The sequence below is a fragment of the [Rhizobium] kunmingense genome (assembly GCF_977018605.1).
On record NZ_CDRNXG010000002.1, the window covers coordinates 230001 to 342512 of the forward strand.

The following is a 112512-nucleotide window of genomic DNA, read 5'->3' on the forward strand; positions in this document are numbered from 1 at the left end:
GATGTGGTGACGGATTTGACCTGCTGGATGGGTTTTGCGGAAACATGGTGTTGATGGACGGGCTTTTGCTAATTCCTATTGGCTAGTGCCTATTCCCTGACGAGATTGGGGCTGTAGCTCAGCTGGGAGAGCACCTGCTTTGCAAGCAGGGGGTCAGCGGTTCGATCCCGCTCAGCTCCACCATATTTGGTCCTGACGCTGTCGCATCCTTCGGATGCTGCGCTCCGGACGGGCCGCCGAACGATCGGCGCCGGCCCTTGGCCTTGCGAAGCTTTGCTTCGTTGGAGGCGAAGGCCGACATTGTCTTCTGAAGAAATAAAAGTTTGCACGACGCGATCTGCGTTTGTGCCTGTTCTGCAAAAATCGTGAAGAGAAGATTGATCTGGAGGCTTCCAGGTCTGGGATTTACCGCAAGGTAAGCCTGGGTTTGAAGCTGATCCTTATGATGTCGTTGATGGCCTAGCCGGCCGGACACGAAAGAGGGATCGGTGGAGATAGGAAGCTTGTCACTCTGGTCGGTCGTTGTTGGTGTTTTGACCCTTGGGTTATGGCATCTCTGACGACTTATTGATGTCCGTTTGCTAACCGCACGGACCCGGATTTAATCTCGAGAAGCTGGTCTTAAGACAAGACTGCAAGCGGGTCGCTCGGCGTGACCCCGATAAAGCAGGCTTGTCGAACAAGAACACGTCGATGTCGTCATGAGAAGGTCGGGTTGTAAAAGGTAGCCCTTCCGCCGTTCTGGAAACAGAGCGGCTATATTGATGAGCATTGGCAATGAGAACGATTAAGTGTCGTAAGGGCATTTGGTGGATGCCTTGGCATGCACAGGCGAAGAAGGACGTGATACGCTGCGATAAGCTGTGGGGAGCTGCGAATAAGCTTTGATCCATGGATCTCCGAATGGGGCAACCCACCTTAAATACCTAGAAAGTTTAAGCCGTGCTTCGGTACGGTTTAGGTTTCTAGGTATTGTTTATAAGGTATCTTACCTTCGAATACATAGGGGTAAGAAGCGAACTCAGGGAACTGAAACATCTAAGTACCTGAAGGAAAGGACATCAACCGAGACTCCGTAAGTAGTGGCGAGCGAACGCGGACCAGGCCAGTGGCAATGAGGAATAAAGCTGAACAGGTTGGAAAGCCTGGCTATAGTGGGTGATAGCCCCGTAAGCGTAGAACACTCATTGTCCTTGAGTAGGGCGGGACACGTGAAATCCTGTCTGAACATGGGGAGACCACTCTCCAAGCCTAAGTACTCGTGCATGACCGATAGCGAACAAGTACCGTGAGGGAAAGGTGAAAAGCACCCCGACAAGGGGAGTGAAATAGAACCTGAAACCGGATGCCTACAAGCAGTCGGAGGGCGCAAGCCTGACGGCGTACCTTTTGTATAATGGGTCAACGACTTAGTGTAACTAGCAAGCTTAAGCCGGTAGGTGTAGGCGCAGCGAAAGCGAGTCTGAACAGGGCGTTCAGTTAGTTGCATTAGACCCGAAACCGAGTGATCTAGCCATGAGCAGGTTGAAGGTTGGGTAACACCAACTGGAGGACCGAACCCGCATCTGTTGCAATAGATTGGGATGACTTGTGGCTAGGGGTGAAAGGCCAATCAAACTCGGAGATAGCTGGTTCTCCGCGAAATCTATTTAGGTAGAGCGTCGATCGAATACCCCAGGGGGTAGAGCACTGGATGGGCTATGGGGACTCACCGTCTTACTGATCCTAACCAAACTCCGAATACCTGGGAGTACTAATCGGCAGACACACGGCGGGTGCTAACGTCCGTCGTGAAGAGGGCAACAACCCTGACCTCCAGCTAAGGTCCCCAAGTCATGGCTAAGTGGGAAAGGATGTGAGGATCCCAAAACAACCAGGATGTTGGCTTAGAAGCAGCCATCATTTAAAGAAAGCGTAACAGCTCACTGGTCTAAATAAGGGTCTTTGCGCCGAAAATGTAACGGGGCTAAAGCCATGCACCGAAGCTGAGGATACATCGTAAGATGTGTGGTAGCGGAGCGTTCCGTAAGTCTGTGAAGGGGGACCCGTGAGGGCCCCTGGAGATATCGGAAGTGCGAATGTTGACATGAGTAACGACAAAGGGGGTGAGAGACCCCCTCGCCGAAAGACCAAGGGTTCCTGCTTAAAGTTAATCTGAGCAGGGTTAGCCGGCCCCTAAGCTGAGGCAGAAATGCGTAGGTGATGGGAACCACGTTAATATTCGTGGGCCTGGTGGTAGTGACGGATTGCGTAACTTGTAAGGTCTTATTGGATTGATCTTGCAGGGAAGCGGTTCCAGGAAATAGCTCCACCGTATAGACCGTACCCGAAACCGACACAGGTGGTCAGGTAGAGTATACCAAGGCGCTTGAGAGAACTATGCTGAAGGAACTCGGCAAATTGCACGCGTAACTTCGGAAGAAGCGTGACCCTCTTTTACGCAAGTGGAAGAGGGTGGCACAGACCAGGGGGTAGCGACTGTTTATCAAAAACACAGGGCTCTGCGAAGTCGAAAGACGACGTATAGGGTCTGACGCCTGCCCGGTGCTGGAAGGTTAAAAGGAGAGGTGCAAGCTTTGAATTGAAGCCCCAGTAAACGGCGGCCGTAACTATAACGGTCCTAAGGTAGCGAAATTCCTTGTCGGGTAAGTTCCGACCTGCACGAATGGCGTAACGACTTCCCCGCTGTCTCCAGCATAGACTCAGTGAAATTGAATTCCCCGTGAAGATGCGGGGTTCCTGCGGTTAGACGGAAAGACCCCGTGCACCTTTACTATAGCTTTACACTGGCATTCGTGTCGGCATGTGTAGGATAGGTGGTAGGCTTTGAAGCGGGGACGCCAGTCTTCGTGGAGCCATCCTTGAAATACCACCCTTATCGTCATGGATGTCTAACCGCGGTCCGTCATCCGGATCCGGGACAGTGTATGGTGGGTAGTTTGACTGGGGCGGTCGCCTCCGAAAGAGTAACGGAGGCGCGCGATGGTGGGCTCAGACCGGTCGGAAATCGGTCGTCGAGTGCAATGGCATAAGCCCGCCTGACTGCGAGACTGACAAGTCGAGCAGAGACGAAAGTCGGTCATAGTGATCCGGTGGTCCCGCGTGGAAGGGCCATCGCTCAACGGATAAAAGGTACGCCGGGGATAACAGGCTGATGACCCCCAAGAGTCCATATCGACGGGGTTGTTTGGCACCTCGATGTCGGCTCATCGCATCCTGGGGCTGGAGCAGGTCCCAAGGGTTTGGCTGTTCGCCAATTAAAGCGGTACGTGAGCTGGGTTCAGAACGTCGTGAGACAGTTCGGTCCCTATCTGCCGTGGGTGTAGGAATATTGACAGGATCTGTCCCTAGTACGAGAGGACCGGGATGGACATATCTCTGGTGGACCTGTTGTCGTGCCAACGGCATAGCAGGGTAGCTATATATGGAATGGATAACCGCTGAAGGCATCTAAGCGGGAAACCAACCTGAAAACGAGTATTCCCTATCAGGGCCGTGGTAGACGACCACGTTGATAGGAGGCGTGTGGACGTGCAGTAATGCATGAAGCTTAGCCTTACTAATAGCCCGATTGGCTTAATCGTTCCCATTGATCAATGCTCATCCGCCTGCAAACGCAGGCCGTGAGACAAAGACGTGTTCAAATCAATCACTCAAAGAGTGAACCAGCTTCTCTTCACATTGCCCTTAGATGACCTGGTGGTCATGGCGGGGCGGCCGCACCCGTTCCCATTCCGAACACGGCCGTGAAACGCCCCAGCGCCAATGGTACTCCGTCTTAAGACGCGGGAGAGTAGGTCGCTGCCAGGTCTTCTAAAGGCAATGTCCATCGCAAGATGGAAAACAATCTTCTCATAACGAAAACAAACGGCCCCTGGCCAATACCAAAGGGTCGCCCAAAGCGACCCTTCGTCGTTTGCAAAGCTCAAATGAATGAAGGACAGCGCACAGGATATAGCCGGTGCGCTCCTTACAGGAGACAACGAGCCAAGCTCGTTGCTCCGGCAGTGACCGTCACAGCGCAGCTGTGACGCACTCGCACAAACCAAAGGTTTGTGCTAAACGCGGGGTGGAGCAGCCCGTTCGACCGGCAATCGATACTTAATCGATTGCTTCCGGTCTCACCTCATCAGGCTACGCCTGACTTGCTTCCGGGCTGATAAGCCCGAATTCTTGGTGACGCGGGGTGGAGCAGCCCGGTAGCTCGTCAGGCTCATAACCTGAAGGCCGCAGGTTCAAATCCTGCCCCCGCAACCAATATTCCCCCACAGAAATAAAACACGCCAACACAGACATAGCGAGAAAGACACAAATACAGAATACCGCCGAACAGCGTGAAAGGCATATCGATCCTAAAGCCGGGACGATAGACTTAGCGCTGCAGAACAAAGCGGAGGGATGATCTGGCGAGAAAAGCGGTGATGCGCGTGCTGCGCCGCCTGACCGAGCGGGCGACCACCTATAATGACTGCCTGAACTGCCACGGAGGCCGCTCGCGCATCCGTCAGCCGTATTGGATCGCGTTTTGTGAGACATATCTCTGCGGAGAAGGGCGAGAGGCACAGCGCCTCTGTCTTCGAGACGGGGTCGGTTTTTTTGGGCTCCATGCCGAAACTCAGAACCGTCGCACCAGGACTTTCCTCTAGTTACCTGCCAGTCGCGCAGCGCCTGTCTTGAAGGAGTTCAAGAATCCGAGATAGCCTGCCTTTGAGGAAAACCTCGCGGATAGATAGATATGCGCGAAAATGCCAGAATCTGATCACGCCAATAACGCCATGTCGATCACTCCGCAGCCCCCGCTGAAGACATATGAGGGAAGCTTGGAACATGGGCTATTTTCAATGGAGGTATCCGGCAAAGCCGGAGCAGCTCTCATTGGCAATCAAAGCTTGTAGATCTCGACGCGGCAGATCGGTCCGTAAGGACTGCTCTGTCGCGGTGTCGCCATGCGCGGGCCCAGAGTAGACGTTGCTGGTGAAGGTCATGTCGCCATCGGTCGGCCGCGGTGCGGAGGCCTGCAACCCGCTCTCGCGCGCAATCGTCACTCTCCTGTTTTTATACGCGGCGAACAGGCCTGGAAACTGCTGCCCGGCAGCACGCCCATCACCACATCGATATCATAAAGCTGTTTGACCGTTGCGGGTGTCAGCACCTCGGTCGGCGATCCGAGGCCCGCAAACCTGCCCTCGTGCAGCAGCGCCACCCGGTCGGCGACCATGAAAACGTGGTCGGGATTGTGGGTGGAGAGCACGATTGCCATGCCTTCGCTTGCAAGCCGACGGACATGGGACAGAACCCGCATCTGGTTGCCGTAATCGAGACTGGCGGTCGGTTCGTCCATGACGAGAACCTTCGGCTCCTGCGCCAACGCCCGGGCAATCAGCACCATCTGCCGCTCGCCACCGGAAATCTCGGTATAGGGCCGATCCGCCAGATGGGCCATGCCGATCCGGTCGAGCGCATCGGCCGCGAGTTCGCGGTCCCGCCTGCCGGGCGCGGAAAACGGTGCCACCTGCGCCGCCCGGCCCATCAGCACCACGTCGCGCACAGTGAAGGGAAACAGCGCGTCGTGGGCCTGCGGCACATAGGCTATCCGCCTTGCCCGCTCGGCGCGGCCGAGCCTCGTCAGAGACGCTCCGTCAAACAATATGTCGCCGGCCTGTGGCGGCAAAAGCCCGAGCATGGTCTTGAACAGCGTCGTCTTGCCTGCGCCGTTCGGCCCGAGCAGCGCCAGGACTTTGCCGGGGCGAAGCGTCAGCGAGACGCTGCTCCCTATCCTTTGTGCACCATAGCCGAACGAGAGGTCGCGCAACTCCAGCATCAGGACCAGCCCCGCTTTCCCGATGCCAGCAGCCAGAGGAAGAAGGGGGCGCCGACCACGGCGGTCAGGATGCCGAGCGGGATTTCCGTGAGTGCAACGCTGCGGGCGAGCGTATCGACCACCAGCATGTAACCGCCGCCGAGCATGATGGAGGCCGGAAGCAGGCGGCGGAAGTCTGGCCCGACCAGCAGCCGCGCGATATGCGGAATGACGAGGCCGACCCAGCCGACAATGCCGGCGATCGACACCGAGGCGGCAGTGATCAGTGTTGCGCCGACCACCAGCGCCAGCCGCGTGACGCGCGTGTCGACGCCCAGCGTCTGCGCCTCCTCGTCGCCCAGCGTCATGACATTCATGCGCCAGCGCAGCAGAAAGAGCGGCAGGAGACCGAGGATCATGGCGGGCAGGATGGCGGCGACATCGGCACGGTTCACCGCCGTCAGGCTCCCGAGAAGCCAATAGGTTATGGCCGGGAGCTGGTCATAGGGATCGGCGAGGATTTTTATCAGAGAGATGCCGGCTCCGACCACGGCTCCGATCGCCACGCCGGCGAGAACCAGGGTCAATGTCGGATCGCGCCCGCGGATCACAGCACCCACCGCATAGACCGCGCCGACCGCAAGAAGCCCGCCGCAGAAGCTCATGATCTGGATAACGGGCACGGGCATGCGCCAGAAGATGGCCAAAACCGCACCAAGGCTGGCGCCAGCGGAGACGCCGAGAATATCTGGCGAAACAAGGGGATTGCGGAACAGGCCCTGATAGGTGGCGCCGGCCGCCGCCAGTGCGGCACCTATCAACAGGCCCGCCATGACGCGAGGCAGGCGCACGTTCCAGATCACCGTCTGCTGGATCGGATCGACATCCGATAGGCCGCCAGTCAACCCGGCCGCGAGAGCCCGCAGGATGGTACCGGGCGGGATCCAGTATTTGCCGATTGCCATCGCCCCCAGCGTCAGCAACAGCAGGCCGGCCACGCTTAGGACGACCAGCTTCCGGTTTGCGCGCTCGATATTCGCTTCAGGTCTCATCCGGGGTTAGCTGTGGCGCCTTTCAGCAGCGTGTCAAGCTGGGCGTCCGTCACGTCGACTTGATAGAAGAGCTTGAAGAAGGTTTTCACATCGGCCCTCAGATCGCCCTTGAAGGCCTGCGGATAAAGCAGCGCCTCCAGCCAGCGGATGCCGATCAGGCGGTTGATGCCGGGTGGCGCGTCGAACCAGCCGAAGGGCAAAGGCGGCGTGATAAAAACCTTGCCGTCCTTCACCGCCGTAACGCTGGCCCAGGACGGATCGCTCTTCACGCCGGCGGCGAATTTCGGGCTGGCGGCGAGGATGACGTCCGGGTTCCAGCCGAGTACCTGTTCCAGCGAGACATTGGTCAGGCCGCCCTTGCCGGCTGATGCCGCGGCATTGGCGGCGCCGGCGGCTTCCAGAATTTCCAGATTAATGGAACCGGCAAGCCCGGTCTCCAATCCCTCCGGGCCGCGGCCATAATAGACCTTCGGGCGCTCGCTGGAGGGCACTTTCGCCAGTCCGTCATCTAGGGTCTTCAAGGTCTGTTCGGCATAGGCCGCCAGTTCTTCGGCGCGCGGCTCGACGCCCAGAAGATCCCCCACCTGCCGGAGTGTCTCGGCGGAGTTTTTGAAGCTGCCGTCGAGCAGCACATAGGGAATGCCGGTCTGCTGCTGCACCTTGTCAGCGAGCGAGATATAGGTCGGGTTGACGCCGCCGACATCTATGATGAGGTCCGGTCTTGCGGCAATCACCGCCTCCATGTTGGCTGTGCCACCTTGCCCGGTTAGCCGTCCGAAGGTCGGCAGGTCGCGGACGTTGGGTGACAGGAATTCCTTCTCGGCCGCGCTCGGCTCACGCACCCAGCCGGTCAGCTTGTCTGGCGCCAGCACATAGACCAGCACTGAGGCCGGCGGTCCGGCGGTTAGCACGCGCGTGACATTGTCCGGGATCTCAACCGTTCGTCCGCCGGCATCGGTGAACGGCCGGGCAAGAACAGTGGTGGAGCAGAAGGACAGGAAGGCGATCGCGACGATCAGCTTCAGCATGAGGAGCCTCCAGATGAATTGAGGCGCAGTATGGCATGCCGAGATATCCCATGGAATATGTCGAGTAGGTTCGATTGCACTTGGCCACGGATTAAGGCCGATTGCAAACACCATTCGCCCTGCGGTTTAAACGGCGCAGACAGTCAAAGGCAGTATTTGATTGGGGCCGCAGCCCTTTAACCGGTGATCGGTTCGAAGCACATTGATTTAAGTGGACACTATGAACACGCGCAAGGCTAGGACCTCAAGCCAGTTGCGTTAGTCCACGCAGCTGGCGCCCAAGCGCCATTTTGGCGTGCTCATCGACGCTGCAGCGTCAGTCCAAGCGGCGTCGTGCGCTCATTTGCGCGTCACGAATGAGACCCGAATACATTCGGTCCTTGTCCGGATACCAAGGCATATTTCCGATCGAGGCGAAATTTGGGATCGTCTCCATATGCGCGACCATCCTGCGGCGCATCGCTTCGTCAGGAAGCGGGCCCGTCATGGCACGTAAATTGTCCGTCATATGGTCCGGATTGGATGTCCCGCACAAGACGCAGGTGACGGCGGGATGCGCCATGACCCATTTGAGGAAGAACTGCGCCCACGTAGTGGCTTCGAACTCGCTGGCGAAATCCGGCAGAGGGCGCCCCTCCACGACCTTGAGAAGACGTGCTTTCTCGAGGGGCAGATTTATCAGGACCCCGACACCTCTGTCGGCCGCCGCCGGAAGCAGGCGCTTCTCGGCATTCCGATCAAAGATCGAATAGTTCGTCTGGATGAAATCGACGCTGCCGTTCTCGATAAAACGGATCAGTTGCTCGTGTGCGCTCGTCTCATGATGGGTAACGCCGACATGGCCAACCTGCCCTTCCTTCTTCCAGGACTGCATCAGAGGGATGACCACTTGCGCATTCGTGATGCTGTGGCATTGCATCACCTCTATCCTGGAGCGCCACGTCCTGAGCCTGGACTGCCTGAAGCTTTCGACGGCATGGCTCTCGTCGCCGAGATATTCGCCCGTCGACCAGATCTTGTTGGTCAGAAAGATACCGGCTGCCCGCTCGCTCTCCCCCATGAACTGCCCGACGCTTGCTTCTGCCGAGCCGTAGAGCGGTGACGTATCGATCACTCGCCCGCCGCCGGCCAGATAGCGATGGAAAACCTCTCGCAGATCGTCACGAGGTTCCCCCGGTCTTTTGTCGAATGTCAGGAAGGTCCCCAGGCCGAGAAGGCTGACCTGCTCGCCGGTTGCGGGAACGGTGCGTGTCAGAACAGGAAAGGTCTGGGAAGACACGGAGTTGGAGGATGTTAGCGTGTCCGTTGCCTGCTGGGCGCTTGCGCTACCGGCTATTGCCGCACCGGCCACAGTCGCTCCGATCGCACCAATAAAACCGCGTCTGTCGATGGTTGTCGAGTTCATCGCTGATATCCTCTCGATGGAGTTCATTTTCTAGAACTGCCAGTTCGCGGGCACCCAGGCATAACCGCTATCCGTCTTGAGCATGTGCCCGAGACCGGGAAAGGGGTAATGGAAGCCGAGAACCGGTATTCGATCGGCTGCCGCCATATCGAATATACGGCTGCGGGAGGCATGTGCCGTTTGCTTGTCCCGGTCCGGCCCGGGGCGCCATGGATTGTCGATATTGACGACCGGATGGTAGGCGAGGTCTGCAGTCAGGAGCAGCTGGGCATTGCCCGAGTGAACCAGAAAAGCCGCCATTCCCGGCGTATGTCCTGCAGCCGGAATGGAGGTCAGGCCGGGGATGATTTCCACGCCCGCTTCGTAAAGCTCGACGTCTTTTCCGAGAGGTTCGACACTGCGCTTGATCGCCGCGCCGAACCGTTGCCTGAAATCCTCCGGCACCGGCATGTAGGAAAGATCGGGGTTGCCGCTGACGAAGAAGTCCCAGTCTGCGCGTGGTGCGTAGACGACGGCATTCGGAAATGCCCTGCCACCGTCTGTCGCACGCAGGTTGCCAACATGGTCGGGATGGGTGTGCGACACGACGATCGCATCAATGTCTGCCGCAGCGAGGCCGATCGACTGCAGGTTTTCGAAAATGCGTCCGCCGTTCGGCCCCATTGTCGTGCCTGCGCCAGCTTCCAGAAGCACACGTCTATCGCGGACCTCGATGAGCAGTATATTGAGATTGAGAGCCAGATGATCCTCTGGGAGGAACGCGCGGCGCAAAACTTCCTGAAGTTCGGCCTCGGATGCATCGCTTGCATAGATCCGCGGCGGTCCTCCGATTATGCCGTCGCTGAGAACCGTCGCGTCGATCTCGCCGATCCGAAAACGGTAATGGCCGGCATTGCCGATGAGCGGTGGCGGTGTTTGCGCGAGGGCCGATCCGGTCGAACTGCCGAGCAGCAAGGTTGATGCACCGGCCGCCACGGCGGAAACCATGATCGTGCGCCTGTTCAGGGTCAAAGGGCCCATGTCAAAATCCTTCTCGTCACCACCCCGCTTCAAATTGCGGACTGTACCTACATGACGCCGAAGTACTGCGCTGATAAGTGATTAAAACCCGATCAGGTTGATAAGGCAGGCTTTGCAATGGATGATGTGAGACTCGACAGCCTTGAGGTTTTTGCTTCTATCGTGAGATGTGGCGGATTTCGGGCTGCGGCCGCCGAACGAAGAATTTCGTCATCGGCGCTTAGCCAGACGATCAACGGTCTGGAAGAAGCTCTCGGGATCCGCCTGCTCAACAGAACGACCAGAAGCGTGTCACCAACCGATGCCGGCGCACGCCTGCTCGAGCGATTGAAGCCGGCGCTCGCGGATATCAGGATCGCGGTCGACGATCTCAACCAGTTGAAGGAAAAGCCATCCGGCACCCTGCGCATCAATGCGCCGGCGCCCGCGGTCGACCATTTTCTCTGCCCCCTCGTCTTGAAGTTCATGCAGCTTCACGAGGAGGTCAAGGTGGAGATCGTTTGCGACGCGGCGGTGATCGATATCGTCGAGCAGGGCTTCGACATGGGCGTTCGGTTTGGCAAGCAGCTGGAGCAGGATATGATCGCTATCCCTCTCGGACAGTCACTCCGATATTCGATCGTCGCCTCGCATGATTACGTCGCCAAAGCCGGATTGCCCATGGCGCCGGCAGACCTCGTCCACCACGAGTGCATCCGCCGCCGGTTTCCCGGCGGCGCGCTGGCCTCGTGGAAATTCGAAAAGGACGGAGAGGCGGTGGAGCTTGTTCCTCAAGGCCGCCTCACGCTCAGCTCAGCGCATAACGAACTTCAGGCCGCCCTGGCCGGCCACGGTGTAGCGCACGTTATCGATGACTACGCAGCGCCATATCTGGAGAGTGGCGATCTCGTCGAGGTCCTTCAGGACTGGAGTCCCGATCTCGCCAGCTGGTTTCTCTATTATCCGAGCAAACGCCATTCCAGCGCCGCAATGAGAGCCTTTCTGGACTTCGTTCGCGCAGACAACCATCGTCGCGCGAGCTGAAGGCATGGTTACGCCTCATCGCAGTCTTTCCCAGACGATCTTGATTTCGGTTCCATCGGGACGCCGGAACTCCTCTGTCATCGTGTCGCCTACCACCGTCATGCTGAGTTGTTCCCGCGTGCGCCGGTGACCGACCCAGTTGGGAAAGGTCGAGCCTTCGAGGACGTTGCCGTTGAATTCTCCGGCGTCATCGACTGTGTAGCGGCCGAAGAAACCGATGCTGCCCGCCATTGCGGCCCTGTTTTCGGCATCGGTCCCCCGGCCGCGAATGTCGGACTGGAATTTCGGAATGGTGGAATCTGTCAGCACCTCCACGAAGGTAAGTTCCTCTGTGAAGACAAGCCAGCCGTTCGGCCTCGGCCCATAGGCCGGGGTGTTGGCGCCAAGTGGGTCGATCTGGGCCGAGACCATTTGCCAGGTGCCGGCGACCTTGTTCATCGGCTCCGCCGCGCGCGCGTCGTTGTCAGCGCCCAGAAATGTAGCCGTGATTGTTGCGAAAACGGCGATGAATTTTCTCATGTCGTGATCCTTTCAGTGTTTCGATGGGTCAGGGCCGGTCGGCGGATAAGGCCACGGTGCGGAGTGCATGGACGGCCCGAAGACGTTCCTCAAGGACGCTGCTGATCTGCTCGAAGGCGCTGCTGCCGAGCGGCAAGCGGAACGGAGGCTTTACCGAATCCGCAGCCGCGATGATTGCATCGACGGTGCGGCCGGCATCTCCCTTGATTTCGAAGCTTCCGGTCTCGATGGCACGGCGAACTGCACCGGCAGGCGTATTGTCATAGACGGGCAGCACATCCGCCACGTCCAGAGCTGCCCCAAAGTTGGTGCCCGTCGGTCCCGGTTCCGCGATGATGAAGTCGATGCCGTGAGGGGCCACCTCCTTCGAAACCGCCTCGACGAACCCTTCGATGCCCCACTTTGTCGCGTGGTAGAGGCTGAAGCTCGGATAGGCGATCTGTCCGCCCTCGGACGAGACCTGAACGATCCGGCCACCGCCTTGCTTGCGCAAATGGGGCAGCGCCGCGCGGATCAGCTGGATCGACCCGACGAGATTGGTGGCGATCTGGCGATCAATCTGGACGTCGCTTACTTCTTCGGCGGCACCGAACAGCCCGTAGCCGGCATTGCTGACCACGACATCGACGTGGCCCGCCCATTCGAATGTTTCGGTGACGGCCCTCCGGATTTGACTGACGTCGGTGAGATCCATCACCACAGCGCGGAACAGATCCGGGTAGTTGCCCTGAAGGTCGATGATGGACTGGAGTTGCCTGACCGACCCGACGACGCGATCGCCGCGGTTCAGGAGTGTTTCGGCCATGCCTCTGCCAAGTCCGGCGGAGACGCCGGTGATCATCCATGTTTTCGTCATCGTGCTACCTCTTGTTGCTGGTGATTGAGATCAGGATAGCGACCTGCTATAGGTGCGAAAATATCGTATAATTCGCATGACATGGTGGGGAAATGACACCAGTTGAACGGCCGACCCTTGCCGATCTTGCGGCATTCTCAATGGTCGCGATGCATCGGAGCTTTCGTGTCGCGGCGGATTCGATGGGTGTTTCTCGCTCGGGCCTCAGCCACACGATTGCGGCGCTGGAGAAGCAGCTCGGGGTGAGGTTGCTCCATCGCACCACACGCAGCGTGGCGCTGACCGAGGCCGGCGAACGATTGCTGCGGCGGATGACGCCGGCGATCCGAGATCTGAACGACGCGATCGACGCCGTTGCCGACGATGGTGGAGAGCCCGCCGGAACGCTTCGGATAAACGGAGGAGAGGTGGCGATCCGTGCGCTGATGAAAGATGCAGTGCCGCGCTTTCTCCTTAAATACCCGAAGGCGTCGATCGATCTCGTCGTCGAGGGCGATCTTGTCGACATCGTTGCAGGAGGATTTGATGCAGGCGTGCGTCTGGCGGAAGCCGTTCCGCAGGACATGATCGCGGTGCCGCTCGGAGACGACGTCCGTTTCGTGGCGATCGCCTCGCCCGGCTATCTGGAGGGCAGGGCGCATCCGCGGGTTCCAGACGACCTCGCGCAGCATCAGTGCATCCGCCAGCGGCTGCCGAGCGGCAAGCTTTACCGCTGGGAGTTCGAGAGGCATGGACAGGAAGCCGTCGTAAATGTTCCCGGCGCTCTGATCCTCAATCATACCCTGATCACCGTCGAGGCTGCGGCAGCCGGATTGGGGATTGCGTATGTTCCCGAAAGCTCCGCTCGCCAATGGATCGACGATGGGCGCCTCGAGGTGGTGCTAGCCGACTGGTCGCCACCTGTCGCAGGATTGCGGCTATACTATCCCGGACATCGCCATGTGCCCCCTACCTTACGCGCGTTCATCGATGTCATGCGCGCGAGCTAAGTGGTAACTCACAACAACCACCATCCGGTGAGATGTCCTTGAACCTGTCTCAGGCGCTTGAGACCTTGCGGCCGGCATAGACCTTGTGGAGCCGCCGCTGGTTCATGACATCCCGCTCGACGGCCAGGTCGCGGGCTATGTTCAGTCCGGTAGGCTCGTCTCGCTGTTCGCTATACACCGAGATTTCCCGGCTTTTACCTCCATTATCCTGGCAGCGAACAGCCATCGCCAGCCTTGAGGGCGTTGATTGATCTTATCCATGAGTGGGTGCGATATGCTGAAGCTGGCCTTGAGAGCTATGGAGCCGCATAATGCGCTATGACCTCATCCAGAAACAGTCTGCCGGTGACGGGAAGGCCGGGTTTCAGCCAGGCAGCGGCGATCGGCAAGGGCGGCGGTGATGGCGTGACCGGGCGGTAGCAGATACCGGGCCGTGGTTGGCGAGCAAGCCCAGCAGTGACGAAGCCAAGCCCGGCGCCGGCCGCGACGAGGCCCGAAAGTGTCGTCATCGGCGTGACCTCCTGGATAATCCGGGGTGTCACGCCCTGCGACTGGAAGAGTGCGATCATGCGATCGTAGATGCTGGGACCAATGCTGCGCGGTGCTATCAGCATGGGTTCGCCTTCGAGCTGTCCAATCGCGACTTCCGCCAGGGAGGAAAGCGGATGGCTCTCCGGCAGCGCAAGCACGAACGTTTCGTCGGGCAAGGCGTGGCTTTGAAGGTCCGGATGCGCGAGCGGCGGATGCAGGATGGCGAGATCGATCGTGCCAGTGGCAAGCGCCGTTTCGAGCGACGGCGAATTCATCTCGACAAGTTCCACCTCCACGTCGGGGTGAAGGCGGCGAAACGCCTGGAGCGCCTGCGGGAGCAATCCGTAAAAGGCAATCACCGTAAAACCGAGACGCAGTTGTCCCACATCTCCCCGCACAGCCCTCAACGCCTGTTCTTTTGCGACGCGCGCGTTGTCGATGACCCTGCGGGCGGGTTCGAGGAAGGCCTTTCCGGCAGGGGTAAGCGCAACGCTGCGGCGGTCGCGGGCAAATAGAGCCGTGCCGACCTCTGCTTCAAGCACACGTATGCGCTGGCTGAGCGACGGCTGGGTGAGATGCAGCCGCTCGGCGGCGCGACGGAAGTGAAGCTCCTCCGCGACGGCCACAAAGCATGTCATGGCTCGGATATCCATCGATCCTCCTGATGCATAACGCCTATCACAGATCAATATATTCCAATTGGATGCCGATCAAAGAGGCGCCTATCTTTCTGTCCGTACCGGATTTGAACATGGAACGGAGAATGGGCCATGATGATTTCGCGTCTTCTTTCTAAGACAGTTCTGGCTGCGGCAGCGCTGATGTTCGCTGCTCAGGCATCGGCGCAATCGGTTGACGTTCTGGCCGGCATATCGGCGGGCAAGGTCGCAGTCATCTCGGATGGCGACTACCTAGCAAAAACCTATGCGGACTCCGTCCTTGCACCCGTAGAAGCCGGGCATAAGGATACACTGACCATCCTGTCCATCACCGATGGCAAGGTGACGCAAAGTGCCTTGCCGGTTTCAAATTCGGTGACGGCGGCGCCGGAGATTCTGGAACTGACACCGGACGGCCGAACCGCTTTCGTGACCGAGCGGCTTGGCGAACGCCCCGTCGGTGCTACGACCGTCAGGGAGTTGCCGGCCGGCAACCGGGTATTCGCCGTCGACCTCAGCGATGCCACCAATCCGAAGCTGGCGGATACGGTGGAGATCGGGATCAATCCGGAAAGCCTCGCCGTCAGCCCGGATGGACGGCGGGTTGCCGTCGTTTCCAATACGGCGGAAGAGAGCCTTTTGCAGATAGTGGAATTTCGCAATGGCCTGTTCGGACAGGTGGCACGCTTTTCTCTTGCGGATCTAGGTTTGAGCGGATCGGCGGAAGGTCTGCGTGGCGGCGTCACGGCAACCAATGTGCAATGGCATCCGTCCGGCCGCCATCTGGCGGTCAATATCAATACGCAGGATCGCGTCGCCTTTGTCGAGGTGACGCAAGGCGAGGGAGCGCTTGCGGTCAAGCTCTGGGGCGATCCTGTCGAGACGGGCCGCGACCCTTTCGTCGGCCGCTTCACGCCGGATGGCCGGCACTATCTGACCTCCAACTGGGGACGGAATTTCAAGGCGACGACGCTCGACGAGCGCATTCCCAATGCGGCTTCGACGATCAGCGTCATCCGTCTCGCCGAACCTGAAGCCGCGAACGGGCAGCATCGGCAGCTGGCCAGTGTCGATACGGATGTTTCCGCCGAGGGGATCGCCGTCAGCCCGGACGGGCGACTTGTTGCGACCTTCAACATGCGCGGCACCAGTTTTGCGCCCGGCACGCCACGCTACACCCGTGAGGCGGGAATATCGTTGCTGTCCTTCGATCCGCAGACCGGTGATCTGAGGAAGCTTTCCGATACGCCATTCGAAGCGGTACTGCCCGAAGGCGGTACATTCGATCTGACCGGTGACCATTTGATTGCCACCTCGTTCGAGGCACAGCCTGGCGCGGCACCGGGCGTTGGCGCCGGCCTTGCCGTCTTTCGTGTCGTGAAAGGCGCGGTACTACGGCTTGAAGAGGTTGGCCGGGTGCCGTTGCCGCACGGCGTTCATCATGTCGCCGTATCCCGATGATGGTCGGGCGCGGCGGGCGTAAGCGGAGACTTCTGTTCACGTCCAAGACAAGGATATGGGACAATTTCAGCCGGTCGTCGCGACACCCTCGATCGTAGCCTGTTTGAGCATCTGGTTGAGCACATCCTGATCAAAGTTGGGGGTGGAGATTGCGGACCGGGCTGACAGCCTCAAGGAGCGACGCGACGTCCAGGATGGTCGATTCCGCCTGCCAGCTGCCAACCAGCTGGACGTTGATCGGCAGACCATCCTTGCTGGTGCCAAACCGCATCGAGACGCCTGGCAGGCCCGTGAGGTTCAACGGAACTGTGGCGCCCTGCAGGTAGGTGGCATCGACCGTCCGGCCGTTGATGACGAACTGCTCCTGGCCGTGCTTGTGGGCGGGTAGGGGAAGGACAGGGGTGATAAGCACGTCGAACGTACTGAAGAATTCCGCAAAACCATCCCGTATGCGTTCGGCGGCCTGCTCAGCCCCGATGTAGTCCCTCATAGACGTGTCCGGCAGGCTGAGCATGGTCCTCGCCATCTTGTAGAGTTCGTCGTCGCGGCGACCGGCCGTCGCTTCCACGAAGTCCGGTTTCATTTCCATCACATGCAATCGGTTGAACACATCGAGGGCGAAATCACGCTCCAGCGCCGGGATGCGGACCGGTTCGACATGCAGGCCAGCGTCCTTCAGGGCATCTGCGGCTGTCTCGACCGTTGCAGCCACCTGCGGATCAATCGGGCCGAAGCCCGGCTCGACAAGCCAGCCTACGCGAAGCTCTCGATCGGATTGGCGGCCGATGCCCGCGTCGAATGGGACAGTACTGGTCGCGAAAGCGTCGAGGCCATCGGGACCGTAAAGCTGCGAGAATGCCAGCGCCAGGTCGCGTATGCTGCGGGCCATCGGGCCGACATGCCAGAAGCGGCGTGGAGCGCGTGGCCAGATGCCGGTCATCGGTATTCGGCCATGGGTCGCCTTCAATGACGAGATGCCGGTCTGTGCGGCTGGACCGCGGACAGAAATGGCAAGGTCGGTACCAAGACCGATCGGGGACATTCCGGCTGCGATGGCCGCTGATTCGCCGCCGCTAGAGCCGCCAGGTGTGCGTTCAAGGTTCCAGGGATTGTTGGATCGCCCGGAAAGCAGGTTGTCGCTCTCGATCCAGTACGAGAATTCCGGAAGGTTGGTCTTGGCCAGGAGGATGCCTCCGGCGATCTTCATCCGTGCGACGCTGGTGGCATCGGTTTCAGGAATTCGACCCTTGAATATCGGCGAGCCGCGCTGCGTCAGCACGCCAGCCGTGTCGATCGAGTCCTTTGCTGTGAATGGCACTCCATGAAGGGGTGCGAGTTTTCCGCCCTTCATCACAGCCGCTTCGGCTTCCCTTGCAGCATCCAATGCACGCTCGGAGACCGTGACGATGGCGTTCACCTTCGGATCGATCGTTTCGATACGATCCAGGTGCGCTTCCATAATCTCAACTGGTGAGACCTGCTTGGTGCGGATGAGCTCTGCGAGGTGCGTTGCGTCGGAATAGATGAAATCGGTGTTCATGTTCACCTCCAAAATAACTAACGTTAGTTAGGTAAAATTAGAATGCAAATTCCGGTTGGTCAAGGTCCCTTTTGCGCTAAAGAGAAATGTCGGTACGAGGCATAGAGATGAGCGAGAATTCCCGAGAGAAGATTCTGGAGGCGGCAACGCAGCTGGCGCAGGCACATGGTTACGGTGGATTGAGCATCCGCGACCTGGCGGCCGCTGTCGGCATCAAAGCGGCAAGCATCTACTATCACTTCCCAGGCAAGGCTGAGCTCGCGGCAGCTGTCGCCCATCGCTATTGGGAGTGCTCCGTTGGCGCTCTCGATGAAATCTGGAACACCCATCCGGATCCGCATGAGCGTCTTCGGCGCTATCCGCAGACTTTCCGCTGGGCGTTGGAAAACGATAACCGGATGTGCATGGCAAGCTTCATGGGGGCGGAGTATGACGACCTTCCCGACATCGTGAAGAGTGAAGTGCAGGTGTTTTGGGACGTCAATGTCGCATGGCTGAAGAAGGCTTTGATCGCTGCAGATGCGGTAACGGACGACCATGCGGATGCTCGTGCCCGCGCAATCTTCGCAGCCGTTGCCGGCGCGCAGCTAATGGCCAGAGCTCGAGCGGATATCGCGCTGTATGACACGCTGATCGAAAGCTATTGCTCGGTTGGGCTAATTCCGGGGTGATGCCAGAAAGGCGTTACCGGTAATGAAATCTGGAAGCGACAGGTTGAATTGGCCTGGGTGCTGCATCGGCGATCTGCGGGTTCATTCCATCACGATCTTCGTCAAGCGCTCGGTCGACCGATTGCAATCCATTTCCGCTCCGCCGGCGCTGTTGAACTCGGCTGAACGCCATGACAGTGTATTCCAAAACAGGAATGGCTCGTGGATCGCTTTTCGTCGCTTCAGTTATTCGTACGCGTGGTCGAACGCGGAAGCTTCACCCATGTCGGACGAGAAATCGGTATCGGACAGCCGGCGGTGAGCAAGCAGATTGCCGCGCTTGAGGCGCGTCTTGAAACGCCGTTGCTCAGCCGCACTTCGCGTGGATTGCGCCCGACTGCGGCGGGGTTGGATCTTTATGAATCCGCTATCCGCATTCTCGGAGATCTCGAAGAGGCAGAAGGTCGGATCAGGCAGAAAAGCGTCAAGCCGACAGGCAATGTCCGTCTGGCTACCCCGCCCGCCTTGGGCCGGATGTTCATCATCCCGCGACTTCCCGCCTTCTTCGAACGCTACCCGGGCATCACCATCGAACTTTCGGTTGCCGAGCGTCGCGTGGACCTTGTCAGAGACGGGATCGACGTTGCCTTGCGGGTTGGAACTTTGCCGGATTCCACGCTGATTGCACGCAGGATCGGGGACTTGCAGATGGTGATCGCAGCGTCTCCCGACTATCTCGGGCGCAACGGCACTCCTCATTCGCCAGCGGATCTAAGATCACACAATCTTATTGTCGGGCAGACGCAAGGTTCCACACAGCCCTGGAAGTTCAACGGTCCGGACGGTTTTATGCTGCTTGAACCCGAGGGAAATCTCGCAACCAATGATGTGGAGGACCAACGGGCGGCAATACTGGCGGGGATTGGCATCGGATATGTCGGGCGAGCCATGCTGGCCGCAGACCTGAAGTCGGGGAATGCCATCCCGATCCTTCAGCAATTTACGCCCGAACCCTCTCCGATTCACGCCCTGTATGCGAGTGGCCGCAAGATGCCGCAGCGTTTCCGCGTGGTCGTTGAGTTTCTTGCCGAGGTCTGCGCGGAGGAGCCCAGTTTGCGTCTCATGCCGTAACGTCATTCCGTCAAGGAATGGATGCTAGTCTCTCGGCCGGTCTCGGTTGCTGAAAGTCAGCCTCCTATGTTCCGTTCATCGCTGCAGTCAGGCAGCTCGACATGAAAGGAACTTCGCATGGGAAAACTCAGTGAAAAGATCGCGGTCATTACCGGTGGCAGCACCGGCATGGGACTGGCGACCGCAAAATTGTTTGCGCAGGAGGGTGCGCGGGTCATCATCACGGGTCGAGACCAGATGGCCATCGATACCGCTGTCGGCGAGATAGGTCATGAGGCCGAAGGTTTCCGTGGCGACATTTCCAAGCTTTCGGACCTCGATGCTCTGCGCGAGCATGTCGAAGGGCGGTACGGTCGCCTTGATATCCTGTTCGCAAACGCCGGCGGTGCCCGGCCGGGGCTGTTCGAGCAGGTCACCGACGAAGACTTCGATTTCACGGCGAATACCAACTTCAAGGGCACGTTCTTCACGGTTCAGAAGCTCATCGGGCTGATGGGCGCCGGAAGCTCCATTATCCTCAACACTTCGATCCAGGGCGTAAGGGGCACGGCAGGGCTGTCCGTTTACTCCGCGACCAAGGCGGCACTACGCTCGCTGGCCCGGTCACTGACCGCCGAATACGGTTCGAAAGGCATCCGGATCAATGCTCTGGCTCCGGGCTTCATTGATACGGACATCATGCGCCGTACAGGCCTCAGCAAGGAGATGATCGACGAGATGAACAGGCAGGCCATTGATCTGACGCCACTCGGTCGAAAGGGGACGGGCCACGACATTGCAAAGACGGTCCTGTTCCTGGCATCGGATGAATCCGAGTTCATCACCGGCATCGAACTGACCGTCGATGGTGGCTGGGCGCAGGTCTGAATGGATGAGGGCCGTGATCAAGCGGCCCTTTCTCCCGCGATAGCATGAAGGCGACGTCCATAGTGACCGCAGGTACAGGCTGTTTCGTCCGAGGCTTGCGACAAGCAACCGCCGCTGGCAGGGGCGTCTAGCGCATTGCATAGCCATTGGTTATGAGTGCGATTACCCCATAAGTAATGGACATGCATGGCATGGCTGTGCTGTCTCTTGTCGTGGAACCGGTGCCGTTCGCGCCGGATTGATGATTGGTGAAATCGTTGCAATGCAGAAAAAGCACAGAGATTTGTTTCGCCGGACCTTCCTGCTCGGCTCGCTTTCACTGACGGCGGGTCTGGCGGGATGCAGAACGCAGGGCGAGGTCGTTCCGTCTCAGCCCGCCACGACCACAATGCCACCGCCGCCACTTCCCGCATCAGACCCGGAGCTGGAAGGACGCTACGCCAGCTTCGAAGATGGAGGGCATTTCGTGCCTGCCATTCCTTACCGGGAAATGGATCCCAGATATTATCGACAACGCGTTGCCGATCCGACGGGCGAGCGGGCCGGAACCGTGGTTGTCGATACTCCCAACCGCTTTCTCTATCTTGTCGAAGAGGGCGGAACCGCCATGCGCTACGGGGTCGGTATCGGTCGTGAGGGGTTCGCTTGGCAGGGAGAGGGTATCATCCACTGGAGGCAGCACTGGCCGCGATGGAAGCCGCCATCCGAAATGATCGCGCGTCAGCCGGAACTGGAGCGCTACTCCGTCGCAAACGGCGGCATGGAACCCGGCATCATGAATCCGCTCGGTGCGCGTGCGCTCTATATCTTCCAGAACCGGCAGGATACGCTCTATCGGCTCCACGGCAGTCCGGAATGGCAGTCGATTGGCAAAAGCGTGTCGTCAGGCTGTGTTCGCCTCGTCAATCACGATATCATCGATCTCTACGAGCGCGTTCCCTATCATGCGCGGATCGTTGTCCATCAGCAACCGGGGGTGATGGCGACATGAGAACGGCAAAAGGCATGCCGGTGCGATGGAGATGGTGTCGTCATCGTCGACTTCGCCCCGCGGCTGCCGGGACATCCCAAACGTCAGAGAGGCAGGTTTGAATTGGACATTGCTGCAGCCCTCAGAGCTTTCGTGCGGACCGTCGAACGGGGATCGGTGACGGCCGCCGCCCGCGATCTCGACATGTCGCAACCGGGTGTCACGAAGCATCTGCGCAACCTCGAACGCCATGTCGGCGCACGTCTCCTCGAACGTTCGTCACGGATCGTCAGGCCAACCGCACAGGGGCAGTCGCTCTACGATGCGAGCCGCGAAGCCCTGATCGCAATCGATGCCGCGCTTGAAGGCGTTCGCCTGGATATGGGAGCGGTGGAAGGCAGTCTGCGCATCCACGCGCCGTCGTGTATCGGCGCGAAACACCTGCATCGCATCGTCATGGCGTTCCAGCGACAGTACCCCGCTGTCACCGTGGATCTCATCCTCGACAATCGTGACGTCGATCTGATCTACGAGAATTTCGATGTGGCAATCAAGTACGGTCGCCCGGCCAGCCAGGAACTCATCATTCGCCGGCTTGGTTCGATCCGTAGAATACTCGTCGCGGCGCCGAGCCTGCTCGAACGATACGGGCCGATCGATACATTCGAGCGATTGTCTGAAATAGGGTTCATTGCCAGTGCAAGACTGGTCGCTCCGGCCGACATTCTCACATTGCAGGGCCGCGGAGGTGATATCGTTGATGTTCCGATCCGACCCATCCTGCGGACGAACAGCGCCGAGGTGATTGCCTCGACCTTGGTGGAAGGTCATGCGGCCGGGCCGGTTCAACAGCTTTTGGTCAGCGCCGAGCTGGCGAGCGGTCGCCTGGTCCGCATTCTGCCGGATTACGAGGTGAAGCCGACGGAGGCCTTCTGGGTCTATCCCTCCGTTCGCTTCATGCGGCCGGTCGTCAAGGTTTTCAGCGAGTTTGCGACCCGGGAACTGCGTACCGTCGAGGGCATCGTCGCAGGTGATCGCTCGACGCAGGAGCCTTCGCAGCAGGCGCTCGTGCAGATGCTGGCCGGCGCGGCGGAATAAACGGGAGATGCTAGACATCTCGGCGAGCTGATGCCTGACAGCCGCCGCGCTAAGCTTCCAGAATGTACGATCCTGTCGTTGGCACAGGATACAGACCGGCGGCTCGAGGGCATCTAGAGCCAATTGGCGTCTAGTTGATCCGCGACAACCATTCGCTCAGAAACCGTGTGCCTGCCACCTCGAGAGCTTCGCCATGGCAATGCGTATCTCTGCGTAGAGCCACAGGACTGACGGCTGAAGTCGCCAGTTCGCTCGCGTGGCCGAGAAGCCAGTGTTCGAAGCGTGCCGCGAAAGGCTCGGGATGAAACTGGAGGCCGAGGATGTTCGGTCCGCGGGCGAAGGCCTGATTGCGGCATAGTGGGGTGGAGGCGAGGCGCACGCAGCCGATCGGCAGATCGAATGTATCGCCATGCCAATGCAAAACCGCTACCTCCCGCAATGCGGCCAGTGGATGATCTGCGCCGGCCTCGGTCAGCTCGAGCGGCGACCAGCCGATCTCCTTGGCCGGTCCGGGATAGACCCGTGCCTCGAGGGCGGCGGCCATCAGTTGCGCGCCGAGGCAGATGCCGAGCGTTGGCCGATCCGCAGCAATGCGTGCCCGCAACAATTCGATTTCCCGAGTGATGGTCGGATAGGCCTCATGATCGTAAACGCCGATAGGACCGCCCAGAACCACGAGAAGATCGGCGCCCAGCGGGTCGAGACACCCGACATCGCGGTCTGCGACATCCACATAGTCGATGTCGTAACCGGCCTCCCGCAAGGGGATTTCGAAACTGCCGAGGTCTTCGAAACCGATATGGCGAATGGCTTGCAGGCTGCGTCTCGTCATCGCGATGTCTCCGATGCCGGCAATGATTTCGCGGCTCGTGCGGTCAGGATGTGCTCGAGATCCTTCAACGCGGCAGCAGCGGTGGCAAGTGGCTCTTTACCTGATCCGATCGCGATCGTTTCACCCATCGCGTCGGTTGTGATGCGGATTGCCTTGCCCTTGCCGCGGATGTTGGCGAATGGATCGGAAAGCGGATATGTTCGGACGGCGACCTTGGCTTGGATTGTTCCATTCACCCGCGTGAGGCTGCCGACGAGTTTCGGAACGAGCCCTTGCCCGCGCCACGTTTCGATACGCTCCGCAGTGACCGAGTGGATGCCCTCGACCGCCAGATCATCCATCGCCAGATCGGCGCCGAGGCCGAAATTGGCGATGAGCAGCAGCTTGCAGGCGGTGTCCCAGCCTTCCGTATCGTTGCGCGGATCGGCCTCGGCGAAACCGCCTTGTTGCGCCTCGCGCAAGGCTTCCGCGAAACCAATCCCACGCGTCGTCATCGCATCGAGCAGGTAGTTGGTGGTGGCGTTCAGAATGCCTTCGACCTCGAGCACTTCGCAACCCTTGAGACTATGCTCGACAAGGTCGATCGTCGGCAGGGCGGCTGCGGCGGCACCGCTGAGTTTCAGCATCGCGCCAGTGTCTCGCGCAAGCTCGCGCAGTTGCCTTCCGCTATGGACCAGCGCGCCTTTCGATATGACGATCGTATCGCGCCCGGCCGACAAGGCGGAATGAAGGTAGGCGAGCCCCGGACCACCGGTGCGAAAATCGCTTGGTCCCGCCTCGATGAGGATATCGGCGCCGCTTGCCTCGATGAAGGCGGGTCCCGAAAGGCCGTCCTCGAGCGTGCCCAGTTGATGTTCCTCCAGGCCGTCGGCGTTTCCCAGACCGGCTTTCGATCCACATATCGCGACCAACCTGACATCCGCTCCGTAGGTTGCACGATAGTGTTCACGCCGGGCCAAAAGCAGGCTTGCCGTTGCCCGCCCAACGCCTCCGAAACCTGCAATGGCAATCTTATGTGTCTTCATGCATCCATCTCTCGCTTCGGCTGGCCGTTCCAGGCTCGGATTGCTGGTCGCCCATCTCCTATACAATGAAATCTGCGCTGCCGCAGTGTTTGGCAACTACACGGGACATTCTCACGCAACTGCTCCACACGCATGTCTCCGTGGTGCAAAACTGAATGGCATCCGGCGCCGCCAGGGACGGGGCGCCGGATGCGTTCGGATCACGACGGCATTCGCTGCCGTTCGCCTGTCCGCGCCGCCTGTTCGACGGCCTGGACGAGGCGGCTGTTGTGAAGCGCGTGCGCGAAACCCGGTGTTTTATAGGTGCCGGCAACGAGATCGCGACCGAGAGATGCGTAGACTTCGCCGACATTTATGGCGGCACCCGCCCAGAATGGAGCGGCTGTCGGCCCCACGCCGGTGGCGACGGGCATTTCAGGCGCGGCGAAATCGACGCTGGCAGAGAGGGTCAGGTCGCCAACCTGGACTCCCGCAAGATGGTTGCCGCTCAGCTTCAGCCAGCCGCCAGATCCACGGATCTCTAAGACAAAGCTTGCATCCTCGGCAGGCACGCCCGCCAGTATCTGGACCGAGACAGGCGCTCCGGTTGCGGTCTTGGCGATCAGATCGACGTGATCGGGAATGTCGCGGACTGACGTTTCACCGGTATCGACGATCTCAATCGTCGGCCATAGGCGTTCCGTACGCGCGTCGACCTCCGAGATATTGCCAAGCACAGCTTCAATGACATCCAGCACATGGCCCGTCGTAATCGTCATGAAGGTCGCACCCGAGGCCGCCTTGTTGAAATAGTCGTAAGCCTTGGTGGATTGCGGCCCGTAGCCGAAAGTGGTGGCGCTCACCCGCGCCGACATGGGACGGCCGATCCTCCCCGAGCCGATCAGCTCTGCCGCCCGACGGATCGCGGGGTTGTGGCGACCCTGAAGACCGATGGCCGTATGCAACGAGCCCGCGGCGGCGGCCATCTCTTCCGTCTCGGCCAACGTCGCTCCAAGAGGGGATTCGCTGTAGACAGCCTTGCCTGCCTGAAGCGCGGCGAGCACCAGTTCCCTATGTGCCGGGACTTTCACCGCAACCGTAACGATGTCGATGCTGTCGTCGCGGATCATCGCATAGGGATCGGAGAACCATAGATCGGCGCCGAAAGCGGCCGCCGCTGCCCGAGCACTTTCCTCGCGCCGCGTGGCCACGGCAGCAAGGACAAGTGATTGCTGTGATTGCAGGGCCGGAACATGGGAGGCGCCTGCCCAGCTTGCCTGCGTATCCGCACCAATGATTCCGACCCGAAATTTCCTGTCCGACATGTCTCTGCTCCGATATTGGATAAGTCTTGGCACCACGGCGCCAGTCCTTCGAAGATAGTGACGATCCAAAATCAGGGTTATGCGTTTTCTATCATTGGATTGCCCGATCATCTAAATCGACGCCGGGTCGCGGGCGCAGTGTGACGGCTCGCGAGCTGGAACGCGCCTTCAGCAAAATTTCGGATCGGCCCATCAGCTATCAGTGCAGATCCGCTCAGACGCCGCGGCGAAGGTCGGCCTGCGCAGTTCCGCTCTGCACGATGCTGTCTCTCTTCGCATCGCACTTCGATACATGAGCAGCCCATCCGACGGTAACGACCAAGGCAAGCGTTGCGAATGAACAAGACTGAAAGACCGACATTTTCGATATCTCCGATGATCATGATGACGCCTGAAGGCACGTCTTGAGCATACGGAAGCTTTGATCGGAAGCTGCGCGCTTTCAATCATTGAATGAGCTTCCACTCTCATCCGCTCGGCCGGGCAGTTCATCGGCGAGCGAATTGATCTCCATTGCGCTCGATGCTCCGGGGCACTCGGAGTGGAGCGCGTTTGATCACATCGTGCTGGATGTTGAGAGTATTTGCATAGCTGCTGCCTGGATTATCGGATGCAATGAGGTCGGGTTCATTGTCCCGGCTTGTTCCTCACGAGGTATCTCGGGCCGGGATACGGGGGCCGGGAACATCCAAACGGCCAAAAGGGAGGACTGCAATGACGGATATGCAAGAGACGAACGCTCTACCAGCCACGGGCCGCAGGCGGTTCCTGATCGGGTCCGCTTTGACAAGCGCTGCCCCTTTGATCGCACGAGGCGGGTCGGCCGTCGCTTCCGAAAATCCTGACGTCAGTGACGCCCGCGCGCCGGTGAGTATCGAGCTGAAAGTCAACGAGCGTGCCCACCGCCTTGACGTTGATACCAGAGTGACGCTGCTCGATGCTTTGCGCGAGGAGATTGGCCTGACAGGCGCCAAGAAAGGATGTGACCACGGGCAGTGTGGAGCATGCACGGTCCTGATCGACGGCCGGCGGGAACTATCCTGTTTGACATTGGCGGTAACCGCTGAAGGGCGTGACGTCGTGACGATCGAGGGACTAAATGGCGCGGGCGGAGATTTGCATCCGATGAAGCAGGCGTTCATCGACCACGATGCTTTCCAATGCGGGTACTGTACGCCCGGCCAGATCCTGTCGGCGGTCAGCTGCGTCCGTGAGGGGCATGCCGGCAGCCCTGATGAAATCCGTGAGTATATGAGCGGCAATATCTGTCGATGCGCGGCCTATCCCAACATCGTCGCTGCGATTTCGCAGGCGAGCGGACAGATGGGAGAATGACGAGATGCAGCCATTTCATTATGCGCGACCCGCTTCGCTTGCCGAGGCAATCGTTGTCGGCGGAAGGGATCAGTCTCGCAATCCGGACGTGACAGCGGCTTTCCTTGCCGGCGGCACGACGCTCATCGACCTGATGAAGCTGAATGTCATGCAGCCAGGTCGCGTGGTGGACCTCAATCCATCCGCCCGTGAGTTCTCCGCGATTAGGTTTGACGGCTCGGTGCTGCGTCTCGGCGCCTTTACAAAGATGGCGGCCGCCGCGGATCATCCCGACGTCCGCAGCGACTTCCCCGTCATCGCGCAGAGCCTGGCGCTCGCCGCCAGTGCGCAACTGCGCAACATGGCGACACTCGGCGGAAACGTGCTGCAGCGGACACGCTGCGCCTATTTCCGGGATCCGTCATGGACAGCCTGCAACAAGCGCTCGCCAGGCAGCGGATGTGCGGCGATCGGCGGCGCCAATCGCCAGCATGCGGTACTGGGATCCAGCGAGGATTGCATCGCAACCTATCATGGGGATTTCGCCCAGGCACTCATGGCGCTGGACGCGGCAGTGCTGCTTGTCGGCCCGGATGGGGCGAGAAGCATGCCCTTTGCTTCACTTCATCTGCGGCCCGGCAACACGCCTCATATAGAGACCAATCTTCTCGCCGGCGAGATCATATCGGAAATCCTCGTCCCCGCAGGCGCCTTGGCCCGTCGCTCACGCTACGTGAAGGTTCGTGACCGTCAGTCCTACGAGTTCGCCGTCGCCTCCGTGGCTGTGGCGCTGGAACTGGAAGGTGAGGTCGCCAAAGATGTCCGGATCGCTCTGGGCGGGGTGGCAACCGCTCCCTGGCGCGCATTCGATGCGGAAGCGCTGCTGCGAGGCAAGGCGTTGAACGAAGCATCCGCAACCGATGCCGCCAGAGCGGCTTTTGCAGGCGCCGTCGCGCAATCCCATAATGCATTCAAGATAAATGTCGGGCAGGCCGCGATCGTGCGGGCATTGCTTGAAACCGCAGCAATGGAGGTGCGTCGTGGCTAATACTCTATTTCCGCAGGCGACAGGTACGATGGGGCAGCCCTATCGGCGCTATGAGGCGCTTGAGAAAGTCAATGGAACCGCGACCTATGCCAGCGACGTAAAGCTGGCAAAGACGGCGCATGCCTACCTACTGACAAGCCGGATCGGGCGCGGCGTGATCCGATCGCTCGATCTGAACAATGCAAAAGCGATCCCCGGCGTCATCGACATATTGACCCACCAGACTATCGGCGAAGACGTCAGGCAAACCCAGGCGCTATATGCGGGGGGATATGTGGCGGATTCCGTTCGTCCGCTCGGTTCCGCAGAGGTCGCCTATTGGGGCCAGCCGGTCGCGATGGTCGTGGCGGAAAGCTACGAGATTGCACGTGAGGCGGCGGGCAGGATCGACATTTCCTACGATGTCACCGAACCGGCATCCAGCTTCGATTCCGCCGGAGTGGAGATGGCGGCGCTGGAGCCGATGAATTTGGGCGTCGGCGATTTCGAGACCGCCTACGCCGATGCTCCCGTCAGGATCGATGCCCGTTACTCGACGCCGGTGCAGCACCACAACGCAATGGAGTTGTTTGCGACGCAATGCGCATGGGATGGCGATCACCTGACGGTCTATGAGCCGGGGCAATATCTCAACAACATCAAGCATGGTCTGGCAGAACAGCTTGGTATCGATCCGGAGCATATTCGCGTCATCAACCGCTATGTTGGTGGAGCTTTCGGCGCGAAAGGGTTTCTGACGCAGCGCACGGCGCTGGTCGCCGTCGCTGCTCGGCGGATCGGCAGGCCCGTCAAGCTGGTCGCAACGCGTGAGCAAGGGTTCTTTTTGTCCGCATACAGGGCGGAGACCCGCCATCATGTGCAACTGGCCGCTGGCCTGGACGGCAGGCTCATGGCCAGCAGGCATGAAGGCTGGGAGATTACCTCGCGCGCGGACGTGCTGGCGCTGGGCGGCAACGCCATTACCGTCAGGCTCTATGCGTGTCCGAACATCGAAGGCCGGGTCAATGTCGTGAAGGCAGATCGCTCGACGCCGGGTTTCATGCGAGGCCCAGGTGAAGTTCCCTACGCGTTCGCATTCGAAAGCGCTCTCGACGAACTCGCCTATGCGCTCAAGATGGATCCCGTCGAATTGAGACGGGTCAACGACACCAGGGTCGAACCGATCGCCGGACTGCCCTATACGAGCAGATCGTTGATGCCGTGTTTCGATGCTGCAGGCGCAGAGTTCGGATGGGAAAGAAGAGCAGCGGAACCTGGATCGATGCGCGATGGTGACTGGCTCCTCGGCTGGGGGTGCGCGGCCGCGTTTTATCCGACACAGGTCGGTAATTCGGCGGCGCGCGTGCGGCTCGGTTCCGACGGGCGGGTCCATGTTTCCAGTGCAGGGCACGAGCTCGGACAGGGCATGTACACGATGATGGCGCAGGTCGCGGCCGAGCAGCTCGGAGTGCCGATGGAACGTGTCACCGTGTCGCTTGGAGACACCGATCTGCCGCCTACCATCGTTGCAGGCGGTTCGGCCGGGACGGCCAGCCTCGCCCCTGCCATCATGGCGGCCTGCGATGCAATCCGCCAGCGTCTGCAACTTGACGGTTCACCCAACGCGGATGTGATCGCCGCGATGCAGGCTTCTGGACTAGGCTCCATCGAGGAGTTTGCCGAAACACGTGCTCACGGGCTGCCACCGGAAAGCGTCCAGGGCATGTATCGGGGAAGAGTTGCAATGAGCGGAGGGGTTCATTTGCCGGATCGCGTTCAACTGGCCTTTGGAGCGCAGTTCGTGGAAGTCAGGATCCACGCGCGAACCCGCGAGTTGCGTGTGTCGCGCGCAGTGGGCGCGTTTGCCGCCGGGCGCATCATCAACCCACGGACGGCTCATGGACAGCTTGTCGGAGGCATGATCTGGGGCATCAGTTCCGCCCTTCACGAGCAGACCGAGATCGATCCGCGTAATGCCAGCTACATCAATGCAAATCTCGCTGACTACCTCCTGCCTGTGAACGCGGATATTGCCGATGTTCAGGCCATCATGGTGCCGGAGGAGGATAATTTGGTCAACGCGGCCGGCGTCAAGGGTGTCGGCGAGGTTGGGACGGTGGGGATGGCTGCTGCCGTCGCCAACGCCGTATATCACGCAACAGGGAAGCGCTTGCGTGATCTTCCATTGCGTATCGAACACGTTCTGGAGGAGGTCTGATCCCAATGAATAAGCCCACATTCTCTGACTTGCTTGCGGTTATCGAACATCATGCGCGGTATGACTACGTCACGCCCGTCCCGGGGCTGAAAGTCGGCCGCACGGACTCGCCGTCGGAGGTCGGGCATTCGATCTACCAACCGTCGTTCGGATTTGTGGGGCGCGGGGTCAAGGAAATGATGGTGGGGGAAACGCCTTTTCACTACGCAGCGGGAGAATCCCTGTTGTGTGCGGCTGACGTGCCGGTGACATCACAGGTCACCGACGCCCATCCGTCCACTCCATATCTGGCCATCCATCTGGAAATCGATCCCGCGGTGGTTGCGGATCTCGTGCGCGAGCAGTCAGGGCACCGCCCGAAAGCGCCCGACAATCAGGTTGCCGGAAAATACAAGCTCGATCCGGACCTCTTCGACCCGCTCATCCGGCTCGTATCGCTGATCGAGCGGCCTCGCGACATTCCCGTCATGGCGCCACTGATCCGGCGGGAGATTGTCTGGCGTCTGCTTCACACCGAGCACGGACCGCTTTTAAGCCAGCTCGCCTTTGCCAACGGCCATGCGGCGCGCATCGGCAGAACCACTGCCTGGATCAGAGAAAACATCTCCGAGGCACTGAGCATCTCCGACCTCGCGGCCCAGGCAAACATGAGCGTTCCGAGCTTCCATCGGCACTTCAAGGCGGTGACCTCAATGTCGCCCGTGCAATTCCAGAAACGCGTGCGGCTTCAGGAAGCCCGACGCTACCTTTCGACCGCGAATACCATTTCCTCGGTCGCCTATGACGTGGGATATGAAAGCATCTCTCAGTTCAATCGCGACTACCGTCGATTGTTCAATCTGACGCCGAGCGACGATGCCGCAACGCTGCGAGCGACCCTCAAGCGGGAACTGGGCCAGTCCGCCCAGCAATAGCGCCGTCAGTCACCACAAGATCATTTCGACCTGTTCGCTCTGCTCTTGAGCGTACGGGAACGCGTGTACGCAAAATTCGCACAAAGGGAGAATGGCCGATGTTCACTCGATCGGGATTGCGTTTCCAAGGGATAGCTTTGGTTCTCTTTATATTCGCCACAACGCTATCTGCCGGGATGGCACAGGCGGAGGATGCGCGGCAGGATAATTTCGGCGCTGACAATGGAAATATAGGCGTCACGCAGGTGCAACAGATGAGCGTCGTGATCGAGGCGCCAAGCGGTGTGATCTACACCGATCCGACCGGCGGAAAATCCATGTATGATGGCCATCCGGCGCCCGACCTAATCCTGATCTCCCATGAGCACCATGAGCACTACGATGCGGATACGCTGGAGGAGATCTCAGGTGACAATACGCAGATCGTCGTGCCGCCATTCGTCATGGAACAGCTTCCCGCAGAGTTGCGGCGCAAGGCAGTCTCGCTTTCAAACGGCACGTCGGTGGAGCTTGGTTCCGTCGGCATCGATGCGGTACCTGCCTACGGCCTCACGGGCGCCTCTGCACAGTGGCATCCGAAGGGGCGCGGCAACGGCTATGTAGTGACTGTAGACGGTCAACGAATTTATATCGCCGGGTCGTCCGACGCCATTCCGGAAATGCGGCAATTGAAGGATATCGATATCGCTTTCCTGCCGCTCTATCCGCCTTATGCGCTTGATGTCGACGCCGCCATCGAGGCCGTCGCGTCATTCAGACCCGAGGTCGCCTACATTTACCAGTACAACAGCATCCGCACCCGTGACGAATTTGTCGAAAGGATCAAACACAACAATCCGAGCGGGACGATAGTCGTTGCCCGCGACATTGGTTCTTGCCGGACGCTATCGTTCCTCTGTTCGGATTAGATCGAGAAGCAATTTCGACATTGCAATCACTGCGGAGTGCTTCTTCGTGCTGATCAGATCATGCGGGCGACCGCTTCTGCGATGGGGGTTCCGCCACCCGTAACCTCCAGAATGGATCGGCGGATCTCGGGGCGTTCCATAAGCGCTATAAGTGTCTCGGCAACGTCGTCACGGCGGATTTCACGGTGCACCTTGGCAAGTCCGAGATCGACTGTTCCTACTCCTGGCTCATTGGTCAGGGCAGAGGGTCGAAGAATGACCCAGTCGATATCGGTAAGGGTAATTTCCGTTTCCGCCCTCTTCTTTTCAACCATGTACTGTTCGAAGTCCTCGTCCATCCGCCGCTCGCGCCAGGCTTCCGGAAAAACCGAGACGAGATAAAAGCGGTTCACGCCGGCAATTTTCATGGCCGCAGCCACCTTTGCCGGTCCATCGCCATCGACGGCGATCGTCGCCTCCGGGCCGTCTCGACCGCCAGCGCCTGCTGTGAACAGAACCACGTCGTGGCCCCTGACAAGATCGGCGAGCGTCGCAACCGTGTCAGTGGCTACGTCGCCGACGACAGCTGCAACTCCTTCACGCTCGAGCCGATCCATCTGTTCGGAACGGCGAACCACGCCGGTAACCCGATGACCCTGAGCAGCAAGACGTTTTGCGACACGGGCACCGACACCGCCGGTTGCGCCTACAATGATGACTTTCATGATATGCTCCTTTGAAAACCGGAAAACCAAAGCCATGAAAGGGATGAGCATCCCGTTCGTGGCTGATCATGGTCATTACAGGTGTGGCTGTGGCACCATCGTACGCATTGCAAGCAATGGTGCCGTAACCGTCGTCATTCGGCATCCATTTTGTACCGGCTTACCGCAACCACAAGTGCTTCAGCCGCCTCACTGGAAGACGCCGGGTTCTGTCCGGTGATAAGCTGACCATCGACGACCGAGTGGACACCCCAATCCTTTACCTTTGAAAACACGGCGCCAAGACGGATGAGCTCGTCTTCAACGAGGAATGGGACCACCTTGTCGAGGCCGACTGCAGCCTCCTCGGTGTTCGTAAACCCGGTCACATAGCGACCGTCGACGAACGGAGTGCCGTCGGGTTTGCCTACGTGACGTAGAACGCCCGGAGCATGGCAGACCAGTGCGATCGTCTTGCCGGCCGCGATGAAGGATTCGATGAGACGGATAGAGGTCCGGTCTTCCGCGAGATCCCACATTGGGCCATGGCCTCCAGGGTAAAAGACCGTGTCGAAATCCTTCTGGTCAATACTGTCGAGGCGCACGGTCGTAGCCAACTGAGCATTGGCTTCTGCATCCGCGGTGAAGCGTCGCGTCAGATCCGTCTGGAACATGGGCTCGTCACTCTTGGGGTCGAGCGGCGGCTGGCCACCCTTGGGCGACGCAAGCGTAATCTCGGCGCCGGCGTCCTTGAAGACGTAGTAGGGGGCCGCAAGCTCCTCCAGCCAGAAGCCAGTCTTCTTGCCCGTATCGCCGAGCGTGTCGTGGGATGTGAGAACCATAAGGACTTTCATTGTCGTATCCTTGTCATTGCAGCCGCGCCACCATTTCACGCAGCAGGGGTTGAAGCCTGTTCGACAAGCCGTGCCGGCTTCCCGATGACGTGAACATGCCACGCGCATAAACATTCAAGAAATTTACTTGGTGGATTTTAGATATTCACGTGGCATTATATCTGCATGAAATACGATCTGAATCTGCTGCCCGTGTTCATGGCTCTCATGGAAGAGCGGAGCGTGACCCGCGCGGCCAATCGGTTGGGTATCTCACAGCCGGCGCTGTCGAATGCGTTGAACCGGCTGCGCGAGACGCTTCGCGACCAGCTTTTCATCAGGGAGAGGTACGGCATCCGGCCGACGCAGCTTGCCGAGGAAATCGCTCCGGCGATCGCAGCGGCCTTGAGCCAGCTGGATAATGTTGTTGTTCACCAGCAAGAGTTCGATGCCGGCAAAGCGAAACGGCTGTTTCTCATCGCACCCAACAGCTATGCCGAACTCGTCCTCATCCCGGCTCTGATAACGCGGCTTCAGCAGCAGGCGCCTGGGATCAGCTTGCGGATGACGCCGTTCGGCAACGATCTCGGGGAGACCGGCGTGATCTCGGGGACGACCGCTTTGGTGTTGGGAAGGGTGGTCGATCCTCCCGACAATCTCGTGGTCCAGCACCTGATGGACGACGGACTTGCCTGCGTCGTGCGCGCCGACCATCCGGATGTCGGCGACACCTTGTCCAAGCGACAGTACGAAGCGCTGAGACACGTCAATGTCCTTCCTCCTGGGCGCATCCGGGCCGGTGTTTTTCAGGCGTTGGCCAAACAGAACCTCAGAAGGGAAGTCGCCGTTTCCGTTACGCATTTCCTCGCCGTCCCCGAAATGATCGCCGTGACGGACTACTGCGCGACGCTACCCAAACTGATTTGTCGACATCTCCAGCGCGATTCGAGATTGAAGATGGTGCCTGCCCCGGTGGATCTTGGGACGTTCCCTGTCGAAATAGCCTGGCATGTTCGATACCGTCATGATCCGGCTCATCGCTGGCTGCGCGAGATCATCAGCGACACCGCGCGCTCGTTTGGTGAAGCTAGCGGGCGTGGAGCTTGATCTGGCGATCTTTTTGTCCGGGTGGAGTTGCGACGAGCGCGCAGCTGCCTTCCGCTTCCATCGCTCGAACGACTTCAGATGCCAGGTCCGGCGGGTTCAGGTAGGTGGTGCCGAATTCAAGCTGCAGGCCAAATCCGGGTCAGGGGTTTGCTCATGGTGGCGGACGGAATCGGCGGCGCTGACCTAAGCCGGTTGCCACCCCCTGTAATATGTTCGCCCGTGACTTTCGCATCGAAGCATTTGGGTTGAACGTGCGCAATATTCGCTGAGCGCGGGCTTCAAACTGCGTCTCGTCGGTCCTGCTTCGTTCATTGCCGAGATGCAAAGCCGTGATTTCGATACGAGGTTTCGGAACGGTCGATTGGGACGCGGGCCGATCCGGCCCACGTCGCATAGCTCAATACCTATTATGACTTGTATTTTTCTTCCAGAAGATCGAGCAGATTGAAGGCGGTCAGGATATTGCCGAACAGGAAGTCGGCCGAGGGCAGTTCTATCTTTTCGCCTTTCAGATTGGCGAAGGTAGGCAGGGCTTTCAGCTTTTCGCTCATGGCGCCCGCACCCTTGGCGCCGTCGTCCTCCAGAAGCAGGATCATGTCGGCTTCCAGAAGGTCGAGGCGTTCCAGGCTGATATTGATGAAGGCGTCGTCACCGCTTGCCTGCTGCTGCGGCGGTGCCTTGAAGCCGACATCCTTCAACACCGCCCATGTGAAGGAATTGTCCTGGAGCATGTAGCGGACAAGGTTGGTCCGTACGCGCGCGACGGTTGCCGTTCCTGCTCTGTTACCGATGATGGCGCCCACCTGCGTGGTCCGGTTTCGGTAACGATCGAGTAATTCCCTGGCCTCTGCCTGACGTCCCGTGATCTCGGCTATCGTGGTCAGCGTTTGCTGCCATTCCTTCTGGTCGACGTCGATGAGCACGGTCGGTGCGATCTGGCTGTAGCGATCATACATTCCCTGCTGATCGGGCAGGTCGTCATTGCTCATCAGGATGAGATCGGGCTCCATGTTGAGCACCGCCTCGTAACTCGGCTCGCTGGACGTGCCGATATAGCCGATATCGGCCGGCAGGCGTTCGGCCACGCCCCTAGCGAAGCCGCCGGTGTATGTCGGACGGGACGCGCCGACCGGCTTGATGCCAAGCGCGACGGTCGGCTGCAGAACATCATCGCCGTCGGTGACGACGATGCGCTTGGCCGCCTTCGGGATTTCGACCGAGCCGATCACATCCATGACGGTGATGGTTTCCTGGGCAAGGACGGGGCTGGCGGCAAAGGCCAGCGAGGCGGCCAGCATGTCGCGGCGTGTCAGGTTCAGGGGCACGGTCGTTATCCTTTCGTGAGGTCCGGTGAATTGACGTGGAGACCGCGCGGTACGACCAGCGGCGTGCCGAAGATCGGGTCTGCGATGATCATGCTGTCGAGGCCGAAGACGTCGCGAACCAGGGCTTCCGTGACGATATCGGCGGGACGGCCTTGTGCCACCGCATGGCCGTCGCGCATGGCGATCATATGGGTTGCGTGCCGGCAGGCTTGGTTGAGGTCGTGCAATACGGCGGCGATCGTATAACCGCGTTCCCGGTTGAGCTTTTCCAGCAGAAGCATGAGTTCCATCTGGTGCGCGATGTCGAGAAACGTGGTCGGCTCATCGAGCAGCAGCAAAGGCGTTTCCTGCGCCAGGACCATGGCAATCCAGGCGCGCTGGCGCTGGCCGCCCGAAAGCTCGCTGACACGACGGTCCGCAAGCTCGTTCATGCCCGTAGCGTGGATGGCCGCGGCAACGGCGTCTGCGTCGGCCCGGCTCCATTGGCGCAGCAGGTTCTGGTGCGGATAGCGGCCACACGCGACGAGTTCGGTGACGGTGATGCCATCCGGCGCAATTGAGCTTTGCGGCATCAGCCCGACACGGCGGGCAAATTCCTTCGCCGGGATGGACGATATGATGCGGCCGTCCAGGAAGACGGAACCCCGAGTGGGGGCAAGAAGGCGCGACAGGGCCTGAAGAAGCGTGGACTTGCCGCATGCATTCGGGCCGACGATGGCGGTGAACGAACCGGGCGGGACCGTGACGGTGAGATCCTGTGCGATGACCCATTTGCCATAGGCAAGTTCGACGGATTGCGCTTCGAGGCGGGGAGCGGCTTGCGATGCGACATGTACTGTCATGTGCGGCGTGCCTCCTTGACGATCAACCAGAGGAAATAGGCCCCGCCGATGCAAAGCGTGACAACGCCGACCGGAAGCTGGATGGGGGCAAAACTGTGCTGTGCGACGTAATCGGCAGCGGAAAGCAGAACGGCGCCCGTCATCATCGAAGCGGCGAGCGACGTGCCGGCCGTGCGGGTTATGGCATGGGCGATTGGCGGCGCCGCCAAAGCCACGAAGGGGATGGGACCGGCAATTGCCGTGACGAGAGCGGTGGCGACGATGGCAAGCGCCATCAGCGACAAGCGCACGGTCTCGACCTTGATGCCAAGTGCACGGGCGCGGGCATCGCCCATTTCCATCAGCCGCAGAGGTCGCGACAGGAACAGCGCGGCAATGATGACGGGAAGCGCCATCCAGACCACGGGCGTCAGTTGCTGGCTGCTGACCTTGGCGAGTGTGCCCATGCCCCATGTATTGGCGGCCATTGCGGTCGACAGCGTCGACCTAAGCAGGATCCAGTGATTGGCGGAGGTGAGCATGGCGCTGACGCCGATGCCGACGACGATGAGCTGAAAGCCCTGGATCCCCTTGTGCCAGGTGAGAAGATAGACGGCGAGTGCCGTCAGCAATCCACCGGCGATGGCGCTCCCGGCGAGAACCAGCCAGCCGCCGCCTGCAAATGTGATGGCGAGGATGGCGCCGGTATAGGCGCCGGCATCGAAGCCGACAACATCCGGACTGCCGAGCGGGTTGCGGGTGATCGACTGGAAGACGGCACCGCCGAGCCCCAAGAGCGCACCGAAAAGAGCGGCTGCTGCGGCGCGTGGCATGCGCCATTCGAGCACGACCAAACGGGTGCGGCGCTGGCCATCGCCCATCAGCACATCGATCACCTCGGTGACCGGGATGCGTACCTGTCCGCTGACAAGCGCGGCGATCAGGATGGCGAAAGACAGTGCGGCGAGGACGGCACAGACCAGCAGAAGCCTTTTGTCGATGCTTATGCCGACACGATCGCCGAAGGCGCGAAGGGTGAGGCGCCGACGCATGAAGGAGGGATGCAGGCTCATAGCGCCGTCACCTTGCGGGCGCGCACCAGCCAGATCAGCACCGGCGCACCGATGAATGCGGTGACAATGCCGACCTGTATTTCCGCCGGGCGCATACTGAGCCGACCGACGATATCGGCACCGAGCAGCACGATCGGTGCCAGAACGATCGTGTAGGCAAAAATCCAACGCTGATCGGTGCCGCCAATGGCACGGGCGACATAAGGGACCATCAGCCCGAGAAAACCGAGCGGGCCGGCGGCCGCTGTCGCGGCGCCCGTAAGCAGCATGACGGCGACAACGACCATGAAGCGGGCGCCGACGAGACCTGCGCCGAGTGAACGCGCCTGATCGTCACCGAGCGCAACCACGTTGAGAACCGGTGCCGCCACAATGGCAAGCACTATGCCCGCAATGACGAAGGGAGCCGTATAGGTCAGGCTGTCGTAGCCGGTTATGGCGAGCGAACCAACCTCCCAGTTGAGCATGTGATCGAATGTGTTGGGATCGAGAAAGATCAGCGCCGAGGTGAAACCGCGCAGCACCGAGCCGATGGCGACGCCGGCCAGCGTGAGTTTCAGCGGCGTGGCACCGCTGCGCCCTCCCATTGCCGCCGCATAGACGGCGATCGCGGCAAGCCCGGTCCCGGCAAAGGCGAACCAGATCAGTGAGAGCGGATGAGACATGCCAAGAAGGCCGATGGCGACGACCATGGCGAAAGCAGCACCGGCATTGATGCCGAGAATACCCGGATCGGCCAGCGGATTGCGTGTCAGGGCCTGCATCAATGCGCCGGACAAGGCAAATGCGGTTCCGGCCATCAGGCCGAGTAGTGTTCGCGGCAGGCGCAGCGACCAGATTGTCTCGCTGTCGATGCCGGAATCGGGTGCAAGCAGAGCCGATGCGACATCGGTCAGCGCGATGGTGCGCGCTCCCACTGCCAGACTGACAAAGGTGACAAAGACGAGGACGATTGCCGCAAAGGCAAGGCCGAGGCCTTTTCCATGACGATGGGTGGCAGAGGTAAAATTACCCGTGCCGGCGGCGGTTCCGAGGGGGCTGGCACTCATGAAAGCGATCGCTCGTCCTTCTGAGATCGCCTCCCGTCGATCTTTTGATGACAAATTTAGTCATCTTTTGGCCGGCCAGCCGGGATAAGTCAATTGAAGTGCGGAATTTTCGCGGAAGAATCCTTGAACTCGCTTTTGGATTACGAGTTCGGAGGTGCGAACCAGTCCACCAATCAGGGCTTCCTGTTCGATCTCATCAGAAGCGAAATTCCCCATATTTCCAATGCTTGCGCGTCAGGTGCCGCCGGTTGCGTGCATCAACAAACCTTTGCCGCCGTGCTCGATATCATCCCGCATGGCAGCCTGGGCCGCTTCCGCGTCCTTGTCGCGCAAGGCTTTGACGATGCGGCGGTGAGGGTGTGGCTCCCAGTCCGGCAATCCCGCATCGTAGAGATGGGACAGGATTGGGCCGCAGCGAATCCAGAGCGTTTCAACAATATCGTAAACGATGGGCAATCGTCCCATGCGGCACAGTGTCAAATGGAATTCTGTATTAAGATCAATGGCTTCTTCGAATGTCTTGGATGCATGACACTCGGAAATGCGAGCGTGGATCCTTTCCAGGGCGTCGATCTCCTCCACACTGGCGGCCGCCGCTGCCGCGCCTGCGGCTCGACCTTCGAGATCCATGCGAATCGCGCGGATCTCCAGGAGCTGATCGAGCGTCAGGGTGGGCACCATGACCGTTCCACGGGCGTCGAGCGTCAGGGCCTTTTCGCTGACGAGCCGCAATAGCGCCTCGCGCATCGGCGTGGCGCTGATGCCGAAACGTGCCGACATCGGACGTAGGCGCAACATTTCGCCCGGCTTCAACTGGCCGCGCATCAGCGCCTGCCGCAGGCCGAGATAGGCGCGGTCGCTCAGGTTCTCCTTCACGATCGGTTGAGCCCAATCGGTGCTAGTGGCGGACATCAGGTTATTTTCAACTGCGGTTCTTGACACTCATCACCCATCATGCAGATAGTGTTATAACAAATAACATATAGTAAACTCCGACTTGTGCGAAGAGGAATCGTACACCAGTGACAGGCGAGGAGGCCAGTCGCAGCCGGGGATGAACTTGGAGGAAGTTCATGATTGCGCTCCGCAAGACCGCGGCCGCTTTCGGGCTCGAGCTGGTATCGCTCGATGCTCTGAAGTCGCCAGCCGCCGATGAGGTGCTGATCGAGGTTGCCGCAGCCGGCATCTGCGGCAGCGACCTGCATGCCTATGAATGGTCGCCCGGTTACGAGTTCATGGCCGCGAACCTGCCGCTCACAGTCGGGCACGAGTTTTCCGGTGTCATTCTGTCCATTGGCGCAGGCGTATCGAATTTCAAACCAGGCGATCGTGTCGTCTGCTGGCCAACCAAGACCTGCGGAACATGCCCGTCCTGCCTGGCCGGCGAGCCGCAGAATTGCAGCCGCCGCAGCATCATCGGCCTGCATTGCGATGGCGGTTTTGCCGAAATGGTGATGGTACCGGCCGAAAATTGCCGGCATGTCCCGGATGATCTCGATCTTTCCATCGCTGCCTTGAGCGAGCCGCTGGCCGTCGCCGTCAACGCCGTCGATATCGCCGATGTGCGGCCGGGAGCGCGCGTCGTCGTGCTCGGGCCGGGGCCGATCGGGCTCGGTATCGCATGGGTCGCAAAACACCGCGGCGCCCAGGTGTTGATCGCCGGGTTGCGCGATCCTTTGCGCCTGTCGCTGGCATTGCAGATGGGCACAGACCATGCCGCCGATCTCGACGGGAAGAGCCTGGAGCAGGCGGTGACGGAAGCCTTCGGCCAGCCGGCGGATCGCGTCATCGAAGCCACCGGCGTCGCACGCTCCGTCGTCGACGGCCTTGCGGTTTTGCGCCCCGGCGGTGTGTTTGTCGTCGCCGGCATCCATTCGAAACCGCTGGAGCTCGATCTGACGCGCTTCGTGCGCGAGAAGAAGCAGTTGCGCGGCGCCCATGACACGACGGATCGGGCCCTGGGTGAAGCGATCCGCCTTCTGGCTGAACATTCCGATGCTCTGTCGAAGCTCATTACTCACCGGCATCCGTTATCGAGCGGCGTCGAGGCGTTCGAACTGGCGCGCAGCCGGCAAGCGGTGAAGGTTCTTCTTCTTCCGCAGGGACATGATGTGACATTCGAAGGGAAAGACGCATGAGCGGAATGACGCGAGCCGTGATCGCCAAGGGCGCGGGTGGGCCGGATGTCCTTGCCATCGTCGAGCGCGAGCTGAGCGCCGCCGGTGCGGGGGAAATGGTTGTGCGGGTGCATGCAGCCGGCGTCAACCGTCCGGACGTGATGCAGCGGCAGGGCAATTATCCGCCGCCACCCGGTGCCTCGGATGTTCTGGGCCTCGAATTGGCCGGCGTGGTGGAAACGGTCGGGCCGGGTGTTTCGCGTTTCAAGACAGGCGATCGGGTGATGGCGCTTGTCCATAGCGGCGCCTATGCCGAACGCGCGATCATTCAGGAGGGGGCAGCTCTGCCCATACCGGACGGCATGTCATTCGTTGAGGCGGGAGCGTTTCCCGAGACCTATTTCACCGTCTGGAGCAATGTCTTTGAGCGTGCCGGCCTCAAGGGCGCGGAAACGCTGCTCATTCATGGCGGCACATCGGGTATCGGCACCACGGCGCTGAAACTCGCCAAGGCCTTCGGCGCAAAGGTGATCGTAACCGCCGGTTCAGCTGAAAAATGCCAGGCGTGTCTCGACCTCGGTGCCGATGCCGCGATCGATTATCGTCGGCAGGATTTCGTCGCCGTTTCCAAGGAATTGACGGACGGCAAGGGGCCTGACGTCATTCTCGACATGGTCGGCGGCGACTATATCCAGCGTAATCTCGAAGCCATCGCCGCCGATGGCCGTATCGCCCAGATCGCCTTTCAGCAGGGCTCAAAAGCCCAGCTTGATCTCCTGCCGCTGCTGATGAAGCGCGTCACCCTGACCGGATCGACGCTTCGAGCGCGGCCGATCGAGATGAAGGCGCGGCTTGCGGCTGCGCTGCAGGCAAATGTGCTGCCGCTGCTTTCAAGGGCAGAGGCGCGGCCGCTGATCGATTCCACATTCGCATTCGACAAGGTTGCCGACGCCCATGCGCGCATGGATGGCGGCAGCCACACAGGCAAGATCGTTCTCGTCATGGAGAAACAGGGCTGAATCACGGTCCTGTTTAGGGAGAGGAAATGGGTATGAACGTCATGAGCAAGCCAGAGGCGCAGACAGCCGCCAACAACATGACCGGAGCGCATGTTCTGGCGGCGGCCCTCAGCCGTCACGGAGTGAAGGAGGTTTTCGGGCAGAGCATTCCGTCAGCTCTGTTCCTTGCCGCGCCCGATTACGGCATCCGGCAGATCGGCTACCGCACCGAAAATGCCGGGGCGGCGATGGCGGATGCGTTTGCCCGCGTCTCCGGCAAGGTTTCCGTGGTCACGGCGCAAAACGGCCCGGCGGCGACCCTATTGGTTCCCGGCCTTGCGGAAGCGTTGAAGGCCTCGATCCCGATCGTCGCCATCGTGCAGGATGTTGCCCGCCGGTTCACCGACAAGAACGCCTTCCAGGAACTGGATCATTTTGCCCTTTTCGGCGGCGTGGCCAAATGGGTACGCCGGATCGCCGATCCCGCACGCATCGACGACTATGTCGACATGGCCTTCGCCGCTGCCGCGACCGGCAGACCCGGACCCGTCGTCCTGCTCGTGCCGCTCGATGTTCTGGATGAACGGCCGGACATCGACCCTGCCGCGCCGCGCCGTGATGCGACGCTTGGCACATTCCCGCTCGATCGCACGGTCGCCGATCCGGCGCGCGTCGCCGAGGCGGCCAAGCTGATCGCCGGGGCTGCACGGCCGATCGTGATTGCAGGCGGCGGCGTGCATGCCTCGCAGGCGGCTGCGGAAGTCACTGCGCTACAGGCACTTGGCCTGCCGGTTGCGACGACGGTTATGGGCAAGGGGGCGGTCGATGAGACCAACTCGCTCTCCGTCGGCGTGGTCGGCTATTTCATGGCGCCGCGGGGACGCACGTCGCATCTGCGCGACCTCGTCACAGAAGCGGACGTTGTTCTGCTTGTCGGCAACCGCACCAACCAGAACGGCACTGACAGCTGGTCGCTCTATCCGAAGAACGCAAAATTCATCCATCTCGATATCGATGGTGGTGAGATCGGCCGCAATTACGAAGCGCTGCGTCTCGCAGGCGATGCCAAATTGACTGTCGCGGCACTTACCGAGGCACTGAAGGGCCATGATCTTTCGGCCATTGCCGGCCGCCGCAAGGCGCTGGAGGAAAAGATCGCCTCCGGTCGCACCGCCCATCAGGAAGACATGAAGGCACTGGTGAACATGGATGCCGCCCCCATCCGTCCGGAAAGGCTGATGGCCGATCTCGATACGGTGCTGACGCCGGAGAGCATCGTCGTTGCCGATGCGAGCTATTCGTCGATCTGGGTTGCCAACTTCCTGACCGCCCGCCAGGCCGGCCAGCGTTTCATCACGCCGCGCGGCATTGCCGGTCTCGGCTGGGGCCTGCCTTACGCGCTCGGCGCCAAGACGGCGCGCCCCGACGCACCGGTGATCTGCCTCACCGGCGACGGCGGGTTCGGCCATGTCTGGTCGGAGATGGAGACTGCGCGGCGCATGAAGCTGCCGGTCGTGCTGATCGTGCTCAACAATCAGATCCTCGGTTACCAGAAACATGCCGAGCTGAGCCTGTTCGGCAACTTCACGGATGTCTGCGACTTCGAGGCCGTCGACCACGCGGCGATTGCCGGGGCGGTAGGCTGCCGCGGTGTACGCGTCGAGAAGCCGGAGGATTTTCTGCCGGCCCTGAAGGAGGCGCTGGCGGCCGAGACGTTGACCGTCATCGACGTCGTGACAGACGAGCGGGCGCATCCGCCGATTACCAGTTTCCAGGGCAAGGAGGCGCTGGACTACTGACGAAAGTCGCATTGCAGCAGACCACGGCTTTTCACGGGAGGAAAAGATGAAATTGCCGAACTTGTTGAAAATGACCGCCGCAGCGATCGTGCTGTCGGCATCCGCAGCCCATGCCGACGTCAAGTTCGGTGCACTTTATCCGTTCAGCGGTCAGCTCGCGCTTCTCGGGGAGGAGAGTGCGCGCGGTCTGGAGATCGCCGTTGATGAAATCAATGCCGCCGGCGGCATCCAGGGCGAGAAGGTCGTTCTGGTGAAGGGTGACGCCGTCGACAACAACCAGGCGATCGGCGAAGCCCGCCGGCTGATCTCGCTGGAAAAGGTTTCCGCAATTTTCGGTACCTATTCCTCGGCGCGCTCGATCGCTGCAAGCCAGGTCGCCGAGCTTTCCGGCATTCCCTATTTCGAGCTCGGCGCGGTGGCGGACGAAGTCACCAGCCGCGGCCTGCAATACATGTTCCGCACCAACCCCTATGCCAAGGACATGGGCGCGATGGTGATCGACATGGTGGTCGAGAAGGTGGCTCCGGGTCTCGATAAGCAGCCGACCGATCTCAAGATCGGCATCATCTACGAGGATTCGAGCTACGGCACGTCGGTCTCAAAGCACCAGGCCGACTATGCCAAGCAGAAGGGCCTCAACGTCGTGCTCTCTTCCGGTTATCCGGCAGCGACCGTCGACATGTCCTCGCTGGTCCTGCAGTTGAAGCAGGCCGGCGCCGACGTGGTGTTGCAGACCTCCTACCAGAACGATTCCGTGCTCTTCCTGCAGCAGGCCAACGAGGCGGGTTACAAGCCTTCCGCGGTCATCGGCGGGGGCGGTGGTTACTCGATGCAACCGACCGCCGATGCGGTGGGGCATGACGTGATCGAGAACGTCCTCGACGTCGACTTTACCCAGTTCCTCGTCAATACGGCGGCGACGCCGGGGCTCGAGGGCTTCGTCGAGGCCTATAAGAAGAAATACGGCATTCCGCCCCGCTCGGGCCATTCGCTCAACAACTATGTGGGCGGCAAGGCGCTTATGGAAGCCATTGGCAAGGCGGAAGGCTTCGAGCCCGACACGATCGTCGAGGCGGTGAAGGCGATCGACATCCCCGATGGTCAGACGGCTGCCGGTTACGGCATCAAGTTCGGCGAGAACGGCCAGAACGAACGGGCCGCGATGATGGGCATGCAATGGCAGGGCGGCAAGCTCGTGGCCGTTTATCCCGACGCCGCGGCGGTCAGCCCGCTGCGCATCGCGAAGTAAACGCGAGCGGGCGGCGGTCCATCCGTCGGGCCTCCGCCCGCCTTCACAACTCCTGCAGCCATCCCGAAGGCGGTCCGCCGTTTCGGCCCCGAATGTAATAGCGAGGCGTGATGGAAACGTTTCTACAAGTGCTCGTCAGTGGACTGATGCTCGGTGCGCTCTTCGCCATCGTCAGCGTCGGGCTCACCCTGATCTTCGGTATCGTCAAGGTGGTGAATTTCGCCCATGGCGAATTCCTGATGCTGGGCATGTACCTGGTCTACCTGATCACCACCAAGCTCGGCATCCATCCGCTGCTCACATCGGTGATCGTGGCACCGCTTCTCTTCGTGGCGGGCGTCGCGACCCAGCGCTTCATCATCCAGCCGCTGATGTCGGCGCGGGACGACCATATCCAGATCTTCGCCACCGTCGGCCTGTCCACGGCGCTGATCAATCTGGCACTGCTGCTGTTCGGTGCAGACATCGCCAATACGCCGTCTTCCGGTCTGCGCACCCCGATCACCTTCGGACCGGTTCGCGTCCTGCTCGGCCAGCTTCTCATCCTGGGCGTCTCCATCCTGCTGGTCATCGGCCTGCAGGCCTTCCTGAAGCGCACCCAGACCGGGCGTGCCATCCGCGCAGTGGCGCAGAACAGGGCGGCGGCGCAGCTGATGGGTATCAATGTCAACCGCATCTACATGCTGACATTCGGCATCGGCGCGGCCTGTGTCGGGCTCGCGGCCTCCATGGTTGCGCCGCTTTATCCGACCTCGCCCAATATCGGCACCTATTTCGTCCTGACTGCTTTCGTTGTCGTCGTTCTCGGCGGGCTCGGGTCGCTGACCGGCGCATTCGCAGGCGCGATGATCATCGGTCTGATCGACTCGTTTGCCGGCTTCTACATTGGATCGGACGTCAGGGAGGTCGTCGTCTTCGGCGTGTTCCTGCTGATCCTGATCCTGAAACCCTCGGGGCTGTTCAGCAACCGCCTCACCCTTTCACACGTTTCGCCCTGAGGGCGCCATGAGGAAGACCGTGACAGACACCACGCTCGACACCGACATGACACAAGCGCGCCCGAACTCGCTGCACTGGAAACGGATCGGCCTTTTCGCCGCAGGCATGCTTGCGCTTCTGGTCATCCCGATCCTGATCGGCGACCAGTTCATCTCGCATATATTCGTCACCATCTTCATCTTCGCCGGCCTTTCGACCGCCTGGAACATCGTTGGCGGTTATGCCGGCCAGCTGTCGCTTGGCCATGCCATCTTCTATGGCATCGGCGCCTATGCCGGGATCATCTTGATGAACCTCGGCATATCGCCCTGGCTCGGCATGTTCGTCGGCGCGGCCGTCTCGATGGTCGTCGCGGTCGCGATCAGCTATCCCTGTTTCCGGCTGCGCGGGCCGTTCTTCTCGCTCGCGACAATCGCCTTTCTCGAAGTGTTCCGCGTGCTTGCGCTGCATTTCCGTGAGCTGACAGGCGGCGCGACCGGGCTGATGATCCCGCTGAAATTCGGCTGGGAATGGATGGTCTTCCGCGATCGCACACCGGGACTTCTCATCGCCTTCGGCATGCTGCTGGTCGCACTCGGCGTCGCCTGGTGGATACGCTCGCACCGGCTCGGCTTCTATCTCGTCGCGACCCGCGAGCGCGAAAGTGCCGCCCAGGCAGCCGGCGTCAACACGGTCAAGGTGCGTCTGATCGCAGTTGCGGCATCGGCAGCCCTGACGGCGATGATCGGCACGTTTCACGCCATGTATCTGACGTTCATCGACCCGAGTTCGGTGTTTTCGCTGACGACATCGATCCAGATCGCAATGTTCGCGCTGATCGGCGGTATCGGCACGATCTTCGGGCCGCTGGTCGGCGCGGTCTTCCTCGTGCCGCTGTCGGAGCTTGCCCGCGGCTGGCTCGGCGCTCAGGCGCTCGGCCTGCACGGCTTCGTCTATGGCGTCGTGCTGGTACTGGTCGTGCTGTTCATGCCGAACGGCATCGTCGGTCTTACCGGGCGGTTCTTCGCCGGCAAGAATGAGGAGAAAAGTGTGCAGGCCGCGCCGATCGCAGCTGTGGCCCGCACCAGCCGGCCACCGATCGGGAACGATCTTCTGGTCGTCGATCATCTCGACAAGCATTTCGGTGGGCTGCATGTCACCCGAGACGTCAGTCTGACCTTGAAGGAGGGCGAGATCCTCGGCCTCATCGGCCCTAACGGTGCCGGCAAGACGACCGTCTTCAACATGATCTCAGGCTTCCTGAAGCCGTCCAGCGGCACGGTGAAGGTGCGTGCGCAAGACGGATCGATGATGATGCCGGTGACGCCAGGCGATTTCGCCGCCATCGGCGTCGGCCGCACCTTCCAGATCGTCCAGCCTTTCGCGGCGATGACGGTGGAGGAGAACATCATGGTCGGCGCCTTCCATCGCCATTCGGATGTGAGGGAGGCGCGCGATGTGGCGCGCGAGACGGCGCATCGCATGGGGCTTGGACCCTATCTCAATGCCGAGGCGAGGGGGCTGACGATCGGCGGCCTGAAGCGCCTCGAAGTCGCCCGCGTCATGGCCATGAAACCGCGCATCCTGCTGCTCGACGAAGTGATGGCCGGCATCAACCAGGCGGATGTACGCCGCGCCATCGACCTCATGCTGTCGATCCGCGACACCGGCGTGTCGATCATCGCGATCGAGCATGTGATGCAGGCCGTGATGTCGCTGTCCGACCGGGTCATCGTCCTGAGCTCCGGCCAGATCATTGCCGAGGGCAAGCCGCAGGATGTAGTGCGCGACAAACAGGTGATCGAAGCTTATCTCGGAAAGGATTTCGTCCATGCTGAGGCTTGAAGGCATTCACGCCGGTTACGGGCCGACGAGCATCCTCCATGACGTATCGCTGGAGGTGAAACGCGGCGAAGTGGTGACGATCGTCGGTGCTAACGGCGCCGGCAAGACCACGACGTTGCGTACCATCGCGGGGCTGATCCAGCCGACCGAAGGAAGGATCTTCTTCGAGGATCGCGACATTACCAGCATGCCGGCCCATGAGGTCGTCGATCTCGGCATCACGCTCATCCCCGAGGGGCGGCAGCTTTTTGCCGACATGACGGTCGAGGAAAACCTGCTGATGGGCGCTTACCGCCGAGAGGCGCGCAGCCGGCAGGCCGAAACGCTGGAACATGTTCTCTCCCTGTTTCCGCGGGTGCACGAAAGGCTTGCCCAGAGCGCCGGATCACTGTCCGGCGGTGAGCAGCAGATGGTCGCGATCGCCCGCGGGATGATGGCTCGCCCGAGCATCCTGATGTTCGACGAGCCGTCGCTGGGCCTTGCACCGATCATCGTCCAGCAGGTGTTCGAGGTCATCGAGTCGATCACCTCGACCGGTACGACCGTACTGATCGTCGAGCAGAACGTGTTCAACACGTTGAAAGCCTCCGACCGCGGTTACGTACTCGAAAACGGCGAGATCGTGCTCTCCGACACGTCGGAAGCGCTGTTGACCAACGACCATGTCCGCCAAGCTTATCTGGGAATCTGATCATGCCGCAGAGAGAAGAAAATCCGCAATCCATCGCCAATCGCCCCAGCCATGCCGGCCGGCGTGTGCTCGTCACCGGGGCCGGTCGCGGGATCGGGCGGGCGATCGCGCTGGGCTTCGCCGCCCGCGGCGCGACCGTCGGCGTGGCCGACATGAACGAGGCGGACATTGCCGAGACGGTACGGCTGATCGATGCGGAAGGTTACGGAAGCGGCGTGCCGCTGATGCTCGATGTGGCCGATTATGATGCCGTATCCTCGACGCTGGGCGAGGCCGCCGGCACAATGGGCGGCGCCTTCGATACGGTCGTCAACAACGCCGGTATCTCGCCCAAGCATGACGGCGTCGCCCACAAGGTCTGGGAAATGAATCCGGCCGAGTGGGACCGCGTCGTCGCGGTCAACCTGACGGGTGCCTTCAATACGATCCGGGCGCTGACACCCTCGATGCGGGATGCCGAGCGCGGCTGGATCGTCAATCTCTCTTCTGTTGCCGGCAAGACCTATTCACCGATCGTCGCATGCCATTACGCGGCGACGAAATCGGCGCTGATCGGCTTCACCAAGCATCTGGCGGCGGAACTGGGACCATCCGGCATCCGCGTCAATGCTCTGGCACCCGGTCGGATCGAGACGCCGATGGTGCGCGGCGTGGCGAAGGAGATCAATGACGAGCAGGTGAAGATGACACCGCTCGCGCGTCTCGGCCAGCCGGAAGAGGTGGCGGATCTCGCGATCTACCTGACCTCGCCGGAATCGAGCTTCGTCACCGGCCAGACGATCGACGTTGCCGGCGGGCTCTATATGACCTGAACCCCGCCGGGCGCGATAGACATGACAAGAATGCAGATCGAACGGGCCGACATGCGTGAACAAACCGACCATGAGATCACCGGTCGCACCCGGATATATGGCATCCTCGCGGACCCTATTTATCATGTGAAGACGCCGCAGGTGATGGCCGACGTATTTCGTCGTCACGGACTGGATGCGGTGCTGATCCCTTTCCACGTCAGGCCGGACGGGCTGGCCACGCTAGTCGCAGGCCTGTCGGCGATGGAGAATTTCGGCGGGTTTATCGCCACCGTACCGCACAAGCCGGCCATGCTCGAAATCTGTGACGAGATCACAGAAGAGGCGCGGCATATCGGAGCGGTCAATTGCGTTCGCCGCGAGGCGGATGGGCAAATGGTCGGCACGATGCTGGATGGTATCGGTTTTGTCGTAGCACTCAGGAATGTCACCGGCTTTGATCCCGCCGGTAAGGCTGCCTATGTCGCAGGTGCCGGCGGCGCGGCCTGCGCGATTGCTTTCGCACTCGCCGATGCGGGCGCAAGCCGCCTGACGATCGCCAATAGAAGCCTCGACAAGGCCGAGGCGCTGGTTGCCCGACTGAGAAAAGTTCATCCATTGCTGGAGCTTTCGACCGATGCCCGGTCGGTTGCCGAGCACGATCTGGTCGTCAACGGCACATCGCTCGGGATGAAGCCGGAGGATGCCCAGCCGCTGGATTTCTCGCTTCTCTCGCCGGATCAAGTTGTGGCCGACGCAATCATGGACCCGGTGATGACGCCGCTTCTCAGCGCCGCCGAGGCCAAGGGCTGCCGCATCCAGCGTGGCCTGCCGATGCTTCAGTGCCAGATCGAGTTGATGGCCCGGCATATGGGAGCGATCGCATGACGGACTTTCGTCCACTTCTCGATGAGTTGCGCCGTATATGCGGTGAGAACCATGTTCTGACCGCCGCTTCGGATGTCGAAGCCTACGCCACGGACTGGAAGCGCAGCGTCACAGGCACGCCGCTCTGCGTCGTGCGGCCGGCGAATACCGCAGAGGTCGCCGCTGTTATCAAGGCGGCCGGAAATCGCGGCGCGGCGATCGTGCCACAGGGCGGCAATACCGGTCTGGCAACCGGCGCTACGCCGGGAGACGGCGGCGACGAGATCGTTCTATCGCTTGGTCGCATGAAGGCGATCCGTGGTCTCGACCCGGTCGGCATGACTGTAGAGGTGGAGGCCGGCGCCATCCTGCAGATAGTCAGGCAGGAGGCGGAAAAACATGGCAGGCTGCTGCCCGTCAGTCTCGCCGCTGAAGGCTCGGCGATGATCGGCGGGATCGTTTCGACCAATGCCGGCGGCATCAACGTACTGCGCTACGGCATGACCCGTGCGCTGGTGCTGGGGCTCGAAGTCGTGCTGGCGGACGGGACCATCGTCGATGGCTTGCGTCACCTGCGCAAGGACAATGCCGGCTACGATTGGAAGCAGCTTTTCATCGGCGCCGAAGGGACGCTCGGGATCGTCACGGCGGCCGTGCTGCGGCTTGTGCCTCTGCCGCGCGAAAGCGTTACGGCGCTGTTGTCGGTCGCCGATGTCGAGACCGCGCTCGGCCTTTTTGCGCTGGCTCAGGACACGATTGGCGATGCCCTGTCGGCCTTCGAGCTGATTTCCGCGACCTCGATCGGTCTGGTCGAAAAGCATGCCGGACTGAAGAGCCCGATCGCTGCCGGTGAATGGTATCTGCTGGTGGAGGCATCCTCCAGTCTTTCCGGTCTTGAACCGGCGATGGAAACATTGCTGACGGAGGCGTTCGAAAGAGGCCTGGCGCTGGATGGTGTCGTTGCCGCCAGCCGCCAGCAGGCACAGGCGCTCTGGGCTTTGCGCGAACACGTTACCGAGGCCGAAGCGCGTGAAGGCGGCGGCTTGAAACACGATATCTCCGTTCCGCTCGCAGCGATGGCAGACTTTCTCGTCGAGGCCGGAGAGGCCGTCACCGCCTCCTGCCCCGGCGCAGGTTTCAACGTCTTCGGCCATCTGGGTGACGGCAACCTCCATTACAACGTGTTGTTGAACGGCGCGGCGGATCACGAGGCGGTCAATCGTGCGGTCCACGATATGGTCGTTCGTCATCGTGGCTCGATTTCGGCCGAACACGGCATCGGCCGCTACCGGTTGTCCGAATGGCTGCGCACCAAGGCAGAGCCCGAGCAGCGTCTCTCGCGGGCAATCAAGCAGGCGATCGATCCGGGCGGCCTGTTCAATCCCGGTAAGCTGTTGCCGAAAACGTCGATCGACGGAGGCGCGGAATGACCCCGGAATCGGACGCTTACGACTATATCATCGTCGGCGGCGGCAACGCCGGCTGCGTGCTCGCTAACCGGCTGACGGAAGACGGTCGCCACAAGGTCCTGCTACTGGAGGCCGGCGGTGCCGCACGCAGCATCTGGATCGGCATACCGGCGGGTTTTTCCAAACTGCTCGTCGATCCGGTCTATAACTGGCGTTTCAAGTCGGAGCCGGAGGAGGCGACCAACAACCGGGTGATCTCGGTACCGCGGGGCAGGGGGCTCGGCGGTTCGACGCTGATCAACGGAATGATCTATGTGCGCGGGCAACAGCAGGATTACGACGGCTGGGCGCAGGCCGGCTGCGGCGGCTGGAGTTTCGACGACGTGCTGCCCTTCTTCCGCAAGCTGGAGGATTTCGACGGGCCGCCAAGCCCTTTGCGCGCGCGTGGCGGGCCACTGCCGCTGACGACGGTGGCACTCAGGCCGACGATCGGCGAAGCGTTCATCGCGGCTGCCGGAGAGGCCGGTTACTCCCGCAACCCGGATTACAATGCGGAGAGCCAGGACGGGTTCGGCTATTATCAGGTCAACCAGAAGGACGGCCGGCGTGTGAGTGCGGCCGACGCCTATCTGAAACCTGCGATGAAGCGTTCCAATCTGAGGATATTGACCGATGCCCATGTGCTGCGTGTCGACCTTGACGGCACCCGCACCACGGGCGTGACCGCAAGGGTCGGGGGAGTGGAACGACGCTTCGTCGCCAAAGGCGAGGTGATCCTGGCGGCCGGTGCCGCCCAGACGCCGCAACTGCTGGAGCTTTCGGGCATCGGTAATCCCGATATTCTCCGAACCCTCGGCATTCCGGTGAGGCACGCGCTTGTTGGCGTCGGGGAAAACTATATCGACCATTTTTGCACACGGATGAACTGGCGGGTGAAGCAGCCGGTCACGCTCAACGAGCAGACGCGGGGACTGCAGCTGGCACGCGCCGTTGCACAATATGCCGCGACCCGGAAGGGCATCCTGACGCTCGGCACAGGGCTGGTGCATGGTTTCGTGCGCACGCGCGAGGGGCTGGCTGGCCCTGATGTGCAATATTTCTTCATGCATGCGAGCTACGCGAACGCAGCCGAGCGCATTCTGGATCGGCTACCCGGCATGACCATAGGCGTAACGCAACTGAGGCCCCAGTCGCGCGGTTCAATCCATGCCGCATCTCCCGATCCAATGACAGGACCGTTAATCCGGCCAAATTTTCTGGCAGCCGAAGAGGATCGCCGCGCCATGGTGGAGGGCATGAAAATCGCCCGCCATATCGTTGAGAGGCCCGCAATGGACGCATTTCGCAATGAAGAGATCAGTCCGGGGGCGGATTGCAGGCGTGATGAAGACTGGCTGGAATTTGCCCGCGCCAACGGCCAGACCATCTACCATATCTGTGGTACCTGCAGGATGGGAGGCGATCCGGGCGCTGTCGTCGATCCGAGCCTCAAGGTAAACGGGATACAAGGGCTACGCGTGGTCGATGCCTCGATCATGCCAACCATGGTGTCCGGCAACACTCAGGCTGCCGTTTTCATGATCGCGGAGAAGGGCGCGGATCTGATCCTTGCAGGGGCAAGGTAATCGGTCTGGAAGACGATATCCGCGCACCTAATTGACGGCGTCAGATACGGTTGATGCGGGCGTATGCCCATTCGTCATCTTGAAATTTCAGCGCATGATGTTTGGGCGCAAAAATCTCGAATTCCTGATTTATTACTCTGATCATCTGCGCGGTCGTGCTTGGCTGGATTGCTCGTCAGCAGTTCTTGTCCGCTGTCTCGTTCAGCGCCTGCCGGCTGACGCCACAGCTTTTGCGGCGCCACCGTCTCGTTCAAGTTCCTCTACCAGCATCGCAAGAAGACCGGGAAATCGAGCTTCGATGTCTTCCTTCCGTAGAGAAGACGCACGCCTGTTTCCGTAATCGACCTGGCTGATCAGCCCAGCTTCGCGGAGAACCTTGAAATGATGGGTGAGTGATGCTTTCGCCACGGGAAAACCAAAGGAAACGCAGTTGCGCTCCGCGCAATCCGGAAGCGCTGCCAAAATCGCAATGGCGGTGCGGCGAAGTGGATCGGACAACGTGGAGAAAACGACACCGAGGTCGATCTCGTCGCGAGCGGGTTGGGGCAGCAGGTCTGGCATCGCCAGATTTTACCTGGACCAGTCGCGGTCCGCAAGGCTTAAAGGTACGCCTTGACGCATACCTTGAGAGGCAATAGGTATGGGGTAGGCCATACCAATGTCGTTCGCTGATGTTGGCGACACCGGTCGATATCCCGCGTCACACTTGGCGCTCCGTTAAAGGAGGGCTTGGTTAAGACGTCAAACCTGCCACGTTAAGAGTAAGCCAAATGCCCCAGCCGCAGCTATTCACGCCGTTCAAGATCCGCAATCTCGAACTCGAGAACCGTATCACCATTGCTCCAATGTGCACCTATTCCGCCGTCGACGGATGCATGACGGATTGGCACCTGATCCATCTGGGGCAACTCGCCCTGTCCGGCGCCGGTTTGCTGACGATCGAGGCAACGGCAGTCGTGCCGGAGGGGCGCATCAGCTACGCGGATGTTGGCCTGTACGACGATGCCACAGAGGCAGCTATGCGCCGGACACTGGACGGCGTCCGCAAGTGGTCCAACATCCCTATTGCCGTACAATTGGCGCATGCCGGCCGGAAGGCGTCTTCGGACCTGCCGTGGCGCGGCGGCGCGCAGCTTGCTGCCGATCACCAGGATGGATGGCAGACGGAGGCTCCGTCTGCGGTGCCCTTCAAGTCGACCGACAGCATTCCGACTGAGCTTACCCGCGAGCGTATGAAGGTTATCCGCGATGCCTTCGCAGAAGCTGCAGCCCGCGCAGCGCGTATCGGTGTCGACGCCGTTCAGATCCATGCTGCACACGGCTACCTCCTGCACTCGTTCCTCTCGCCGCTCTCAAACCAGCGGACTGACGAGTATGGCGGAAGCCTTGAAAATCGAATGCGCTTCCCGCTTGAGGTCTTCGATGCGGTGCGGGCCGCTTTCCCCGCTGACAAGATTGTAACGGTTCGTGTCTCGGCCACCGACTGGCATGACGGCGGCTGGGATATCGAGCAGACCATCGAGTTCGCAACGGCTCTGGAGCTTCGTGGCTGCGACGCGATCAACGTATCCACCGGCGGCCTTCACGTCGATCAGAACATCGCCATCTCGCCCGGCTATCAGGTGCCGTTTGCGCGGGCCGTTAAGGCCGCGGTGAAGATGCCGGTCGTTGCCGTTGGATTGATTACGGAACCGGCCCAGGCGGAGGCGATAGTGGCGACAGGCGATGCCGATCTGGTCGGTCTTGCCCGCACGATCCTGTATGATCCACGCTGGCCGTGGCACGCCGCGGCCGCGCTTGGCGGAGAGGTATCGGCTGCCCCGCAATACCATCGCAGTCAGCCTTCCACCTTGAAATCGCTGTTCAAGGTTTAACGTTTGAAACTCGAAAGGCTCCGCGTTCGATCACGCGGAGCTTTTCATGTGGCTCAAGCTTTGGAGCGTACTGTGATTTGAGAGCGCAAATTTCCCACTGGATCGACGGGCCTGGCGATTCTGCTTTACGCTACTGGCGTTCGTTCCCGACTATCCGCGAAACCTCGCCCGAGTTTTTTGTTTCTTCGGATATCGGCCAGCCGCAAATGACTATGAGTGGCCGAAGTCGGGTGGCTGTGGCGACACGGGACGCTTTTTGACAAGACTGTTGGCTGTCCTCTCATCCTGCCAAACATCAAACATCAGCAGAACGGATATCTCCACGACCAGGATGGGCTAATGCCAGGTTTTGCCACCGGCAGTGCCCTCGCGGGATGCTAATGGTGACTGGTATCATACGAGGCCACCGAACCTGACGTGAGAGCCCCACACTTATAAAACTACGGGGATGGGACATCCGCCGCATTCCCTAGACGATAAGCATTCCCGCAGATCTCTTTGGCATTAGAAACTGGGAGGCGTGCAGGCGCTGATCACTTCACACGGCACAGGCCCGACGCAGCGAAAACGGTGTGGTCTGCGGCTTTCAAAATAATAGGCATCGCCCGGCCCGAGAATCCTCCGCTCGTCCTCGACGGTCACCTCCAGCCGGCCGGACAGAATGATGCCGCCTTCCTCGCCCTCATGCACGAGCGGTACCTTTCCCGTATCGGCGCCCGGCTGGTAACACTCCTTGAGGATCTGCAGGCTGCGTCCAAAGAGATTTTCGCCGATCTGGCGATAGGATATCGGTCCCTTGCCGATCTCGACCAAATCCTCGGCGGCATAAAAAGCCTGTTTCGGCTTTTCCGGCTCGAAGGCGAAAAATTCGGCAAGCCCGATCGACAGGCCGTCAAGGATCCGCTTCAGGGCGCCGACGGATGGGTTGGCCGAATTGGACTCGATGAGCGAGATCGTCGAATTGGTCACACCGGCCCGCTTTGCCAGTTCGCGTTGCGAAAGATTGCGCGCCATGCGCAGCTGGCGAAGACGGCTACCGACATCAACAGACATGGCATTCCTCCTGTTTTCGATGTTCGAAATATCACAAACACGGATATCGTTTGCAACAAAATCAATGAATTAAAAGACAGAAGAAAAGGACTTGTTCGCCTCAGCGAAATAGCCAATCTGATAGGAACCAATGGAGCTTCTTATGGATTACGCTGGCACTTCAAACACCGTCAATCTCGACAATTTCTGGATGCCGTTCACGGCCAACCGGCAGTTCAAGGCAGCGCCTCGTCTGCTCGCCGCCGCCGAGGGCATGTATTATACCGATGTCGACGGCAACAAGGTGCTGGATGGCACGGCGGGCCTGTGGTGCTGTAATGCCGGCCACGGGCGCAAGAAAATCACCCAGGCGGTCGAGCGACAGCTGGCGACCCTGGACTTCGCGCCGACCTTCCAGATGGGCCACCCGATCGCATTCGATTTCGCCGCGAAACTTGCAGCCAATGCGCCGGGTGGTGCCGCCGGCAAACTCGACCGCGTGTTCTTCACAGGCTCAGGCTCGGAATCCGTCGATACGGCCCTGAAGATTGCCATCGCCTACCAGCGTGCCATCGGCCAGGGGACACGCACCCGCATCATCGGTCGCGAAAAGGGCTATCACGGTGTCGGTTTCGGTGGCATTTCGGTGGGCGGCCTCGTCAACAACCGCCGCGTCTTCCCGCAAATCCCCGCCGACCACATGCGCCACACGCTGGACATCGATCGCAATGCCTTCAGCAAGGGGCTGCCGGTACACGGCCTGGAACTTGCCGAGGACCTGGAGCGGCTGGTCGCGCTGCATGGAGCGGAGACCATTGCGGCCGTCATCGTCGAACCGATGTCCGGTTCGGCCGGTGTGATTCTGCCGCCGAAGGGGTATCTTGAGCGCCTGCGGGCCATTGCCGACAAGCATGGCATCCTGTTGATCTTCGATGAAGTCATCACCGGTTTCGGTCGCCTCGGCACGCCTTTCGCAACGGATTACTTCGGCGTCGTGCCTGACCTGATCACCACCGCCAAGGGCATCACCAATGGCACCATCCCGATGGGCGCCGTTTTTGCAAGCAGCAAGGTCTATGACGGCCTGATGACCGGCCCGGAAAACGCCATCGAACTGTTTCACGGCTATACCTATTCCGGCCATCCGGTCGCCTGCGCCGCTGGCATCGCCACCATGGAGATCTACGAGGAAGAAGGTCTTTTGACCCGTGCGGCGGAGCTGGCGACCGAGTGGGAAAATGCACTTCATTCACTCAAAGGCCTGCCGCATGTGATCGACATCCGCAATCTCGGTCTGGTCGGCGCCATCGAACTCGCCCCGCGCGACGGTGCGCCTGGAACGCGTGCCTATGACGTGTTCGTCGATTGCTTCAACAAGGGTCTGCTAATCCGCGTCACCGGCGACATAATCGCACTGTCGCCGCCTTTGATCATCGAGCGCGAGCAGATCGGCTCCATCGTATCGATGCTTGGCGATGCCCTGAAGCGCGCCGCCTGACGTTCCTTCGGGCCGGTGTTGCGCAACCGGTCCGATCGTTTTTGCACATCAAATCAACCGCAGCTTTGGGAGGAGGACTGCCCAACGCCGGAGACTATGATGCCGTTAATGAAATACCATGTGCTCAAGGGCCGCTCGAAGGAAGAGATCAAGCTTTTTCTCGATACCACGCACGATACGATGGTGCGTTCCTTCAAAGTGCCCGAAGGCGACCGCTACCAGATTCTCACCGAACACGAGCCGTCGCACCTGCAGGCCCTCGACACCGGTCTCGGCATTCCGCGCACGGAAAAGTTCGTGCTGCTGGAAGTGGTATCGCGTCCCCGCAGCCGCGAGGCAAAGCTTGCCTTCTACAAGAATCTCTGCGCCGACCTGAAAGAAAAGTGCGGCATAGAATCGACCGACATCATGATTTCATTCGTGCAGAATACGGATGATGACTGGTCGTTCGGTCTGGGCCGCGCTCAATTCGTCGAAGGCGATCTGTAGCTCACGTTCGCCGATTATCGTGTGAATACATATTCTTACAATCTGTCGAGGCCGAAGATGTCCGCATCTTCGGCCTCATCGTGTTGCCTAAGCTTCAATTTTGCTTTCAAATAAGATAAATGTAAGCAAAAAAGCGTATCGAGGAGCTCTGAAATTATGATGGATGAGATGTCCGACATTGTCGATGTCGGGATCAGTTATTGGCAAAAAGAACGCCCGGAAATTGACTGTGCGGGTAAGGCGATCACCGGCCGGATACTGCATCTCAACGAGATGCTGATGGCTGCTATGAACGCCAATCTCGCGAAATTCGGCATCAAATATTCCACCTACGCTATCATTGCCACGTTGCGCTGCGTCGGAGCGCCTTACCGTCTGTCGCCCACGCAGCTTCAAAACACGCTGCTGATTACGTCGGGCGGCGTGTCCAACCTTATCCGCAAGGTCGAGGCGCAGGGCTATGTGCGCAGGCTGGTGGACCCCAGCGACGGACGCGGAACAATCGTCGAGCTGACAGAACAGGGCTTTGATCTGAGCGAAGTGACGATGCCGTCGCATGCGGATCTGGAGACCTACCTGGTGCGCATGTGCAGCAAGGAGGAGCTGACCTTCCTCTCCGGGCTGTTGAGACGGATCATGATCGTCAACAGCATGCCGCATGGACCGATCGAGCTGAACACGCGGGAAGGGTAGCCGCAAGCTGAGCATGATTTTCGGTTTGCTTAACCTGAGGGCGTTTGCCTAGGAACTGAACAGCAATTGCAAAATCTTTCAGCTATCTTTCATGAAAGATATTATTGCATTCCGTCAAGACTTGGTGTTCCATGGCCTCAGCAGCCAGACGCAAAAAGGGGAACACCAATGAAGTCCAGATTGCTTGCTATTGCCCTCTCCACCACCATGCTTGCATCAGCAGTTCACGCCGAAGACATCGTCGTTGGCGCGTTCGGCGGCAGTTTCGCACGGTCGGTCGATGCCTGCCATATCCAGTCCTATGCCAAGGCGAGCGGCAATACCGTCACTGTACAGCAGGGAAGCTCTTCACAGTTTGCTTCGATGATCCGCGCGACCGGTGGCCAGTCTGACTTCGATGCCGTCTATATCGATGACTCGTTTGCGACCCAGCTGGCAGCCGAAGGGCTGCTCGAAAAGCTTGATGTCAGCAAGCTCAGCAACGGCGGCCAGCTTGCGCAGGGCGTTGTCGGTGATGGCGACTACTTCATCCAGTACCAGTGGGGCGCGACAGCGATCGCCTATAACCCCAAGATTGTCACGACCCCACCGACTTCGTGGGCCGATTTGTTCAAGCCCGAATTTGCCGGCAAGATGGCGCTGCCCGATATCTCCGGCACGTCCGGCGTCCACTTCCTTATCGCCATGAATCGTCTTGGTGGTGGTGATCTCACCAACCTCGACAAGGGTTTTGAGGCCGTCGCCAAGCTGAAGCCCGGCGCCGTCGCCTTCTACACCCAGGCCGACCAGGTCATTTCGATGTTCGAGCGTGGCGAGGTGGTCATCGCGCCATTCTATCCCGACCGGGCGGCCGTTGCTGCGGCGAATGGCGTGCCCATGGCGACCGCCTATCCTAAAGAAGGTGCCATCGGCATCAAGGTGACGATGGTCATTCCCAAGGGAGCCCCGCATCCGGAAGCGGCGCTGCAATATATCGACAATCTGCTGTCCGCCGATGTCCAGAAATGCTTTGCCGAAACCCAGTATGCCGGTGCCATCAACACCACCGTCACGCTGAACGAGCAGGCGTCCGCGGTCGTGCCACCGGAAATGTATGGCCAGCTGTTCTTCCCGTCGCCGTCGGTGATCGCCAAGGACGTCGCTTCCTGGCGCCAGCGCTGGCAGCGTGAAATCACCCGCTGATTGCGGCCCACCCGCCCCAAAAATCTGAATCTCAAGCAAGGACGGCCCCATCGTGTCAGGTCTTTCTATCCGCGCCCTTGTCAAGCGTTACCACCAGACGACCATCGTCAACGACATCAATCTCGATGTGAAGGAGGGTGAGTTCGTCTCATTGCTCGGCCCGTCGGGTTGCGGCAAGACAACGATCCTCAGAATGGTGGCCGGCCTGCTTGAGCCGACCTCGGGTGACATTTCGATCGGCGGCCGCGACGTGACGCGGCTGCCGACGAACAAGCGCAATATCGGTCTGGTTTTCCAGTCCTACGCGCTTTTCCCGCACATGACTGTATTCGAAAACGTCGCCTTCGGCCTGCGTCGCCAGAATGTCCGCGGTTCCGATCTGGAAAAACGTGTCCGCGACGCATTGGCCCGGGTTCGCCTCGACAAGCATGCGGATCGTTATCCGCGCCAGCTTTCCGGTGGCCAGCAGCAGCGTGTTGCTCTTGCCCGCTCGATCGCGCCGCGTCCGGGCATCCTCCTGTTTGATGAACCCTTGTCGAACCTCGACGCGATGCTGCGTGACGAAATGCAGATCGAGTTGAAGCGGCTGCAGCAGGAACTGAACATGACCAGCGTGTTCGTCACCCACGACCAGCACGAGGCGATGTCGCTCTCCGACCGGATCTGCCTGCTCGCCTCCGGCGACATACAGCAGTACGGCACGCCGGAAGAAATCTATTTCAACCCGGCCAACGGCTTTGTCGCCGGCTTCATCGGCAGTCCCAACAAACTCGATGGCGTCGTCAGCCGCGTCGAGGGCAAGGCCGGTTTGGTCGAACTGGCTCCGGGCGTGGAAGTACGCGCCGAAAAGGTAAGCTTCCTTGCCAGGCAAACCGTCGGCGTTGTCATTCGCCAGGAGGATATCACCCTCAATCCGACCGAGACCGCAGCGATCGAAACCTCGGTGCCGGGCAAGGTTGCGATGAAGATCTTCTCCGGCTCTTCCATCCAGTATCTCATCAGCCTCGGCGATCGGATCGAACTGCTAGCCAAGGCCTCTTCGACAGGTCCGCTTGCCGGACTGGAAATGGGCCAGGACGTTCGTGTCTCGATAGATCCTGCCAAGGTTTTCGTATCGCCACTGGTCGGGGGAGCCGAATGACGCTGTTGCCCAAATCGAAGGCCGGAGCGGCGCTGATTTCTCCGTCACTGGCGCTACTTTTAATCGGCTTCGTGGTCCCGACGGTGCTGATGTTCATCATGAGCCTGCGATCCTATGAGGCCATGCAGGGTTTCGGCAGCGAATGGAGCATCCTCAACTATGTCTCCGTCCTGTCTGACGGGTACTATCTGGAGATCATCGCCCGCACGCTGGCGCTCGGTGCCATCGTGACGATAAGCTGCCTGATCATCGGCTTTCCGCTTGCCCTGTTCATCGTGCGGTCAAGCCCGAAGATTCAGACGGCGGTGCTGTTGCTGACCATCTTCCCGCTGCTCCTCAACGTCGTCGTCCGCTCCTACGGCTGGATGATCCTGCTGGCGCCACGTGGCCTCGTCAATGACAGCCTGATGCAGCTCGGTCTTATCTCCGAACCGCTGGATCTGATGTATAATCTGGTCGGCGTACTGATCGGCCTCACCCAGGTCTATCTGCCCTTCATGGTTCTGCTTCTTGTGCCTGCATTGCAGAATATTCCGGCCGATGTCGAAGCTGCCGCACAGACGCTGCTTGCCAGCCGACCCCGCGTGTTCTTCGCGATCACCATACCGCTGGCACTGCCCGGCATCATTACCGGATCGATCCTCGTCTTCGTTCTGACGATCAGCGCGCTGGTGACGCCGCGCATGCTGGGTGGCCCGACCTACAAGGTGATGGCGACGCAGATCTACGACGAGTTCATGACCGACCTCAACTGGCCGGCCGGCGCGGCGCTCGCCTTCGTCCTCACCTTCCTGACCTTGTTTCTGATCTGGGCGGCCAATCGGTTTGCCGCACGCTGGACGAAAGGATTTTCGGCATGATGGCGCGAACACCCTCGGTAATTCTGACCGCCTTTGCCTGCCTTGTCTTGCTTTTCCTGAACGCGCCGACCGTCGTCATCGCTCTCGCATCGTTCAGCAGCACGGCTCTCCTGACCATTCCGCCGCAGGGCTGGACACTCGACTGGTTCTCGGTCGTCCTGAACGACGCCAGCTATCTGCGCGCGATAGGCACCAGCCTGTTCCTGGCCGCATCGGCGACGGTCGTGTCACTGATCCTTGGCACGGCCGCCAGCTATGCGCTGCATCATCGGCTGGTGCCGGGCAGGGATGCGATCATCTCGCTGCTGATGGCGCCGCTGGTCTTCCCGGCCGTCGTCATTGGCGTGGCATTGCTGCAATATGTCAGCATGGCGGGCATGCGCGGCAGTTTCGTTGTGCTGGTTCTGGCGCATGCGATCATCACGCTGCCTTATGTGGTGCGCTCGGCGCTTGCGAGCCTTGCAGGTCTGAACCCGCAGATTGAAGAGGCGGCGAGGGTGCTCGGCTCTTCCGGGTTCACCGCCTTCCGGCTGGTGACGCTGCCGATCCTCAGGCCGGGTCTCGTTGCCGGCGGCATCTTCTCCTTCGTCACCTCGCTCGACAACGTGCCGGTCACGATCTTCCTTCTCTCGCCGCGTCAGACGACGCTTCCGGTCAAGATCTTTGCAGCTGTCGAGCAGGGCGTTGACCCCAGCATAGCCGCCGCATCGACCCTGATGATCGCCGGCACCGCAATTATTCTCATGGTGGCCCAGCGCTGGGTCAATTTCACCCGGTTCTTCTGACCGGGCGCACAGATCAAATTTAAGGAGCATACCAATGGCCTATACGAGCAAGGGCTTTCCCCTGATGCTGACCTTCGATCTCGATTGCGAGACCATGTGGACCGCACGCGATCCGGAAGCAGGCAAGCGCCCGATCCTGATGTCCCAGGGCGCCTACGGCTGGAAAGTCGGTGTCTGGCGCGTCATGGACGTCCTGCGTCGCTATGACATCAAGTCGACCTTCTTCATTCCAGGCCAGGTCGTCGAGGCGCATCAGGAAGTCATCGACGCGCTGCTGAAGGAAGGCCACGAGATCGCCCACCACAGCCACACCCATCGCTGGATCGTCAATCTCTCTCCTGAAGAAGAGCTCGAGGAGATGGAGAAGGGCTACCAGGCCATCGTCAAGGCAACCGGCAGCGCGCCGCGAGGCTGGCGTTCGCCGGCGGCTGAAGTGACCAGCCACACGATGGATCTGATGCTGAAATACAAGTTCGACTATTCCTCGAACTTCTTCGACAACGACGCACCTTACCTGCTGAACATCCGCGACAAGCAGACCGACATCGTCGAACTGCCTTTCCGCTACATCCTGACGGATTCGCCGTTCTTCCAGTTCTCGAAGATCCTGCCAGGCCGCACGATCACCAACCCCAAGGACGTGCTCGACATCTGGTCTTGGGAATTCGATACGCTTTATGCGGAAGACCGCATGATGGTTCTCGCTTGCCATCCGGAATTCATCGGCCAGCCGTCCGGCGCCAAGTTGCTCGGCAAGTTCCTCGATTACGTCACCTCGCATTCCGGCCTTTGGATCGACCGTTGCGATGCAATCAGCGACGACATGCGCATGCTTCTCAAGAGGCAGGCGGCATGAGCGACCAGGTCGAAGGACTGAAATTCCTGATCGTCGGCGGCGGTGCCGGCATCGGTTTTGCCACGGCAAAACTGCTGGCCGAGCGTGGCGCCAAGGTGGCGATCATCGACCGTGACCAGTCCGGCCTCGACCGGGCGGTGAGCGAAATCGGACCTGCCATCTTCGCCGGCCTGAAGGCTGATCTTCTCGATCATGCTGGTTTCGAAGCAGCCGTCGAACAGGCGATCTCGAGCCTCGGCGGGCTCGATGGACTGATCAATTGCGCCGGTATCGATCTCGAAAAGCCGATGGAAATGATGACCGGGGCCGAATGGGACCGGGTTATCGGCGTCAACCTGACCGGCCCAATGCGCACCAGCCAGCTTGCCTTCCCGCATCTGACGAAATCGAAGGCGGCGGTGATCGTCAACCTGTCTTCGGGGGCCGGTCTCGTGCCGCTTCCCAATCGCACCGCCTATTGCACCGCCAAGGCCGGCATCGTCATGATGAGCAAGACGCTCGCCATGGAATGGGCGTCGCACGGCATTCGCGTCAACACGGTATGCCCCGGCGCGGTCGACACACCGCTTTTCCGCACCAGCTATGAAAACAACCCTGATCCGGCCGGCCGGCTCGAGCAGATCAAGGCACGTTATGCGCTGAAGCGCATCGCCGATCCGCGTGAACTTGCCGAAGCCATCGTTTTCCTCGCTTCTCCGGCGGCAAGCTACATCACCGGCTCCGCCCTTGCCGTCGACGGCGGGCGCGTGTTTCACTGAAGGAACAAGACATGATGCGTTATAGCGACAAGGTCGTCGTCGTTACCGGCGGCGCGCACGGGATCGGCTTGGCAACGGCCAAGCGCTTCGTGGCCGAAGGAGCTCGCGTCGCCGTGCTCGATCTGGACGAGGTTCAAGACACCGACAAGATCGATGGCCTGATGTCCGTCGCCGGCAGCTGCACCGACAAGGCGGTGCTGGAAGGCTTCTTTGCCAAGGTCGAGCAGGAGATGGGCGAGATCGACGTGCTGTTCAACAATGTCGGGCAGGGCGGTCGCGAGCGGGCGAGCCTGTTCGTCGATTCCGACGAGGACGTCTGGCGTTTTGTCGTCGAGATCAACCTGATGACGACCATGCGCTGCTGCCGCATGATCGCACCGAAAATGCAGGCACGGGGCAAGGGGCGGATCGTCAACATGTCTAGCGACGCGGCGTTTTCCGGCGATCTCAATCTCGCCGATTATGCCGGCGTCAAGATGGGGATCGTTGGCTTTACCCGCGCGCTGGCTCGCGAAATGGCGCCCCATGGCGTTACCGTCAATGTCGTGGCACCCGGCGCGATTGCCACCCGCGCTCACCAGAAGATACCGCCGTCGACATTGAAGACGCTCGTCGATGCAACCCCGGTCGGCTTTATTGCCGAGCCGGAAGATGTCGCCGGCCTGGTCGCCTATATCGCCAGCGATGAAGCGCGCTTCGTCACGGGACAGACGATCGCCATCAACGGCGGCCGCAACTTCATCTGATCGAGCCGCCGTTCGACCAACAACCTCGTCCGCTTTACAAGGTCATCCCATGTCCGAGATACACGATCTGTCCGCCGTCGCGCTTGCAGCGGCCATCCGCAACAAGGAAATTTCTCCGGTCGATGCCGTCAGGTCGGCACTGGATCGTATCGAAGCCGGCAGCGCGCTGAACGCCTTCGTCACCGTTACGGGCGAAAGGGCGCTGGCGGAAGCCCGGCAGGCGGAAAAGATGGTGATGGCGGGCGAGGCGCTTGGGCCGCTGCACGGCGTTCCCTATTCCGCCAAGGACATGCTCAACACCGCTGGCGTGCGCACCACCAACGGCTCGAAAATCTTTGCCGATTTCGTGCCGCCGGAAGATGCCGTGTCCATCGCCCGCTCGAAGAAGGCCGGCGCCATCCTGATCGGCAAGACGACGACACCGGAGTTCGGCCACAAGCCGTCGGCGACCTCGCCGCTGACCGGCCGCACCCTGCATCCGACCCATCCGGAATTTTCGCCGGGCGCTTCCAGCAGCGGCGCAGCCGTTGCGATCGCCGCCAAGATGGGACCGCTCGCGCTCGGCACCGATGGTGGCGGATCGATCCGCATTCCGGCTGCCTGCTGCGGTATCGTCGGTTTGAAGGCAACGCTTGGCACCATCCCGCACCTGCAATTGCCGGACATGTTCGGCGCCAATTCCTATGTGGGGCCGATGGCGCGTGACGTTGCCGATACGGCGCTGTTCTTCGACGCGATTGCCGGGTTCGACAGCCGCGACCCCTATGGGCAGGCCGAGATGCCGATGCAGAAAAAGGCGGCCTCGCTGAAGGGCGTCAAGGTCGGCTGGTTGCCGACGGGCGGTGCCCGCGTCGACCGCGAAGTCGCAGCCGTCACCAGGGCCGCGGTCGAAAAGATGGCCGCCGCCGGTGCGATCGTGGAGGAAATCGACATCGATTTCAAGGCGATGGAACCAGCCTTCATGACGGTGCTGAGCGTCGGACTTGCCGGCCGCGTCGGCCTTCACTTGGAAAAATTCCGCGATGTGATGGACGATACCCTGGTCGACCGCATCGAAGAGGGCCGCAAGCGAGGCGCGTTGGAGGTGGCAGATGCCGCCTTTGCGCGAACCGCCTTCTTCCGCAAGCTGCAGGAAGCGCTGGCAAAATACGACGTCATCGTCTCTCCGGTGCTGACGGCACCGCCGCTGCCGATCACTGTAGATACCCATGGCGAGATCGAGATCGAGGGCAAAATGTGCGGTACGGTGCGTGGCGCCTGGTATCCGTTCACCTTCCCGCTCAACCTTACCGGCCATCCGGCCATCTCGATGCCGTGCGGCAAGGCTGCGAACGGTTTGCCGATCGGCCTGCAGATCATGACCAGCTGGTATCAGGAACTGTACCTGCTCGATGTCGCGGGCCTGACCGAAGCCGTTCTTTGAGGCTATGGCCTCTGTTTGAAAGACCGGCGTGTCCGTGGTTTGCTGTCGGCATCCACGGCGCGCGAAAGGAGCATACCGGTGAACATGTTGGAACGGCCCATGTCGGACGACGCCTTTATCCGTCGCGGAAGCGGGCCGTTCCGTCGTGTAGCGGTCTCGATGGTCGCCGCCGGTTTTTCCACTTTTGCGTTGATGAACTGCGTGCAGCCGTTGATGCCGGTGTTTTCCGAGGAATTCGGCATCGATGCGGCGGCCGCCAGTCTGGCGCTGTCGATCAATATCGCCATGCTCGCCATTCTCATGCCGGTGACCAGCGCGCTTTCGGAGGTCGTCGGCCGCAAGCCGGTGATGGCGGCCTCGCTGGTGATCTCGTCGCTTTTGACGATCGCTTCGGCCTTTTCCGAAACCTGGTCGACATTTCTGCTTTTCCGCGCACTGCAGGGCGCGACCTTTTCCGGCGTGCCTGCCGTCGCCATGGCCTATATGGCGGAAGAAATCGACCGCCGGCAGGCGGGCTTTGCCATCGGCCTTTATGTCAGTGGCGCAGCAATCGGCGGCATGGCCGGCCGGGTCATCGCGGGCGTTATGCTGGATTACGGCAACTGGCATCAGGCCATGCTTGCCATCGGTATCGTCAGCCTGTTTTCAGCGGCTGCCTTCATCTGGTTGCTGCCGGCATCGCGGCATTTCGTTCGCCATGCGCCGGTTCCCCGGCAGATCCTTGCCAATTACGCCTCGCATCTGCGCGATCCGGTCCAGCTTCGTCTCTATATCGCCGGTTTTCTTCTGATGGGAACGCTGGTCGCCATCTACAACAATCTCAGCTACCGGCTGCTCGCGCCGCCCTTCGGGCTCAGCCAGAGCATCGTCGGACTGCTGTTCAGCGTCTATATCGTCGGCATCACGAGTTCCACCGTTGCCGGATCGCTTTCCGATCGGTTCGGGCGCCGTTCGGTGCTGATGACCGCCACGGCGACGACGCTGGTCGGTATACTGGCTATGCTTTCCGAAACGCTGCCGGTCGTACTTGCTGGTCTCGTCATTTTCACCATCGGCTTTTTCGCCTCGCACTCGGTCGCCAGCGGCTGGGTCAGCCGGCAGGCGACACATGCGAAGGCGCAGGCCTCATCGCTCTATCTCTTTTCCTACTACATGGGCGGCGCCATTCTCGGCTGGGTCGGCGGCCTGCTGTGGGAAATCGGCGCATGGCCCGGCGTGACGGGCCTCGTTGCCCTTTGCATCGCAATCTGCTTCCTTCTCGCCTGGTCCTGCAGGCAGAACGAGGCGCAGACAACACACTCATAAACGACGGAAGGATTAATGATGGCACATGAACTGAAGGTTGGCGGCGAGGCTCCGGCGATCCTGCGTAATGCTTCCCTGGACAGCGCAGACATCCGCGAGGCGCGTATCGATCTTGCTGCGTCCTTCCGCATGGCCGCCAAGCTCGGTTTACAGGAAGGCATCTGCAACCACTTTTCTGCCGTCGTTCCCGGCCACAGCGATCTTTTTCTGGTCAACCCTTATGGCTGGGCCTTTGCGGAGATCACGGCCTCGCAGCTGCTGATCTGCGATTATGAAGGCAATGTGCTGGCGGGCAGCGGCAAGCCGGAAGCCACCGCCTTTTACATCCATGCCCAGCTGCACAAGGCATTGCCGCGCGCGTCGGCTGCTTTCCACACCCACATGCCGAACGCCACTGCCCTTTCCATGCTGGAAGGCCAACCGTTCATCTGGGCCGGCCAGACCGCGTTGAAGTTCTACGGGCGCACCGCGGTCGATGAGGATTACAACGGTCTTGCACTCGATGATACCGAAGGCCAGCGCATCGCGGCGGCAATCGGCGATGCCGATATCGTGTTCATGAAGAACCATGGAGTCATGGTGCTCGGCCCGACCATCGCCGAAGCTTTCGACGATCTCTACTATCTCGAACGGGCCGCCGAAGTGCAGGTCAAGGCTATGTCGACGGGACGCACGTTGAAGCCGATCCCGCACGAGATCGCGCAGAAGGCTTATCTCGAAATGCGCGAAGGCGACCCGGAAAGCGCACGCCTGCACATGGAAAGCATCCGTCGCCAACTCACGATTACCGAGCCGGAGTTCGCGAATTGAGGTAAGGCCTCCATCCCTTCACCCTGTTTCGGGGATCGGGTGAAAGCACGACGGAAACTTGAAAGGTCCCTAAGTGCCGCAGATCGAGTAAACCCATCCTTATGACGGAGGGCGAATGATCCGGTGGTTAAGACCAACCATGGCCGTGGGTACTTGGGAATTAACTCACGGCCTATAGGCTGAACTCCAAGACCTCGAAGGGGGCACAATCATCCCGATCGAACTTTGTCGTATCAGCGAGCATCCCGCGCAGTCCCATAAATCACGGCTGTCCCACGAATTCGGAATAGCGAGCCAGAAGGCCCGATCATTTCAATAGCGCAATCGCATGGGTCATCAGAATGACTGCGGCGAAAGCCGCCGCAGTCATTCTATAGGAAGACATCAGCTCTTCACGAAGGCCAGAAGATCGGCGTTCAGCACATCGGCATTGACGGTCAGCATGCCGTGCGAAAAGCCCGGATAGGTCTTCAGCGTGCCGTTCTGCAGCAGCTTGGCGGACTTGAGCGCCGAATCCGCGATCGGAACGATCTGGTCGTCTTCGCCGTGCAGCACAAGCGTCGGCACGGTGATCGCCTTCAGGTCGTCCGTCTGGTCGGTTTCGGAGAACGCCTTGATGCCATCGTAATGAGCCTTTGCGCCGCCCATCATGCCCTGACGCCACCAGTTCTGGATCACGCCTTCCTGCACCGTGGCGCCGTCACGGTTGAAGCCGTAGAACGGACCGGCGGGAACGTCGCGGAAGAACTGCGCGCGGTTGGCGGCAAGCGCCGAGCGGAAACCGTCGAACACTTCGATCGGCAGGCCTTCCGGGTTGGCTTCGGTCTTCAGCATCAGCGGTGGAACAGCCGACACCAGAACCGCCTTGGCAACGCGACCGGCGGGCTGGCCGTGCTTGGCGACATAACGGGCGACTTCACCGCCGCCAGTGGAATGGCCGATATGGACGGCATTCTTCAGGTCCAGATGCTCGACAACGGCAAAGGCGTCGGCTGCGTAATGGTCCATGTCGTGACCTTCGGCAACCTGGGCAGAACGGCCGTGCCCGCGACGGTCATGGGCAACAACGCGATAGCCCTTGGAGAGGAAGAACAGCATCTGCGCGTCCCAGTCGTCGGACGACAGCGGCCAGCCGTGGTGGAAAACGATCGGCTGCGCATCCTTCGGACCCCAGTCCTTGTAGAAGATTTCGACGCCGTCCTTGGTGGTTACAGTGTTCGTGGTCATGTTCGTTATTCCTTGCGTTTGAGAGTGGGAAGTATCTTCTGCGATCGCCGGCAGCTTAAATCCGGCAAGCGAAACGGCGGCTCCTGCGCCAATCAGTATGCCGCGTCGGGTCGTCCAAGGGCCGGTGCCCTCGATAGCCGTAACCATTTTCGTTCCTTTCCCGGACCAGCCAGCTGTTGTTTGCTTCGATGTGGACAGATCTAATGAATTCGGGCATCAGAGTGAGGTGGCGAAAATGACTTTAAAGAAGCTGAAAGTGACAAAATGGAGCGAAAGGTCGATCTGGTTTCCGAAATTGGACTGCTGATCTATCCGGATTGCCAGCTATCGGCGGTCTACGGACTGACGGATCTCTTCCGTATTGCCAACCAATGGACACCTCAGCAAACCGAAGTGACGCGGGCGATCCGGGTGTCACACTGGCAGGTGCGGGATGATGGTGTCGACTGCGTATGGGACAGCCATCCCGGCAAGGCCCACCGACTTGGCTATGTCATCGCGCCGCCGAGCATCGTGATGCCGGCCGACATGAAGCCGATGCCGACTGCGGCGGCCTGGATGCTGCAACAGCATGCGTCCGGTGCAACGGCTTGCTCCGTTTGCGCCGGAGCGTTTGTCCTTGCGGAAACCGGCCTGATCGACGGGCGCAAGGCGACCACGCACTGGGCTTTCAGCGATGAGCTGGCCACCCGCTATCCGAGGATCGAGCTCGCTGCCGAAAAGCTCGTGATCGACGACGGTGACATCATGACGGCCGGCGGAATATTGGCCTGGACGGATCTGGGATTGACGTTGGTGGAGCGATTGATGGGACCTGGCGTCATGCTTGCGACGGCCCGCTTCCTGCTGATCGACCCACCGCGCCGGGATCAGGCCCTCTATCGCACGTTCATTCCGAAATTCGATCATGGCGACGCTGCGGTCCTCTCGATACAGCACCACATTCATGCGGATGTCGCCAGCTCGCATGAGATTTCAGAGTTGGCCGCGCGCGCCGGACTGACCGAGCGTACATTTCTGCGGCGTTTTACCAAAGCGACCGGTCTGCGCCCCACGGAATATCTTCAACAGGTCAGGGTCATGAAGGCACGTGACGGGCTGGAGACGACCCACCAGCCGATCGAACAGATCGCCTGGAGCGTTGGGTATTCCGATGTGACCGCATTTCGTCGGGTGTTTCATCGGCTTACGAGCCTGACGCCCGGTCAATATAGGCATAGGTTTGGCGCCGTAGAGGGGCGGCCCGACCGCTGACAACGCGATCGGATCAATGATGCGCCTTGACCATAGTCGTCAGTGTTGTCTGAAAAGGCATGAACGGCCGCCAGCGCGGCCGTCGATAGCCTCGCCATTGGCGCCTTGATCAGCACTTCCGCCAGATCGAGCCTTCTTCTGAATATATGTCGATCCCAGTCTCCAAAAGCCGAACGGGGCCGTTCCGCAGCCCTTCTGCTTCAGCAGGCCTTCAACGCAGCAAGCAGTGCAGTCACCTGACGCTCGATATCCTGCCTGCTCACGGTCTTGCCGCGAACGATTGCTTTCCAGTAGAGGGCCGAAGGAATGAAGTCGAATGCCAGTTCCCTGTCTATCGACGCATTGACCTCCTTGCGATCTATAGCGCGATCGATCATCGCATGACCGCGGCTCCTGCGCGCGGCGGACAAGGTGGCCAGGATGTCTGCCAGATCACCGGAGCGCATTCGCTCGGCCACAAGGTCGGGCACGATTTGCCGAACGATGCGGTGGCGCAGAACTTTTCGTGTCATCATCAGATACGCTCTGATATCGGCCTCGAGAGATCCGCAGTCGGAAAAGTCCGCGAGCGCGATGCCGGCGGTCTCCATGGCTTCCAGTGCGAATTCCCGCTTGGAGTGCCATCGGCGATAGATCGCGGCCTTTCCCGCGCCGGCGCGGGACGCGACCCGCTCCAGGCTGATCGCGGCATAGCCTTTTTCCGCCCACTCCTGGAAGAACGCGCGATAGAGGGCATTGGTCAGATCTTGCCGAAAGACCGCCGCACCGCTGGGCTTTGACCTGGTTTTCTGGTCGATACTCTTGCGTTCCATCCATCGTGCTCCATATTGGATGGAACGATACCGTTTCGCCCAGGAGGAGTGAAGTGAAATGACCAGCAAAGTCGATCAGTTTCCAAGCCTTTCAGCTCTGCTGCGTGAAGGGCTTGGCGACGCGCTCACACTCAAGGGTGAGACATTTCTCGATCTGATGACGGACGACATCAGCTTCGAATTTCCCTTCTATTTGCCGGACGGCATCAGGAGCATCGAGGGCAAGGCGGCGCTTGCTGCTTACCTTCCGAAGGTCGGTCAACTCTTTACGATCGAATCCATGACGCTCGATCGCACGATCCTATCAGCCGACAAGAAGACCGCGGTTCTGGAGTTCACATCCAAGGCACACGCCGTCGGGTCCGGCGCGCGCTATGATCAAACCTATGTGTCGGTTGTCGATATACGGGGTGGCTTGATCAGTCGCTACCGAGACTATTGGAACCCGCTGATCGTCCTATCGGCTACCGCCGGATCTGATGCCGTGAATTCCGTACTACAGGGTAATGCACGCCATGCGTGATATCCTTATCACGGGCGGCAAGGGGACTACCGGCAGGCTGGTTGCTCGCAACCTGGCGCAACTGGGGCTTTCCTACAGGATCGGTACGCGCAATCCCGATGGGCACAGAGATGTGGCCTTTGACTGGAAGCTGCCGGATGCTTCGCGGCCAGTCTTCAAGACGGTTGGTGCGGTTTACATCGTCGCTCCGACGGATACGAGCGACCATGCCAGTATCGTGCTGCCAACACTCGAGCAAGCCGTTCAAGAAGGTGTGACACGTTTCGTGCTTTTGAGCGCGTCATCGCTGGAGCCCGGCGGGCCAATGATGGGGCAGATTCATTCCTGGCTTGCCGAAAACGCATCGGAATGGGCAGTCCTGCGTCCAAGCTGGTTCATGCAGAACCTGCACAATCAGCATCGCCAGTCGATCATGGACGAGCAAGCCATCTATACTGCGACCGAAGATGGCCACATCGGCTTCATCGACGCTGGCGACATTGCGAGCGTTGCCGTCAGCGCCTTGACGGCGCGGGACAGTTGGAACCGGGACTACATTCTGACCGGCCCCGACGCCATGAGCTACGCCGACGTTGCGGCCATCTTGAGCTGGGAGATGGGCACGACGATAAGGCACCTGTCTCTCGACATGGAGGCTTATGCCGGGCGATTGGCTGGGCAAGGATTGGACAGGACCTATGCGCAGGCGTTGGCCGCAATGGACGGCCGGATCGCCAAGGGAGCCGAGAACCGGGTTACCAATCATGTTCATGGGCTTACGGGGCAAAAGCCCATATCAATGACCGAATTCGTCGAGCGAAACATCGATAAATGGCGAGGCGATGACGGCTGAGGCAATGGCGCGCCGCGCCTGATTGAAGACAAAGGTCTCGCCAGCTGACGGCAGGATGAACGATTTCATCCTGGTCATCCAGCTTGGCGCACAACAAGACCGGGCCGTGACGAAAGCGCGGGCCGAGTTTTGGCAGCCCGATCCTGAAGCCGGCGGAGATGCGACATGACAACTTCTTTCGATGCAGAATCTACAGCAGATGACGTTCTCCATGGCGTCGATCTGCGCGGAAAGCGGTTTCTTGTGACTGGGATCTCCTCTGGCGTCGGAGCAGAAACCGCACGCGCCCTTGTCGCGCATGGTGGCGCGGTGGTCGGAACCGTTCGGAATGCCAAAATGGCGGAGAGCGTTTTGAGTGTAATCCGGGCCGCTGCCGAGACGGCATCCACTACCCTCAAGGTGGTGGAGTTGGACCTGGCGTCATTGGCAAGTGTCCGTTCGGTTTCCTATCGTCTTGTGGCGGATGATCTGCGGTTCGATGGCATCATTGCCAATGCGGGTATCATGGCAACCGATTTCGGCCACACCGAGGACGGGTTCGAAACCCAGTTCGGCACCAACCATCTCGGTCATTTCGTTCTGGTAAATCGCTTGGCCAGCTCGCTTCGCAATGGTGGTCGCTTTGTCAGCCTGTCGTCGAACGGGCACCGCGGTGCCGATGTCAATCTGGATGACCCCAACTTCAGGCAATCGGAATACGATCGCTGGGAGGCTTACGGTCGTTCCAAGACGGCCAATGCCCTGTTCGCGATCGCGTTTGACCGTCGGCATCGCGATCGCGGCATCAGGGCCTGTGCGGTGATGCCGGGTACGAGCGACACACCTTTGATGAGGCATCTGTCGCGGGAAGATCTGGATGCGGTGATGGGTAAGATCGCCGCAGATCGCGCCGAGGGAGGCGTTGCGCCTCTCAAGCTGAAAACCGTGCCGCAGATGGCGGCAACATCGGTATGGGCCGCCGCTGTCGCCGATCCGGATGAGATTGGCGGAAGATATCTGGAGAACTGCCATGTCGCGATGGTGGACGACATTCCCGGCATTCGCGACGGCGTGATGTCCTATGCAATCTCTCCGACGAATGCGGAGCGCCTGTGGGCAAAAAGTGAAGAGCTTGTTGGCGAGCGCTTTTAAAAGCAGCCAGATCGAGACAACAGCGACCTCGAAATTTTCTTGATCCGAAGACAAAAAGGAAAAGTAATGAAACGCGAGACAACGCTACGCCTTCTCTTTCCTCAATGGCAGGGCGGAGGTGACCCTGCATACATGATCGGAGCTCGAATGCTGGCCTGGCTCGCGCCTGAAGCGGACGGGCCGGTCGAAGAAGTCACGGTGGCCGCGCCGGATGGAACGCCTCTGGAAATATCGGATGGGATTTTGGCGCGGGAGGCTGTCGTTAACCAGTTTCGGGACGCGCGCCGTCGCATCGATCGCCATAACCCCGACCGGATCGTCGTGCTCGGCGGCGATTGCGGTGTCGACCTCGCTCCATTTGCATACCTCAACGAACGCTATGGTGGAGAGCTTGCTGTGCTCTGGGTCGATGCCCATAGCGATCTGTTCTCGGACAAGGTTTTTCCCAACTCCCATGCACATGTGCTCGGTAGCCTGATGGGGCAGGGGGATCCCGAATTCCTCTCAGCCGTCAAGATGCCGATCAAACCCGGCAATGCGCTGGTCGCAGGTTGGCGAAGGCTGCCGGACGCGTTTTCAAAGCTGCAGGAATTCGAGAGCGAGCTTGCCGAGCGGATGAAAATCCAGCGGGTCGGACCGGAAGAACTGGCCAACAGCAGCGAACCGGTTCTCGCGTGGTTGCGGCAGACAGGCGCAAAGCATGTGGCGATCCATTTCGATCTCGACGTTCTCGATGCCTCGCTGTTCCGATCGCTGAGCTTCTCCAGGCCTGGCAGCCCGGTGCCGACCGAGGATGATATTCAGGCAGGGCGAATGACCCTTCCGCAGGTCGTACGACTTCTCACCGATGTAGCAAACCAGGTTGATGTTGTCGGCCTGGGCAGCACCGAACATACACCTTGGGATGCAATTGCACTAAAGGAGGCGCTCTCGTCGCTGCCGTTGATAGGCGGCTCAAAGTCGGGCTGAGGCCAATGCCCCGACGGCCGTGTTCGCAATCCGACCCCGGACATGACCGCTATTTGAGGTTTTCAAGTCTTATCGAGGCCGTGGCGTCACCGGGTCGCAGAAGGGTAAGGTGCTCGCCCGGCGAATGGCCTGGGCTAGCCTATCATTGACTTCTGCAAGTGTCGGCACCTGCCCGTATTTCACTGCGGCGCGGCTGACGGTCTCGTCGATGATGCGCATCGCCGCCGCAACGGTTGCTGCGCAAAGCCGTACCTCAAAATCCGTTGGTGAGAGTTCGAGGCGGGCGGCGATAACGCCCGCCATCAGGTCCTCCGCCGCCCGGGTCGACGCGAACCACGGCTCAAGTAGTGCCGGTTCTTCCTCTAGTCTGGCGATCAGATGCACCACCAGAGCGCTGTCCTGCAGCTCCTCCTTCTCCATCTTGCTAAAATCGTAACTCATCTCAAGAAAACGCTCGACCGAAACATTCAGCGGCCAGCTTTCAAGCCTGGCTGCGAAACGCTTCGAGGTGAGCGCGAAGAGTGGCTCGACACAGCTTTCCTTTGTTCGGAAGTAACGCCACAGGGTCCGTTTCGAGATGCCTGCCGCCTCGGCAATCTCGTCGCCGCTCGTGCCCGCCACGCCGTTTTTCAGGAACAGGCGCGCGGCGCTACGTGCCACGTCTATATGCGCACCGTCCCGGATCGTCCTGCTCATTTCAGTCTCCAAACAACTACTTGGGCATATAATATGGCTTCGAGTGCCATTTTATCAAAGTTGACATCCCGCCTTCAGCAGATTTTCCAGTGAATTCAGATCACAATAATGACACTAAGTGCCATTATTGATTCTGCTTATGCCATACGACTTAGCTCCATATCAGCGAAGCATTGCCATCGGGCTGCCTATGAGAACAACCGCCGCAATTGCCATCTCCTTTTTTCTTCAGGTTCACAACGTGTCCGCCCAATCCATGGAGGATAATTTGCAGAAAACCACCTATCCAACGACTGAACGCATTGACGTCACCGAAGAGCATTTCGGCCGGACCATCGTGGATTCGTACCGCTGGCTCGAAAATGATGCACCGGATGACCGCGCCGTCGTAGCGTGGATCGAAGCGCAGAATGCCGTCACGCAGAAGCATCTCGACACCCTTCCCGGCCGAGAGCATTTCCGCAAGCGGATGGCTGAACTGCTCGATTACGATCGCTACACCGTCCCGCGGAAGCGCGGCGACCGCTACTTCTTCAATGTCATTAAAGGGAACGAAAATCAGCCCTCCCTCTATGTCCGGGACGGCGTCTTCGGTGAAAGCCGCTTGCTCATCGATCCCAATAGGTGGTCGAAGGATGGTGCCGATGCGATGACGGACTGGAGCGTGTCCGATGACGCACGCTACGTGGCATTCGGTGTTCAGGAAGGGGGCACCGATTGGCGAACCATCAGAGTGCTCGATGTCGAAAGCGGCAGGGAGTTGGATGACGCGCTCGACGGCGCACGCTTCACCCGCATTTCCTGGGCCCCCAACGGATCGGGTTTCTTCTATTCCCGCATGCCGAAGCCCGAAAAGGGCAAGGCCAGAGGAACGGTCGTTGCCAATCATGCCGTCTATTTCCACAGGCTCGGCACCGCCCAGGCCGACGACCGCCTCATCTATTCCACCCCAGATCGCCCCGAACTGCTGCACATAGCCGACAGAGTATCCGGCGGGCGTTACCTGACCGTCACATCGACGCCGGGAACAAACGAGAATGCCCTGACCGTCATCGACCTTCAGGCCAAGGACTGGACACCGCGGACGATCGTGGCAGACATGGATGCCGCATGGTCCGCCATCGGCAATGACGGCAGCACGCTGATCCTCGCCACGACCCACAGAGCCGAGCGCTTGCGCATCGTGTCGCTGGACCTCTCCTTGTCAAACCCGGAGCCGAAGGAAATCGTCGCAGAGGCCGCCGACGGAGCGGTGCTGGACGCCGTTGTTCTGGCCGGCGACACGCTGCTGGCGAGCTACCAGATCGACGTCAAGACGGAGATCCGCCGTTTCACGCTCGATGGAAAGCCGGATGGCACGGTCGATCTACCCGGTGTCGGAACCGCCCGATTTCTGGAAGGCGACGCCCGCGAGGCCTTCTTTGTCTTCACCAGCTACGACACGCCGATAGCGATCTATCACTACGACATCGCTTCAAAATCCGTCACCCCCTGGGCGGAGCCGAAGGTGCCGATCGATCTCGACAAACTTCATGTCGAGCAGCGCTTTTATCGCTCGAAGGACGGCACCGAAGTGCCGTTGTTCCTGATCCGGCGCAAGGATGTAACCTCCGCGGCACCGACCCTGCTCTACGCCTATGGTGGTTTCGGCATCAGCCAGGTCCCCATCTACAATCCGATCCAGCTTGCCTGGGTGGAGCAGGGCGGCGTGCTGGCCGTCGCCAACATTCGCGGCGGTGGCGAATATGGCAGGGCATGGCACCGCGCCGGCCAGTTGGAAAACAAGCAGAATTCCTTCGATGATTTCATCGCCGCCGCCGAATTCCTGAAACGCACAGGCATAACCTCGCAAGACGGCCTCGCGATCCAGGGCGAGTCCAATGGCGGCCTTCTGGTCAGTGCCGTCACCAACCAGCGTCCCGATCTGTTCGACGTGGCCCTGCCGGGCGTCGCGGTCACGGACATGCTGCGCTACGACCAGTTCACCGGTGGCGGATTGTGGACAGGCGAATTCGGCAGCCCTACCGAGGAGCGGCACTTTAGCAACCTCATGACCTATTCGCCCTATCATACGATCCGGCAAGGGACGGATTACCCTGCGATCCTGGCGACGACGGCAGATGCCGACGACCGGGTCGTGCCTGCCCACACCTTCAAATACATCGCCGCGCTGCAGGCTGCCGATCTTGGCGCCAAACCCCGTCTCGTACGCATCGAAACGCGTGCAGGCCATGGCGCCGGCATGCCGATCGACAAGATCATCGCTCAGCACGCCGACATGTGGGCCTTCGCCGCCTACTGGACCGGCCTAAAGACGAAATGAAGCCGTTGAACGGGAGAATGAAGAGAATGACGAAGAAGCCGTCCGACATCCTCGTGAAAGCCGCTACATCTGCTTTCGGAAGTGGTCTGGTCCTCCTGACGCTGGCAAGCTGCACGACTGCCGGAGAGGACCGCCATGACGACAGACACAGGTGCTCGCAGGACAGATATTACAACGATTGCATGGATACGCAGCAGTATCGACGTGCTCGCGAGCAGCTCCTGAACCAGGAGAAGGCGCTCATCAATGCCGAGCAGGCCCGCGAGAATCTGAGAATGCTGCGCGAGATCAGAAGAAGGCGAGGGGACTGATGAATGCACCTCGCTCCCGCGATTCTTCGGAAACGACACGTAACTACCTCGAAAAGTTGCGCATCTACGCGGAGGGCAAGCCGGTAACCGTTACTGGCCAGCCTCCGGTCACACCGTTCCTTTCACACTAACGACAATGGAATGACTATGAACCAGTCCATCCGCTTCGCGTGGCAGGCGCTTGGTGCCCATTTCAATGAGCAGGACCTGACCGCACTAAGCTCTTCACGTCGCCGCTTTGCGCCGCATCTGCTGCCTGACCTGCAGACTGTGATCGAAACGCAACTCTCCACGTTCTCGCCTCGGCTCGTCGGTGTCCACCAATTGCACGAGTTCCTTGCCTTGCGGCTGTCAGACCTCGTCATTCGCGAGGGTCAGCATGTCGTGGCATTAACGCCCCTTCAATTCCAGGATATCGCGATCGGCAGCAACGAGACCTATCCTTCGTTGAACAGCGGGCTATGGCTGTTCGAGGTTGATGGCGAGCCATTGGTTATCCTTCTGTCGCAGTTCTTCGAGCCGCGTGGCGGCCGCGTCGTGCAGGTCGAGATCGGCTACTTGCCGGGCGAACGCGCCGCCTCTTTCGCCGGCGAATTCCTCGGTAAGATCCAGACCGCGGGGGAGGCTTCCCGCTTTTATCGCGGCAAGATGCTCTCCTTCGAACCCAGTGCCGGTTACGACGGCACACACGGTACCATGCGGGTACACGACCTGCCGACTGTCGAGCGCCATCACGTCATTCTGTCCGAAACGACGATGGCAAGGCTCGATTCTCATGTGTTCGAATTCGACCGTCACCGCGACGGATTGAGGCGCCTTGGCCAATCGACGCGCAAGGGGATACTGCTATACGGACCTCCAGGGACGGGTAAGACGCATGTAATCCGGTATATTGCGGCAAACCTGCCCGGTCGTAGCACGGTGCTGGCGACAGCTGAGCAGATGCCGGCGATCGGTCAATACATTGCTCTGGCGCGTACCCTTCAGCCGAGCATCGTCATCCTGGAGGATGTGGATCTCGTTGGCCGTTCCCGCGAGGAAATCCATAACCAGAAGTCGGAGAGCCTGCTTAATCGGTTGCTCAACGAAATGGACGGGCTGGCTCCTGATGCCGATATCCTTTTCATCCTGACGACCAATCGGCCGGAGAGTATCGAGGAGGCACTTGCTTCACGACCCGGCCGTGTCGATGAGGCCATCGAAATCCCGCTTCCGGATGCGGACTGCCGCCGGCGGCTGATCGAGCTTTATGGCCGCAAGCTGGATTTCGCCGAAGGCGCAGTGGCGCAGGCTGTCGAGCAGTCCCACAACGGAAGCGCTGCCTATGTAAAGGAGATGGTGCGACGTCTCGCGCAGCGAGCCCTTTCTCGTGGTGGTGACAATGCCGTTTCCGTGGAGGATGCCGCATCTGTTTTCGGTGATGCAGGTGTCCTTTCGAGCCGGATCAACCGTCGGATGATCGGAATTTCGACCGAGCAAGACAAAAGGCGAAATGAGGATGCCGACGACTGCTGCAGCGGCTGAGCACGTCGATGCGCCAAGGTCGCGAACCCCATACATAGATCACGAGGAGAAACGGCATGCAGTGGGATTACATGACGATCGAACACAAGCTGGAGCAGGATGAAATGAACCGGCTGGGCACGGAAGGCTGGGAGCTCGTGGCCGTGGTCTCTCCGGCGCATTTCGTTCTGCACTATTTCTTCAAGCGGCAATCCACATCATGAGCCGGACTGCCTTTACGCTCAACTGGATGACCTGTCGCGTTTACAGGCGGAGGCGAAAGTAATGAGAGTTGACAGTCTGCCCATCCCGGTGCTCGGGGCGATAGGCAAAGAGGGCCGGCCGGTTGCCGATTTTACACCCAGTCCTGATCTTGCCGAAATGGCGTTCAGCCTGGAAAACGGGCCGCTTTCCAAGCATGCCGATCTGTTTGTGTTGCGCGGTGTCAATCCAGAGATTCTGTCTCTGCGCAAGTGGCTGGATGGCGGCGGACGATCTCTGCTGGAAAGAGTGCGGGTCTACCGGCGGGCTCCAAAGAAAAGACAGGTTCGTAGGTTTTCCAGGATGGTAATGATGAAGAAATTGATCCCGACCGCTTTTCTCCTCGCCTGGAGCCTGCATTCGCAACAGGCTTTGGCGACAGAAGACGCCGTTCTTGCGTCCGTGAAGGCCGTAGAGGCTGAACTTGGCGCTCGGGTCGGAGTTGCCGTTTTGGACAAGAATGGCAATTCAGTCTGGGAGCATAGGTCAGCCGAACTGTTTCCGATGGCCAGCACGTTCAAGGTGCTGGCCTGCGCAGCGTTGCTCTCCAGGGTGGATGACGGAAAAGAGCAGCTTGGCCGCACTGTCGAAGTCGTGCGAAGCGACCTTGTCGATCACTCACCGGAATTGGAAAGCCGTGTCGGCGAGAAGGTCAGTTTGGCCGATCTGTGCGAGGCGACGATGACAACAAGCGATAACGCGGCTGCCAACAAGATTCTCGAAGCGCTCGGTGGCCCAGTGGCCGTCACTCAGTTCGTTCGCAGGCTCGGTGATCGGGTCACACGGCTCGACCGGAATGAGCCGACGGTCAATGAAGGGAAACCGGGCGATCCCAGAGACACGACCTCGCCGGCATCGATTGCTTCAACAGTGCAGAAGCTGGTCGCCGGCAATGCGCTTTCAGTCGCATCACGGGAGAGGCTGACGGCCTGGCTTCTTGGCAATCAGACAGGTGGTCCGCTGTTGCGGTCGGAATTGCCATCCGGATGGCGTGTTGGCGACCGGACAGGTGCTGGTGGATTTGGAACCAGAGGGGTGGTTGCCGCTATCTGGCCACCTGATGATAGGCAATGGTTCGTTGCGGTATATGTCACTCAGACAACTGCGACAATTGACCAGCGGAATGCCGCTATCGCATCGATCGGTAAGGCTCTGTCAGGGGCTGTTTTCGAAAAACGGTGACGAGGAGGTGGTGGTCGATAAATAACTCCAGCCATTCAATTTACGGGGCTGAAAGTTCGGATTCTCTCAAGAGTTACAGGACGCCGACCGGGCGTCTGTCCTTGAATGTTACCGGTGCACGGTTATCGATATGACCGGCTTAGTTTTCTCATTTCGCCCTTCTGTTTCAACGCTATAATTGCACCCGCCATGTGATCGAATTCGATGATCAGCTGTCGCGCGAAAAGATCGGCGGAACTTCGATCAGCGCATGTTCCGATATTCCGCTGTCGATGATCCCGAAGGTCGCGGTAAGCATGCCCTGTACGTCCTGCCGAACCATTTCGATGTCGTCGCCGAGAAGCGCGACGAAGGGATCCCAGTCGAAACAGCCAGTCACCGGCCGGTTGTCGCCGTAGTAGCCGGAGCGTTTGATCCAGCGTATGACGCCTTCAAGTGAGATCGTCGAGTTGACGAACATCCCGTTCGGCAGCTGTCCCTCGGACGCTGCAAGTGCCTGCAGAGCGTCTTCCGCCTTTTCGGGCGCGTAGCCGCAAGGTAGGATATGGCGCTCGTTAACTGCCACGCCCATGTCGGCATGGGCGGCGCGAAAACCGCGCACGCGCTCCGACGTATTATGGTCGTTGCCACGCCCGCCGATGAACAGAATTGGGCGGACTTCACCCAGCCGGCGGGTGTTGTTGGCAAGAATGCGCCGGGTCAGCTCGCGCGCGCCTCCGAAATTGTCCGAGATGACCGAAGGCGCCTTGGTGCCTGGAAGGTCCAGATTGAGACTGTGCGCGCCGATCGTGCTGCACAGGTCGCTGATCCGGTCGGGATCCGTCGCGCCGGTCGAAATCAGCCACTCGACCTGATAGGACAGCATGGTGCGCGCCGCCTCGATCTCCATCATCGGGTCGCGCAACGTACAGGTGATGATCGGAAACAGACCGCGGTCGCGCGCCATTTTCTCGAATGTCTCGACGATCGAGCCGAAGTATCGGTTGTCGTATTTTGGCACGATCATCCCGATGATTTTCGATTTTTCCCGTCGCAGCAGGCTCGCCTGCATGTTGACGGCATACCCTTGCTCCTCGGCAATCCGGGTGATTTTCTGGGCAAGCTGTATGCTGATCCGGCGTTTCTTCCAGTTGCCGTTCAGGACTGCGCTGACCGCGCTTGCAGACGTGCCGGCCAGCTCCGCCAGATCATAGATCGTCGTCTTCTTTGCTGATCTGACCTGGCTCATTCGGAACTCCACTTCACACCCAACTTGACATCAATACGCAATGGTGGCAAATTTTGCTTCATCGATTGAGCAGATCGCTTTTCGATGATTTTGGTTGGCTGTGGAGGGCCGGCCGGGGAGGCGCCTTAAGAAGACCTGACTGTCTGACCGTGTCGATATCGCTCGATGCGGCCGGTAATCCGCATCCTTTGCGTGAAGCGAAGGGGCAGGGTCGACTGGGTAGAAAACCGGAACGCACTTTCGGCACGGGTTTCGCAAAAAAGGGAGGAGACTATGAAATTTTCCAGGATGCTGATGGTGTCGGCCGCTGCCGCTGCCATGTTCGCAGGCTCAGCTTCTGCACAGGATGCCGCAACCGTCGCGTTCCTGATGCCCGATCAGGCATCGACACGTTACGAGAACCATGACTATCCGGGCTATAAGGCGGAGATGCAGAAGCTCTGCGCCAGCTGCACCGTGATATACCAGAACGCTAACGGAGACACCGCGCTCCAGCAGCAGCAGTTCAATTCGGTGATTGCGCAAGGCGCCAAGGTGATTGTTCTCGATCCGGTGGATTCCGCTGCGGCTGCCGCCCTTGTCGAGATTGCCCAGTCGCAGGACGTCAAGGTCATCGCCTATGACCGCCCCATTCCTGACAAGCCGGCGGATTTCTACGTGTCCTTCGACAATGAAGGTATCGGCCATGCCATCGCCGCCTCGCTTGTTGAACACCTCAAGGCGAGCGGCGTGGAAGCCGGTGCAGGAGTTCTGCAGATCAACGGTTCGCCGACCGATGCGGCCGCAGGCCTCATTCGCGATGGCATTCATCGGGGACTGAAGGATTCCGGCTACAAGACGCTCGCCGAATTCGATACGCCGGAATGGGCACCGCCCAAGGCGCAGGAATGGGCGGCCGGCCAGATCACCCGTTTCGGTGCCGAGATCAAGGGCGTTGTCGCGGCCAATGACGGCACCGGCGGCGGCGCCATCGCGGCCTTCAAGGCGGCCGGTGTCGATCCGGTTCCGCCGGTTACCGGCAATGATGCGACGATCGCGGCCTTGCAGCTGGTCATCTCCGGAGACCAGTACAACACGATCTCCAAACCGTCCGAAATCGTAGCCGCGGCTGCCGCAAAGGTGACGGTGCAATTGCTGAAAGGCGAGACGCCTGAGGCCAAGACGACCTTGTACGAAACGCCGTCTGAGCTTTTCGTGCCCGCAGTGGTGACGGCAGCAAACATCAAGGCGGAGATCTTCGACAAGAAGATCCAGACCCCGGCTGAAATTTGCACGGGCGAGTATGCCGAGGGATGCCGGAAGCTCGGCATCACCCAGTAAGCCCCTCCCGAGGTGTCCGGCCGGGCTTTGCTGCCCGGCCGTTCTTCCCGACCGGATGGCCTGTCCCCGAAAGGGCGCATGGCACAACAATAGAGCGTCCAACCATGGTGCAACCCGAACATAGCGTTCCCGAGAAGGGTAGCGTGATCCTTCGTCTTAGCAAGATTTCCAAGAATTTCGGTGCCGTCTCCGCGCTGACTGACATCGATCTCGAAGTCAGGGCAGGCGAGGTCGTGGCGCTCGTCGGCGATAACGGCGCCGGCAAATCCACCCTCATCAAGGTCTTGGCCGGCGTCCATCAGCCGTCGTCCGGTACGGTCGAGTTCTGTGGACAGGAGGTGGTCCTGTCGAGCCCGAGTCGGGCGCTCGAACTCGGTATCGCCACCGTCTTCCAGGATCTTGCCCTCTGCGAGAACCTCGACGTGGTCGCCAACCTCTATCTTGGCCACGAGATCTCGCCCTTCAATCTCGACGAGGTGGCGATGGAAGTCCGCGCCTGGACGTTGCTGCGCGAACTAGCAGCGCGCATCCCGTCTGTTCGTGAGCCAATCGCGTCTCTGTCCGGCGGTCAGCGCCAGACGGTGGCGATCGCCCGCTCGCTTCTGCTCGATCCGAAGATCATCATGCTGGACGAGCCGACAGCGGCATTGGGCGTGGCGCAGACCGCCGAGGTCTTGAACCTCATCGAACGGGTGCGCGAGCGCGGGTTGGGCGTCATCATCATCAGCCACAATATGGAAGACGTCCGCGCCGTGGCTGACCGTATCGTTGTCCTGCGCCTCGGGCGCAACAACGGCGTTTTCGACCCGGATGCATCCAACCAGGAGCTTGTCGCCTCGATTACCGGTGCCACGGAAAACTCCGTGTCGCGCCGCATCGAGCGCAAGAAGCATGGCAACACCGAAACCGGCGGGAGCCCCGCATGAGCAAGCCAGTTCAACAGGATAAAGTCAACAATACGCAGGCCCTCGACCGCAGCGATGTGCGCGTGACGCATGATGACGGTCTGGCGGGGATGGTCCGCAGTTCGATCGGGCGCATCCGCTCCGGCGATCTCGGCATGTTGCCTGTGGTGGTGGGACTGATCGTCATCTCGACGGTCTTCAGCATCCTCAATCCCGTCTTCCTCGCACCGAACAATCTCGTCAACCTGCTGTTCGATTGCGCCACTGTCGGCATCATCTCGCTCGGCATTGTCTGCGTGCTTCTGCTGGGTGAAATCGACCTTTCCGTCGGCTCGATGAGCGGTCTCTCCTCGGCGATCGTCGGAGTTCTGTGGGTGAATACCGGACTTCCGATTGCCGTCGCGATCTTCGCGGCGCTCCTTACGGGTGCCCTGGTCGGCGCCCTCTATGCACTCCTCTACAACCGTCTCGGCATGCCGAGTTTCGTCGCGACGCTGTCGGGGCTGCTCGCGCTGCTCGGCATGCAGCTCTACATCCTCGGTCCGACAGGCAGTATCAACCTGCCTTACGCCTCGCCACTGGTACGGTTCGGCCAGATTCTCGTCATGCCGGACTGGCTCTCGCATGTGCTTGCACTGTTGCCAGGCCTTGTGATGGTCGTCGTCGGCGTGGCGGTCGCCAGGCGTCGTGCGGCTGCAAACCTTTCGTCCCAGCCACTTGGCACGCTTCTGGTGAAGGCGGCTGTTCTGACCGTGGGTCTGGAATTCGCGATCTATTATCTCAACCTCGGCCGCGGTGTGCCGTGGATGTTCGGGCTTTTCGTCCTGCTCGTCGTTATCGTGAACTATGCGCTGACCAAGACGAAGTGGGGGCGTTCGATGTTTGCCGTCGGCGGCAATCGCGAAGCGGCCCGCCGCTCCGGCATCAACGTACGGCGGATCTATCTGAGCGCCTTCATGCTATGTTCGACACTCGGCGCCCTCGGCGGCGTCCTGTCCGCATCACGGCTTGCCTCATCCAGCCAGCAGGCCGGTACCGGCGACGTCAATCTCAATGCCATTGCGGCGGCCGTCATCGGCGGCACGAGCCTCTTCGGCGGACGCGGCAGCGCTTACTCCGCTTTGCTCGGCATCATCGTCATACAGGCCATTTCGAATGGTCTGACCCTGCTCAATCTCAATTCCTCGCTGCGCTACATGATCACCGGAGCCGTACTTGCGATCGCCGTCATCGTCGACTCGCTTGCCCGCCGCTCCCGTGTCAGCCATGGCCGCGCGTAAATACCGACCGGAGACTATCCAATGACTGAACTGATGAAGGGCAAGGTTGCCGCAATCACCGGCGCGGCTTCCGGTATCGGGCTCGAATGTGCCCGAACGCTGATTGCCGAAGGCGCGACGGTGGTCCTGATAGACCGCGCGAAGGATCGGCTGGAGGCGCTCTGCGCGGAGCTCGGCGAACGGGCGCGTCCGCTCGTCGTCGATCTGCTGAACGGTGCGGAAGTGTCCGCAATGTTGCCGCGCATTCTGGAAGCGGGCGGTGGCCTGGATATCTTCCATGCCAATGCCGGTGCCTATATCGGCGGCCCGGTTGCTGAAGGAGATCCGGACGCGTGGGACCGGATGCTCAATCTCAACATCAACGCGGCGTTCCGCTCCGTCCACGCGGTTCTGCCGCACATGATCGCGCAGAAATCCGGCGACATCCTCTTTACCAGTTCGATTGCCGGTGTCGTGCCTGTCGTCTGGGAGCCGATCTACACCGCCTCCAAGTTCGCCGTGCAGGCCTTCGTGCATTCGACGCGCCGGCAAGTGGCGCAGCATGGCGTACGCGTCGGTGCCGTTTTGCCTGGCCCGGTGGTGACGGCACTGCTCGACGACTGGCCCAAGGCGAAGATGGATGAGGCGCTGGCCAATGGCAGTCTGATGCAGCCGAAGGAAGTGGCGGATGCCGTACTCTTCATGCTGTCGCGGCCGCGCAATGTCACCATCCGCGATCTGGTCATCCTGCCCAACAGCGTCGACCTCTAGGGTCTGCGTGCGACCGAATTCATCCTGCCCGACCGAAGCGAGAGACAATGAGTGATACAGCTGACACGCCACAAGAAAACGCCAGATATGTGATCGGTGTCGATGTGGGCACCGGCAGTGCTCGCGCCGGCCTGTTCGACCTTGAAGGGCAGATGTTGGCCTCCGCCAAACGCGACATCACGATCTTCCACGAACCGGGATCGATGGTCGAGCAATCAAGCAGGCAGATCTGGGAGGCCGTCTGCGCCTCCGTGCGCGAGGTCGTTTCGAGTTCCGGGACAGATCCGGCCTGCGTGGTCGGACTGGGTTTCGACGCAACCTGCTCCCTCGTGGTTCTGGGCGAGGGCGGCACGTCGCTTCCGGTCGGCCCTTCGGAGGATCCCGAACGGGACATCATCGTCTGGATGGATCATCGCGCCTTGCCGCAGGCAGAACGCATCAACGCTCTCGGCCATGAGGTGCTTCGCTATGTCGGTGGACGCATCTCCCCTGAGATGGAAACGCCGAAACTGCTCTGGCTCAAGGAAAACAAGCCGGATGTCTTCGATGCCGCCTGGCAATTCTTCGATCTTACCGATTTCCTGACATGGAGGGCAACCGGCGATCTGGCGCGCTCGACCTGCACTGTGACCTGCAAATGGACCTATCTGGCTCACGAAAAGCGCTGGGATGCCGGCTATTTCCACCAGATCGGTCTCGGTATGCTGGCGGATGAAGATTTCGTCCGCATCGGGCAATCGATCGTCGAGCCCGGTTCGCCACTCGGTCAGGGGCTGAGTGCTGCGGCGGCGGAAGAACTCGGCTTGCACGCCGGGACGGCAGTTGGCGCCGGATTGATCGACGCGCATGCGGGCGGTGTAGGTACGGTCGGCATCGGCGGCGGTCCGCGAACCAATCTGGCCTATGTTTTCGGCACCTCGTCCTGCACCATGACATCGACCGCGACGCCGGCCTTCGTGCCGGGCGTCTGGGGACCTTATTACTCGGCAATGGTGCCTGGACTGTGGTTGAACGAAGGGGGACAAAGCGCGGCCGGTGCCGCGATCGACCAGCTTCTGTCATTTCATCCAGCTGCCGGTGAGGCAAAAAGCCTTGCTGCCGATGCCGGCGTTCCGCTCCCCGTCCTGCTGGCGGATATGGCGGCGAAGATGGCCGGCGTTGCATCCGACGCCGTTCATCTGGTCGCTGGCCTGCATGTCGTTCCCGAATTTCTCGGCAACCGCGCGCCATTCGCAGATCCGCATGCCCGCGCGATTATCGCCGGCCTCGGCATGGAGCGCGATATCGATAGCTTGGTCTTGCTCTACATCGCCGGGCTGTGTGGTATCGGTTACGGCCTGCGCCAGATCATCGACGTGCAGGCGAAAGCCGGTATTGAGATCGACAACGTGGTCGTCAGTGGCGGTGCGGCGCAGCATGATTTCGTGCGGCAACTGCTTGCTGATGCCAGCGGCAAGCCGGTCATCGCTACAACGGCGGAGGAACCGGTGCTTTTGGGGTCTGCGATCCTTGGCGCTGTTGCGGCCGGGCAATTTTCGGATATAGCGCAAGCGATGAGGAGCCTGTCTTCCATCGACAAGGTGTTCTCGCCGGCCTCAGGGGATATCGCTTTTCTGCATGCCGGGCGCTATCTCGGCTTCAAGGAATTGCAGTCGGTTGCGTGCAAGTTCCGGAGTTGATTCATCACCCCTCGGGCGCTCGGGAAATTCAGGTCAGATTCTTCAAAATTCGCTGTCATTTCATAGACGAGGAGCAAGAGTGAGGTTCGCGTCCGTTCAAGAGTGGAACAAGGACGTCTGCTCGGATGTAGGCTTTCATCAGCATCCGAGCCAAGTATTTCCTATCGTCGAAGGTCTCATTCCGATGAACAACGGCGCATAGAGCTACCAATATGTGTCGCCGAACCGCGGCCTCAAGTTGCTCGTGGAGATCGCCGCACCTATGCGTAAGGGTGAGCGGCTGTTCGATTTCGCTCAAGGGCAAACAATGTCTGGTCGGATAAGCTCAAGCTACCTCGATCCGTCGTCCGCTGTTACATACGCCCATCCGCAGGAATAATCATTGCTTCGAACATTGACATATCGGTAAATGTCGATATATATGCCGCATGGAATTGCTCGAAATATTCAAAGCGCTCTCAAACCGGACACGTCTTGAAATCGTGAAAGGTTTGAAGGACCCGGTGAAGAACTTTCCTCCTCAGGATGAAGGGGACGTTCATACAGTAGGGGTCTGTGTCAGTAGCATTCAGGAAGGCGTTGGTCTGTCCCAGTCGACGGTATCCGACTATCTGGCAACGCTGCAACGGGCTGGCTTGGTCGAAGTCAGGCGCATCGGCCAATGGACTTACTACAAGCGGAACGAGGCGACTATCAGTGCTCTTGCCGAGATCATAGGGACAGAGCTGTGATCGTTTACCGTATTATATCGGGAATTCTCTATATCTCGTTTAACAAGTGAGGATCAGATCAGAAATGAAAGCGATGACACTCAACTCATTTGGTGGCCCGGATTCGTTCGAGCTCCGCGATGTGCCGAAACCCGTTGCGCATGAAGGACAGGTCCTGGTGCGTGTGTACGCCACGTCGATCAACCCATTGGACTACCAGGTTCGTCGCGGCGACTATCGTGACCTCGTACCATTGCCGGCCATTACCGGTCATGACGTATCCGGGGTTGTCGAGGCAGTCGGGCCGGGCGTAACGATGTTCTCTCCAGGAGACGAAGTCTGGTACACCCCGCAAATATTTGACGGGCAAGGAAGTTATGCCGAGTACCATGTCGCGAGCGAGAGCATCATTGCAAGGAAGCCCTCCTCGCTAAGCCATCTCGAGGCGGCGAGCCTCAGTCTGGTTGGCGGAACGGTGTGGGAAGCCCTGGTCTCGCGTGCGGCTCTCAGAGTGGGGGAAAGCATCCTGATCCATGGCGGTGCCGGAGGGGTCGGCCATGTGGCGATCCAGGTGGCGAAAGCCATCGGCGCGCAGGTGTTCACCACCGTACGCGAAGACAACTTCGAGTTTGCAAAAAGTGTCGGCGCGGATGTCGTCATCGACTATCGCAAGGAGGATTATGTCGACGCCATCATGCGAGAGACGGGTGGCCGCGGAGTAGACGTTGTGTTCGACACGCTTGGTGGCGACACATTGTCCCGCAGCCCGAACGTGCTTGCACAGCTTGGCCGCGTTGTCACGATCGTGGACATCGCGCAGCCGCAGAACCTCATTGAGGCATGGGGCAAGAATGCAAGCTTTCACTTCGTTTTCACAAGGCAAAATCGCGGCAAGCTTGATGAACTCAGCACATTGGTCGAGCGTGGTCAGCTGCGGCCACATGTTGGCGCTGTCTACTCGCTCGCTGACATCCCTTTCGCCCATGCCCGGCTTGAGACCCCGCACAACGGTGTTCAGGGGAAGATCGCGATAGCAGTCGATCCTGCCGCCGACACTGGGCGTGCAAGTTCATAAACGCGTCAGCCCGCTTTGAGGTGCAACCATGATTTACGAGATCGCTCTGCTGCCCGTTCACGAGGAGCATATTGAGACGTTCAGACAGGCATTCGCCGAAGTTGCTCCGTTGCTTGCCCGCGCAGAAGGTTACCGCGGTCATCTTCTGGCACAAGGGATAGAAAGGCCCGAACTGTTCCATCTGATCGTGCGATGGCGCTCACTTGAGGACCACACTCCGGGCTTCGAAACGAGTGAAGACCATCAGATGTTCATGATGGGCTTGCAGGCGTATTTTTCGGAAGAACCGAGCGTCCATCATATCGAGGCGGCAGCTTTCGCGGCAGGCGACGGTCTTTTCTAAGAGCTACGCAAAGCGCGGTTGTTGCAGGTCGCACAGGAGATGACGATGAAAGCTGCAGTCTATGACAAGCCAGGTCCTCCGACAGTCTTGAGATATGCGGACATGCCGGATCCCGTTTGTGGGCCGGATGATGTTGTGATTGCCGTCGAGGCGATCTCGATCGAGGGCGGCGATCTAGTCAATCGCCGGTCGGCGCCACAGCAAACGCCGTGGATACTCGGTTATGCCGCCGCCGGGAAAATTGTTGGGGTCGGCAGAAACGTTCGGGACCGAAAGGTCGGAGAGAAGGTCGCCGCCTTCGACATGCAGGGGTCGCATGCGGAACTCTGGTCCGTGCCAGCTTCGCGCACATGGCGGGTTCCCGGTGGCCTGGACATGGCACAGGCTGCCGCGCTGCCGATTTCGTTTGGAACCGCCTATCATTGCGTGCTTTCCAAGGGCGGCCTGCGTGTTGCCGAAACAGTTCTGGTCCAGGCTGCTGCCGGGGGTGTCGGCTTGGCCGCCGTTCAATTGGCCTGCAATACAGGTGCTACCGTTATTGCGGTGGCCAGCGGCATTGAGAGAAAGAAACGCCTGATCAGCCTTGGGGCGTCGCATGTCATCGACCGTTCGGAGAAGGACATCGTGAAGCAGGTACTGCAACTGACGGGCGGAAAAGGCGTCGATCTCGTTATCGATCCGGTTGGATCGACCTTGCAGGCCTCGCTATCCGCGCTTGCTTCAGAGGGGCGCCTCGTCTTTGTGGGAAATGCTGGCGGTGGCGATCTCAGTGTCGATCTGTGGCAGGCGATGCAAAACAATCAGACGCTGTACGGCGTGTTCATGGGGGCTTTGTTCGAAGTGCCGACCGTGCATGCGACGGTGGACGAGCTTTTGAGGGCGGCGGCTGAGAAACGGCTGGATGTTGTAATCGACCGGGCGTTTCCGCTGCGCGAGGCGGCACAGGCGCACGGATACGCAGAGACTGCAAAGCCACTGGGCCGTGTCGTAATGATACCGTAACCGTCGCGGCATGCGAGACCTTGGCGGTTGGTCTTCAGCGTTTCATGGTTGCGCGGCCCTAGGCAAAGCCGGGCCATGGTTGAAGCATCCGATCAACATCTCGGTCAGCACCCGGACCTTTCTTGCAGGATGCTGGCCGGGCGGCCTGACCACGTATATTCCGGCCGGCGGCGGCGGATGGCGCTGCATCACACGAACCAGTGCGCCCGAGTCCAGATAGTCTTTTATAAGCTCGTCAGGAAGCGCTGCGACTCCCAAGCCGGCGACGGCGGCTACGGCAAGTGCGACCCCGTTATCGGCCTTGAAAAGCCCTTGCGGACGGACGGTGGTGATCGTCTCCCCATCCATCACCTGCCAGGTCTCCGTTCCCTGCAAAAGGGCTTGGTGGGTCACCAGTTCTTCCGGTGTTTCCGGAGAGCCGTGGATCTTGATGTAATCCGGGCTTGCGACGTAATTGCCATAAAGTGGGCCGACGCGTTTAGCCACAAGGTTGGAATCCTGAAGCGTGCCGACGCGGATCGCGCAATCGTAACCTTCGGCGATCAGATCGACGAAACGATCACTATAGCAAGTCTGGATTTGAAGTCGGGGATGCTGGCGCGCCATCTGTGCGATCACCGGTGCAAAATGCGTTGGCCCGAAAGAGAGCGGCGCGGCTATTCGCAGCCGGCCCTGCAGCTCTCCGGCGGGAAGAATCATCTCCCTCGCCGTGTCGATCTCGGCGCACACCCTGGCGGCATAGTCGCGGAACGTCGCGCCTGCCTCAGTCAGCGACGCGCCACGTGTGGAACGGGCAAGAAGCTGAACGCCCAGCTCCGCTTCCAGCCGCACGAGCCTCCGGCTTACCATCGACTTGGAGATCCCGATCCGCAGCGCTGCAGCCGATACTCCGCCCGCATCGGCAACTTCGACGAATGTCCGTAGGTCTTCGATGTCCAACCAGCGTTCCCCATTCTGCGACACAGCTTAACAGTTGCAATGACTACCGCATCGCGAACGGGAATGACAAGTTTCGTCCCGTGGCAACGCCTCAGAGGCGAATGTCTTCTCTGCAAAAGAACATCAACACCGTCAACATAGGATGACACCATGACCTTTCGTAACGGCCTTGACTCGCTTCTCCGCCCCGAAGATTCCGTCCTCGTCCTGATCGATCACCAGCCCTATCAGCTCGCGAATGTGAACAGCCACGATCCACAGATGGTGATCAACAACACGACGGGCCTGGCAAAGGTCGCCAAGGTCTTTGGCGTTCCAACCATCCTGACAAGCGTCATCGCCGACCGGGGAGGTCACATCTTCAAGCATGTCACGGATGTGTTTCCGGGACAGGAGGTGATCGACCGGACGTTCATCAATACCTGGGAAGACAAGACCGTCGTTGATGCCGTCAAGGCGACCGGCCGCAAGCAGCTGATCATTGCCGGCCTCTGGACGGAAATCTGTGTTGCTATGCCGGCAATCCAGGCTGCGGGCGAAGGCTGGGACGTGACGGTGATTACCGACGCCTCTGCTGCAGTTTCGCTTGAAGCCCACAATGTGGCGATCCAGCGCATGATCGCGGCCGGCGTTAACGTGATGACCTGGGTAGCGCTGGCCGGTGAGTGGCAGCGTGATTGGGCGCGCATCGACACCGCGATCGCGCTCAACGATGCGATGGTGCCGCATGGCGGCGGCAGTGCCATCGCCTACATGTGGGAACAGCAGTTGCTGAATACCCCGGTGCCAACCACCAAAAGCGGTCACTAAATCCAAGCAAGGACGACGAGGTTAGGCGGAAGCGCTGCAAGATCGCGGCCCTTCCCGGCACCCCGTCGCCCCTCTTTCATGCTGGGCATAACAGCGCGATGCGCCTTTGCTCATCCCCCTAGTTTCAGGGACCTCACGCAAGGACCTCACGATGGAAATCGGTATCGACAGTTTTGCAGCCATCCTTCCGGATCCCGCAACGGGCAACCTTCCGTCAGCAACGGAACGCATGGCCGAACTCATTGAGGAGGTTGTCATCGCAGACCGCGTCGGTCTCGATGTCTTCGGTATTGGCGAGCATCATCGCGGCGAGTTTCTTGATTCCGCTCCAGCGATCATCCTTGCTGCGGCCGCGGCACGCACCAGCCGGATCAAGCTGACGAGCGCGGTGACGGTGCTGAGTGCTGCCGATCCCGTCCGGGTCTTTCAGGAATTCGCAACGCTCGACCTGATCTCGAAAGGTCGCGCGGAAATCGTTGTCGGCCGAGGCTCCTTCGTCGAGGCCTATCCACTGTTCGGTCTCGACACGCGTGACTACGACGATCTTTTCGCAGAGAAACTCGACCTCTTGCTTGCACTTGGGGAGACGACGAATGTGACCTGGGAAGGGCGGTTTCGCCCGCCGCTCAGAGGCCAGGGTGTCTTTCCGCGTCCCCATCAGCCGCAGTTGCCCATATGGATCGGTGTCGGCGGCACGCCGCAATCCTTCGCGCGAGCCGGCGCACTCGGCCTACCGTTGATGGTTGCGGTTATCGGCGGTGGCTTCGAACGGTTTCGCCCACTTATCGATCTCTACCATGAGGCAGGCAAGCGTGCCGGACATAGTTCCGAACTGCTCAAGGTCGGAATCCATGCCATGGGTTTTGTCGGTGAGACCACGGATGCGGCAAAGGACGCCTTTTTTCCAGGATGGGCGCATCTGACGACCACGATCGGTCGCGAGCGCGGCTGGTCGCCGCCGTCGCGTCAGCAGTTTGACGCCATGGCGGGACCTGAAGGCGCATTCCTGGTCGGCGATCCGAAGACTGTTGCAACCAAGATGCTGAAGGCGAGCGACACTCTTGGCGGCATCTCCCGCATTACCTTCCAGATGAGCACGGCTTCGCTTGAAACGGCGGCGATGAGGAGATCGATCGAACTTCTGGGTAATGAGGTCGCGCCGATCGTGAGGGCCGCGCGATAAGTCCGTATGACAGGCTATTTCCCAAGGCGGAGAAAACCGAATGGATATCGAGGATTTGCGGACATTCGTGGAAGTCGCTGATGCCGGCGGCGTTTCTCCTGCGGCGCGCCGACTTGGTATATCGAAGTCGATGGTCAGCCGTCGCCTCATCCGGCTTGAGGAAGCGCTCAGCACCCAGCTCTTGGCAAGAACGACCCGTGGTGCGGGGGTGACGGAAGCGGGGGCAACGTTCCGGGATTACGCCGCAAGGGTCTGCGCCGAGATCGATACTGCCAGAGAAACCTTATCGCCGGCGGGCGAGCTTCGTGGGCGCCTGAGGGTCGCGGTGCCGCTGACATCGGGTCCTGTGCACTTTGCACCCGTTCTCGCAAAAATGGCGCGGCGGCATCCGCAGCTTCAGATCCATGCCGAATATAGCGACCGGACTGTCGATCTGATCGCGGACGGCTTCGATTGTGCAATCCGCGTCGGTATCATGCGCGACTCCAACCTGATCGCCAAGCGTGTCGGCCAGATCTACGGCAAGCTGGTGGCGAGCCCCGACTACATCAGGATGCATGGTTTGCCTGAAACGCCCGAGGAGATAGGCGCTCACGAGGCTCTTATAGGTGCAGAAACCTGGCGGTTCATGGATGGTGAGACGGTCGTCACGGTGCAGCCGCAGGGTCGTTTCAGTTCCGATAATGGTGCAGCGCTCGCCAGCGCGGCGGCAGCGGGTCTTGGTCTCGCGTGGCTTCCCGACTGCGTGACTCATGACTATCTGGTAGCCGGCACGCTCGTGCCCGTAATGACCCGCTATCCGCTGCCGGCAGGTGGCGTCTATGTCGTTCGGCCACCCAGCCCGCATCCGTCAAGAAAGGTACGCGTGCTTTCGGAGTTTCTGACCGAAAGATTGGAGAAAAATCCGCATTTCTGAGCTCCGTCATCGATCGGATTGCCGCCATGGTCGCTGCGCTGATCCCGCCGCCACCATGGCTGTGACAGGCTAGAACGGCTGGCCCATCCTGTTGTTTCAGCACAAGGCGTGTCGTTGCAATGTCGTCGGCGAGACTGGTATGCCGCAGCTGGACGACGCTGATAGACAGTTCTTCGATCGTGAGTATGGCATAGACTTGCCGCACCCCGATCCATCCATCGAGAAACATACAGGCACGCCACGTCTTGCGCGCACGACACCAAACCGTGTCCGCGACACGAGCGGTATGAATTCATGCTGGAACGCCGCTCAAAGGCGGATGGAGGTCAAACGCCTACGTCCATTATTCGCTACGCGATACGACTGGCGCGCTGACAATTACCTCGCCGCCCTCAAGCTTTCGGTAACGAGCCTATGGGTTGCGTCAGTCAATGCGTCTCCATCCTAAGCCGCGAAATCGTGGGTGGATGGCTCGATCTCATCAAGCGCGAACATAACTCTCGACGCATGACACAAGATCTTCAAAATCCTCTTTGCTTAGAAAAACTAACGAAAATCGCTGACTTTCTAAATTGAGCTAAGTTTCTCAGGGGCGTAGGTTTGTGATCAAGCTGCTCGGGAGGCAGCTGGGAGTGGCAGGTCGCACTGCTATCCCGCGGAGGAGGAGCGTCCATTCGATCCAAGCGAGTGACCGAGGCATTGATGCCTTGGCACAAGGTCGAGACATGTGCCTTGAACCAGCGGGAAACTCCTCACACTTGTCGCTAGCTGAGGATGTAGTCTCAATGAACCTTTCTTCTCTTTTGTCGCTTCGCGCAGCCGAAGGACGCCCCGTGCGGGTGGCGCTGATTGGCGCCGGTAAATTCGGCTCCATGGTCCTGGCGCAGGCCCAGAGGATCAGCGGTCTCCACATGGTCGCTGTCGTCGACCTGGATGTCGGCAAAGCGCGTGAATCCATGCAGCGTGTCGGCTGGCCGGAAGAGCGCTACGAGGCGAAGAGCTGCGGTGATGCAATCAAGACAGGCCGGACATATGTCACCGGCGACGTCGCGGAGGTTTTCGGTTGCGACGAAATCGAATGCGTTATCGAGGCAACCGGGCATCCTATCGCCGGGACGCGGCATGCACTGGGCGCCATAGAGGCCAGGAAGCATGTCGTCATGGTCAATGTCGAAGCGGATGTTATGGTTGGTCCGATCCTGGCCGAAAAGGCGCGTGCCGCCGGGGTCATCTATTCCATGGCCTATGGCGATCAGCCCGCACTTATTTGCGAACTCGTCGACTGGGGCCGCGCGACCGGTTTCGAGATCACCGCTGCCGGCAAGGGCATGAATTTCGAACCGCGCTATCGCTATTCCACGCCTGACACGGTCTGGGGCCTTTTCGGCTGGACCGAGGAACAGGTTGCGGCCGATAATCTCAATCCGAAACTCTACAATTCCTTCACGGACGGAACGAAGGCTGCCATCGAAATGGCAGCGGTTGCCAATGGCACTGGGCTGGATTGCCCGGACGACGGCCTGGCATTCCCGCCTGCGGGTCTTCACGATCTTGCCCGCGTCTTTCGTCCCGTCTCCGATGGCGGCCGCATGGCGCGTTCGGGCCTCGTCGATATCGCGGCGAGCCAGGAGCCCGATGGCCGCGAGGTGTTCAACAACATCCGCTATGGCGTATTCGTTACGTTCAAGGCGCATAACGAATATGCGCGGGCCTGCTTCAAGCAGTACGGCCTGCTGACGGATCCGTCCGGCTGGTACGCTTCCATGTGGCGGCCATTCCACATCATCGGCCTCGAAACCTCGATCAGCGTGCTGTCGGCAGTGCTGCGTAACGAACCGACGGGATGCTCTTCGGAGTTCCGTGGCGATGCGGTTGCGACCGCAAAGAAGGACATGCAGCCGGGTGAGATGCTGGATGGCGAGGGTGGTTATGCGGTTTGGGCCAACGCCATTCCGGCAAGCCGCAGCCTCGACCTCAAGGCGCTACCGATCGGTCTTGCCCATAACGTCAAGCTCAAGCGGCCGATCAAGAAGGACCAGATCGTCTCCTTCGACGATGTCGAAATCGTCAAGGATCTGGACGTCGTCAACCTGCGCCGCGATATGGAGGATCGCTTCCGTCCGGCCAAGATGGCGGCCGAGTGATCGGAGAGGTTCGCAGCATGAGCACGTATGCCTTCGTGGTCCTTGCCGAATTCCGCATCAAGCCAGGAAAGCTCGATGCTTTCCTGGCCGCCGCCAGGGACGACGCCATGCATTCAGTCGCCGATGAAGCGGGCTGCCGGCAATTCGACGTGGTGTGCTCGCAGGAGGATGGCGATACGGTCGTGTTCTACGAGGTCTACGATAGCCGCGCCGCATTCGACGCCCACTTGGAGACGCCGCACCTGCGGCGCTTCCAGCAGGCTTTCCCGCCACTCGTCGTCGAGGAGCGGCCCGTCCGCTTCCTGCAGCGGCGATATCCTTGATGCGGAGGACAGGCTGATGGCCGATAATGTCTCCAAGATTGCCGTGGTCGGCACGGGCATCATGGGCGGCCCCATGGCCGGGCGGCTGGCTGAGGCGGGATTTTCTGTACGTGCCTGGAACCGCACGTTGGACAAGGCTGCCGCATTGCGGGAAAGCGGGGTTGTCGTTGCCGATAAGGTCATCGACGCCGTCAGCGACGCGGATGCGGTCATCTGCATGCTCAGTTCCGGCCCGGTTTGCGAGTCTGTGCTCACAGGGCCGGCGGCCGTCATCGCAGCGATGCGGCCCGGTTCCATACTTGTCGTCATGAGTTCCATCCCGGTGGAAACCGCTGTTGCGATCGCACATGCCGCTTCTGAACAAGGGGTCGCGTTCCTCGATGCACCAGTCTCCGGTGGGGAGAAAGGAGCCAAGGAGGGAAGCCTTGCGATCATGGCGGGTGGTGACGCGGCGGTGGTGGACAGGATGCGACCGGTCTTGGCCCATCTTGGGCGCGTCACGCATGTCGGCCCGGTCGGAAGCGGATCGCTGACCAAGCTCGCGAACCAGTTGATCGTCGCCTCGACGATCTGTTCGGTCGCCGAAGCGCTGACGCTCGCCAGGAGCGGCGGCGCAGACCCGGCACGGGTGCGAGAGGCATTGCTCGGGGGCTTTGCGGATTCAACCGTGTTCCGTCAACATGGGCTTCGAATGGTAGAGGGAAATTTCGAACCCGGCGGCCCGGCGAAATATCAGGTGAAGGATACATCCACGGCTCTGGGTTTTGCCCGAAGCCGCGGTTTGAGACTGCCGGTCAGCGAGGAGGTTGACCGACTATTCCAGGCTATGGTCGATAATGGCGATGGCGACCTGGACCACAGCGGAATTATCCGCGAACTGCAGCGCATGAATGCAATCTGAGAGTGCCATCGGCATTCTCGAATCGACGAACAATGGGAGGAGAAACCAATGAACTATCTGAACATCCGCAGCCTTATCGCCGCAGCCGCCATTTTCACGGCCGGTGTCGTGCAGGCCGAGACCTTGACCCTGTCTACGCCCGATCCGGATACATCCGAGATTACCCTTGCGGCAAAGAAATTCGCCGAACTCGTTTCGGCAAAGACAAACGGGGAGCTTACCGTCAAGGTCTTCCCGAACGGCACACTCTACGGTGGCGATCCCTCCGCTGGGGTCAAGCAGCTGGCGGGTGGTTCGCTGGATATGCTGCTCAACTCCACGTCACTTTATGCGACCTTCAATCCGAAGTTCACGGCGATCGCCATTCCCTATCAGTTCCGGGATATCGATCAGCTGCGCGCCTATCTCGACAGCGATCTCGGCAAGGAACTTCAGTCCGATCTCAGCAACATCGGCATCCAGGGACTGGACCTCTGGTCCCGCCCATTGCGCCAGATCACCAATTCCAAGACCGCGATCACCTCGCCGGCCGATATGAAAGGCATGAAGCTGCGCGTTCCCAACAATCCGCTCTGGGTGGAATTCTTTGGAGCGATGGGCGCCGCACCGACGCCGATGGCATTTGCAGAGGTCTACAACGCCTTGCAGTTGAAAGTCGTCGACGGCCAGGAGAACCCGATCAATGTCCCGGTGAGTGCAAAGCTCTACGAAGTGCAGAAGTATGCAACCATCAGCAACCATATCGCCGATGCCTGGGTGCTCGGCATGAACCCGGCCCGCTATAGTGGCCTGAGTGACGCCTTTAAAACAGCGTTGAACGATGCAGCGAAGGAAACCGAAGCCTGGAAGGCCGAGAACGATGCCGCTGATATCGAAAAATCGCTGGCGACGCTCAAAAGCAACGGCATGGAGGTCAACGAGCTGACCGAAGAACAGCGCAAAGCCTTTGTCGACGTCGCTGCCGGGCTCTCCGACAAGTTTTCGGCGCTGATCAAGGACAAGTCCTTCTTCGAGCGCACCCGTAGCTTCATCGCGACGAACTGATGTTACCGCGGCACTTTGCCGGAAAGCAAAGTGCCGCCATCGGACCTCTCATCTCTGTTTGAAAAGGGTAACGTCATGCGCGCCTCCCTGGGTTCTTCGCTTGGAACATTCGTCAGGATCATTGCAGATGTCGCCGCAGGGGCAGCATGCTTCGGGATACTGGTCGTCGTCTTGCTACAGGTGGTCGGACGACTGACCGGTCATCCGCTACCCTGGACTGAGGAGGCGACCCGCTTCCTCTTTATATGGATGGTGTTTCTGGGCCTAGCCGCCGGCTTTCGAACCGTCGAAAGCGCTCGGGTCGTGGTCTTCCTCGTCATGGGGCGACGCCTGTTCCAGCATCTGGCGGTGCCGATCTATGTGGCTTCGTCGGTCTTTTTCTTCGGTTTGATGGGCTGGACGGGCCTCACTCTGGTTCGCCAGCAGATCATGATGAACGAGACAGCTGCGACCCTCCCCATTCCAATGTGGGTGATCGGCATAGTGATGCCTGTTTCCGCCGTCATCGCGGTGCTTGCGATCGTCGAGTCGCTGCGTAGTCGCCGGGATCTGATCGCACTTCCCGAACTCGGTTTGCCGGAGGGCGAGATCGCCCATGCCGATATTTCCATCACTGCGAGGCATTAGTCATGTCGGTATTTCTTCTCGTTGCTTTTTTCGGCTTGAGCATGCTTGGCATCCCTCTCGCCGTTGCCTTGGCTCTGGCAAGCGTCGGCACACTCTGGCTCTTCACGTCAATGCCTATGGACCTCATGGCGCAGACCATGTTCTCGTCCATGAACTCATTTCTCTTGGTCGCGGTGCCGCTGTTCATTCTCGTCGGGACTGTCATGGAACGAGGGCGAGTAGCGGAGAGGATCTTCGATTTCGCCGAAGCGATCGTCGGCTGGCTCCCCGGCGGGCTTGGTCATGTGAATGTCATCTCGTCGGTGATCTTTTCCGGTGTATCAGGCTCGTCAGTGGCTGATATCGCGTCTGTTGGCGCAATCGAGATCAAGGCGATGGAACGGCACGGCTTTCCGAAAGGTTATGCCGTCGGCATGACGCTCTGCACGTCGACCCTGTCATCCATCATTCCGCCGTCGATCCTCGTCGTCATCGCCGGTTCGATTGCGAATGTATCGATCGGAACGCTTCTCGTCGCGGGCCTGGTGCCAGGCCTGTTCATCGCCTTCGCGTTCCTCGTCTTCAATCACTTCTATTCCGTTTACTACGGCTATAACCCGCCATCACCATTCAGCATGCGCATGGTCGTAGTCACGGGCCTGCGCGCCATCCTGCCAATGCTGACGCCATTGATCCTGATCGTCGGAATTGCCAGCGGGCTGTTCACGCCGACGGAAGCGGCTGCGATCGCCGTGGTTTATGTCGCGATCCTCGGAGTTCTCGTCTATCGAACGCTTCCGATCAGCGAACTGCCGGACATCCTCATCTCGACGGCCCGTATCTCGGGTACGATCCTCTTCATTGCCGCCACGTCGCAGATCGCCGCCTGGGTATTTACCTATGACGGACTGCCGGAAAAGGTCGCCGAAGCTTTCCAGGCAATGCATCTCGGTCCACTGACCGGAATGCTTGTCATCTTCGTCTTCCTTTTGATCATCGGCATTTTCATGGAAGCGATACCGGCCATGTTCATCTTGATCCCGGTGCTGATGCCACCTGTTCAGGCGATCGGGATCGATCCGATCCACTTTCTGATCGTGACCGTGATGACGTTGACCCTGGGGCTCGTGACGCCGCCGGTGGGCGTCTGCCTGTTCGCCGCCGCCCAGGTGGCCAACATGAAGGTCGAGGATGTCATCCGGGGATCGCTTGCGCCGATGACCGTGCTGACGCTCGCCATCTTCGCACTGGTCCTGTTCCCCGTGCTGACACTCGGGCCCATTCGGCTGCTGGGAATGTACTAGCGGATATTCTAATCTGGCAGGGAGCCCGAAGGATAGGCTGCCTGCCATTCTCCACGTTCGATGCGCAGCCAGTCCAGGAACACGCGAACCTTTTTCTGGCGGAGGTGATCGCGCGGACAGACAATCCATTGTGTGACGAGCTTAACGGCGGGCGGTGAGATCACGGGGCAGACAAGCCGTCCACTCTTGAGCTCATCACCCATCATCAAGGTGCTTTCAAGCGCGACGCCCATACCGCGTACCGCAGCGTCGATTGCCATATGGCTGCGGTCGAAAAGTACCCGCTGCCATCGCTGTTGTGTCGTGACGCCCGCCAGCGGAAACCAGCTGTTCCACTGTGCCTGCGACTTTGCGGAGTGGATCAGCCGGTGATGAAGCAGATCCTCCGGAGTTATACTTTCCGCTGCCGCGTAGTCGGGTGAGCAGACCGGATAAAAGCGTTCGTCGGCGACGCCTTCGACGAAGAGACCCGGCCATCGGCCATCACCATGCCTTATCTCTATATCGACCAGCTCTTGATTGAAGTCCGTAGGCTCGTTCGTACCGTCCAGCCTAATTTCGAGATCGGGGTGCTGATCGAGCAGACCTCCCAGCCGTGGCAGTAGCCATTTGTTGGAAAACGTGGGTGTCGCGCGGACGGTCAAGCTCGTGACCGAGCGAAATCCGCGTATCGTGCCCGTGGCCTCCTCGATACCCTCGATCTGGTCGGCAATCATCGAAAAATAGCGCTCACCGGCTTCCGTCAACGCAACTCCGCGGCCGGCCTTGGCCAGAAGCGTGACGCCAAGCTGCACCTCGAGAACCTGGATCTGCTGGCTGACGGCCGACGGTGTGACGCCCAGCTCCGCCGCCGCCCGGGCTATACTTCCTGCGCGTGCTGCGGAATGAAACACCAAAATTGCCTTGATCGGGATTTGCATTTCTGTCCTGGCTGCCTTCAGCACGATCTATATCAGGACCCGAGATCGTAAGCGGAGTGGATGATCATCAGGCGAAAACGCATTGCTGCGATGCAATAGCGACGACTACTTTGAAGCGACTTGTTCGTCTATCTGTATACTGGCAACTCCAGATCGCAAGGCACATCAATGAACAGTCACTCGAATAGCAGCCGTTGGGTCGGAGCGCAGAAAGTCTGGCAGGCGTTCGTCTCCGGGCGGACGCGGGAAGCGAAGCGGATGCTTATGCAGGTCGCTCGGACCGCGGGTGAGGGCTGACATCTCATCGTTGGGTGGTTGGCTTTGTCGCTCTTGAACTGCCGCCTGCCCACTCAAGAAGTACGCCTTTTTGCTGACGTGAAGCCTTCACCTGACTGTCGCAGTGAGGCTGTGTGCGGTTGCGACCTTTGACGACTGTCGATCCAAGGCCGGCTTTACGTTTCCGATAAGCGATTGATTATGCTCGTACGTTGCTTGGTCTGCGCGAGATTGGGGATGACCCGCCGCTCGTATGCATTCAAGATCTCGGCTCCGGTGAAGCGCATCTGGCAATAGCTATGATCTTTCCGTCTTCCCGGATGACATCCGCTGCAAGCGCTCCATTGGCGGACGGAGAGTGGAGGCAGACGGAAATGTTCTCCCCGGCGCGAATGTTGCCGAAGAAAAAGACCTCCTGGCGTTTGAAGCGCTTTTGGTCCAGCTTCGATTGTGAAATGGCTTGGGCGACGAAGCCCTGAAAATTGGCAAAATACAAAAGTCCTGCACCATTGAAGTCCTCGTCCGGGCGCGGCGAAAAACTTGCCTCGAAAATTTTGCTTTGGCCCTCATCGTCAAAATTCCGCGGGACAGCAGCAGTCTTTCGCATGGCGGATGCTCGGCCTGCCAATTCGCTCGTGCTGAGCTGTCGCGCCAATGGCGACGGCTTCTCCACCCGGGCCAGCGTGTGATTATCGGTCTCGGTCTGCCTCGCGACGAAGGTCGAAACCAGCTCTACCTCGCAGATCCGCCGGCCTCCGATCTGCAGATGGTGAAGGCTCGAGTGCTGATTTTTTGCCAGGAAAGAGATGGACGAACGGATCTCCAGGATGTCGTTGGGCCTTGCAATTGGCAATCCGCCATCGACCTGTTCCAGCGCGCTGGCGCAGATCGATGCATAGGCCTCGCGGCCGTCCGGTGTGCGGAAGTCGGCGTCGTCCATGCCGAGCCGTATGGCAAGCATCAGCCAGTGCCTGTGGCCAAGCTCCTTCAACAACCAGGTTTCCGACAGGCCGAACGGTGTGAGATGCGGCATGCCGAGCAAAATGTAAGGTTCAAGTGCCCGCTCCATGAGTGATCGGGTTGTCGGCGCAATTGCCTGCAGATGCGGGACAGCCATGTTCATGCTCAGATACCTGCTGCCTGGCGAAGTGCCGATTGCCCAGACGCGAGATAATCGCAGAGGTGATCGGTCACATGCTCGGCGTCCCTGCCGACGGCGAGGAAGCGGCCCGAGCCCCAAGTCCACAGCCATGGCAGGCCGAGAACATAGACACCGTCCACGCCTGTCACGCCGCGCCGCTGGACCGGATATCCGGAGCCATCGAAGATCGGCAGGCCGACATAAGACCAGTCCGGAGTGAAGCCGGTCGCCCAGATGACGGATGTGACGCCTTCAGCAACAAGGTCGAGTTCGGTCGGCTCCTTGGCCGGCTCCCAGAGCGGCTGATAGACACTTGCAGGCGGCGCATCGATGTCGTTGACCGCAATATGCTTGTCGATGAACGCGTTGATGCCATTGTAGACCCGGTCGGCGGCATCCAGGTTGGCTTTGAGATTTGGCTCGAACAGCATCTTTCTGCCGAAGACGCCATTCATGCGGCCGTAGAGCTTCATGCCCTCCGTCGCGAACTTGCGCAGGTCGATGTCGCGGCCACCATCGCGTCCGGTCAGATAGTGGTTCGTGTCGTGCTTCTTCCTGGTCATGCCGTCATGCTCGACGGTGATTTCGTACTGACCAATATCCGATAGCCAGTCCACGACGTCGCGGCCGCGGTAGAACCGGGCGCAGCGCGGCGCGTTGCCGGTCACCATATGCACCGTCCTGCCGGAAAGATGCAGGTCTTCGGCGATCTGGGCGCCCGACTGGCCTGAGCCGACCACAACAACCGCACCATCAGGCAATTGACCCGGATTGCGGTACTCGACCGTGTGAAGCTGGACGATTTCCTCCGGCAACCGTTCGGCAGCGCGGGGGATCGCAGGTCGGGCATAGAGGCTGGTCGCAAGCACCACGCTGTCGGTCGTCACCGTGCCGGCCGAACTTTCCATCCGGAATCCGCCACCAGGCCGCCGCTCCAGCGAGGTCACGGTCGTGCCTTCCAGCACCGGCGCATCGACTTTCTCGATGAAGCGGTCGACATAGGCAAGGATCTCCTCCTTGACCATGAAGCCGTGTGGGTCGTCACCGTCATAGGGGTGGTCAGGGAGCTGGCACTGCCAGTTGGGCGTCACAAGGCAGAAAGCGTCCCAGCGCTCGTCCCTCCACTTATGCGCCACCGTCTTCTTCTCGAAAACGATGTGATCGATACCACGTTGCTTGAGGAAATAGCTGGCGGAAAGGCCGGCTTGTCCACCGCCGACGATGACGGCACTATAATGCTGCTTCAAATCATGGGGCATGAATCGAACCTTTTCATAGAATGAATGTCTTGCAATGGACGCGGGCGTCGGCGTCCTGCAGGAAGGGGATGGCAGTGCTCTCGATGCGGGCGAGCTGATCGTTTGCCGATGAACAGGCAAACCCGTATTTCGCTTCCACCCGATCGCTGGCGATGGTGAGCGCCTTTCGGCTCCGTTCGACGAAATCCGCGACCCGATAACTCTCGCCCTCGGCAAAGAACTCACGGATGATCAGCGACGGGGAGTAACAGCTTTCTTCCTGACCATCCGGCCAGGTGATGATGAAACGCATTTCAGGCATTCGCAGCCTCCTTCAATGTCGAATAGGCGGTCAGATGGGCGGTGGCGACGCGCTGCCATGAGAAACGCCTGGCAACGGTCAGGCCATTGGAGATCACGCGCTCGCGGACCGGTGGCACCAGTGCAAGCGCCATGGCTTCCGCAATCGAGGCCGAGTGATACGGATCGCACCACAGCACGTCCTCGCGGCCGAGATACTCGGTGAAGGGCGCAATCGAGGAGGTGACGACCGGCACGCCACTCGCCATCGCCTCCAGTACGACGAGCCCAAATCCTTCCTTCAGCGAAGGAAAGACCAGGGCGTCGGCAAGGCGGTAAAGGTTCGGCATGTCCTCGTCGGCGATCGGACCGATCAGATGCACGGCGGCCGAATGGTCGTGCAGCAGGGCGAGTTCGGAGCGGAATTCGTCCTGGTAGGCGGCATGGTCGAGCAGCGATGCACCGCCGGCGATTACCAGTTGCGCGTCCGGCGTGACAGCCCGTAACTGGCGAAAGGCGTCGAGAATGCCAATCGTGTTCTTGCGCGCCTCTATGCCGCCGACCGCCAGGAAGATCGGTCCCGATGAAATGTTGAGGCGGTCACGCAGGGCAGTCAGCTCGCCACCCCATTTTGGAGAGAAGCGTACGGTATCGACGCCGTTTCCGACGATATGGGCGGAAATTCCGCGATCCTTCAGCACATCCCGCCAAGTGGCGCTGACAGTCAGAAAGACATCCGCGTCGTCGATCGAGCGATCCTGCAGGGCCATCAGGCGCGGATCGGTGAACTGGTCGATATGATGAACGGTGCGAACAAAGCTGGCGATGAGGCCGCGGCGCTTCAGTTCGGCCAGCGCGTTGCCGGAAATCCCGTCATGGGCATGATAGAGATCAAAGCCGCGCTTCGAAGCGTGTTCGAAATGCCGGATGTAGTCACCGATCCGCTGCTCGACCATGGCGGTCATCTCCGCGGGTGCCGGACCGACGGGAAAGGCGACGGCATTGCATACGGGTTTGCGGAAGAAGCCTTCTCCCTTCGTGTCCGGCGCAAACAGCACCACCTCATGGCCAATCGCGGTTAGAGCCTCCGACAGTTGCATGGAGTGAACCACCCCGCCGCGCGGATTGGTCGAATGGGTCAGCATGGCGATGCGAAGAGATCGCGACGTGGCTGGGCTCATGCGGCATCCTCCCGCGTTTTGCCTTCGCCGCACTCTCGTGTCCCAAGCCCCATAAGCGGCATCGTCCGATAGTCACGGATGACGGCACGATGTTCTCCGTCGGTTATAGCCACCGCGCTGCCGGCAACGACCCGGCCGATGGCTGCCGCTGCGATGTCGTGACAGTCAAAGCGGCCCAACACCGCTTCGACACGATGCGGCGGAACAGACAGAAGGTAGCCATAGCTCGGGAAGGTCGAGAGCCAGCGGTCCAGCGGAACACCTTCGGGCAAAGGGATCGCCGAGACCTCGATATCGATCCCGACGCCGGAACATTCGGCCAGCATGATGGCCGTGCCGGGAATGCCGCCCTGGCTGATGTCCTTGGCTGCAAGCGCCAGGCCGGCCTCGGCGATCTCTGCCATCACCTCCAAGTCGCCACGCAGCCGGGCGGCGGGCGCATCCGTCGCTGACTCCCAGTTATTGAAAGGCTCGCGGTAGCGGCCGCGATGATCGACCGCCGCGATCAGGACGTCGCCCGGCCGCGCATCGAAACTCGTGAGCAGCTTCTTTGCCCGACCGAGAATGGCAACCGACAACTGGCCGCGATCCGTTCTTATATTGGTATGTCCGCCGACGATCGGCACGCCATAGGTGGCTGCGGCTGCCCGCATGCCGTCCAGCACCGGAGCCGCTTCCGCTGCGCCATTCGCCCAGACGGCGTCGACGACGGCGATGGGTCTCCCGCCCATCGCGACGATGTCGGAGATGTTGACCATCACGCCGCACCAGCCGGCAAACCAGGGATCTGCGGCGACGAACTCGTTCATGAAGCCTTCGATGGCGAGTAGCAGGAAATCATTGCCATCGGGCAGGGCGGCGCAATCGTCGCCGACCGCTATGTCGCGCCCCGCAAGGCCGAGGGCGCCGGTGATGGCGCCGATATCGGCCTTGGCAGCAATGCCGGCGGCTGCCGAGAGCCTTGCCGCGAGATCAGCCAGGTCGACTGCTGTCTTCGTCATGCGGCTCTCCTCGGCAGCGCCACGAAACCCGCCTCCGGGGTTTTGCAGGGCGGATACCATTTCAGATCCGCCCTCATCCGGAGATGCGGTTTTCCGTAGATCTCGAATTCCTCCACCACATCCCAGTGCAGTCGGCGAAACAGCAGGCCGTTCTGAACCTGCACATTGGCGAGGAACGTGTGGCAGCCCATGGCATTGGCGGAGGAGACGGCGAGCTTGATCAGCGTTGCGCCAAGCGCCCCGATCTTGCGGCAATCCTCGCGCACCGCGAGCCGAGACCCCCACCAGAGGCCCGGCGCCGCCTCATGGATGCGCACGGTCCCGACCAGCTCGTCGGCGGCGACGCCCATCATCGACAGCGCGACGATCGGTATGGCGTGGTCGTCGGTCTGATCACGGTCATCGTGTTCGAAGATCTTCTGCTCGTGACAGAAAACAGCGCGGCGCAGCGCATGTGCCTCGCGCCGTTCCCATTCCGATGTGGCGAATTTCACCTGGAATTCGCCGGTCTGATAGGGGGCAAAGGGTTCGACGATCATTTGGCGCCCCTTCCATCAAGCATCCTCTCGTAGCTCGAAAGGGCCGAACAGGCGCCGCATTTGCCGCAGCCGGCCTTGATGTCGACGGCTTTCAGCCCGCTATCGACGAGCATTCTAGACAGCGGGTCGAGGATGGAGTGCATGAAATCCGGCTTCGGGCTCGGATGGCTTTCCAGCGGCGTGCCCGAAATCGGCACGAAGGGGACGACGAAGGGATAGACGCCGATCGCCACCAGCTTTTCACATATATCTAGGATGGCTTCCCGCGTGTCCCCGAGACCGGCGAGAATGTATGTGGAAACCTGGCCGCGCCCGAAGACCGCGACCGCGGCCTTGAAGGAGGTCATGTATTTCTCGATCGACACCTGCGCCTTGCCGGGCATGATACGGGCGCGGACTTCAGGTGTGACCACTTCGAGATGCATGCCGAGCGCATCGACGCCAGCATCCTTCATGATCTGCAACCACGCATCGTCTTCCGGCGGCTCGCATTGGGCCTGGATCGGAATGTCGACGGCTGCCTTGATGGCCCTTGCACTGTCGGCAAGGATGGAGGCACCCCGGTCTGATCCTTTCGGCGTGCCCGTGGTCATCACCATGTGTTTTACGCCGTCGAGCTCGACGGCTGCCTTGGCGACTTCAGCCAGTTGCTCAGGGGTCTTGTGGGCAATCGTGCGGCCGGCCGCCAGCGACTGGCCGATGGCGCAGAACTGACAGGTCTTGGTGCGGCTCTGGTAGCGGATGCAGGTCTGCAGCACGGTTGTGGCCAGCACGTCTCGGCCATGCAGGACGGCTATCTGGGAGTAGGGGATGCCGTCCGATGTTGACCGCTCGTAAAAGCGCGGGCGCAACGGAAAGGAAACTTCACCCAGAACCTTTCCGTCGCGGCTGATCCTGCTCTTGCCGGCTTCGTCGGGCTTTTCGACAAGATAGGGGCTCTCGAATGCCGGAGCGGTGTGGACCGGCACCATGACGGTCATCCCGTCGATGGTCATCGGCTTGTGGTCGGAGGGGCCGGCTCCGCCGCGGCGGCTTTCGTGGCCTGCCTTCGGATCAACCAGCCTGGCTCCGAAGGACTGCAACTCGTTGATCAGGATCTCGGTCGGAAGACGCGTGGTCGAGCTGTCCATCGGAATTGCTCCTTTCGCCGGAGGCGGCTGTGGTTTGGAACGGGGTCTGGGAGGAGATCATCGGTGCCGTGGCGCGGGCATCGATGACGAGATGCAGCAGTTCAGGGCGGGCATAATGGCCGACGGAATCCATCATCCGCTTGCGCTTGACGATAAGGCTCATGTCGAGGTCGGCGATGAGTATGCCTTCGCCCTCGGTGATGGGCGGCGCAAGATGCTTGCCCTCCGGCGAGATGATGGCGGTCATGCAGCCGCCGCGCAGCGCCTTCTGCAGTCCTTGGTCGGGGGTGATCGAGACGATCTGCTCGTCTGTCAGCCAGCCGGTGGCGTTAACGACAAAGCAGCCGCTTTCCAGGGCGTGGTGGCGGATCGTCACCTCCATCTGGTCGGCGAAGATCGGCCCGACCATCGAGCCGGGAAACTGCGCGACGTGGATTTCCTCGTGCTGGGCCATCAGCGCGTAGCGGGCCAGCGGATTGTAGTGTTCCCAGCATGCCAGCGCACCGATGCGGCCGACATGGCTGTCAACCACCTTCAGGCCCGACGCATCGCCCTGGCCCCAGATCATCCGCTCGTGGAATGTGGGCGTGATCTTGCGGCGCTTCAGGATCATCCGGCCGTCGGCGTCGAAGACCAGCTGGGAATTGTAGAGCGAGCCGTGATCGCGCTCGTTGATGCCGAGCACGACGACGATGCCATGTTCGCGGGCGATGGATGCGACGGCGTCGGTCGCAGTCCCCGGTACCGTGACGGCCTCCTCGTAGAGCCGGACATGCTCTTTGCCGGACAGGACGGGCGGCAGCACGAACGAAAAATACGGATACCAGGGAACGAATGTCTCGGGGAAGACGATAAGTTCGGCGCCCTTCGAGGCTGCCTCGCGGATCGTCTCCAGGACCCGGACCAGGGTCTTTTCCCCGGAGGTCAGGTCCGGTGCGATCTGGGCGGCAGCCGCCCGCACGATTGCTTTATTCGCCATGCAACACTCCTTGTTGAGGTGAGGCGGAGCGCATGCCCCGCCTCCATGGGTCAGAGTGTCCAGGTGTCCAGGATGAAGGCGCCGTCGCGGCGGTGCAGGAGCACAAGATCCAGCACGTCTAGCGGGCTGATCGGGATGATGCCGGGGATCAACGAGCCTTCGCCATGGCCATACAGCGCCTGAAGAGCGAAACGGCAGGCATAGACCTTGCCACCTTCCTCCATGAAGCCCTTGATCTGGTTGTTGAAGTTGAGGTGGCCCGGAAAGGCTTCCGCGCCGAGCTTGGGAAAGCCGCGCTGCACGCCGAGGGTCACGCCCGGACCGTAGAGCAGGACGGATGTCTCAAAACCCTTACGTTTGAGCCGCTTGGCCTGAAGCAGATTAACGAGACCGATCGATCCCTCGAAGGCGACCGTGTGAAACGTGATGAGCGCCTTTTCGCCTTCCTCGGCCTGGACGTCCTCAAAGACCTTGTCTTCGTAATCGACGAGATAATCGCCGTCGGCATGTACGGGTGCGGTAACTGCAGGCATGAATGGCTCCTGTGTTGAAATCAGGCCCCACGCGGGGTGCAGTCATTCAATTGCAAGCGCTATGCCAATATTATTTTTGCCTAAAATACGTTCAAAAACGCAATTTATGCAGTCAAATGTACGGTCATTCCGAGGGTCAATTTGAACGCTAGCCTTGATAAAGGGCAATTTCATGCTGAAAGCGGAAGCAACAATGCTGCCAATGAATGCATTCAATGTGCATACATTGATGGCGCCGATGAGTGTTCGTTTGAATATCTGATGGTGTGGAGTAAATGTTAGAGGATGACAAGCTGCGAACGCAACAATATACAGTCAATCGGACGAATTGTTGGAAGCGATCGCATGAAGACCTGGCTCCCGGACCTTACCCGCAGCAATGGCCCCCGTTACATGGCGATCGCCGACGTGATCGAGATGGATTTGCGAAGCGGTCATCTCGTTGTTGGCGACAGGCTGCCGCCGCAGCGTGAGCTGGCGCGCAGCCTGGATATCGACTTCACTACGGTGGCCCGCGGTTATGTCGAGGCCCAGAAACGTGGTCTGGTAAGTACACATGTCGGTAGGGGAACTTTCGTGACCGGGGGCGGAGATCGCGAACGGCGCGGGTTTGCTTTCGACGCCGCACCGGATCCGCGGCGCAGCGCTTCGATCGATTTCTCGATGAACATGCCGCCGGAACCGGACGATCCCGACCTTCTGTCGAGGATGCGCGAGGGGCTGTCTGCCGTTGCGACCAATCTTGTGCCCTTGCTGCGTTACCAGGGGTTTGGTGGCGCTGGAATGGACAAGGATGCGGCCGCAGCCTGGCTGAGCAGGCGTGGGCTCGTACCCTCCCAACAGCGTATATTCGTCACGCCGGGCGCACATCCGGCGCTTCTCGCCATCTTCGGCATGCTCGCCAAACCTGAAGAAGTTGTGCTCTCGGAAAATGT

Annotated in this window: 105 protein-coding genes, 2 tRNA genes and 2 rRNA genes (1 of these 109 cut by a window edge); 72 read left to right on the forward strand and 37 right to left on the reverse strand. The window is 60.1% G+C overall.

From position 1 onward, the window contains the following. Nucleotides 1-107: 107 nt before the first annotated feature. From AC0JZ4_RS19425 to AC0JZ4_RS19440, 4 genes are all read left to right on the forward strand, one after another. Nucleotides 108-183 (forward strand) — tRNA-Ala (locus AC0JZ4_RS19425). 602 nt (nt 184-785) lie between these two features. Then, nucleotides 786-3584: ribosomal RNA gene (locus AC0JZ4_RS19430) — 23S ribosomal RNA — on the forward strand. A 111-nt stretch (nt 3585-3695) separates the two neighbouring features. Continuing rightward, nucleotides 3696-3810 (forward strand): 5S ribosomal RNA (rrf, locus tag AC0JZ4_RS19435). Between the two features lie 370 nt (nt 3811-4180). Further along, nucleotides 4181-4257: transfer RNA gene (locus AC0JZ4_RS19440), tRNA-Met, on the forward strand. A gap of 784 nt (nt 4258-5041) precedes the next feature. Here AC0JZ4_RS19440 and AC0JZ4_RS19445 read toward each other — a convergent pair. The 5 genes from AC0JZ4_RS19445 to AC0JZ4_RS19465 form a co-directional block, all read right to left on the reverse strand. Beyond that, a complete protein-coding gene (locus tag AC0JZ4_RS19445; protein ID WP_471889037.1) occupies nt 5042-5824 on the reverse strand; it encodes an ABC transporter ATP-binding protein in 783 nt (260 codons plus the stop codon). Then, nucleotides 5821-6852: a FecCD family ABC transporter permease gene (locus AC0JZ4_RS19450; protein ID WP_471888148.1), complete on the reverse strand. Its 1032-nt coding sequence runs from the start codon at nt 6850-6852 to the stop codon at nt 5821-5823. Before AC0JZ4_RS19450 ends, AC0JZ4_RS19445 begins: the two co-directional genes overlap by 4 nt. Then, a complete protein-coding gene (locus AC0JZ4_RS19455) occupies nt 6849-7880 on the reverse strand; it encodes an iron ABC transporter substrate-binding protein (RefSeq protein WP_471888149.1) in 1032 nt (343 codons plus the stop codon). Before AC0JZ4_RS19455 ends, AC0JZ4_RS19450 begins: the two co-directional genes overlap by 4 nt. Before the next feature lie 316 nt (nt 7881-8196). Next, nucleotides 8197-9285, reverse strand: a complete 1089-nt coding sequence (locus AC0JZ4_RS19460; protein WP_471888150.1) for an aldo/keto reductase — start codon at nt 9283-9285, stop codon at nt 8197-8199. A 30-nt stretch (nt 9286-9315) separates the two neighbouring features. After that, nucleotides 9316-10305, reverse strand: a complete 990-nt coding sequence (locus AC0JZ4_RS19465) for an MBL fold metallo-hydrolase (protein ID WP_471888151.1) — start codon at nt 10303-10305, stop codon at nt 9316-9318. Between the two features lie 117 nt (nt 10306-10422). Here AC0JZ4_RS19465 and AC0JZ4_RS19470 point away from each other — a divergent pair, with 117 nt between their 5' ends. Then, nucleotides 10423-11328 carry a LysR family transcriptional regulator gene (locus AC0JZ4_RS19470; RefSeq protein WP_471888152.1) on the forward strand — a complete coding sequence of 302 codons (906 nt, stop codon included), beginning with the start codon at nt 10423-10425 and terminating at the stop codon, nt 11326-11328. Nucleotides 11329-11343: 15 nt separating this feature from the next. Here AC0JZ4_RS19470 and AC0JZ4_RS19475 read toward each other — a convergent pair whose 3' ends face one another. After that, entirely contained in the window at nt 11344-11847 is a 504-nt protein-coding gene (locus AC0JZ4_RS19475) for a lipocalin-like domain-containing protein (protein WP_471888153.1), read from the reverse strand. 28 nt (nt 11848-11875) lie between these two features. Then, a complete protein-coding gene (locus tag AC0JZ4_RS19480; RefSeq protein ID WP_471888154.1) occupies nt 11876-12703 on the reverse strand; it encodes an SDR family oxidoreductase in 828 nt (275 codons plus the stop codon). 92 nt (nt 12704-12795) lie between these two features. Between AC0JZ4_RS19480 and AC0JZ4_RS19485 the strand changes: the two genes are divergently transcribed. Beyond that, complete coding sequence (locus tag AC0JZ4_RS19485) at nt 12796-13692, forward strand: LysR family transcriptional regulator (RefSeq protein ID WP_471888155.1); 897 nt, start codon at nt 12796-12798, stop codon at nt 13690-13692. A gap of 49 nt (nt 13693-13741) precedes the next feature. Here the strand turns inward: AC0JZ4_RS19485 and AC0JZ4_RS19490 are convergent, their stop codons facing one another. Next, entirely contained in the window at nt 13742-13870 is a 129-nt protein-coding gene (locus AC0JZ4_RS19490; RefSeq protein ID WP_471888156.1) for a hypothetical protein, read from the reverse strand. Nucleotides 13871-13988: 118 nt separating this feature from the next. Beyond that, nucleotides 13989-14861 (reverse strand): LysR family transcriptional regulator, encoded by an 873-nt coding sequence (locus AC0JZ4_RS19495; protein ID WP_471888157.1) that lies wholly within the window; start codon nt 14859-14861, stop codon nt 13989-13991. Between the two features lie 132 nt (nt 14862-14993). On the opposite strand from AC0JZ4_RS19495, the gene AC0JZ4_RS19500 reads away from it, so the two are divergent. Next, nucleotides 14994-16343: a lactonase family protein gene (locus AC0JZ4_RS19500; protein ID WP_471888158.1), complete on the forward strand. Its 1350-nt coding sequence runs from the start codon at nt 14994-14996 to the stop codon at nt 16341-16343. Nucleotides 16344-16473: 130 nt separating this feature from the next. On the opposite strand, the gene AC0JZ4_RS19505 is transcribed toward AC0JZ4_RS19500, so the two are convergent. After that, complete coding sequence (locus AC0JZ4_RS19505; RefSeq protein ID WP_471888159.1) at nt 16474-17883, reverse strand: amidase; 1410 nt, start codon at nt 17881-17883, stop codon at nt 16474-16476. 107 nt (nt 17884-17990) lie between these two features. On the opposite strand from AC0JZ4_RS19505, the gene AC0JZ4_RS19510 reads away from it, so the two are divergent. The 5 genes from AC0JZ4_RS19510 to AC0JZ4_RS19530 all read left to right on the forward strand — a co-directional run bounded on the left by AC0JZ4_RS19510 (nt 17991) and on the right by AC0JZ4_RS19530 (nt 22599). Beyond that, the gene (locus AC0JZ4_RS19510; RefSeq protein ID WP_471888160.1) at nt 17991-18554 is read left to right on the forward strand and encodes a TetR/AcrR family transcriptional regulator; all 564 of its coding nucleotides are present in this window, start codon (nt 17991-17993) and stop codon (nt 18552-18554) included. Nucleotides 18555-18755: 201 nt separating this feature from the next. Then, entirely contained in the window at nt 18756-19664 is a 909-nt protein-coding gene (locus AC0JZ4_RS19515; RefSeq protein WP_471888161.1) for a LysR family transcriptional regulator, read from the forward strand. 117 nt (nt 19665-19781) lie between these two features. Then, a complete protein-coding gene (locus AC0JZ4_RS19520) occupies nt 19782-20531 on the forward strand; it encodes an SDR family NAD(P)-dependent oxidoreductase (RefSeq protein ID WP_471888162.1) in 750 nt (249 codons plus the stop codon). Between the two features lie 262 nt (nt 20532-20793). Then, nucleotides 20794-21522 carry a L,D-transpeptidase gene (locus AC0JZ4_RS19525; protein WP_471888163.1) on the forward strand — a complete coding sequence of 243 codons (729 nt, stop codon included), beginning with the start codon at nt 20794-20796 and terminating at the stop codon, nt 21520-21522. Nucleotides 21523-21624: 102 nt separating this feature from the next. After that, nucleotides 21625-22599: a LysR family transcriptional regulator gene (locus AC0JZ4_RS19530; protein WP_471888164.1), complete on the forward strand. Its 975-nt coding sequence runs from the start codon at nt 21625-21627 to the stop codon at nt 22597-22599. Between the two features lie 130 nt (nt 22600-22729). On the opposite strand, the gene AC0JZ4_RS19535 is transcribed toward AC0JZ4_RS19530, so the two are convergent. The 3 genes from AC0JZ4_RS19535 to AC0JZ4_RS19545 all read right to left on the reverse strand — a co-directional run bounded on the left by AC0JZ4_RS19535 (nt 22730) and on the right by AC0JZ4_RS19545 (nt 25871). Next, nucleotides 22730-23431, reverse strand: a complete 702-nt coding sequence (locus tag AC0JZ4_RS19535; protein ID WP_471888165.1) for a glutamine amidotransferase — start codon at nt 23429-23431, stop codon at nt 22730-22732. Next, nucleotides 23428-24456, reverse strand: coding sequence for a homoserine dehydrogenase (locus AC0JZ4_RS19540; protein WP_471888166.1), 1029 nt, complete (start codon nt 24454-24456; stop codon nt 23428-23430). The genes AC0JZ4_RS19535 and AC0JZ4_RS19540 overlap by 4 nt, the downstream gene beginning before the upstream one ends. Before the next feature lie 200 nt (nt 24457-24656). After that, nucleotides 24657-25871 (reverse strand): Gfo/Idh/MocA family protein, encoded by a 1215-nt coding sequence (locus AC0JZ4_RS19545; protein ID WP_471888167.1) that lies wholly within the window; start codon nt 25869-25871, stop codon nt 24657-24659. 612 nt (nt 25872-26483) lie between these two features. Here AC0JZ4_RS19545 and AC0JZ4_RS19550 point away from each other — a divergent pair. The 5 genes from AC0JZ4_RS19550 (at nt 26484) to AC0JZ4_RS19570 (ending at nt 32141) form a co-directional block, all read left to right on the forward strand. Further along, nucleotides 26484-27095, forward strand: coding sequence for a (2Fe-2S)-binding protein (locus AC0JZ4_RS19550; RefSeq protein ID WP_471889038.1), 612 nt, complete (start codon nt 26484-26486; stop codon nt 27093-27095). Between the two features lie 4 nt (nt 27096-27099). Next, entirely contained in the window at nt 27100-28122 is a 1023-nt protein-coding gene (locus tag AC0JZ4_RS19555) for an FAD binding domain-containing protein (protein ID WP_471888168.1), read from the forward strand. A 28-nt stretch (nt 28123-28150) separates the two neighbouring features. Continuing rightward, the gene (locus tag AC0JZ4_RS19560) at nt 28151-30319 is read left to right on the forward strand and encodes a xanthine dehydrogenase family protein molybdopterin-binding subunit (protein WP_471888169.1); all 2169 of its coding nucleotides are present in this window, start codon (nt 28151-28153) and stop codon (nt 30317-30319) included. Between the two features lie 5 nt (nt 30320-30324). After that, a complete protein-coding gene (locus AC0JZ4_RS19565) occupies nt 30325-31233 on the forward strand; it encodes an AraC family transcriptional regulator (RefSeq protein WP_471888170.1) in 909 nt (302 codons plus the stop codon). A 254-nt stretch (nt 31234-31487) separates the two neighbouring features. Beyond that, nucleotides 31488-32141 carry an MBL fold metallo-hydrolase gene (locus tag AC0JZ4_RS19570; protein ID WP_471888171.1) on the forward strand — a complete coding sequence of 218 codons (654 nt, stop codon included), beginning with the start codon at nt 31488-31490 and terminating at the stop codon, nt 32139-32141. A 53-nt stretch (nt 32142-32194) separates the two neighbouring features. Here AC0JZ4_RS19570 and AC0JZ4_RS19575 read toward each other — a convergent pair whose 3' ends face one another. Both AC0JZ4_RS19575 and AC0JZ4_RS19580 read right to left on the reverse strand, forming a co-directional pair. Next, nucleotides 32195-32845 carry an NAD(P)H-binding protein gene (locus AC0JZ4_RS19575; protein ID WP_471888172.1) on the reverse strand — a complete coding sequence of 217 codons (651 nt, stop codon included), beginning with the start codon at nt 32843-32845 and terminating at the stop codon, nt 32195-32197. 134 nt (nt 32846-32979) lie between these two features. Further along, complete coding sequence (locus tag AC0JZ4_RS19580; protein ID WP_471888173.1) at nt 32980-33678, reverse strand: type 1 glutamine amidotransferase domain-containing protein; 699 nt, start codon at nt 33676-33678, stop codon at nt 32980-32982. A 165-nt stretch (nt 33679-33843) separates the two neighbouring features. On the opposite strand from AC0JZ4_RS19580, the gene AC0JZ4_RS19585 reads away from it, so the two are divergent. Continuing rightward, nucleotides 33844-34764: a LysR family transcriptional regulator gene (locus AC0JZ4_RS19585; protein WP_471888174.1), complete on the forward strand. Its 921-nt coding sequence runs from the start codon at nt 33844-33846 to the stop codon at nt 34762-34764. A gap of 407 nt (nt 34765-35171) precedes the next feature. Here AC0JZ4_RS19585 and AC0JZ4_RS19590 read toward each other — a convergent pair whose 3' ends face one another. The 5 genes from AC0JZ4_RS19590 to AC0JZ4_RS19610 all read right to left on the reverse strand — a co-directional run bounded on the left by AC0JZ4_RS19590 (nt 35172) and on the right by AC0JZ4_RS19610 (nt 39944). Continuing rightward, on the reverse strand, nt 35172-36089 hold the full coding sequence (locus AC0JZ4_RS19590) for an iron-siderophore ABC transporter substrate-binding protein (RefSeq protein ID WP_471888175.1): 918 nt from the start codon (nt 36087-36089) through the stop codon (nt 35172-35174). A gap of 5 nt (nt 36090-36094) precedes the next feature. Beyond that, a complete protein-coding gene (locus AC0JZ4_RS19595; protein WP_471888176.1) occupies nt 36095-36931 on the reverse strand; it encodes an ABC transporter ATP-binding protein in 837 nt (278 codons plus the stop codon). After that, entirely contained in the window at nt 36928-37983 is a 1056-nt protein-coding gene (locus AC0JZ4_RS19600) for a FecCD family ABC transporter permease (RefSeq protein ID WP_471888177.1), read from the reverse strand. The genes AC0JZ4_RS19595 and AC0JZ4_RS19600 overlap by 4 nt, the downstream gene beginning before the upstream one ends. Further along, complete coding sequence (locus AC0JZ4_RS19605; RefSeq protein ID WP_471888178.1) at nt 37980-39032, reverse strand: FecCD family ABC transporter permease; 1053 nt, start codon at nt 39030-39032, stop codon at nt 37980-37982. The genes AC0JZ4_RS19600 and AC0JZ4_RS19605 overlap by 4 nt, the downstream gene beginning before the upstream one ends. Before the next feature lie 234 nt (nt 39033-39266). Continuing rightward, nucleotides 39267-39944, reverse strand: coding sequence for a GntR family transcriptional regulator (locus AC0JZ4_RS19610; protein ID WP_471888179.1), 678 nt, complete (start codon nt 39942-39944; stop codon nt 39267-39269). A 161-nt stretch (nt 39945-40105) separates the two neighbouring features. Here AC0JZ4_RS19610 and AC0JZ4_RS19615 point away from each other — a divergent pair, with 161 nt between their 5' ends. From AC0JZ4_RS19615 to AC0JZ4_RS19665, 11 genes are all read left to right on the forward strand, one after another. Continuing rightward, the gene (locus AC0JZ4_RS19615; protein WP_471888180.1) at nt 40106-41170 is read left to right on the forward strand and encodes a zinc-dependent alcohol dehydrogenase; all 1065 of its coding nucleotides are present in this window, start codon (nt 40106-40108) and stop codon (nt 41168-41170) included. Then, nucleotides 41167-42168, forward strand: a complete 1002-nt coding sequence (locus AC0JZ4_RS19620) for an NAD(P)H-quinone oxidoreductase (RefSeq protein ID WP_471888181.1) — start codon at nt 41167-41169, stop codon at nt 42166-42168. Before AC0JZ4_RS19615 ends, AC0JZ4_RS19620 begins: the two co-directional genes overlap by 4 nt. 32 nt (nt 42169-42200) lie before the next feature. Next, a complete protein-coding gene (locus tag AC0JZ4_RS19625) occupies nt 42201-43946 on the forward strand; it encodes an acetolactate synthase catalytic subunit (RefSeq protein WP_471889039.1) in 1746 nt (581 codons plus the stop codon). 46 nt (nt 43947-43992) lie between these two features. Next, nucleotides 43993-45195 (forward strand): ABC transporter substrate-binding protein, encoded by a 1203-nt coding sequence (locus tag AC0JZ4_RS19630; RefSeq protein WP_471888182.1) that lies wholly within the window; start codon nt 43993-43995, stop codon nt 45193-45195. 110 nt (nt 45196-45305) lie between these two features. Then, a complete protein-coding gene (locus AC0JZ4_RS19635) occupies nt 45306-46193 on the forward strand; it encodes a branched-chain amino acid ABC transporter permease (RefSeq protein WP_471888183.1) in 888 nt (295 codons plus the stop codon). A 46-nt stretch (nt 46194-46239) separates the two neighbouring features. After that, nucleotides 46240-48018: a branched-chain amino acid ABC transporter ATP-binding protein/permease gene (locus tag AC0JZ4_RS19640; RefSeq protein WP_471889040.1), complete on the forward strand. Its 1779-nt coding sequence runs from the start codon at nt 46240-46242 to the stop codon at nt 48016-48018. Next, nucleotides 48005-48709, forward strand: coding sequence for an ABC transporter ATP-binding protein (locus AC0JZ4_RS19645; protein WP_471888184.1), 705 nt, complete (start codon nt 48005-48007; stop codon nt 48707-48709). The genes AC0JZ4_RS19640 and AC0JZ4_RS19645 overlap by 14 nt, the downstream gene beginning before the upstream one ends. 2 nt (nt 48710-48711) lie before the next feature. After that, nucleotides 48712-49521, forward strand: coding sequence for a 3-oxoacyl-ACP reductase FabG (gene fabG, locus AC0JZ4_RS19650; protein ID WP_471888185.1), 810 nt, complete (start codon nt 48712-48714; stop codon nt 49519-49521). Between the two features lie 51 nt (nt 49522-49572). After that, nucleotides 49573-50388, forward strand: a complete 816-nt coding sequence (locus tag AC0JZ4_RS19655) for a shikimate dehydrogenase family protein (RefSeq protein WP_471888186.1) — start codon at nt 49573-49575, stop codon at nt 50386-50388. Then, nucleotides 50385-51797, forward strand: a complete 1413-nt coding sequence (locus AC0JZ4_RS19660; RefSeq protein WP_471888187.1) for an FAD-binding oxidoreductase — start codon at nt 50385-50387, stop codon at nt 51795-51797. The genes AC0JZ4_RS19655 and AC0JZ4_RS19660 overlap by 4 nt, the downstream gene beginning before the upstream one ends. Beyond that, nucleotides 51794-53401 (forward strand): GMC family oxidoreductase, encoded by a 1608-nt coding sequence (locus AC0JZ4_RS19665; RefSeq protein WP_471888188.1) that lies wholly within the window; start codon nt 51794-51796, stop codon nt 53399-53401. The genes AC0JZ4_RS19660 and AC0JZ4_RS19665 overlap by 4 nt, the downstream gene beginning before the upstream one ends. 201 nt (nt 53402-53602) lie before the next feature. Here AC0JZ4_RS19665 and AC0JZ4_RS19670 read toward each other — a convergent pair whose 3' ends face one another. Then, nucleotides 53603-53962 (reverse strand): ArsR/SmtB family transcription factor, encoded by a 360-nt coding sequence (locus AC0JZ4_RS19670; RefSeq protein WP_471888189.1) that lies wholly within the window; start codon nt 53960-53962, stop codon nt 53603-53605. A gap of 209 nt (nt 53963-54171) precedes the next feature. On the opposite strand from AC0JZ4_RS19670, the gene AC0JZ4_RS19675 reads away from it, so the two are divergent. Next, a complete protein-coding gene (locus AC0JZ4_RS19675) occupies nt 54172-55275 on the forward strand; it encodes an NADH:flavin oxidoreductase/NADH oxidase (protein WP_471888190.1) in 1104 nt (367 codons plus the stop codon). A 504-nt stretch (nt 55276-55779) separates the two neighbouring features. On the opposite strand, the gene AC0JZ4_RS19680 is transcribed toward AC0JZ4_RS19675, so the two are convergent. Next, nucleotides 55780-56328, reverse strand: coding sequence for a cupin domain-containing protein (locus tag AC0JZ4_RS19680; protein WP_471888191.1), 549 nt, complete (start codon nt 56326-56328; stop codon nt 55780-55782). 142 nt (nt 56329-56470) lie between these two features. Here AC0JZ4_RS19680 and aptA point away from each other — a divergent pair, with 142 nt between their 5' ends. The 13 genes from aptA (at nt 56471) to AC0JZ4_RS19745 (ending at nt 68853) form a co-directional block, all read left to right on the forward strand. Further along, nucleotides 56471-57805 carry an omega-aminotransferase AptA gene (gene aptA, locus AC0JZ4_RS19685; RefSeq protein WP_471888192.1) on the forward strand — a complete coding sequence of 445 codons (1335 nt, stop codon included), beginning with the start codon at nt 56471-56473 and terminating at the stop codon, nt 57803-57805. Nucleotides 57806-57904: 99 nt separating this feature from the next. Beyond that, on the forward strand, nt 57905-58294 hold the full coding sequence (locus AC0JZ4_RS19690; protein ID WP_471888193.1) for a tautomerase family protein: 390 nt from the start codon (nt 57905-57907) through the stop codon (nt 58292-58294). Nucleotides 58295-58450: 156 nt separating this feature from the next. Beyond that, nucleotides 58451-58987, forward strand: coding sequence for a MarR family winged helix-turn-helix transcriptional regulator (locus AC0JZ4_RS19695; protein WP_471888194.1), 537 nt, complete (start codon nt 58451-58453; stop codon nt 58985-58987). 168 nt (nt 58988-59155) lie between these two features. Beyond that, complete coding sequence (locus AC0JZ4_RS19700) at nt 59156-60169, forward strand: ABC transporter substrate-binding protein (protein WP_471888195.1); 1014 nt, start codon at nt 59156-59158, stop codon at nt 60167-60169. Between the two features lie 52 nt (nt 60170-60221). Then, nucleotides 60222-61310, forward strand: a complete 1089-nt coding sequence (locus AC0JZ4_RS19705) for an ABC transporter ATP-binding protein (RefSeq protein ID WP_471888196.1) — start codon at nt 60222-60224, stop codon at nt 61308-61310. Then, nucleotides 61307-62170 carry an ABC transporter permease gene (locus AC0JZ4_RS19710; RefSeq protein ID WP_471888197.1) on the forward strand — a complete coding sequence of 288 codons (864 nt, stop codon included), beginning with the start codon at nt 61307-61309 and terminating at the stop codon, nt 62168-62170. The genes AC0JZ4_RS19705 and AC0JZ4_RS19710 overlap by 4 nt, the downstream gene beginning before the upstream one ends. After that, on the forward strand, nt 62167-62955 hold the full coding sequence (locus AC0JZ4_RS19715) for an ABC transporter permease (protein WP_471888198.1): 789 nt from the start codon (nt 62167-62169) through the stop codon (nt 62953-62955). Before AC0JZ4_RS19710 ends, AC0JZ4_RS19715 begins: the two co-directional genes overlap by 4 nt. 34 nt (nt 62956-62989) lie before the next feature. After that, nucleotides 62990-63811, forward strand: coding sequence for a polysaccharide deacetylase family protein (locus tag AC0JZ4_RS19720; protein ID WP_471888199.1), 822 nt, complete (start codon nt 62990-62992; stop codon nt 63809-63811). Beyond that, complete coding sequence (locus tag AC0JZ4_RS19725; protein ID WP_471888200.1) at nt 63808-64569, forward strand: SDR family NAD(P)-dependent oxidoreductase; 762 nt, start codon at nt 63808-63810, stop codon at nt 64567-64569. Before AC0JZ4_RS19720 ends, AC0JZ4_RS19725 begins: the two co-directional genes overlap by 4 nt. Before the next feature lie 11 nt (nt 64570-64580). After that, nucleotides 64581-65315, forward strand: a complete 735-nt coding sequence (locus AC0JZ4_RS19730; RefSeq protein WP_471888201.1) for an SDR family NAD(P)-dependent oxidoreductase — start codon at nt 64581-64583, stop codon at nt 65313-65315. A gap of 49 nt (nt 65316-65364) precedes the next feature. Beyond that, nucleotides 65365-66738 (forward strand): amidase, encoded by a 1374-nt coding sequence (locus tag AC0JZ4_RS19735; protein WP_471888202.1) that lies wholly within the window; start codon nt 65365-65367, stop codon nt 66736-66738. A gap of 84 nt (nt 66739-66822) precedes the next feature. After that, nucleotides 66823-68043, forward strand: coding sequence for an MFS transporter (locus AC0JZ4_RS19740; RefSeq protein WP_471889041.1), 1221 nt, complete (start codon nt 66823-66825; stop codon nt 68041-68043). An 18-nt stretch (nt 68044-68061) separates the two neighbouring features. Next, a complete protein-coding gene (locus AC0JZ4_RS19745) occupies nt 68062-68853 on the forward strand; it encodes an aldolase (RefSeq protein WP_471888203.1) in 792 nt (263 codons plus the stop codon). A gap of 384 nt (nt 68854-69237) precedes the next feature. Here the strand turns inward: AC0JZ4_RS19745 and AC0JZ4_RS19750 are convergent, their stop codons facing one another. Further along, on the reverse strand, nt 69238-70080 hold the full coding sequence (locus AC0JZ4_RS19750) for an alpha/beta fold hydrolase (protein WP_471888204.1): 843 nt from the start codon (nt 70078-70080) through the stop codon (nt 69238-69240). Between the two features lie 393 nt (nt 70081-70473). Here AC0JZ4_RS19750 and AC0JZ4_RS19755 point away from each other — a divergent pair, with 393 nt between their 5' ends. Next, nucleotides 70474-71334 carry a GlxA family transcriptional regulator gene (locus tag AC0JZ4_RS19755; protein ID WP_471888205.1) on the forward strand — a complete coding sequence of 287 codons (861 nt, stop codon included), beginning with the start codon at nt 70474-70476 and terminating at the stop codon, nt 71332-71334. A 200-nt stretch (nt 71335-71534) separates the two neighbouring features. Here the strand turns inward: AC0JZ4_RS19755 and AC0JZ4_RS19760 are convergent, their stop codons facing one another. Further along, on the reverse strand, nt 71535-72146 hold the full coding sequence (locus AC0JZ4_RS19760) for a TetR/AcrR family transcriptional regulator (protein ID WP_471888206.1): 612 nt from the start codon (nt 72144-72146) through the stop codon (nt 71535-71537). 58 nt (nt 72147-72204) lie between these two features. Between AC0JZ4_RS19760 and AC0JZ4_RS19765 the strand changes: the two genes are divergently transcribed. The 4 genes from AC0JZ4_RS19765 (at nt 72205) to AC0JZ4_RS19780 (ending at nt 75601) form a co-directional block, all read left to right on the forward strand. Further along, a complete protein-coding gene (locus AC0JZ4_RS19765) occupies nt 72205-72669 on the forward strand; it encodes a nuclear transport factor 2 family protein (protein ID WP_471888207.1) in 465 nt (154 codons plus the stop codon). Next, on the forward strand, nt 72662-73501 hold the full coding sequence (locus tag AC0JZ4_RS19770) for a Rossmann-fold NAD(P)-binding domain-containing protein (RefSeq protein ID WP_471888208.1): 840 nt from the start codon (nt 72662-72664) through the stop codon (nt 73499-73501). Before AC0JZ4_RS19765 ends, AC0JZ4_RS19770 begins: the two co-directional genes overlap by 8 nt. A gap of 165 nt (nt 73502-73666) precedes the next feature. Next, nucleotides 73667-74632 (forward strand): SDR family NAD(P)-dependent oxidoreductase, encoded by a 966-nt coding sequence (locus AC0JZ4_RS19775; protein ID WP_471888209.1) that lies wholly within the window; start codon nt 73667-73669, stop codon nt 74630-74632. 66 nt (nt 74633-74698) lie between these two features. Further along, nucleotides 74699-75601: an arginase family protein gene (locus AC0JZ4_RS19780; RefSeq protein WP_471888210.1), complete on the forward strand. Its 903-nt coding sequence runs from the start codon at nt 74699-74701 to the stop codon at nt 75599-75601. Nucleotides 75602-75670: 69 nt separating this feature from the next. On the opposite strand, the gene AC0JZ4_RS19785 is transcribed toward AC0JZ4_RS19780, so the two are convergent. Continuing rightward, nucleotides 75671-76297 (reverse strand): TetR/AcrR family transcriptional regulator, encoded by a 627-nt coding sequence (locus tag AC0JZ4_RS19785; protein ID WP_471888211.1) that lies wholly within the window; start codon nt 76295-76297, stop codon nt 75671-75673. Between the two features lie 268 nt (nt 76298-76565). Between AC0JZ4_RS19785 and AC0JZ4_RS19790 the strand changes: the two genes are divergently transcribed. From AC0JZ4_RS19790 to bla, 5 genes are all read left to right on the forward strand, one after another. Then, nucleotides 76566-78620: a prolyl oligopeptidase family serine peptidase gene (locus AC0JZ4_RS19790; RefSeq protein WP_471888212.1), complete on the forward strand. Its 2055-nt coding sequence runs from the start codon at nt 76566-76568 to the stop codon at nt 78618-78620. A 26-nt stretch (nt 78621-78646) separates the two neighbouring features. Then, nucleotides 78647-78931: a hypothetical protein gene (locus tag AC0JZ4_RS19795; RefSeq protein ID WP_471888213.1), complete on the forward strand. Its 285-nt coding sequence runs from the start codon at nt 78647-78649 to the stop codon at nt 78929-78931. Between the two features lie 147 nt (nt 78932-79078). Further along, complete coding sequence (locus AC0JZ4_RS19800; RefSeq protein ID WP_471888214.1) at nt 79079-80455, forward strand: AAA family ATPase; 1377 nt, start codon at nt 79079-79081, stop codon at nt 80453-80455. Between the two features lie 56 nt (nt 80456-80511). After that, nucleotides 80512-80658, forward strand: coding sequence for a DUF4177 domain-containing protein (locus tag AC0JZ4_RS19805; protein WP_471888215.1), 147 nt, complete (start codon nt 80512-80514; stop codon nt 80656-80658). 340 nt (nt 80659-80998) lie between these two features. Further along, the gene (gene bla, locus AC0JZ4_RS19810) at nt 80999-81877 is read left to right on the forward strand and encodes a class A beta-lactamase (protein ID WP_471889042.1); all 879 of its coding nucleotides are present in this window, start codon (nt 80999-81001) and stop codon (nt 81875-81877) included. A 208-nt stretch (nt 81878-82085) separates the two neighbouring features. Here bla and AC0JZ4_RS19815 read toward each other — a convergent pair whose 3' ends face one another. After that, nucleotides 82086-83105, reverse strand: coding sequence for a LacI family DNA-binding transcriptional regulator (locus AC0JZ4_RS19815; protein ID WP_471888216.1), 1020 nt, complete (start codon nt 83103-83105; stop codon nt 82086-82088). A gap of 273 nt (nt 83106-83378) precedes the next feature. Between AC0JZ4_RS19815 and AC0JZ4_RS19820 the strand changes: the two genes are divergently transcribed. The 9 genes from AC0JZ4_RS19820 to AC0JZ4_RS19860 all read left to right on the forward strand — a co-directional run bounded on the left by AC0JZ4_RS19820 (nt 83379) and on the right by AC0JZ4_RS19860 (nt 92169). Then, nucleotides 83379-84425 (forward strand): ABC transporter substrate-binding protein, encoded by a 1047-nt coding sequence (locus tag AC0JZ4_RS19820; RefSeq protein ID WP_471888217.1) that lies wholly within the window; start codon nt 83379-83381, stop codon nt 84423-84425. A gap of 104 nt (nt 84426-84529) precedes the next feature. Then, nucleotides 84530-85351, forward strand: coding sequence for an ATP-binding cassette domain-containing protein (locus AC0JZ4_RS19825; protein WP_471888218.1), 822 nt, complete (start codon nt 84530-84532; stop codon nt 85349-85351). Continuing rightward, entirely contained in the window at nt 85348-86610 is a 1263-nt protein-coding gene (locus AC0JZ4_RS19830) for a sugar ABC transporter permease (RefSeq protein WP_471888219.1), read from the forward strand. The genes AC0JZ4_RS19825 and AC0JZ4_RS19830 overlap by 4 nt, the downstream gene beginning before the upstream one ends. A 21-nt stretch (nt 86611-86631) precedes the next feature. Continuing rightward, nucleotides 86632-87360 (forward strand): SDR family oxidoreductase, encoded by a 729-nt coding sequence (locus AC0JZ4_RS19835; RefSeq protein ID WP_471888220.1) that lies wholly within the window; start codon nt 86632-86634, stop codon nt 87358-87360. 47 nt (nt 87361-87407) lie between these two features. After that, nucleotides 87408-89039, forward strand: coding sequence for an FGGY-family carbohydrate kinase (locus AC0JZ4_RS19840; protein ID WP_471888221.1), 1632 nt, complete (start codon nt 87408-87410; stop codon nt 89037-89039). 428 nt (nt 89040-89467) lie between these two features. Further along, a complete protein-coding gene (locus tag AC0JZ4_RS19845) occupies nt 89468-89770 on the forward strand; it encodes an ArsR/SmtB family transcription factor (protein ID WP_471888222.1) in 303 nt (100 codons plus the stop codon). A gap of 64 nt (nt 89771-89834) precedes the next feature. Next, nucleotides 89835-90824: a zinc-dependent alcohol dehydrogenase family protein gene (locus AC0JZ4_RS19850; protein WP_471888223.1), complete on the forward strand. Its 990-nt coding sequence runs from the start codon at nt 89835-89837 to the stop codon at nt 90822-90824. A 28-nt stretch (nt 90825-90852) separates the two neighbouring features. Then, nucleotides 90853-91167 carry an antibiotic biosynthesis monooxygenase family protein gene (locus AC0JZ4_RS19855; protein WP_471888224.1) on the forward strand — a complete coding sequence of 105 codons (315 nt, stop codon included), beginning with the start codon at nt 90853-90855 and terminating at the stop codon, nt 91165-91167. A 45-nt stretch (nt 91168-91212) separates the two neighbouring features. After that, nucleotides 91213-92169 (forward strand): quinone oxidoreductase family protein, encoded by a 957-nt coding sequence (locus tag AC0JZ4_RS19860; RefSeq protein ID WP_471888225.1) that lies wholly within the window; start codon nt 91213-91215, stop codon nt 92167-92169. A 42-nt stretch (nt 92170-92211) separates the two neighbouring features. Here AC0JZ4_RS19860 and AC0JZ4_RS19865 read toward each other — a convergent pair whose 3' ends face one another. Further along, nucleotides 92212-93108: a LysR family transcriptional regulator gene (locus AC0JZ4_RS19865; RefSeq protein WP_471888226.1), complete on the reverse strand. Its 897-nt coding sequence runs from the start codon at nt 93106-93108 to the stop codon at nt 92212-92214. A 150-nt stretch (nt 93109-93258) separates the two neighbouring features. Here AC0JZ4_RS19865 and AC0JZ4_RS19870 point away from each other — a divergent pair, with 150 nt between their 5' ends. From AC0JZ4_RS19870 to AC0JZ4_RS19910, 9 genes are all read left to right on the forward strand, one after another. Next, complete coding sequence (locus tag AC0JZ4_RS19870; RefSeq protein WP_471888227.1) at nt 93259-93918, forward strand: hydrolase; 660 nt, start codon at nt 93259-93261, stop codon at nt 93916-93918. Between the two features lie 151 nt (nt 93919-94069). Continuing rightward, nucleotides 94070-95101 carry an LLM class flavin-dependent oxidoreductase gene (locus AC0JZ4_RS19875; RefSeq protein ID WP_471888228.1) on the forward strand — a complete coding sequence of 344 codons (1032 nt, stop codon included), beginning with the start codon at nt 94070-94072 and terminating at the stop codon, nt 95099-95101. Between the two features lie 40 nt (nt 95102-95141). After that, complete coding sequence (locus AC0JZ4_RS19880; RefSeq protein WP_471888229.1) at nt 95142-96017, forward strand: LysR family transcriptional regulator; 876 nt, start codon at nt 95142-95144, stop codon at nt 96015-96017. Nucleotides 96018-96802: 785 nt separating this feature from the next. Next, complete coding sequence (locus tag AC0JZ4_RS19885) at nt 96803-98161, forward strand: NAD(P)H-dependent oxidoreductase (protein ID WP_471888230.1); 1359 nt, start codon at nt 96803-96805, stop codon at nt 98159-98161. Between the two features lie 17 nt (nt 98162-98178). Then, nucleotides 98179-98484 carry a putative quinol monooxygenase gene (locus tag AC0JZ4_RS19890; protein WP_471888231.1) on the forward strand — a complete coding sequence of 102 codons (306 nt, stop codon included), beginning with the start codon at nt 98179-98181 and terminating at the stop codon, nt 98482-98484. A gap of 16 nt (nt 98485-98500) precedes the next feature. Continuing rightward, nucleotides 98501-99385, forward strand: coding sequence for an NAD(P)-dependent oxidoreductase (locus AC0JZ4_RS19895; protein ID WP_471888232.1), 885 nt, complete (start codon nt 98501-98503; stop codon nt 99383-99385). 48 nt (nt 99386-99433) lie between these two features. Beyond that, nucleotides 99434-100429 (forward strand): DctP family TRAP transporter solute-binding subunit, encoded by a 996-nt coding sequence (locus tag AC0JZ4_RS19900; protein ID WP_471888233.1) that lies wholly within the window; start codon nt 99434-99436, stop codon nt 100427-100429. Nucleotides 100430-100504: 75 nt separating this feature from the next. Next, the gene (locus AC0JZ4_RS19905; RefSeq protein ID WP_471888234.1) at nt 100505-101056 is read left to right on the forward strand and encodes a TRAP transporter small permease; all 552 of its coding nucleotides are present in this window, start codon (nt 100505-100507) and stop codon (nt 101054-101056) included. 2 nt (nt 101057-101058) lie between these two features. Beyond that, nucleotides 101059-102339 carry a TRAP transporter large permease gene (locus AC0JZ4_RS19910; protein ID WP_471888235.1) on the forward strand — a complete coding sequence of 427 codons (1281 nt, stop codon included), beginning with the start codon at nt 101059-101061 and terminating at the stop codon, nt 102337-102339. 8 nt (nt 102340-102347) lie between these two features. Here the strand turns inward: AC0JZ4_RS19910 and AC0JZ4_RS19915 are convergent, their stop codons facing one another. The 10 genes from AC0JZ4_RS19915 to AC0JZ4_RS19960 form a co-directional block, all read right to left on the reverse strand. Continuing rightward, entirely contained in the window at nt 102348-103259 is a 912-nt protein-coding gene (locus AC0JZ4_RS19915) for a LysR substrate-binding domain-containing protein (protein WP_471889043.1), read from the reverse strand. 535 nt (nt 103260-103794) lie between these two features. Further along, nucleotides 103795-104658: a Pnap_2097 family protein gene (locus tag AC0JZ4_RS19920; RefSeq protein WP_471888236.1), complete on the reverse strand. Its 864-nt coding sequence runs from the start codon at nt 104656-104658 to the stop codon at nt 103795-103797. Between the two features lie 2 nt (nt 104659-104660). Next, nucleotides 104661-105935: an MSMEG_0569 family flavin-dependent oxidoreductase gene (locus AC0JZ4_RS19925; RefSeq protein ID WP_471888237.1), complete on the reverse strand. Its 1275-nt coding sequence runs from the start codon at nt 105933-105935 to the stop codon at nt 104661-104663. 13 nt (nt 105936-105948) lie between these two features. Beyond that, nucleotides 105949-106236, reverse strand: coding sequence for an MSMEG_0570 family nitrogen starvation response protein (locus AC0JZ4_RS19930; RefSeq protein ID WP_471888238.1), 288 nt, complete (start codon nt 106234-106236; stop codon nt 105949-105951). Then, nucleotides 106229-107395, reverse strand: coding sequence for an MSMEG_0565 family glycosyltransferase (locus tag AC0JZ4_RS19935; protein ID WP_471888239.1), 1167 nt, complete (start codon nt 107393-107395; stop codon nt 106229-106231). The genes AC0JZ4_RS19930 and AC0JZ4_RS19935 overlap by 8 nt, the downstream gene beginning before the upstream one ends. Then, nucleotides 107392-108396, reverse strand: a complete 1005-nt coding sequence (locus tag AC0JZ4_RS19940; protein WP_471888240.1) for a sll0787 family AIR synthase-like protein — start codon at nt 108394-108396, stop codon at nt 107392-107394. The genes AC0JZ4_RS19935 and AC0JZ4_RS19940 overlap by 4 nt, the downstream gene beginning before the upstream one ends. Next, complete coding sequence (locus AC0JZ4_RS19945) at nt 108393-108935, reverse strand: MSMEG_0567/Sll0786 family nitrogen starvation N-acetyltransferase (protein ID WP_471888241.1); 543 nt, start codon at nt 108933-108935, stop codon at nt 108393-108395. The genes AC0JZ4_RS19940 and AC0JZ4_RS19945 overlap by 4 nt, the downstream gene beginning before the upstream one ends. Then, on the reverse strand, nt 108932-110065 hold the full coding sequence (locus AC0JZ4_RS19950) for an MSMEG_0568 family radical SAM protein (protein ID WP_471888242.1): 1134 nt from the start codon (nt 110063-110065) through the stop codon (nt 108932-108934). Before AC0JZ4_RS19950 ends, AC0JZ4_RS19945 begins: the two co-directional genes overlap by 4 nt. Next, nucleotides 109989-111044 (reverse strand): Nit6803 family nitrilase, encoded by a 1056-nt coding sequence (locus tag AC0JZ4_RS19955; RefSeq protein ID WP_471888243.1) that lies wholly within the window; start codon nt 111042-111044, stop codon nt 109989-109991. Before AC0JZ4_RS19955 ends, AC0JZ4_RS19950 begins: the two co-directional genes overlap by 77 nt. Before the next feature lie 50 nt (nt 111045-111094). Continuing rightward, a complete protein-coding gene (locus AC0JZ4_RS19960; protein WP_471888244.1) occupies nt 111095-111577 on the reverse strand; it encodes an MSMEG_0572/Sll0783 family nitrogen starvation response protein in 483 nt (160 codons plus the stop codon). A gap of 345 nt (nt 111578-111922) precedes the next feature. Here AC0JZ4_RS19960 and AC0JZ4_RS19965 point away from each other — a divergent pair, with 345 nt between their 5' ends. Then, nucleotides 111923-112512, forward strand: the 5' portion of a protein-coding gene (locus AC0JZ4_RS19965) for an aminotransferase-like domain-containing protein (RefSeq protein ID WP_471888245.1). 814 nt of this gene lie beyond the right edge of the window; 590 of the gene's 1404 nt are visible here — the first part of the coding sequence; the start codon lies at nt 111923-111925; its stop codon lies off the right edge, out of view.

What these genes read in the sequence shown, in the direction of transcription:
- AC0JZ4_RS19450 (WP_471888148.1), bottom strand. Translation starts at nt 6,852, where the DNA reads ATGAGACCTGAAGCGAATATCGAGCGCGCAAACCGGAAGCTGGTCGTC.
- AC0JZ4_RS19455 (WP_471888149.1), bottom strand. Translation starts at nt 7,880, where the DNA reads ATGCTGAAGCTGATCGTCGCGATCGCCTTCCTGTCCTTCTGCTCCACC.
- AC0JZ4_RS19460 (WP_471888150.1), bottom strand. Translation starts at nt 9,285, where the DNA reads ATGAACTCGACAACCATCGACAGACGCGGTTTTATTGGTGCGATCGGA.
- AC0JZ4_RS19465 (WP_471888151.1), bottom strand. Translation starts at nt 10,305, where the DNA reads ATGGGCCCTTTGACCCTGAACAGGCGCACGATCATGGTTTCCGCCGTG.
- AC0JZ4_RS19470 (WP_471888152.1), top strand. Translation starts at nt 10,423, where the DNA reads ATGGATGATGTGAGACTCGACAGCCTTGAGGTTTTTGCTTCTATCGTG.
- AC0JZ4_RS19475 (WP_471888153.1), bottom strand. Translation starts at nt 11,847, where the DNA reads ATGAGAAAATTCATCGCCGTTTTCGCAACAATCACGGCTACATTTCTG.
- AC0JZ4_RS19480 (WP_471888154.1), bottom strand. Translation starts at nt 12,703, where the DNA reads ATGACGAAAACATGGATGATCACCGGCGTCTCCGCCGGACTTGGCAGA.
- AC0JZ4_RS19485 (WP_471888155.1), top strand. Translation starts at nt 12,796, where the DNA reads ATGACACCAGTTGAACGGCCGACCCTTGCCGATCTTGCGGCATTCTCA.
- AC0JZ4_RS19495 (WP_471888157.1), bottom strand. Translation starts at nt 14,861, where the DNA reads ATGACATGCTTTGTGGCCGTCGCGGAGGAGCTTCACTTCCGTCGCGCC.
- AC0JZ4_RS19500 (WP_471888158.1), top strand. Translation starts at nt 14,994, where the DNA reads ATGATGATTTCGCGTCTTCTTTCTAAGACAGTTCTGGCTGCGGCAGCG.
- AC0JZ4_RS19505 (WP_471888159.1), bottom strand. Translation starts at nt 17,883, where the DNA reads ATGAACACCGATTTCATCTATTCCGACGCAACGCACCTCGCAGAGCTC.
- AC0JZ4_RS19510 (WP_471888160.1), top strand. Translation starts at nt 17,991, where the DNA reads ATGAGCGAGAATTCCCGAGAGAAGATTCTGGAGGCGGCAACGCAGCTG.
- AC0JZ4_RS19520 (WP_471888162.1), top strand. Translation starts at nt 19,782, where the DNA reads ATGGGAAAACTCAGTGAAAAGATCGCGGTCATTACCGGTGGCAGCACC.
- AC0JZ4_RS19525 (WP_471888163.1), top strand. Translation starts at nt 20,794, where the DNA reads ATGCAGAAAAAGCACAGAGATTTGTTTCGCCGGACCTTCCTGCTCGGC.
- AC0JZ4_RS19535 (WP_471888165.1), bottom strand. Translation starts at nt 23,431, where the DNA reads ATGACGAGACGCAGCCTGCAAGCCATTCGCCATATCGGTTTCGAAGAC.
- AC0JZ4_RS19540 (WP_471888166.1), bottom strand. Translation starts at nt 24,456, where the DNA reads ATGAAGACACATAAGATTGCCATTGCAGGTTTCGGAGGCGTTGGGCGG.
- AC0JZ4_RS19545 (WP_471888167.1), bottom strand. Translation starts at nt 25,871, where the DNA reads ATGATCGGGCAATCCAATGATAGAAAACGCATAACCCTGATTTTGGAT.
- AC0JZ4_RS19550 (WP_471889038.1), top strand. Translation starts at nt 26,484, where the DNA reads ATGCAAGAGACGAACGCTCTACCAGCCACGGGCCGCAGGCGGTTCCTG.
- AC0JZ4_RS19555 (WP_471888168.1), top strand. Translation starts at nt 27,100, where the DNA reads ATGCAGCCATTTCATTATGCGCGACCCGCTTCGCTTGCCGAGGCAATC.
- AC0JZ4_RS19560 (WP_471888169.1), top strand. Translation starts at nt 28,151, where the DNA reads ATGGGGCAGCCCTATCGGCGCTATGAGGCGCTTGAGAAAGTCAATGGA.
- AC0JZ4_RS19565 (WP_471888170.1), top strand. Translation starts at nt 30,325, where the DNA reads ATGAATAAGCCCACATTCTCTGACTTGCTTGCGGTTATCGAACATCAT.
- AC0JZ4_RS19570 (WP_471888171.1), top strand. Translation starts at nt 31,488, where the DNA reads ATGAGCGTCGTGATCGAGGCGCCAAGCGGTGTGATCTACACCGATCCG.
- AC0JZ4_RS19575 (WP_471888172.1), bottom strand. Translation starts at nt 32,845, where the DNA reads ATGAAAGTCATCATTGTAGGCGCAACCGGCGGTGTCGGTGCCCGTGTC.
- AC0JZ4_RS19580 (WP_471888173.1), bottom strand. Translation starts at nt 33,678, where the DNA reads ATGAAAGTCCTTATGGTTCTCACATCCCACGACACGCTCGGCGATACG.
- AC0JZ4_RS19585 (WP_471888174.1), top strand. Translation starts at nt 33,844, where the DNA reads ATGAAATACGATCTGAATCTGCTGCCCGTGTTCATGGCTCTCATGGAA.
- AC0JZ4_RS19595 (WP_471888176.1), bottom strand. Translation starts at nt 36,931, where the DNA reads ATGACAGTACATGTCGCATCGCAAGCCGCTCCCCGCCTCGAAGCGCAA.
- AC0JZ4_RS19600 (WP_471888177.1), bottom strand. Translation starts at nt 37,983, where the DNA reads ATGAGCCTGCATCCCTCCTTCATGCGTCGGCGCCTCACCCTTCGCGCC.
- AC0JZ4_RS19605 (WP_471888178.1), bottom strand. Translation starts at nt 39,032, where the DNA reads ATGAGTGCCAGCCCCCTCGGAACCGCCGCCGGCACGGGTAATTTTACC.
- AC0JZ4_RS19610 (WP_471888179.1), bottom strand. Translation starts at nt 39,944, where the DNA reads ATGTCCGCCACTAGCACCGATTGGGCTCAACCGATCGTGAAGGAGAAC.
- AC0JZ4_RS19615 (WP_471888180.1), top strand. Translation starts at nt 40,106, where the DNA reads ATGATTGCGCTCCGCAAGACCGCGGCCGCTTTCGGGCTCGAGCTGGTA.
- AC0JZ4_RS19620 (WP_471888181.1), top strand. Translation starts at nt 41,167, where the DNA reads ATGAGCGGAATGACGCGAGCCGTGATCGCCAAGGGCGCGGGTGGGCCG.
- AC0JZ4_RS19625 (WP_471889039.1), top strand. Translation starts at nt 42,201, where the DNA reads ATGAACGTCATGAGCAAGCCAGAGGCGCAGACAGCCGCCAACAACATG.
- AC0JZ4_RS19630 (WP_471888182.1), top strand. Translation starts at nt 43,993, where the DNA reads ATGAAATTGCCGAACTTGTTGAAAATGACCGCCGCAGCGATCGTGCTG.
- AC0JZ4_RS19635 (WP_471888183.1), top strand. Translation starts at nt 45,306, where the DNA reads ATGGAAACGTTTCTACAAGTGCTCGTCAGTGGACTGATGCTCGGTGCG.
- AC0JZ4_RS19640 (WP_471889040.1), top strand. Translation starts at nt 46,240, where the DNA reads ATGACACAAGCGCGCCCGAACTCGCTGCACTGGAAACGGATCGGCCTT.
- AC0JZ4_RS19645 (WP_471888184.1), top strand. Translation starts at nt 48,005, where the DNA reads ATGCTGAGGCTTGAAGGCATTCACGCCGGTTACGGGCCGACGAGCATC.
- fabG (WP_471888185.1), top strand. Translation starts at nt 48,712, where the DNA reads ATGCCGCAGAGAGAAGAAAATCCGCAATCCATCGCCAATCGCCCCAGC.
- AC0JZ4_RS19655 (WP_471888186.1), top strand. Translation starts at nt 49,573, where the DNA reads ATGCGTGAACAAACCGACCATGAGATCACCGGTCGCACCCGGATATAT.
- AC0JZ4_RS19660 (WP_471888187.1), top strand. Translation starts at nt 50,385, where the DNA reads ATGACGGACTTTCGTCCACTTCTCGATGAGTTGCGCCGTATATGCGGT.
- AC0JZ4_RS19665 (WP_471888188.1), top strand. Translation starts at nt 51,794, where the DNA reads ATGACCCCGGAATCGGACGCTTACGACTATATCATCGTCGGCGGCGGC.
- AC0JZ4_RS19670 (WP_471888189.1), bottom strand. Translation starts at nt 53,962, where the DNA reads ATGCCAGACCTGCTGCCCCAACCCGCTCGCGACGAGATCGACCTCGGT.
- AC0JZ4_RS19675 (WP_471888190.1), top strand. Translation starts at nt 54,172, where the DNA reads ATGCCCCAGCCGCAGCTATTCACGCCGTTCAAGATCCGCAATCTCGAA.
- AC0JZ4_RS19680 (WP_471888191.1), bottom strand. Translation starts at nt 56,328, where the DNA reads ATGTCTGTTGATGTCGGTAGCCGTCTTCGCCAGCTGCGCATGGCGCGC.
- aptA (WP_471888192.1), top strand. Translation starts at nt 56,471, where the DNA reads ATGGATTACGCTGGCACTTCAAACACCGTCAATCTCGACAATTTCTGG.
- AC0JZ4_RS19690 (WP_471888193.1), top strand. Translation starts at nt 57,905, where the DNA reads ATGCCGTTAATGAAATACCATGTGCTCAAGGGCCGCTCGAAGGAAGAG.
- AC0JZ4_RS19695 (WP_471888194.1), top strand. Translation starts at nt 58,451, where the DNA reads ATGATGGATGAGATGTCCGACATTGTCGATGTCGGGATCAGTTATTGG.
- AC0JZ4_RS19700 (WP_471888195.1), top strand. Translation starts at nt 59,156, where the DNA reads ATGAAGTCCAGATTGCTTGCTATTGCCCTCTCCACCACCATGCTTGCA.
- AC0JZ4_RS19710 (WP_471888197.1), top strand. Translation starts at nt 61,307, where the DNA reads ATGACGCTGTTGCCCAAATCGAAGGCCGGAGCGGCGCTGATTTCTCCG.
- AC0JZ4_RS19715 (WP_471888198.1), top strand. Translation starts at nt 62,167, where the DNA reads ATGATGGCGCGAACACCCTCGGTAATTCTGACCGCCTTTGCCTGCCTT.
- AC0JZ4_RS19720 (WP_471888199.1), top strand. Translation starts at nt 62,990, where the DNA reads ATGGCCTATACGAGCAAGGGCTTTCCCCTGATGCTGACCTTCGATCTC.
- AC0JZ4_RS19725 (WP_471888200.1), top strand. Translation starts at nt 63,808, where the DNA reads ATGAGCGACCAGGTCGAAGGACTGAAATTCCTGATCGTCGGCGGCGGT.
- AC0JZ4_RS19730 (WP_471888201.1), top strand. Translation starts at nt 64,581, where the DNA reads ATGATGCGTTATAGCGACAAGGTCGTCGTCGTTACCGGCGGCGCGCAC.
- AC0JZ4_RS19735 (WP_471888202.1), top strand. Translation starts at nt 65,365, where the DNA reads ATGTCCGAGATACACGATCTGTCCGCCGTCGCGCTTGCAGCGGCCATC.
- AC0JZ4_RS19740 (WP_471889041.1), top strand. Translation starts at nt 66,823, where the DNA reads ATGTTGGAACGGCCCATGTCGGACGACGCCTTTATCCGTCGCGGAAGC.
- AC0JZ4_RS19745 (WP_471888203.1), top strand. Translation starts at nt 68,062, where the DNA reads ATGGCACATGAACTGAAGGTTGGCGGCGAGGCTCCGGCGATCCTGCGT.
- AC0JZ4_RS19750 (WP_471888204.1), bottom strand. Translation starts at nt 70,080, where the DNA reads ATGACCACGAACACTGTAACCACCAAGGACGGCGTCGAAATCTTCTAC.
- AC0JZ4_RS19760 (WP_471888206.1), bottom strand. Translation starts at nt 72,146, where the DNA reads ATGGAACGCAAGAGTATCGACCAGAAAACCAGGTCAAAGCCCAGCGGT.
- AC0JZ4_RS19765 (WP_471888207.1), top strand. Translation starts at nt 72,205, where the DNA reads ATGACCAGCAAAGTCGATCAGTTTCCAAGCCTTTCAGCTCTGCTGCGT.
- AC0JZ4_RS19770 (WP_471888208.1), top strand. Translation starts at nt 72,662, where the DNA reads ATGCGTGATATCCTTATCACGGGCGGCAAGGGGACTACCGGCAGGCTG.
- AC0JZ4_RS19775 (WP_471888209.1), top strand. Translation starts at nt 73,667, where the DNA reads ATGACAACTTCTTTCGATGCAGAATCTACAGCAGATGACGTTCTCCAT.
- AC0JZ4_RS19780 (WP_471888210.1), top strand. Translation starts at nt 74,699, where the DNA reads ATGAAACGCGAGACAACGCTACGCCTTCTCTTTCCTCAATGGCAGGGC.
- AC0JZ4_RS19785 (WP_471888211.1), bottom strand. Translation starts at nt 76,297, where the DNA reads ATGAGCAGGACGATCCGGGACGGTGCGCATATAGACGTGGCACGTAGC.
- AC0JZ4_RS19795 (WP_471888213.1), top strand. Translation starts at nt 78,647, where the DNA reads ATGACGAAGAAGCCGTCCGACATCCTCGTGAAAGCCGCTACATCTGCT.
- AC0JZ4_RS19800 (WP_471888214.1), top strand. Translation starts at nt 79,079, where the DNA reads ATGAACCAGTCCATCCGCTTCGCGTGGCAGGCGCTTGGTGCCCATTTC.
- AC0JZ4_RS19805 (WP_471888215.1), top strand. Translation starts at nt 80,512, where the DNA reads ATGCAGTGGGATTACATGACGATCGAACACAAGCTGGAGCAGGATGAA.
- bla (WP_471889042.1), top strand. Translation starts at nt 80,999, where the DNA reads ATGGTAATGATGAAGAAATTGATCCCGACCGCTTTTCTCCTCGCCTGG.
- AC0JZ4_RS19815 (WP_471888216.1), bottom strand. Translation starts at nt 83,105, where the DNA reads ATGAGCCAGGTCAGATCAGCAAAGAAGACGACGATCTATGATCTGGCG.
- AC0JZ4_RS19820 (WP_471888217.1), top strand. Translation starts at nt 83,379, where the DNA reads ATGAAATTTTCCAGGATGCTGATGGTGTCGGCCGCTGCCGCTGCCATG.
- AC0JZ4_RS19825 (WP_471888218.1), top strand. Translation starts at nt 84,530, where the DNA reads ATGGTGCAACCCGAACATAGCGTTCCCGAGAAGGGTAGCGTGATCCTT.
- AC0JZ4_RS19830 (WP_471888219.1), top strand. Translation starts at nt 85,348, where the DNA reads ATGAGCAAGCCAGTTCAACAGGATAAAGTCAACAATACGCAGGCCCTC.
- AC0JZ4_RS19835 (WP_471888220.1), top strand. Translation starts at nt 86,632, where the DNA reads ATGACTGAACTGATGAAGGGCAAGGTTGCCGCAATCACCGGCGCGGCT.
- AC0JZ4_RS19840 (WP_471888221.1), top strand. Translation starts at nt 87,408, where the DNA reads ATGAGTGATACAGCTGACACGCCACAAGAAAACGCCAGATATGTGATC.
- AC0JZ4_RS19845 (WP_471888222.1), top strand. Translation starts at nt 89,468, where the DNA reads ATGGAATTGCTCGAAATATTCAAAGCGCTCTCAAACCGGACACGTCTT.
- AC0JZ4_RS19850 (WP_471888223.1), top strand. Translation starts at nt 89,835, where the DNA reads ATGAAAGCGATGACACTCAACTCATTTGGTGGCCCGGATTCGTTCGAG.
- AC0JZ4_RS19855 (WP_471888224.1), top strand. Translation starts at nt 90,853, where the DNA reads ATGATTTACGAGATCGCTCTGCTGCCCGTTCACGAGGAGCATATTGAG.
- AC0JZ4_RS19860 (WP_471888225.1), top strand. Translation starts at nt 91,213, where the DNA reads ATGAAAGCTGCAGTCTATGACAAGCCAGGTCCTCCGACAGTCTTGAGA.
- AC0JZ4_RS19870 (WP_471888227.1), top strand. Translation starts at nt 93,259, where the DNA reads ATGACCTTTCGTAACGGCCTTGACTCGCTTCTCCGCCCCGAAGATTCC.
- AC0JZ4_RS19875 (WP_471888228.1), top strand. Translation starts at nt 94,070, where the DNA reads ATGGAAATCGGTATCGACAGTTTTGCAGCCATCCTTCCGGATCCCGCA.
- AC0JZ4_RS19880 (WP_471888229.1), top strand. Translation starts at nt 95,142, where the DNA reads ATGGATATCGAGGATTTGCGGACATTCGTGGAAGTCGCTGATGCCGGC.
- AC0JZ4_RS19885 (WP_471888230.1), top strand. Translation starts at nt 96,803, where the DNA reads ATGAACCTTTCTTCTCTTTTGTCGCTTCGCGCAGCCGAAGGACGCCCC.
- AC0JZ4_RS19890 (WP_471888231.1), top strand. Translation starts at nt 98,179, where the DNA reads ATGAGCACGTATGCCTTCGTGGTCCTTGCCGAATTCCGCATCAAGCCA.
- AC0JZ4_RS19895 (WP_471888232.1), top strand. Translation starts at nt 98,501, where the DNA reads ATGGCCGATAATGTCTCCAAGATTGCCGTGGTCGGCACGGGCATCATG.
- AC0JZ4_RS19900 (WP_471888233.1), top strand. Translation starts at nt 99,434, where the DNA reads ATGAACTATCTGAACATCCGCAGCCTTATCGCCGCAGCCGCCATTTTC.
- AC0JZ4_RS19905 (WP_471888234.1), top strand. Translation starts at nt 100,505, where the DNA reads ATGCGCGCCTCCCTGGGTTCTTCGCTTGGAACATTCGTCAGGATCATT.
- AC0JZ4_RS19910 (WP_471888235.1), top strand. Translation starts at nt 101,059, where the DNA reads ATGTCGGTATTTCTTCTCGTTGCTTTTTTCGGCTTGAGCATGCTTGGC.
- AC0JZ4_RS19915 (WP_471889043.1), bottom strand. Translation starts at nt 103,259, where the DNA reads ATGCAAATCCCGATCAAGGCAATTTTGGTGTTTCATTCCGCAGCACGC.
- AC0JZ4_RS19920 (WP_471888236.1), bottom strand. Translation starts at nt 104,658, where the DNA reads ATGAACATGGCTGTCCCGCATCTGCAGGCAATTGCGCCGACAACCCGA.
- AC0JZ4_RS19925 (WP_471888237.1), bottom strand. Translation starts at nt 105,935, where the DNA reads ATGCCCCATGATTTGAAGCAGCATTATAGTGCCGTCATCGTCGGCGGT.
- AC0JZ4_RS19930 (WP_471888238.1), bottom strand. Translation starts at nt 106,236, where the DNA reads ATGCCTGAAATGCGTTTCATCATCACCTGGCCGGATGGTCAGGAAGAA.
- AC0JZ4_RS19935 (WP_471888239.1), bottom strand. Translation starts at nt 107,395, where the DNA reads ATGAGCCCAGCCACGTCGCGATCTCTTCGCATCGCCATGCTGACCCAT.
- AC0JZ4_RS19940 (WP_471888240.1), bottom strand. Translation starts at nt 108,396, where the DNA reads ATGACGAAGACAGCAGTCGACCTGGCTGATCTCGCGGCAAGGCTCTCG.
- AC0JZ4_RS19945 (WP_471888241.1), bottom strand. Translation starts at nt 108,935, where the DNA reads ATGATCGTCGAACCCTTTGCCCCCTATCAGACCGGCGAATTCCAGGTG.
- AC0JZ4_RS19950 (WP_471888242.1), bottom strand. Translation starts at nt 110,065, where the DNA reads ATGGACAGCTCGACCACGCGTCTTCCGACCGAGATCCTGATCAACGAG.
- AC0JZ4_RS19955 (WP_471888243.1), bottom strand. Translation starts at nt 111,044, where the DNA reads ATGGCGAATAAAGCAATCGTGCGGGCGGCTGCCGCCCAGATCGCACCG.
- AC0JZ4_RS19960 (WP_471888244.1), bottom strand. Translation starts at nt 111,577, where the DNA reads ATGCCTGCAGTTACCGCACCCGTACATGCCGACGGCGATTATCTCGTC.